At 74.0% G+C, this 115,343-nt stretch carries 82 protein-coding genes and 1 rRNA gene (1 of these 83 running past the window's edge); 19 read left to right on the top strand and 64 right to left on the bottom strand.

Features of this window, described 5'->3' with window-relative positions; genetic code table 11:
- Both ACFU9E_RS26955 and ACFU9E_RS26950 read right to left on the bottom strand, forming a co-directional pair.
- A protein-coding gene (locus ACFU9E_RS26955) for a M16 family metallopeptidase (protein WP_380686126.1) crosses the window boundary here: on the bottom strand, positions 1-211 show its 5' portion. 1,181 nt of this gene lie to the left of the window's left edge; 211 of the gene's 1,392 nt are visible here — the first part of the coding sequence; it begins with the start codon at positions 209-211; the stop codon falls past the left edge of the window.
- The gene (locus tag ACFU9E_RS26950) at positions 208-1,563 is read right to left on the bottom strand and encodes a M16 family metallopeptidase (RefSeq protein WP_380686124.1); all 1,356 of its coding nucleotides are present in this window, start codon (positions 1,561-1,563) and stop codon (positions 208-210) included. Before ACFU9E_RS26950 ends, ACFU9E_RS26955 begins: the two co-directional genes overlap by 4 nt.
- Before the next feature lie 260 nt (positions 1,564-1,823).
- Here ACFU9E_RS26950 and ACFU9E_RS26945 point away from each other — a divergent pair, with 260 nt between their 5' ends.
- Positions 1,824-4,274, top strand: a complete 2,451-nt coding sequence (locus ACFU9E_RS26945; protein ID WP_380686122.1) for a DNA topoisomerase (ATP-hydrolyzing) subunit A — start codon at positions 1,824-1,826, stop codon at positions 4,272-4,274.
- Positions 4,275-4,417: 143 nt separating this feature from the next.
- On the top strand, positions 4,418-5,326 hold the full coding sequence (locus ACFU9E_RS26940; RefSeq protein WP_380715412.1) for a sucrase ferredoxin: 909 nt from the start codon (positions 4,418-4,420) through the stop codon (positions 5,324-5,326).
- Positions 5,327-5,396: 70 nt separating this feature from the next.
- Here ACFU9E_RS26940 and ACFU9E_RS26935 read toward each other — a convergent pair whose 3' ends face one another.
- The 6 genes from ACFU9E_RS26935 to ACFU9E_RS26910 form a co-directional block, all read right to left on the bottom strand.
- Positions 5,397-7,196, bottom strand: a complete 1,800-nt coding sequence (locus ACFU9E_RS26935) for a cation acetate symporter (protein WP_380685923.1) — start codon at positions 7,194-7,196, stop codon at positions 5,397-5,399.
- Positions 7,193-7,657 (bottom strand): DUF485 domain-containing protein, encoded by a 465-nt coding sequence (locus tag ACFU9E_RS26930; RefSeq protein ID WP_380685925.1) that lies wholly within the window; start codon positions 7,655-7,657, stop codon positions 7,193-7,195. Before ACFU9E_RS26930 ends, ACFU9E_RS26935 begins: the two co-directional genes overlap by 4 nt.
- A 126-nt stretch (positions 7,658-7,783) precedes the next feature.
- The gene (locus ACFU9E_RS26925; RefSeq protein ID WP_380685927.1) at positions 7,784-8,512 is read right to left on the bottom strand and encodes a response regulator; all 729 of its coding nucleotides are present in this window, start codon (positions 8,510-8,512) and stop codon (positions 7,784-7,786) included.
- On the bottom strand, positions 8,509-9,678 hold the full coding sequence (locus ACFU9E_RS26920) for a sensor histidine kinase (protein WP_380685929.1): 1,170 nt from the start codon (positions 9,676-9,678) through the stop codon (positions 8,509-8,511). Before ACFU9E_RS26920 ends, ACFU9E_RS26925 begins: the two co-directional genes overlap by 4 nt.
- Positions 9,679-9,708: 30 nt before the next feature.
- Positions 9,709-10,194 (bottom strand): DUF1453 domain-containing protein, encoded by a 486-nt coding sequence (locus ACFU9E_RS26915; RefSeq protein WP_380685931.1) that lies wholly within the window; start codon positions 10,192-10,194, stop codon positions 9,709-9,711.
- 155 nt (positions 10,195-10,349) lie between these two features.
- Entirely contained in the window at positions 10,350-12,461 is a 2,112-nt protein-coding gene (locus tag ACFU9E_RS26910; RefSeq protein WP_380685933.1) for a type IIA DNA topoisomerase subunit B, read from the bottom strand.
- Positions 12,462-13,001: 540 nt separating this feature from the next.
- Here ACFU9E_RS26910 and ACFU9E_RS26905 point away from each other — a divergent pair.
- Positions 13,002-13,232, top strand: coding sequence for a hypothetical protein (locus tag ACFU9E_RS26905; RefSeq protein WP_355365061.1), 231 nt, complete (start codon positions 13,002-13,004; stop codon positions 13,230-13,232).
- A gap of 199 nt (positions 13,233-13,431) precedes the next feature.
- Here the strand turns inward: ACFU9E_RS26905 and ACFU9E_RS26900 are convergent, their stop codons facing one another.
- The 7 genes from ACFU9E_RS26900 to ACFU9E_RS26870 form a co-directional block, all read right to left on the bottom strand.
- On the bottom strand, positions 13,432-14,232 hold the full coding sequence (locus ACFU9E_RS26900; RefSeq protein ID WP_380685935.1) for a S1 family peptidase: 801 nt from the start codon (positions 14,230-14,232) through the stop codon (positions 13,432-13,434).
- Between the two features lie 342 nt (positions 14,233-14,574).
- Positions 14,575-16,224, bottom strand: a complete 1,650-nt coding sequence (locus tag ACFU9E_RS26895) for an RNA polymerase sigma factor (RefSeq protein ID WP_380684952.1) — start codon at positions 16,222-16,224, stop codon at positions 14,575-14,577.
- 521 nt (positions 16,225-16,745) lie between these two features.
- Positions 16,746-17,678, bottom strand: coding sequence for a FadR/GntR family transcriptional regulator (locus tag ACFU9E_RS26890; protein ID WP_380684951.1), 933 nt, complete (start codon positions 17,676-17,678; stop codon positions 16,746-16,748).
- Positions 17,679-17,787: 109 nt separating this feature from the next.
- On the bottom strand, positions 17,788-18,693 hold the full coding sequence (locus ACFU9E_RS26885; protein ID WP_380684950.1) for a hypothetical protein: 906 nt from the start codon (positions 18,691-18,693) through the stop codon (positions 17,788-17,790).
- A 3-nt stretch (positions 18,694-18,696) separates the two neighbouring features.
- Positions 18,697-20,334 (bottom strand): ATP-binding cassette domain-containing protein, encoded by a 1,638-nt coding sequence (locus ACFU9E_RS26880; protein WP_380684949.1) that lies wholly within the window; start codon positions 20,332-20,334, stop codon positions 18,697-18,699.
- A gap of 228 nt (positions 20,335-20,562) precedes the next feature.
- Positions 20,563-21,321 carry an NUDIX domain-containing protein gene (locus ACFU9E_RS26875; RefSeq protein ID WP_380684948.1) on the bottom strand — a complete coding sequence of 253 codons (759 nt, stop codon included), beginning with the start codon at positions 21,319-21,321 and terminating at the stop codon, positions 20,563-20,565.
- 139 nt (positions 21,322-21,460) lie between these two features.
- Positions 21,461-23,590 (bottom strand): glycogen debranching N-terminal domain-containing protein, encoded by a 2,130-nt coding sequence (locus tag ACFU9E_RS26870; protein WP_380684947.1) that lies wholly within the window; start codon positions 23,588-23,590, stop codon positions 21,461-21,463.
- Positions 23,591-24,205: 615 nt separating this feature from the next.
- Here ACFU9E_RS26870 and ACFU9E_RS26865 point away from each other — a divergent pair.
- A complete protein-coding gene (locus ACFU9E_RS26865; RefSeq protein ID WP_380684946.1) occupies positions 24,206-25,522 on the top strand; it encodes an alpha/beta fold hydrolase in 1,317 nt (438 codons plus the stop codon).
- A 133-nt stretch (positions 25,523-25,655) separates the two neighbouring features.
- Here the strand turns inward: ACFU9E_RS26865 and ACFU9E_RS26860 are convergent, their stop codons facing one another.
- Positions 25,656-27,293, bottom strand: a complete 1,638-nt coding sequence (locus ACFU9E_RS26860) for a DUF4192 domain-containing protein (protein WP_380715410.1) — start codon at positions 27,291-27,293, stop codon at positions 25,656-25,658.
- Between the two features lie 222 nt (positions 27,294-27,515).
- Here ACFU9E_RS26860 and ACFU9E_RS26855 point away from each other — a divergent pair, with 222 nt between their 5' ends.
- Entirely contained in the window at positions 27,516-29,723 is a 2,208-nt protein-coding gene (locus ACFU9E_RS26855; protein WP_380686446.1) for a RecQ family ATP-dependent DNA helicase, read from the top strand.
- A 525-nt stretch (positions 29,724-30,248) separates the two neighbouring features.
- Positions 30,249-30,881 (top strand): hypothetical protein, encoded by a 633-nt coding sequence (locus ACFU9E_RS26850; protein WP_380686448.1) that lies wholly within the window; start codon positions 30,249-30,251, stop codon positions 30,879-30,881.
- A 209-nt stretch (positions 30,882-31,090) separates the two neighbouring features.
- On the opposite strand, the gene ACFU9E_RS26845 is transcribed toward ACFU9E_RS26850, so the two are convergent.
- The 3 genes from ACFU9E_RS26845 to ACFU9E_RS26835 form a co-directional block, all read right to left on the bottom strand.
- Positions 31,091-31,588, bottom strand: coding sequence for a hypothetical protein (locus ACFU9E_RS26845; protein WP_380686450.1), 498 nt, complete (start codon positions 31,586-31,588; stop codon positions 31,091-31,093).
- Between the two features lie 317 nt (positions 31,589-31,905).
- Entirely contained in the window at positions 31,906-32,616 is a 711-nt protein-coding gene (locus tag ACFU9E_RS26840; protein ID WP_380686452.1) for a ribonuclease HII, read from the bottom strand.
- Positions 32,617-32,781: 165 nt separating this feature from the next.
- A complete protein-coding gene (locus ACFU9E_RS26835) occupies positions 32,782-33,534 on the bottom strand; it encodes a TetR/AcrR family transcriptional regulator (protein ID WP_380686454.1) in 753 nt (250 codons plus the stop codon).
- Between the two features lie 161 nt (positions 33,535-33,695).
- Here ACFU9E_RS26835 and ACFU9E_RS26830 point away from each other — a divergent pair, with 161 nt between their 5' ends.
- A complete protein-coding gene (locus ACFU9E_RS26830) occupies positions 33,696-35,243 on the top strand; it encodes an MFS transporter (RefSeq protein WP_380686456.1) in 1,548 nt (515 codons plus the stop codon).
- Between the two features lie 231 nt (positions 35,244-35,474).
- Here ACFU9E_RS26830 and ACFU9E_RS26825 read toward each other — a convergent pair whose 3' ends face one another.
- From ACFU9E_RS26825 to nrdR, 13 genes are all read right to left on the bottom strand, one after another.
- Complete coding sequence (locus tag ACFU9E_RS26825; RefSeq protein WP_380686980.1) at positions 35,475-37,004, bottom strand: DUF4153 domain-containing protein; 1,530 nt, start codon at positions 37,002-37,004, stop codon at positions 35,475-35,477.
- Between the two features lie 475 nt (positions 37,005-37,479).
- On the bottom strand, positions 37,480-40,599 hold the full coding sequence (locus tag ACFU9E_RS26820; protein ID WP_380686982.1) for an Ig-like domain-containing protein: 3,120 nt from the start codon (positions 40,597-40,599) through the stop codon (positions 37,480-37,482).
- 296 nt (positions 40,600-40,895) lie between these two features.
- Positions 40,896-41,813 carry a carbohydrate ABC transporter permease gene (locus ACFU9E_RS26815; protein ID WP_380686984.1) on the bottom strand — a complete coding sequence of 306 codons (918 nt, stop codon included), beginning with the start codon at positions 41,811-41,813 and terminating at the stop codon, positions 40,896-40,898.
- Positions 41,810-42,802, bottom strand: coding sequence for a carbohydrate ABC transporter permease (locus ACFU9E_RS26810; protein WP_380686986.1), 993 nt, complete (start codon positions 42,800-42,802; stop codon positions 41,810-41,812). The genes ACFU9E_RS26815 and ACFU9E_RS26810 overlap by 4 nt, the downstream gene beginning before the upstream one ends.
- 237 nt (positions 42,803-43,039) lie before the next feature.
- On the bottom strand, positions 43,040-44,464 hold the full coding sequence (locus ACFU9E_RS26805; protein ID WP_380686722.1) for an ABC transporter substrate-binding protein: 1,425 nt from the start codon (positions 44,462-44,464) through the stop codon (positions 43,040-43,042).
- A gap of 321 nt (positions 44,465-44,785) precedes the next feature.
- Positions 44,786-45,997: a cytochrome P450 gene (locus ACFU9E_RS26800; protein ID WP_380686724.1), complete on the bottom strand. Its 1,212-nt coding sequence runs from the start codon at positions 45,995-45,997 to the stop codon at positions 44,786-44,788.
- Between the two features lie 96 nt (positions 45,998-46,093).
- Positions 46,094-47,338, bottom strand: a complete 1,245-nt coding sequence (locus tag ACFU9E_RS26795) for a cytochrome P450 (RefSeq protein WP_380686726.1) — start codon at positions 47,336-47,338, stop codon at positions 46,094-46,096.
- The gene (locus ACFU9E_RS26790; protein WP_380686728.1) at positions 47,335-48,054 is read right to left on the bottom strand and encodes an ATP/GTP-binding protein; all 720 of its coding nucleotides are present in this window, start codon (positions 48,052-48,054) and stop codon (positions 47,335-47,337) included. The genes ACFU9E_RS26795 and ACFU9E_RS26790 overlap by 4 nt, the downstream gene beginning before the upstream one ends.
- The gene (locus tag ACFU9E_RS26785) at positions 48,035-48,424 is read right to left on the bottom strand and encodes a DUF742 domain-containing protein (protein ID WP_380686730.1); all 390 of its coding nucleotides are present in this window, start codon (positions 48,422-48,424) and stop codon (positions 48,035-48,037) included. Before ACFU9E_RS26785 ends, ACFU9E_RS26790 begins: the two co-directional genes overlap by 20 nt.
- Positions 48,421-48,861, bottom strand: coding sequence for a roadblock/LC7 domain-containing protein (locus ACFU9E_RS26780; RefSeq protein WP_380686732.1), 441 nt, complete (start codon positions 48,859-48,861; stop codon positions 48,421-48,423). The genes ACFU9E_RS26785 and ACFU9E_RS26780 overlap by 4 nt, the downstream gene beginning before the upstream one ends.
- Positions 48,861-50,543, bottom strand: coding sequence for a sensor histidine kinase (locus ACFU9E_RS26775; RefSeq protein WP_380686734.1), 1,683 nt, complete (start codon positions 50,541-50,543; stop codon positions 48,861-48,863). Before ACFU9E_RS26775 ends, ACFU9E_RS26780 begins: the two co-directional genes overlap by 1 nt.
- A 314-nt stretch (positions 50,544-50,857) precedes the next feature.
- A complete protein-coding gene (locus ACFU9E_RS26770) occupies positions 50,858-53,740 on the bottom strand; it encodes a vitamin B12-dependent ribonucleotide reductase (RefSeq protein ID WP_380684120.1) in 2,883 nt (960 codons plus the stop codon).
- A 214-nt stretch (positions 53,741-53,954) separates the two neighbouring features.
- Positions 53,955-54,452, bottom strand: coding sequence for a transcriptional regulator NrdR (gene nrdR, locus ACFU9E_RS26765; protein ID WP_380684121.1), 498 nt, complete (start codon positions 54,450-54,452; stop codon positions 53,955-53,957).
- A gap of 437 nt (positions 54,453-54,889) precedes the next feature.
- Here nrdR and lexA point away from each other — a divergent pair, with 437 nt between their 5' ends.
- Positions 54,890-55,675, top strand: a complete 786-nt coding sequence (gene lexA, locus ACFU9E_RS26760) for a transcriptional repressor LexA (RefSeq protein WP_380279596.1) — start codon at positions 54,890-54,892, stop codon at positions 55,673-55,675.
- Between the two features lie 89 nt (positions 55,676-55,764).
- On the opposite strand, the gene ACFU9E_RS26755 is transcribed toward lexA, so the two are convergent.
- The 5 genes from ACFU9E_RS26755 to ACFU9E_RS26735 are packed head-to-tail and all read right to left on the bottom strand — an operon-like array spanning position 55,765 to position 63,564.
- Positions 55,765-57,897 (bottom strand): ATP-dependent DNA helicase, encoded by a 2,133-nt coding sequence (locus ACFU9E_RS26755; protein WP_380684122.1) that lies wholly within the window; start codon positions 57,895-57,897, stop codon positions 55,765-55,767.
- A gap of 12 nt (positions 57,898-57,909) precedes the next feature.
- Complete coding sequence (locus ACFU9E_RS26750; RefSeq protein WP_380684123.1) at positions 57,910-59,736, bottom strand: IucA/IucC family protein; 1,827 nt, start codon at positions 59,734-59,736, stop codon at positions 57,910-57,912.
- Positions 59,714-61,102 (bottom strand): lysine N(6)-hydroxylase/L-ornithine N(5)-oxygenase family protein, encoded by a 1,389-nt coding sequence (locus ACFU9E_RS26745; protein WP_380684124.1) that lies wholly within the window; start codon positions 61,100-61,102, stop codon positions 59,714-59,716. Before ACFU9E_RS26745 ends, ACFU9E_RS26750 begins: the two co-directional genes overlap by 23 nt.
- Before the next feature lie 15 nt (positions 61,103-61,117).
- A complete protein-coding gene (locus ACFU9E_RS26740) occupies positions 61,118-61,732 on the bottom strand; it encodes a GNAT family N-acetyltransferase (RefSeq protein ID WP_380684125.1) in 615 nt (204 codons plus the stop codon).
- On the bottom strand, positions 61,729-63,564 hold the full coding sequence (locus ACFU9E_RS26735; protein ID WP_380684126.1) for an IucA/IucC family protein: 1,836 nt from the start codon (positions 63,562-63,564) through the stop codon (positions 61,729-61,731). The genes ACFU9E_RS26740 and ACFU9E_RS26735 overlap by 4 nt, the downstream gene beginning before the upstream one ends.
- A gap of 329 nt (positions 63,565-63,893) precedes the next feature.
- On the opposite strand from ACFU9E_RS26735, the gene ACFU9E_RS26730 reads away from it, so the two are divergent.
- Complete coding sequence (locus ACFU9E_RS26730) at positions 63,894-65,084, top strand: trypsin-like serine peptidase (protein WP_380684127.1); 1,191 nt, start codon at positions 63,894-63,896, stop codon at positions 65,082-65,084.
- Positions 65,085-65,191: 107 nt separating this feature from the next.
- Here ACFU9E_RS26730 and hflX read toward each other — a convergent pair whose 3' ends face one another.
- The 5 genes from hflX to miaA form a co-directional block, all read right to left on the bottom strand.
- The gene (gene hflX, locus ACFU9E_RS26725) at positions 65,192-66,700 is read right to left on the bottom strand and encodes a GTPase HflX (RefSeq protein ID WP_380683090.1); all 1,509 of its coding nucleotides are present in this window, start codon (positions 66,698-66,700) and stop codon (positions 65,192-65,194) included.
- A gap of 151 nt (positions 66,701-66,851) precedes the next feature.
- Positions 66,852-69,173 (bottom strand): RelA/SpoT family protein, encoded by a 2,322-nt coding sequence (locus tag ACFU9E_RS26720; RefSeq protein WP_380683091.1) that lies wholly within the window; start codon positions 69,171-69,173, stop codon positions 66,852-66,854.
- A gap of 205 nt (positions 69,174-69,378) precedes the next feature.
- A complete protein-coding gene (gene dapF / locus ACFU9E_RS26715; protein WP_380683092.1) occupies positions 69,379-70,290 on the bottom strand; it encodes a diaminopimelate epimerase in 912 nt (303 codons plus the stop codon).
- An 81-nt stretch (positions 70,291-70,371) separates the two neighbouring features.
- The gene (locus ACFU9E_RS26710; RefSeq protein ID WP_380683093.1) at positions 70,372-70,926 is read right to left on the bottom strand and encodes a hypothetical protein; all 555 of its coding nucleotides are present in this window, start codon (positions 70,924-70,926) and stop codon (positions 70,372-70,374) included.
- Positions 70,927-71,154: 228 nt separating this feature from the next.
- On the bottom strand, positions 71,155-72,114 hold the full coding sequence (gene miaA / locus ACFU9E_RS26705) for a tRNA (adenosine(37)-N6)-dimethylallyltransferase MiaA (protein WP_380683094.1): 960 nt from the start codon (positions 72,112-72,114) through the stop codon (positions 71,155-71,157).
- A 138-nt stretch (positions 72,115-72,252) separates the two neighbouring features.
- Here miaA and ACFU9E_RS26700 point away from each other — a divergent pair, with 138 nt between their 5' ends.
- Positions 72,253-72,540, top strand: coding sequence for an antitoxin (locus ACFU9E_RS26700; RefSeq protein WP_380683095.1), 288 nt, complete (start codon positions 72,253-72,255; stop codon positions 72,538-72,540).
- A 72-nt stretch (positions 72,541-72,612) separates the two neighbouring features.
- On the opposite strand, the gene ACFU9E_RS26695 is transcribed toward ACFU9E_RS26700, so the two are convergent.
- Positions 72,613-73,311, bottom strand: a complete 699-nt coding sequence (locus tag ACFU9E_RS26695; RefSeq protein WP_380683096.1) for a class III extradiol dioxygenase subunit B-like domain-containing protein — start codon at positions 73,309-73,311, stop codon at positions 72,613-72,615.
- Positions 73,312-73,406: 95 nt separating this feature from the next.
- Complete coding sequence (miaB, locus tag ACFU9E_RS26690) at positions 73,407-74,909, bottom strand: tRNA (N6-isopentenyl adenosine(37)-C2)-methylthiotransferase MiaB (protein ID WP_380683097.1); 1,503 nt, start codon at positions 74,907-74,909, stop codon at positions 73,407-73,409.
- A gap of 73 nt (positions 74,910-74,982) precedes the next feature.
- On the opposite strand from miaB, the gene ACFU9E_RS26685 reads away from it, so the two are divergent.
- Positions 74,983-75,990, top strand: coding sequence for a TAXI family TRAP transporter solute-binding subunit (locus ACFU9E_RS26685; protein ID WP_380683098.1), 1,008 nt, complete (start codon positions 74,983-74,985; stop codon positions 75,988-75,990).
- A gap of 10 nt (positions 75,991-76,000) precedes the next feature.
- On the opposite strand, the gene ACFU9E_RS26680 is transcribed toward ACFU9E_RS26685, so the two are convergent.
- Entirely contained in the window at positions 76,001-77,437 is a 1,437-nt protein-coding gene (locus ACFU9E_RS26680) for a sensor histidine kinase (RefSeq protein WP_380683099.1), read from the bottom strand.
- 6 nt (positions 77,438-77,443) lie between these two features.
- Complete coding sequence (locus tag ACFU9E_RS26675) at positions 77,444-78,193, bottom strand: response regulator transcription factor (RefSeq protein ID WP_380683100.1); 750 nt, start codon at positions 78,191-78,193, stop codon at positions 77,444-77,446.
- Between the two features lie 439 nt (positions 78,194-78,632).
- Here ACFU9E_RS26675 and ACFU9E_RS26670 point away from each other — a divergent pair, with 439 nt between their 5' ends.
- From ACFU9E_RS26670 to ACFU9E_RS26650, 5 genes are all read left to right on the top strand, one after another.
- Positions 78,633-79,406: an amino acid ABC transporter ATP-binding protein gene (locus ACFU9E_RS26670; RefSeq protein WP_380683102.1), complete on the top strand. Its 774-nt coding sequence runs from the start codon at positions 78,633-78,635 to the stop codon at positions 79,404-79,406.
- A 140-nt stretch (positions 79,407-79,546) separates the two neighbouring features.
- Positions 79,547-80,452 (top strand): glutamate ABC transporter substrate-binding protein, encoded by a 906-nt coding sequence (locus ACFU9E_RS26665; RefSeq protein WP_380683103.1) that lies wholly within the window; start codon positions 79,547-79,549, stop codon positions 80,450-80,452.
- 59 nt (positions 80,453-80,511) lie between these two features.
- The gene (locus ACFU9E_RS26660; protein ID WP_380683104.1) at positions 80,512-81,162 is read left to right on the top strand and encodes an amino acid ABC transporter permease; all 651 of its coding nucleotides are present in this window, start codon (positions 80,512-80,514) and stop codon (positions 81,160-81,162) included.
- Positions 81,159-82,010, top strand: a complete 852-nt coding sequence (locus ACFU9E_RS26655; protein ID WP_380683105.1) for an amino acid ABC transporter permease — start codon at positions 81,159-81,161, stop codon at positions 82,008-82,010. Before ACFU9E_RS26660 ends, ACFU9E_RS26655 begins: the two co-directional genes overlap by 4 nt.
- Before the next feature lie 134 nt (positions 82,011-82,144).
- Positions 82,145-83,881, top strand: a complete 1,737-nt coding sequence (locus ACFU9E_RS26650; protein ID WP_380715408.1) for an FAD-dependent monooxygenase — start codon at positions 82,145-82,147, stop codon at positions 83,879-83,881.
- Positions 83,882-83,927: 46 nt separating this feature from the next.
- On the opposite strand, the gene rny is transcribed toward ACFU9E_RS26650, so the two are convergent.
- From rny to ACFU9E_RS26615, 7 genes are all read right to left on the bottom strand, one after another.
- Positions 83,928-85,379, bottom strand: coding sequence for a ribonuclease Y (gene rny, locus ACFU9E_RS26645; protein WP_380689944.1), 1,452 nt, complete (start codon positions 85,377-85,379; stop codon positions 83,928-83,930).
- A gap of 220 nt (positions 85,380-85,599) precedes the next feature.
- A complete protein-coding gene (gene recX / locus ACFU9E_RS26640; RefSeq protein WP_380715406.1) occupies positions 85,600-86,601 on the bottom strand; it encodes a recombination regulator RecX in 1,002 nt (333 codons plus the stop codon).
- 4 nt (positions 86,602-86,605) lie between these two features.
- Positions 86,606-87,721: a recombinase RecA gene (recA, locus tag ACFU9E_RS26635; protein ID WP_380685276.1), complete on the bottom strand. Its 1,116-nt coding sequence runs from the start codon at positions 87,719-87,721 to the stop codon at positions 86,606-86,608.
- A 225-nt stretch (positions 87,722-87,946) separates the two neighbouring features.
- Complete coding sequence (locus tag ACFU9E_RS26630; protein ID WP_380685278.1) at positions 87,947-89,251, bottom strand: AI-2E family transporter; 1,305 nt, start codon at positions 89,249-89,251, stop codon at positions 87,947-87,949.
- Between the two features lie 78 nt (positions 89,252-89,329).
- The gene (locus ACFU9E_RS26625; RefSeq protein WP_380685280.1) at positions 89,330-89,524 is read right to left on the bottom strand and encodes a DUF3046 domain-containing protein; all 195 of its coding nucleotides are present in this window, start codon (positions 89,522-89,524) and stop codon (positions 89,330-89,332) included.
- Between the two features lie 43 nt (positions 89,525-89,567).
- Positions 89,568-90,116: a GNAT family N-acetyltransferase gene (locus ACFU9E_RS26620; RefSeq protein ID WP_380685282.1), complete on the bottom strand. Its 549-nt coding sequence runs from the start codon at positions 90,114-90,116 to the stop codon at positions 89,568-89,570.
- 56 nt (positions 90,117-90,172) lie between these two features.
- Complete coding sequence (locus ACFU9E_RS26615; protein WP_380685284.1) at positions 90,173-91,759, bottom strand: S8 family serine peptidase; 1,587 nt, start codon at positions 91,757-91,759, stop codon at positions 90,173-90,175.
- A gap of 199 nt (positions 91,760-91,958) precedes the next feature.
- On the opposite strand from ACFU9E_RS26615, the gene ACFU9E_RS26610 reads away from it, so the two are divergent.
- A complete protein-coding gene (locus ACFU9E_RS26610; protein WP_380715404.1) occupies positions 91,959-96,689 on the top strand; it encodes an ATP-dependent helicase in 4,731 nt (1,576 codons plus the stop codon).
- A gap of 97 nt (positions 96,690-96,786) precedes the next feature.
- Here ACFU9E_RS26610 and ACFU9E_RS26605 read toward each other — a convergent pair whose 3' ends face one another.
- The 9 genes from ACFU9E_RS26605 to ACFU9E_RS26565 form a co-directional block, all read right to left on the bottom strand.
- Positions 96,787-97,038: a hypothetical protein gene (locus ACFU9E_RS26605; RefSeq protein ID WP_380685688.1), complete on the bottom strand. Its 252-nt coding sequence runs from the start codon at positions 97,036-97,038 to the stop codon at positions 96,787-96,789.
- A gap of 103 nt (positions 97,039-97,141) precedes the next feature.
- Positions 97,142-97,510, bottom strand: coding sequence for a helix-turn-helix transcriptional regulator (locus tag ACFU9E_RS26600; protein ID WP_350551437.1), 369 nt, complete (start codon positions 97,508-97,510; stop codon positions 97,142-97,144).
- 387 nt (positions 97,511-97,897) lie between these two features.
- A complete protein-coding gene (locus ACFU9E_RS26595; protein WP_380685690.1) occupies positions 97,898-98,422 on the bottom strand; it encodes a CinA family protein in 525 nt (174 codons plus the stop codon).
- 95 nt (positions 98,423-98,517) lie between these two features.
- The gene (gene pgsA / locus ACFU9E_RS26590; RefSeq protein WP_380685692.1) at positions 98,518-99,156 is read right to left on the bottom strand and encodes a CDP-diacylglycerol--glycerol-3-phosphate 3-phosphatidyltransferase; all 639 of its coding nucleotides are present in this window, start codon (positions 99,154-99,156) and stop codon (positions 98,518-98,520) included.
- A complete protein-coding gene (gene rimO, locus ACFU9E_RS26585) occupies positions 99,153-100,625 on the bottom strand; it encodes a 30S ribosomal protein S12 methylthiotransferase RimO (protein ID WP_380685694.1) in 1,473 nt (490 codons plus the stop codon). Before rimO ends, pgsA begins: the two co-directional genes overlap by 4 nt.
- Before the next feature lie 96 nt (positions 100,626-100,721).
- Positions 100,722-101,594 carry a helix-turn-helix domain-containing protein gene (locus ACFU9E_RS26580; protein ID WP_380685696.1) on the bottom strand — a complete coding sequence of 291 codons (873 nt, stop codon included), beginning with the start codon at positions 101,592-101,594 and terminating at the stop codon, positions 100,722-100,724.
- A 283-nt stretch (positions 101,595-101,877) separates the two neighbouring features.
- Positions 101,878-104,565: a DNA translocase FtsK gene (locus ACFU9E_RS26575; protein ID WP_380685698.1), complete on the bottom strand. Its 2,688-nt coding sequence runs from the start codon at positions 104,563-104,565 to the stop codon at positions 101,878-101,880.
- A gap of 121 nt (positions 104,566-104,686) precedes the next feature.
- A complete protein-coding gene (locus tag ACFU9E_RS26570) occupies positions 104,687-105,325 on the bottom strand; it encodes a response regulator (RefSeq protein ID WP_344332370.1) in 639 nt (212 codons plus the stop codon).
- Between the two features lie 344 nt (positions 105,326-105,669).
- Positions 105,670-110,244 (bottom strand): HAMP domain-containing protein, encoded by a 4,575-nt coding sequence (locus tag ACFU9E_RS26565; RefSeq protein ID WP_380715421.1) that lies wholly within the window; start codon positions 110,242-110,244, stop codon positions 105,670-105,672.
- A gap of 572 nt (positions 110,245-110,816) precedes the next feature.
- On the opposite strand from ACFU9E_RS26565, the gene ACFU9E_RS26560 reads away from it, so the two are divergent.
- On the top strand, positions 110,817-113,375 hold the full coding sequence (locus ACFU9E_RS26560) for a SpoIIE family protein phosphatase (RefSeq protein ID WP_380685962.1): 2,559 nt from the start codon (positions 110,817-110,819) through the stop codon (positions 113,373-113,375).
- A 299-nt stretch (positions 113,376-113,674) separates the two neighbouring features.
- Entirely contained in the window at positions 113,675-114,238 is a 564-nt protein-coding gene (locus tag ACFU9E_RS26555; protein WP_380685960.1) for an acetate uptake transporter, read from the top strand.
- A gap of 81 nt (positions 114,239-114,319) precedes the next feature.
- Here the strand turns inward: ACFU9E_RS26555 and ACFU9E_RS26550 are convergent, their stop codons facing one another.
- Together ACFU9E_RS26550 and rrf are read right to left on the bottom strand one after the other, a co-directional pair.
- Positions 114,320-115,156: a phosphatase PAP2 family protein gene (locus ACFU9E_RS26550; RefSeq protein ID WP_355365239.1), complete on the bottom strand. Its 837-nt coding sequence runs from the start codon at positions 115,154-115,156 to the stop codon at positions 114,320-114,322.
- A gap of 95 nt (positions 115,157-115,251) precedes the next feature.
- Positions 115,252-115,343, bottom strand: a 5S ribosomal RNA gene (rrf, locus tag ACFU9E_RS26545); the annotation flags it as partial.

Raw genomic sequence — 115,343 nt, 5'->3', positions numbered from 1 at the left:
CGACGCCGTCCACGCCCTCCGGCTCGGCCGCGAGCGGCGCGTCGAGCAGCACGTCGACGGCCACCAGCTGCTGGCCGGGGCGGTGGCAGTGCAGCACGGTGATGCCGTTGCCCAGCGCGGCGCGCTCCGGCGCCGGGAACGCCCACGGGCTGGGGGTGCCGGGCTGGGGCTGCGGGTGGAAGGTCATGGCGGGGACGTACTCGGTGCTCATACGGCGGCGCCCTCCTCGTCGGTCTCGGCGGTGGCAGCGGTGTCGTCGGCGGTGTCCTCGGCCGGGGTCGGCTCGTACACCAGCACCGCCCGGTTCTGCGGGTGCAGCCGTGCGGCGGCGATCTCCCGCACCTCCTCGGCGGTGACGTCGAGGACCTTGGGCAGGGCGTCGTTCAGCAGCTTCGGGTCGCCGAACAGCACGGCGAAGCGGCAGAGTTCGTCGGCGCGGCCGGCCACCGTGGTGAGCCGGTCCAGCCACTCGCGCTCGATCTGCGCCTGGGCGCGCTCCAGCTCGGCCGCGGTCGGCCCCTCGGCCGCGAAGCGGGCCAGCTCCTCGTCGACGGCCGTCTCGATCTGCTCGACGGTGGCGTCGCCCGAGGTCTTGACGTCCAGCCAGCCCAGGCTCGGCGCACCGGACAGCCGCAGCAGGCCGAAGCCGGCCGCGACGGCGGTGCGGTCCCGGCGGACCAGCCGGTTGTACAGCCGGCTCGACTCGCCGCTGCCGAGGATGGTCAGCGCCAGGTCGGCGGCGTCCGCCTCGCGGGTGCCGTCGTGCGGCAGCCGGTAGGCCGCCATCAGCGCGCGGGACGGCACGTCCTCGCGGATCAGCTCGCGCAGCTCGCGGCCGACGGTCTCCGGCAGGCCGCCGTCGCGCGGCGGCTGCTTGCCGTCGTGCGCCGGGATGCTGCCGAAGTACTTCTCCACCCAGGCGATGGCCTGCTCGGGGTCGATGTCGCCGACCACCGAGAGCACCGCGTTGTTCGGCGCGTAGTAGGTGCGGAAGAACGCCCGGGCGTCCTCCAGGGTGGCCGCGTCCAGGTCGGCCATCGAGCCGATCGGGGTGTGGTGGTAGGGGTGGCCGTCCGGGAAGGACAGCGCGGTCAGCTTCTCGAACGCGGTGCCGTAGGGCACGTTGTCGTACCGCTGGCGGCGCTCGTTCTTCACCACGTCGCGCTGGTTCTCCATCGACGCCTCGTCGAGGGCCGCCAGCAGCGAGCCCATCCGGTCCGCCTCCAGCCAGAGCGCGAGCTCCAACTGGTGGGCCGGCATGGTCTCGAAGTAGTTGGTGCGCTCGAAGCTGGTGGTGCCGTTGAGCGAACCGCCCGCGCCCTGGACCAGCTCGAAGTGCCCGTTGTTGGAGACGTTGGCGGAGCCCTGGAACATCAGGTGCTCGAACAGGTGGGCCAGCCCGGTGCGGCCCTTCACCTCGTGCCGGGAGCCGACGTCGTACCAGAGGCAGACCGCGGCCACCGGGGTCAGGTGGTCCTCGGAGAGGACGACGCGCAGGCCATTGGCCAGGCGGTGCTCGGTGATGGCGATGCCTCGCTGGGAGGCGGGGGCCGGGTTGGCCATGCGCTCGGGTCCTTCCCGTCGTCGAAGTCGGGGTTCGTGTGGCGTCCCCCATTGTGGTGCAACGCGCGGACCGCGCGGATGTGTCCGCGCGGACGGGGCGTTCGCCAGGGGCGGAAGAGGGGCGCTGGGCGGGACTGTCGGCGGGAGGGTCCACAATGGGGGCGCCGAGCCCTGTTGACAGAACCGCCGACAGCCCCGGCGAAACCGCGCCGACGAGACGTGGACGAGACGCAAGCGAGACGTAAGGGAGCCCCGCCGCGATGGCCCGCCGCAGTTCGCAGACCCCGCCCCCCGGAGACTTCGAGGAGCGCATCCTCGACGTCGACGTCGTGGACGAGATGCAGGGCTCGTTCCTCGAGTACGCCTACTCCGTCATCTACTCCCGGGCCCTCCCGGACGCCCGGGACGGCCTCAAGCCGGTGCACCGCCGCATCCTGTACCAGGCCAACGAGATGGGCCTGCGCCCGGAGCGCGGCCACGTCAAGTGCGCCCGCCTGGTCGGCGAGGTGATGGGCCGGCTGCACCCGCACGGCGACGCCTCCATCTACGACTCGGTCGTCCGGATGGCCCAGCCCTTCTCGATGCGGCTGCCGCTGATCGACGGCCACGGCAACTTCGGCTCGCTCGGAAACGACGACCCGCCGGCCGCGATGCGCTACACCGAGTCCCGGCTCACCGCCGCCTCGATGGCCATGGTCGAGTCGATCCACGAGGAGACCGTCGACTTCGGCCCCAACTACGACGGCAGCGAGCAGGAGCCGCTGGCGCTGCCGGCCGCCTTCCCCAACCTGCTGGTCAACGGCGCCACCGGGATCGCCGTCGGCATGGCCACCAACATGCCGCCGCACAACCTCTCCGAGGTCGTCGCCGCCGCCCGCCACCTGATCAAGCACCCGAACGCCGACCTCGACACCCTCATGCGGTTCGTCCCCGGCCCGGACCTGCCCACCGGCGGACGGATCGTCGGCCTCTCCGGCATCCGGGACGCCTACGAGTCCGGCCGCGGCACCTTCAAGATCCGCGCCACCACGACCGTCGAGGCGGTCACCGCCCGCCGCAAGGGCATCGTGGTCACCGAGCTGCCGTACAACGTCGGCCCGGAGAAGGTCATCTCCAAGATCAAGGACCTCGTCAACGCGAAGAAGCTCCAGGGCATCGCGGACGTCAAGGACCTCACCGACCGCGAGCACGGCCTGCGCCTGGTCATCGAGGTCAAGAACGGCTTCGTGCCCGAGGCCCTGCTGGAGCAGCTCTACAAGCTGACGCCGATGGAGGAGACCTTCGGCATCAACAACGTGGCGCTGGTCGACGGCCAGCCGCTCACCCTCGGCCTCAAGGAGCTGCTGGAGGTCTACGTCGACCACCGCTTCGAGGTGGTCCGCCGGCGCAGCGACTTCCGCCGCCGCAAGCGCCAGGAGCGGCTGCACCTGGTCGAGGGCCTGCTGGTCGCGCTGGTCGACATCGACGAGGTCATCGCGATCATCCGGTCCAGCGACAACGCCGCCCAGGCCAAGGAGCGCCTGATGGAGCGCTTCTCGCTGTCCGAGACGCAGACCGCGTACATCCTCGACACCCCGCTGCGCCGGCTCACCCGCTTCGACCGGGTCGAGCTGGAGCAGGAGCAGGCCAAGCTGATCTCCGAGATCGCCGACCTGACCGAGATCCTGGAGTCCGACAGCAAGCTGCGCAGCGTCGTCTCCGGCGAACTCGGCGCGGTCGCCAAGCAGTTCGGCACCGAGCGGCGCACCGTCCTGCTGGAGGCCGGCGCCGCGCCGGCCGCCTCGCTGACCGTCCCGCTGGAGGTCGCCGACGATCCGTGCCGGGTGCTGCTCTCCTCCACCGGCCTGCTCGCCCGCACCGCCGACGGCGAGCCGTTCGAGCTCTCCGAGAAGCGCGCCAAGCACGACGTGATCGTCTCCGCGGTGCCGACCACCGCCCGCGCCGACGTCGGCGTGGTCACCTCGGCGGGCCGGGTCCTGCGGCTGCCGGTCATCGACCTGCCCGCGCTGCCGCCCACCCCCTCGCCGACGCTGGCCGGCGGCGCCGCCGTCACCGAGTTCCTCCGGCTGGAGGCCGACGAGCGGGTCCTCGCGCTGACCACCCTGGACGAGTCCTCCCCCGGCCTGGCGCTGGGCACCGTCCAGGGCGTCGTCAAGCGGGTGGTCCCCGAATGGCCCGCCAACAAGGACGAGTTCGAGGTGATCGCGCTCAAGGACGGCGACGAGGTGGTCGGCGCGGTCGAGCTGCGCACCGGCGAGGAGGACCTCGTCTTCATCAGCTCCGACGCCCAGCTGCTGCGCTACCCCGCCGGACAGGTCCGCCCGCAGGGCCGCCCGGCCGGCGGCATGGCCGGCATCAAGCTCGCCGACGGCGCCCGGGTGCTCTCCTTCACCGCCGTCGACCCGGCCGCCGACGCGGTGGTGGTCTCGGTCGCCGGCGCCTCCGGCACGCTCGCCGGCGAGGCCCAGTCCTCCTGGAAGGTCACCCCCTTCGAGCAGTACCCGCGCAAGGGCCGCGCCACCGGCGGCGTCCGCTGCCAGCGCTTCCTGCGCGGCGAGGACGCCCTCGCCTTCGCCTGGGCCGGCCCGGCCCCGGCCCGTGCCACCACCGCCAAGGGCGCCCCGGTCGACCTCCCCGACCGCGACCCCCGCCGCGACGGCTCCGGCACCCCCGTCACCACCCCGATCAGCACCGTCGCCGGCCCCGCCTGACCCGCCCCCACTCCCCCCGCAGGGGCGCCGGACCTCCCCGTTCCGGCGCCCCTGCGGCATTCCCGGCGCCGCCCCACCGGCCCGCCGCCCGCCCCTCCCCGGCGACCGCGCCCCGGTGGGCGGGCAAGGGTAGCCTTACCGGGGTGAGCACCTGTGCGACGCTGTCGCGTGAACTGTCGGAGCCGCTGGCCGCCACCGCCGCGACCGCGACGACCTGGCTGTTGGTCGAGCAGAACGGCCCGTGGGGCGCGAAGGCGCTCGGCGAGAGCCATCTGGATCCTGAGGTGGGGCGCGCACTCGATGCCGCGGCCGCCGGCACCGGGGTACGGGTGGCGCTGATCCGCCGACCCGGGCGGCACGCGGACTGCCTGCCGACGGCCCGGCACGAGGTGCTCGTGGCGCACACCGTCCCGGCGCCCGGCCGCAGCTGGGTGCGCCGCCACGCGGTGACGGACCCGGCGGAGCTGCTGGCCCTCGACTTCGCGGCGCTGGGCGCCGGCGACCACGGCGGCCTCGGCGCACCGCACGTCGGCGGCCCGATCGCCCTGGTGTGCACCAACGGCCGCCGGGACCGCTGCTGCGCCCTGCTCGGCCGCCCGCTCGCCGCCGACCTGACCGCCGCCGGGCACAGCGAGGTGTGGGAGGTGACCCACCTGGGCGGCCACCGCTTCTCCCCCACCATGCTGGTGCTGCCGTACGGCTACGCGTACGGCCGGCTCACCGCCGAGTCCGCCAAGGAGGTGCTGGCGGCGACGGCGTCCGGCCACATGGTGCCGGAGTGGTCGCGCGGCTGCTCCGGCTGGGAGCGCCCCGGCCAGGCGGCCGACCACGCGGTGCGGGTGGCCAGCGGCGAGACCGGGGCCGAGGCCCTCACCGTGGTGCAGCGGCCGGACGGTGCGGGCCGCTGGCGGGTCGTGGTCCGGCACGAGGACGGCCGGTCCTGGGAGGCCGAGGTGGTCGAGGGCGTCAGCGAGCCGGCCCGCCCGGAGAGTTGCGGCAAGGCCCCGGCCACCCCGTCCCGGATGGAGGTCGTCTCCCTCCGGGAGCTCTGACGGACCCTCGGTGACGAACGACGACCCCCGGCGGGTGCCCGCCGGGGGTCGTCGTTCGTTCCTCGGCCGCTCAGACCGCCCCGGCCCCGGTCAGCGAGCGGACCTCCAGCTCGGCGTACCGGTCCGGGTCGGCCGGCTCGGGCGAGGTGAGGGTGCCGATCCAGCCGGCCAGGAAGCCGAGCGGGATGGAGACCATGCCCGGGTTCTCCAGCGGGAACCAGTGGAAGTCCATCCCGGGGAAGAGCGCCACCTTGGTGCCGGAGACCACCGGTGAGAAGGCCACCAGCACCACCGCCGGAATCAGCCCGCCGTACACCGACCAGACCGCGCCGCGGGCGGTGAACCGCCGCCAGAACAGGCTGTAGAGCAGCACCGGCAGGTTGGCCGAGGCGGCGACGGCGAAGGCCAGGCCGACCAGGAACGCGACGTTCAGCTGCTGGGCGAAGAGGCTCAGCACGATCGCCACCGCACCGATCCCGACCGCCGCGATCCGCGCGACCAGGACCTCCTTGTGCTCGGCGACCCCCGACGCGCCGTCCGTCTCCGCCTCCGCCCCGCCGGTCCGCGGACCGGTGTCCGGTCCGTCCCGGTCGTCCGCCCTGCGGCGTGACCGCCGGGAGGCCGGGACCTCGGCGCGCCGCCCGCGCCCGCTCCGCCCGCCGCGCGAGCCCCGTGCACCGCGCCCGTCGTGTGCGTCGCGCGGCCGTCCCCGCCAGGCGCCCGCCCAGATGTCGTGGGCGAACGCCGCCGACGAGGCCAGGGTGAGCCCGGCGACCACCGCCAGGATGGTCGCGAAGGCGATCGCCGAGATCAACGCGAACAGCACCACCCCGCCCGTGGAGCCGTTGCCGCCGCCGAGCACCAGGGCGAGCAGCGGGACGGCGGTGTTGCCCGCCGAGTTGGCCTGCCGGACCTCGGCCGAGCCGATCAGCGCGGTGGCGCCGAGGCCCAGTGCGATGGCCATCAGGTAGAAGCCGCCGACCAGTCCGATCGCCCACATCGTGGAGCGGCGGGCGGCCCGCGCGGTGGGCACGGTGTAGAAGCGGGACAGGATGTGCGGCAGACCGGCCGTGCCCAGCACGAGGGCCAGGCCCAGGCTGAAGAAGTCCAGCCGGCTGGTGAAGCTCTTGCCGTACTTGAGCCCGGGCTCCAGGTAGCGCTGCCCGGCGCCGCTGTGCTGCGCCGCCTGCCGCATCAGCTCGGCGACGTCCCCGTGGAAGCGGACCACCAGCAGCACGGTCAGCACCACCGAGCCGGCGACCAGCAGGAACGCCTTGACGATCTGGATCCAGGTGGTGGCCCGCATGCCGCCGATCGTGACGTACACGATCATCAGACCGCCCACCGCCACGATGGTCCAGGTGCGGGCCTGGGCGCTGTTGGTACCGAGCAGCAGGGCGACCAGGCTGCCCGCGCCGACCATCTGGGCGACCAGGTAGAACAGCGTGACGACCACGCTGGCGCCGCCGGCCGCCGCCCGGACCTTGCGCCGGCGCAACCGCAGCGCCAGCACGTCGGCCAGGGTGTACCGGCCCGCGTTGCGGACCAGTTCGGCGACCAGCATCAGCACCACCAGCCAGGCGACCAGGAAGCCGATGCTGTAGAGCACGCCGTCGTACCCGTACAGCGCGATCAGCCCGGCGACGCCGAGGAAGGAGGCGGCGGAGAGGTAGTCGCCGGAGAGCGCGAAGCCGTTCTGCAGCGGCGTGAAGTCGCGGCCGCCGGCGTAGAAGTCCTCGGCGGCGCTGCCGCGGCGGCCGGCCCAGAAGGTGATGCCCAGGGTGACCAGGACGACGACGGCGAAGAGCACCACGGCCAGGGCGTGGTGGTCCCCGGTGGGGGCGACGGGGGGCGGGGTGGAGGTCCTCATCGCAGCTGGTCCTGGGTGTCCCAGCGCAGCGACAGGGCGGCCCGGTCGCGCTTGGTGCGGGCGTTGCGGGCGTAGAGCCAGGCCAGCACGAAGGTGGTGGCGAACTGCAGGAGACCGAGCAGCCAGGCGACGTTCACCGGGCCGGCGACCGGCCTGCGCATCAGCGCGGGCGCCGCCGCCTGGGCGGCCACGTAGAGCAGGTACCAGGCGAGGAAGACGCCGCTGACCGGGAACACGAAGGTCCGGTAGCTGTGGCGGATCCGCTGGAAGGCCGCGCTGCGCTGGACGGCCCGGTACACCTCGATGCTGCTGGGCCCCGGCGCGGGCTCCGACACGGGCACCGGCTCGGGTGCGGGCAGCGGCTCCGGCACGGCTGCCGGCTCCGGCGGGACCACCGGAGTCGGCGCCCACCAGTCCAGTTGCCCTCCCGGCTCGGGGTTTCTCGTCTGCTGTTGTGGCACGGCTGCTCCTGGACCGGGGGGTTGTGACCCGAACCATGATGGGGGCGTCACAACTCCCCAAACTCCCAACGCAGATACGTTCACTCGATGAGGTGATCGATGATCCGACAGACGCTCATCCGACTACTACGGAGACCCGGTGATTCCGTGTCGGAAGGCGTACGCGACCGCTTGCGCCCGGTCCCGCACGCCGGTCTTGGCGAACAGGTTGTTGATGTGGGTCTTCACGGTGGCCGGGCTGACGTACAGCCGCCGGGCGATCTCGGTGTTGGAGAGCCCCTGGGAGATCAGCCCGAGCACCTCCGCCTCCCGCGCGGTCAGCCCGGCCGGCAGCCGCTCCGCCGCCGGTGCCGGAGCCGGCGTCGAACCCGGTGCCGAACCAGCTCCGGCTCCCGGAGCCGGCTCCGGCGCGGCCGGGGCGTCCCCCGCCAGCCGCTCCAGCAACCTCAGCTGCACCTGCGGCGAGAGCCCGGCCGCCCCCGAACGGACGTCCGCGATCGCCCGGGCGATCTCCTCGGCGCCCGCGTCCTTGGTGAGGTAGCCGCGCGCCCCGGCCCGCAGCGCCGGGAACAGCGAGTCGTCGTCCGCGTAGGTGGTGAGCACCACGACCTCGGTGCCCGGGTACCCGGCCCGGATCCGCCGGGTCGCCTCGACCCCGTCGCAGCGGGGCATCCGCAGGTCCATCAGCACCACGTCCGGCCGGTGCCGGGCCACCAGCGCGACGGCCTCCTCGCCGTCCGCCGCCGAGCCGACCACCTCGATCCCGGGCAGCAGCCCGAGCAGCATCACGATCCCCTCGCGGACCACCGTCTGGTCGTCCGCGACCAGCACCCTGACGTCCCTCGGCCCCGTCATGCCGGCACCCGCAGCAGCACGCGCCATCCTCCCTCGTGCGGGCCCGCCAGCAGGGTGCCGCCGAGCAGTTCCGCGCGTTCGCGCATCCCCAGCAGACCGTACCCGCCACCGCTGGCCGCCAGTTCGCCCGGCGCCCCGGCCCGTCCGGCCCGCTGGTCGCGCTGGTCGCGCACCTCCAGCTCCACCTCGTCCGTCAGATAGCGGAGCTCGACCGTGCAGCGCGCGCCGGGGGCGTGTTTGCGCACATTGGTCAGCGCCTCCTGCGCCGTGCGCCGGACGGCGAGCCCCGCCTCGGCGGCCAGTGGGCGCGGTGTCCCGCTCACCCCGAACACCGCGCGTTCCGTCCCGGTCAGCTCCACCAGGAATTCGCCGACCGGGGTGAACTCGCCGCGCAGCGCGGACAGCGCCTGCCGGGTCTCGGCCAGCCCGTCCTGCGCCATCCGCCGCGCCGCCACCACCCGCTCCCGGACCCGTTCCCGGTCGGTGCCGGAGTCCAGCATCAGCCGGGCCGCCTCCAGGTGGACCAGCTGGGCGGAGAGGCTGTGAGCCAGCACGTCGTGGATCTCCCGGGCGATCCTGGCCCGTTCGGCGAGCGCGGCGCTCTCCGCCTCGGCGGCCCGGGCGGCCCGTTCCCGGTCGAGCAGCCGGCGCGCGGTGCCGCGCGCCTCGATGTCCAGCCGCAACAGGTGGCCGAGCAGCACCAGTCCGCCGGTGGTGGCCGTGATGCTCAGCCAGCTCGCCCAGCTCACCGAGGCGTACGAGCCGAGCGAGGCCCCGGCCACGATCAGCGCCGGCCCGGCCGGCAGCCGAATCAGCGCGGTCACCGCCAGTCCGTACCAGAGCACGTCGGAGAGCAGGTAGGCCTTCCCCCAGTTGGCCAGCCAGGCGGCCGCGAACACCCCGGCGGCCAGCAGGTACGAGCGCGTCGCCCACTGCTCCCGGCTGGCGTGCAGATAGCCGGCGGCGAGGCCGACCGCCGCGACCAGCCCGACCACCCCGGCCACCATCGCCCAGCCGCTGTACCGGCCGCCGGCGAACGTCCCCCAGCAGACGCTGACCAGGACGACGAGCCGGCCGAGCGCGGTGAGGAGCCGCCGCGGCCGGCTCTCGGCGTCGTACCGCAGCCCCTCATGGGCCGGCCAGCGGGTCCAGTACCCCTCGGCCAAACGTTCCTCCCGGTGAGTTCACGACGACGGTCAGCAGGACTCGGTGACCGGCCCCGGGGGCTCCAGCGCCCGCGCCCTCCAGTTCACCACGAGCGTGCGGACCAGCAGCAGGACCGCCAGCCCGAGCAGCAGCGCACTGCTCGACTGGTGCAGGTGCAGGACCTCCCCGATCCCGAACAGACCGAACCTGATCGCGATCAGCCCGCCCCAGGCGGCCAGCGTCGCCGCGGTGCCCCGGACCCAGAGCGCCCCGTCCGGCTCCCGCCAGATCCGGACCGTCCAGCCCCAGACCGAGCCCGCCGCGAGCACCGCGAGCAGCCCGCAGCCGACCAGCACGGCGGACCACGCGGTGTCCCGGTGGTCGAGCAGCTGCGGGTCACGCAGCGCGACCGCGCCGAGGACCACCGGCAGCACCCAGAAGCGGCGTTCGGTGTCCAGCCGCCGGGCGCTCATCTGGCGCCGCAGCACCAGCAGCATCACCACGACCACCAGAGCGGCGTTGACCTGGGCAGACATCGGGTTTCTCCGTCCGGGAGGCTGATCCGGCTGACCTCCTCGACGCTACGGATCCGGCGCCCGCGGGACGTCGGCGCCCGGGTGGACGGCAGGTGGAACGGACGCACGAGGGCCCTCCACCCGCGGGTGGAGGGCCCTTACGGCGCGGGGACGGCTCAGGCGTCGATGCGCGAGCGGTCCAGGGTGGCCGCCGAGTCCACGATGAACTCCTTGCGCGGCGCCACGTCGTTGCCCATCAGCAGGTCGAAGACCTTCTCGGCCTGCTCCAGGTCGCCCAGGTTGATCCGGCGCAGCGTGCGGTGGCGCGGGTCCATGGTGGTCTCGGCCAGCTGGTCGGCGTCCATCTCACCGAGACCCTTGTACCGCTGGACCGGGTCTTTCCAGCGCAGGCCCTTGCGCTGGAACTCCAGCAGGGTGGAGCGCAGCTCGGCGTCCGAGTAGGTGTAGTGGTACTTCTCCTGACCGCGCTTGGGGTTGGTGAGCTCGATCCGGTGCAGCGGCGGCACGGCGGCGAACACCCGGCCCTGCTCGACCATCGGCCGCATGTAGCGCTGAAACAGCGTCAGCAGCAGGCAGCGGATGTGCGAGCCGTCGACGTCGGCGTCGGCCATGAAGATGACCCGGCCGTAGCGGGCCTGGTCGATGTCGAAGGTGCGGCCCGAGCCGGCCCCTATCACCTGGATGATCGCCGCGCACTCGGCGTTCTTGAGCATGTCGCTCACGGACGCCTTCTGCACGTTGAGGATCTTGCCGCGGATCGGCAGCAGGGCCTGGAACTCGGAGTTGCGGGCCAGCTTGGCGGTGCCGAGCGCGGAGTCGCCCTCGACGATGAAGAGTTCGCTGCGGTCGACGTCGTCGCTGCGGCAGTCGGCCAGCTTGGCCGGCAGCGAGCTGGTCTCCAGCGCGGTCTTCCGGCGCTGGGCCTCCTTGTGCTGGCGGGCGGCGACCCGGGTGCGGGCGGCGGCCACGACCTTCTCCAGCACCGCCCGGGCCTGGACCTTCTCGTCCTTCTTGCCGGAGGTGAGGAAGGCCTTGAGCTCCTTGGCGACGACGGCCGCGACGATCCGGTTGGCCGCCGAGGTGCCGAGCACCTCCTTGGTCTGGCCCTCGAACTGCGGCTCGGCGAGCCGGACGGTGACCACGGCGGTGAGGCCCTCGGTGGCGTCGTCCTTGGTGATGTCGTCCTCGGCGACGCGCAGCAGCTTGCCGGCGCGCAGCGCCTCGTTGACCGTCTTGGCCAGCGAGCGCTCGAAACCGGTGACGTGGGTGCCGCCCTTGGGGGTGGCGATGATGTTGACGAAGGAGCGCAGCGTGGTGTCGTAGCCGGCGCCCCAGCGCAGCGCGATGTCGACCCCGAGGTGCCGGGTGACCTCGGTCGGCGTCATGTGGCCGAGTTCGTCCAGGACGGGCACGGTCTCCTTGAAGGTGCCCTCGCCGTGCAGCCGCAGCACGTCGCAGATCGGCTTGTCCGGCGCCAGGAACTCGCAGAACTCGGCGATGCCCCCGTCGAAGCGGAAGGTGCTCTCCTCGACCTTCTCGCTCTCGGTGAGCCGCTCGTCACGCACGACGATGGTCAGGCCGGGCACCAGGAAGGCGGTCTGCCGGGCCCGGGCGTGCAGGTGCTCCAGGGAGAGCCGGGCGTCCTTGAGGAAGATCTGCCGGTCGGCCCAGTAGCGGATCCGGGTGCCGGTGCGGGTCCTGGGCACCTTGCGGGCCTTGGTCAGGCCGTTGGCCGGCTCGAACGGGGCGTCCGGCCCGGACTCGGTGAAGATGCCGGGGGTGCCGCGGCGGAAGCTGATCGCGTGGGTGTGGCCGCCGCGGTCGACCTCGACGTCCAGGCGGGCGGAGAGCGCGTTGACGACGGAGGCGCCGACGCCGTGCAGACCGCCGGAGGCCGCGTAGGAGCCGCCGCCGAACTTGCCGCCGGCGTGCAGCTTGGTCATCACGACCTCGACGCCGGACAGCCCGGTCTTCGGCTCGACGTCCACCGGGATGCCGCGCCCGTTGTCACGGACCTCGACCGAGGCGTCCTCGTGCAGCACGACCTCGATCCGGTCGCAGTAGCCGCCCAGCGCCTCGTCGACGGAGTTGTCGATGATCTCCCAGAGGCAGTGCATGAGGCCGCGGCTGTCGGTCGAGCCGATGTACATGCCGGGGCGCTTGCGGACCGCCTCCAGGCCCTCCAGGACGAGCAGGTGCCGAGCGGTGTAGTTGGAACCGTCGTCGCCGGCCAGCAGAGCGGACGGCACGGTCGTTTCGGCACTCACGCGGCACTCTCCTCGGTCAAGTTCTGTCTCATCGGTCACATCCGGACGTGTCCGGAACCGTCCGCCAGTGCAGCACGCCGCACCGACAGCCGCTTCCCCTGCGTGTGCGCACCCCTCCGCTGGGTGCACAGCACGGCGGGCCCGTCCCGCGCAGCTTGTACGCGCTGCGCGAACAAGGGCCGTGCCGGATTCGGGTCGCCGGGGCTCCATCTCCTCCCGGTACCACCGCTCCTGGCGGATCGTGGGACCGGGCACAGGCTCCGGAACTGCCGTTATGCAGGCTACCGGGGCCCGGGACGGGGCTTATGCTCCAACCCAGCAGAGGATTATGCTACGCGGACTCCGGCACCCGGTTCCGATCGGGCGTTCGAGCGATGGACGGATCCTGGGATTCGGTACGCATGAACCACCGGCCCTCGGGGCACGTCCTCATCAACACAGCAGAATCCTCAGAGAAGAAAAGCCACGAGCGGGAACGTTTTCGGCCTGGTTGGATGTTGACCCTGGTACGACAGCTCGTCGAGCTAGAGAAGAGGCGACGTGACTACTGTTCTGACACCTGCGAGCCCGCTGACCGCGGCTGACCGCTGCGACCGCTGCGGCGCCCAGGCCTACCTGCGCGTCGTACTCGCCAGCGGTGGAGAGCTGCTCTTCTGCGCCCACCACGGCCGGAAGTTCGAGCCCGAGCTCAAGAAGATCGCCGTGGAGATACAGGACGAGAGCGGCCGCCTGGGCAGCACGTCCGCCACGGCCGACGACGACGAGCGCTGATCCGAGGCGCCAAACAGCAACCAGTGTCGAGCTGTGTGTCCGGTCCCGCACCGCGCGTGACCGGGTGAGCCGGGCGACCGCCCCTCCGGGGCCGGTCGTCCGGCTTCGTCGTTCCCCAACCGGCCCCACCCGCCGCCCCGCCCGCGGCCCGGACGCGGCCCGGAGGGGGGCGCCCGGTGCCCGACCGGTTACAGAGCGGTTACAGAACGGAACGCACCGCGTCGGCCACCGAGGCGATCCGGGTGTAGACGCCCGGATGCTCCGCCTCGGCACAGCCGGTCCCCCAGGAGACCAGCCCGGCGAGCCGGCCGGCGACCACCAGCGGTCCGCCGCTGTCCCCCTGGCAGGCGTCCTTGCCGCCCCGCTGCTCACCCGCGCACACCATGCCCCGGGCGTCGAAGCGTCCCTCCGGGCCGCCCGGGTAGGCCTGGGCGCACGCCTGGTCGGGGATGACCGGCACGTCCACGCTGCGCAGCGCGGGCGAGTAGTCGCCGCGGCCGGTGGTGTCCCCCCAGCCGTACACCTGCGCCCTGGTCCCCGGCCGGTAGGGCTCCGTCTCGCCCTGGCCGACCAGGTCGATCACCGGACGGCTCTGCGCCTCGGCCAGGGTGACCACCGCCACATCGTTCATGTTGGTGGTGAAGGAGTAGTCGGGGTGGACCCAGACGGTGCGCGCCGCCACCTCGCGGCCGGCCGAACCGCGCAGGTCGTCCCGGCCGACCACCACCCGCAGCCCGGGCCGCTCCACCCGGCGTCCGCTGGACTCGTCGTAGAAGCAGTGCGCCGCGGTGACCACCTTGGTCGGGGTGACCAGCGCTCCCCCGCAGAACTGGCCCGAGCGGCCGGAGCCGAACTGCTGGCGGCTGGACAGCGCGACCATCCACGGGTGGTCGCCGGTGGTCACCGCCCCGCCGCCGACGATCCGGCCCTGCGGCCGGGCCTGGGCGGCCGGCGCGGACGGGCCCAGGACGAGCAGCGGCGCGGGCAGCGCGGCCAGCATCGCCAGCGCGGCGGCCCGGCGCCGCCGGGACACCGGGCCCGCGACCCCGGGTGCGACGGGCGCCGCGGCGGGCGCGGGGGTCGGTGGATCGACGCGGTCCGGACGGTCCGGGGTGGGCGACACCGTGGCTCCAGGTGGCTCGGCAGCAGGCAACCGGCACAGCGTAGGCGACCGGCTACGGTCCGCGACCGATCACCGCCGAGGCATCACCCGGACGAGCGACAACGGCCACCCGGACGATGACGCCCACCCGCCCCGAACGGCCGGAAGGCCCGGAGCGCAGGGCTCCGGGCCTTCCGTTCGGCACCGGTGACCGGTGCCGGTGATCAGTCCAGCGGGTGATCAGTCCAGGTAGTCGCGCAGCACCTGGGAGCGCGACGGGTGGCGCAGCTTGGACATGGTCTTCGACTCGATCTGGCGGATGCGCTCACGGGTGACCCCGTACACCTTGCCGATCTCGTCCAGCGTCTTCGGCTGACCGTCCGTCAGGCCGAAGCGCATCGAGACCACGCCCGCCTCGCGCTCGGACAGGGTGTCCAGCACCGAGTGCAGCTGCTCCTGGAGCAGGGTGAAGGAGACCGCGTCGGCCGGGACGACCGCCTCGGAGTCCTCGATGAGGTCACCGAACTCGCTGTCGCCGTCCTCGCCCAGCGGGGTGTGCAGCGAGATGGGCTCGCGACCGTACTTCTGGACCTCGATGACCTTCTCCGGGGTCATGTCGAGTTCCTTGGCCAGCTCCTCCGGGGTGGGCTCGCGGCCCAGGTCCTGGAGCATCTGGCGCTGGACGCGGGCCAGCTTGTTGATGACCTCGACCATGTGCACCGGGATACGGATGGTGCGGGCCTGGTCGGCCATCGCGCGGGTGATCGCCTGGCGGATCCACCAGGTCGCGTAGGTGGAGAACTTGTAGCCCTTGGTGTAGTCGAACTTCTCGACCGCACGGATCAGACCGAGGTTGCCCTCCTGGATGAGGTCCAGGAAGAGCATGCCGCGACCGGTGTAGCGCTTGGCCAGCGAGACGACCAGGCGGAGGTTGGCCTCCAGCAGGTGGTTCTTGGCGCGGCGGCCGTCCTCGGCGATGATCTCCAGCTCGCGCTTGAGCTTGGGGGCGAGCTTGTCGGCGGCCGAGAGCTTGTCCTCGGCGAACAGGCCGGCCTCGATCCGCTTGGCGAGCTCGACCTCCTGCTCGGCGTTGAGCAGCGGGACCTTGCCGATCTGCTTCAGGTAGTCCTTGACCGGGTCGGCGGTGGCACCGGCGACGGCGACCTGCTGGGCCGGCGCGTCGTCCTCGTCGTCGTCGGAGAGGACGAAGCCCTCCGACTCCTCCTCCGGGGCGTCGCCCTCGGTACCGGGCTTGTCGCCCGGCAGGGCCACCTCTTCCAGCAGCTCCTCGTCGCCGAGCAGCTCCTCGTCGCCCTTGGCCGTCTTGCCGGCGGCGGTCTTCTTGGCGGCGGCCTTCTTGGCCGGCGCGGCGGTCTTCTTGGCGGCGGCCTTCTTGGCCGGGGCCGCCTTCTTCGCCGGAGCGGCCTTCGCCTCGGCAGCCGGGGCCGTCGCGTCGGAGGTGATCTCCGCGGACACGGTGCCGACCGGCGCCGCGGCGGCCGCGACCGCCGGGGTGGAGATGGTCGCACCGGGCGCGATGCGCACGGGCGGCTTGGTCGGGGCCGACGGAGCGGCCGGGGTCCGGGTGGTGACCGCCTTGGTCGCCGTGCGCTTGGTGGGGCTCTTGGCAGCAACGCTCTTGCGCTTGGCGCCGGCCGGTTCGGCCGCGCTGACCATGAGGTCCACCCCCTCCTCAATCAGCACCTGGTTGAGGCTGCGCATGACGTTCTTCCACTTGGTGACCGGGATCTGGTCCGCCTCGAACGCCTGGCGCACGTCGTCACCGGCGATCTGCCCCTGGGCCTTGCCCCGCTCGATGAGCGCCAGCAGAGCCGCGGACTCGGCGATCTCGGGGGGAAGCGAACGGGATGTGCTGGCCGACACGAACAACCTCTCGGACGATGAGTGGACTCGAACCCGTACCGGCCGCCCGAGCGGGCGGGGAAGGAAAACGCGTGTCGGGCACGCGGTGTCGATTCCGACCGACTCGGGCTTGAGGACTGGGTTTGCAGGACGGCAGCAGCGCCGCAGACCAACACAGCATTCTGACATGTTGGGGTATTCCGGAGCTGCTTCCGCTCAGGACACATCGCTGCTACTCGTCAAGTGTTACGCATGGCCTTCGTGTCGCGGGTCACACCCAACGGCGCCCCGCGGCCCGGGGCCGACTTCCATCATCCCCCACCCGCGCACCAACCATTCTCCATGGACACGACATTCGGCTCCGCCGGCGGCCTCCGGTGAAAGCGCGGAGGCCCCCCGGCTGCACCGTGGCGGCAGCCGGAGGGCCCGGGTCGCGGAGGGAGCGGCGCAAGGCCGCGGGGACGGTCGCGGTCGGACGGATCATGACGGGGCGGTCCGTGGACGGGTCGCGGGGCGGAGGTGCGGTGCCCGGTCGCCGAACGGTCCGCTCAGTGCTCCCGGGGTGCCGGGACGGAGGGCTCGATCTCGGGGTGGACGGTGAGCAGCGCCCGCATCGCGGTCTCGGCGGCGGTGCCGTCGCCGGTGCCGAGCGCGTCCACCAGCCGGGCGTGCAGCCCGACCGAGGGCTCCGAGGGCCGCTCGCACGAGGTGGCCGGACCGCCGGACACCTGGAGCGCGCAGGCGACGATCCCGGAGAGGTGCTCCAGCATCCGGTTGCCCGCGAGCTGCAGCACGAGCCCGTGCAGCTCGGCGTCGGCCCGGGCGTAGGTGGCGAGGTCCGCCTGGGCGCAGGCGTGCCCCATGATCTCGACCAGCTCGGCCAGCCGCTGCTGGACGTCCTCCCGGCCGTGCCCGGCGGCGAGCCGGGAGGCCAGCGGCTCGATCGCCCAGCGGAGCTCGAACAGCTCCCGGCGCTGCTCGTCGCGCTGCGGGCCGAAGGCGCGCCACTCGATGATGTCCGGGTCGAGCAGGTTCCAGTCGCTGACCGGGCGGACCCGGGTGCCGACGTTGGGACGGGCACTGACCAGGCCCTTGGCCTCCAGCACCCGCAGCGACTCGCGGACGACGGTGCGGGAGACCTCGAACCGCTGGCCGATCTCCTCGGGGACGAGCGGCCGGTCGGCGCCGAGGTCGCCGGAGACGATCATCTGGCCGAGCTGCTGGACGAGCTGGCCGTGCAGGCCGCGGCCGCGGCTGCTGGTGGTCTTGCGGCCGACCCGGGCGAGGTCCGACTCGGCGCCCTCCCAGCGGGGCGCCGGCGGGGTGGGCCGGTCGGCGTAGGAGAAGCGGTCCAGGTCGGCGGGGCCGGGGATGGCCCCGTCGACGGAACGGGCGGGGGTCATGGTGGGGTGCGCAAGGGTGTTCACAGGTCCTTTGTCGGCGATCGGCGGGCGCAGCTTGAGAATTCTCGTGAAAAGCACACGAAAGGGTGATCGACCGTGACTGGATAATTGACTTCTTATCAGGGCGAAGCACGCATTGCGGTCACCCTTGGTCGATCTTGACGAACCGCCCCCGGCGGGCCGGGAGTCACAGCGCGCGGCGTCTGACCTGCACCGCCAGGGTGACCAGCAGCAACACGAAGGCCGGCGCCGTCACCGCGGCCAGCAGCGCCGGATCGGACAGCACCGAACCGCCCGCCGCAACCCGGCGGCCCCCGCCGTACACCCATCCGTACGCCCACTCGATCCCGGAGTGGAACGGCAGCAGCTCCGCCGCCCGGGCCGGCCAGGGCGTCCCGGTCCACCGCAGCAGCAGCGTCACCCCGGACTCCAGCAGCGGCGGCAGCGCGCAGAGCAGCAGCATCCCGGCGACCGTGCTGCGGGTCAGCGCGGCGGCCAGCACCCCGGTCCAGGCCGCCACGACCACCAGCAGGGCGAACGCCAGCAGCGCGGCCGGCGTCCCGTGCCCGGCCCCGAGCGCCAGCGGCGCCAGCGCCCCCGGCAGCGCGTCCGCCCCGCCCAGGCCGGCCCGGGCCAGCGCCCGCACGACCCGCCCGGAGAGCGCGTCCGGGTCCGACCAGGCCTCGACCACCACCCCGGCCGGCAGCGCGAAGTGCACGGTCACCGCGTCGACCAGCAGCGTCAGCGGCGCCAGCAGCGCCGCGACCGCGCCGGTCACCAGCAGCTTGCCCGCCAGCATCCGCACCCGGCGCGGACAGCCCACCTGGGAGGCCGCCAGCCCCGGGTGCCGGACCTCGTGCCCGTACGACAGCGCGCCCAATAGCCCGGCCCCCAGCGCCGCGAACGGCAGCGGCACCAGCGGGACCGCCGCCGTCAGCAGCCGCACCGCCGCCGCACCGTCCAGCTCGCCGTCGGCGGTCCGGTTCGCCAGCACGCCCGCGACCACGGCGTCGGCGATCAGCACCAGGCCGAGCAGCAGCCAGGTCGAACGCAGGCCGCGCACCCGGCGCAGCTCGTATGCCAGAACTCGCACGGTTCACTCGCTCCGAAGGTCAGAGGTCAGGGGAACGACGGGGGCCTCGGCGGGCAGCTGCTCGGTGGCCGGACGAGCGGCGGGCGGCTTCGCGACGGGCGGCTGGACGGCGGGAAGGTGCGCGGTAGGCGGGTGCGCGACGCGGCCCAGGCGGATGGTGTCGTCCGTCCTGAGGTCCGTGGCCTCGCCGGGGCGACCGTCCGCCGGGCGGACGGGAGCGGTCGGCCCGTCCCGGAAGAGCCGGTCCACGGCGACGACCGGCGAGCCCTCCTCCTCCCGACGCCCACCGCCGGCCGCCGGCAGGGCCCGCCCGCTCTCGGCGGCCGCGCGCCGGGGGACGGCCCGGATCCCGCTGCGGGTGGTCAGCGCCGACAGCGCGGTCGCGGCCGAGAGGCCCGCCGGGGCCGCGACCGGCAGCGCGAGGGTGGGCGCCGGGTCCCGCTCCCGATCGACGGCGCCCCGCCGCATCACCGTCGCGGCCTTCTCCGGAACGGTTCTTTCCGGCACCGCTCTCTCCGGCACCGCTTCCTCCGCCGGCGGCCGGACCACCGGCAGCGCCGTCGTCCGCTCGGCTGCCGCCGGTGCCATCACCGCTGCCGTCGCCGGTGCCGCGGCCGGCACCGCGACCCGGTCGCCCGGACGTTCCTCGGCCCCGTCCCCCGCCGCCCGGGGCTTCGACGGCCGGACCGGTGCGGGCCCAGCCTGGGGCCGGAGGTGGCCCGACCGTCCGGAGCCGACCGGCAGGGCGGCCCTGGGGGCGGGCTGCTCGACCACCCGGTCGGCGAGCTCGTGCAGCAGGATGCCGTGCCGGTAGGCGAGTTCGCCGATCTCGGTCCGCCCGATCCCGGCCACCGCGAGCCCCGCCCCGCCGTCCCGGCGGACCTGCGCGCCGTGGCCCGCCAGCAGATCGGCGAGCCGGGCCATCTGCGGTCCCCGGACGGCGACCTCGGGGCTGAGCCTGGTGCGCCGGAACTCCGGCAGCGGTTGGTCGGCCGCCATCCGGCCCTCGTCCAGGGTGATCACCCGGTCGGCGAGAGCGGCGGCCTCCTGCGGGGTGCGAGTGGTGACCAGCACCGTGCCACCGGCGGCGGCGAACGAGCGCAGGAAGGAGTGGAACCACTCCACGTTGCGCGGGGAGAGCCCCTCGGTGGGTGCGTCCAGGAGCAGCGTGCCGGGCTCGCCGAGCAGCGCGGCGGCGAGCGCGAGCCGGCGGTGCATGCCGGGCGAGAAGGTGCGCAGGCGCTGGTCGGCGACGGCCGCGAGCCGGGTCTGTTCCAGCAGTTCGTCGGCCCGCCGGGCCGGCACCCCGACGGCCGCGGCCAGCATCCTGAGGTGCCCCCGGGCCTTCCGGTCGGGGTGTCCGACGGTCTCCGCCGCCCCCGGCGCGCCGCCCGCTCCGGCGAGGAGCACGCCGACCTCGTGCTCGGGCCGCCGCAGCCGGCGGTAGGTGCGGCCGGCGAAGAGCGTGACGCCCCGGCCGCGTTCGAGTTCCAGCATCAGCCGCAGCGCGGTCGACTTGCCCGCCCCCTCGGGACCGAGCAGCGCCGTCACCGTGCCCGGGCGGGCGTCGAAGGTCAGGTCCAGGAGTGCCGGTGGAACGCCCCGGCGGTAGACCTTGGTCAGTCCGGTGATCTGGATCATCGCTGGCTGCTCCCATGCCCTCGGCCGACCTGGTCCGCGCGGCGCCGGATCGCGCCGGTACGGTTCCGCGCCAGCACATTAGGGGGCCGCGGCGGCGATTCCGGGCATTACGGGAGCGGCGCGGGCCCAGCGCCCGCACACCTCACCCGATCAGGGGACAATCCGATCCTGCGACCTGGACGTTCGGACCACCGGCCGCGAGGGGCTCAGGGCTCCCGGCGCGGCGGCTCAGGACTCCGGGCGCAGCATCGGCGGGTTGAGCGCATTGGCCCCGCCGGAGGTGAACAGCTGGGCCGGGCGTCCGCCCTGACGGGTCGTCGTCCCACCGGAGGGCAACAGGAAGCCGGGGGTGCCGGTCACCTTGCGGTGGAAGTTCCGCGGGTCGAGGACCACGCCCCAGACCGCCTCGTAGACCCGGCGCAGCTCGCCGACGGTGAACTCGGCCGAGCAGAAGGCCGTCGCGAGCGAGGAGTACTCGATCTTGGAGCGGGCCCGCTCCACCCCGTCCGCCAGGATCAGCCCGTGGTCGAAGGCGAGCGGGACGCCGTCGACCTGGTTCGGGCCGAGGAGTTCGGTGACCGGGGCCCAGCGGGCGCCGCTGGCGTCGCCGCCGGCGCGCGGGGTCGGCAGGTCGGGCGCCAGCACCAGGTAGGCCACGCTGACCACCCGCATCCGGGGGTCGCGCTGCGGGTGGCCGTAGGTGGCGAGCTGTTCCAGGTGGGCGCCGGCGGTGCCGGGCCCGGTCGCTTCGTGGCCGGGGGCGGAGTAGGCGCGCAGACCGGTCTCCTCGGCCAGCTCCCGCGAGGCGGCCTCGGCCAGTCCCTCGTCGGGGCGCACGAATCCCCCGGGGAGCGCCCAGTAGCCCTGGTAGGGCGGCTCACCCCGGCGGACCAGCAGGGCGCAGAGCGCGTGCTCGCGCACCGTCAGCACGACCAGGTCGACCGTGACAGCGAAGGGCGGGAAGGCCGACGGGTCATAACGCGACATGGCGACGATCATAGTCGTCTCTCTGACGATAAGCACAGGCCCGCGGACGGGCCGTACTGCGGCGGTCCGTTCACGCCGTCCGCCCCGCGCGGGCCGGTGGAATCCGGCCCGCGCCCGGGCGGTGGGGGCGGCGACCGCGTCAGCGGGCCACCAGTTGGAGCTCGGCAGAGGCCTCCTCGACCATCGCCACGCCGATCCGGCTGACCCGCACCGAGAACGGCTCGCCGGCCACCCGCAGCCCCGTCAGTTCCAGTTCCCCGAGCGGCGCCGTGCTGGCCGGGCGGACCAGCACCCGCCCGCCGGGGACGTCCGGCCGGACCCCGGCGAGCGCGAACACCGCGTGCGCGGCCCCGGCGGCCGAGACCGCCGCCGGCCGACAGGCACCGGGGTGCGGCACCGGCGGACAGCCGGGCGTCCACTGCTCCCCCGCGTACATCTCGGGCAGCCGGCCCTCGAAGTGGGCGGCGGCGGCGAGCAGCCCCTCCAGCAGGGCCCCGGCCTCGTTCTCGTAACCGGCCTCCGCGAGCCCGGCGACGGCGAGGGCGGTCTCGTGGACGCGCACCGCCCCGCTGCGGTGGCCCAGCGGGTTGAACCGGGGCGACTTGGCGCTGAGCGTGCGCAGCCCCCAGCCGCTGTCGAGTTCGGGCGCGGCCAACCGCTGGGCGAGCAGCCTGGTCTGCTCGCGGTCCAGCAGGCTCTCGTGCCGGCCGCCGTCGGCGGACAGGCCCGGGTCGAGGAGGTGGACCAGGGCGGCGGCGACGGCGGGCAGCGGCTGGCCGCCCGGGGCGAGCCCGGCGGCGGGGCGGCCGCCGGAGAGGTCGTCCACCCAGAACCGGTCGCGGAACCGGCCGCGCAGGGCGGCCGCCCAGCCGCGCCACTCCTCGGCGCCGGGCCGTCCGAAGGCCTCCAGCAGTTCGGCGCCGTGCAGCGCGGCCCGGTGCGCCTGGGCCTGCACCTCGGCCCGGGCCGGCACCGGGTGCGCCGACCGCTCCTCGACGGGGCGGCTCAGGTCGGTGACGAAGCCGTCCACCAGACCTTCGCGCAGCGCGCCGAGCGCGCGCTCGGCGGCCGGGAGGAGTTCGGCCACCTCGGCCCGGGACAGGCCCCAGCGCCAGGCCTCGGCCAGCACGGTGACGAACAGCAGGGTCGCCTCGGTGGCGGTGCAGGTCGGCGGCAGCTCGGGGCCGCCGTGCCGCAGCGCGCCGGGGAGCAGCCCGTCGGGGCGGCGGGGGCCCTGGCCGGGTGCGCCGGCGGGCTGCTGACGGCGGGCCAGGGCGCGCAGGGTGCCGGCGGCGAGCCGGGTGCCGAGCGGCAGGGTCAGCCGGGCCGCCCACAGCGCGTCGGCCGGGGCCAGGCCGAACCGCCAGGGCGCGCCGGAGGCCAGGTAGAGGTCGGTCGGGCGGTCGGGGTCGGCGAAGAGCAGCCCGCCGAGGGCGTCCAGGGATCGCGACACCACCAGCCCCGCGCGCGGGTCGTCGCAGCGCACCTCGGGCTCGGCCCACGGCAGCGGGACCCCGGCACCGCGGCCGCCCGGCGGGCGCGGCGCGGGCGCCGTGGCCTCCAGCACGGCCCGCAGCTCGACCGACCAGCGCCCACCCGGCTGGACCTCCAGGTCCCAGCGCAGCACGCCGGCTCCGGCCAGCACGGCGTGCGGTGAGGGCTGGGCGCTGACCGTGGCGCTGTGCGTGGGCCCCGCCCAGCGCAGCCCCGCGGACTGCACCTGGCCCGGCAGGTCCGGGGGGCGGTGGCCGGCGGCGATCTCGCCGACCGGGCCGAGGTCGGTGGCGAGGGCGATCTCCAGCGGCAGCCGGGCCGGACGGCTGCCGGCGTTGCGCACCGTGACGCTCTCCACTCCGTCGGCGTGGCGCACCCGCTCGACGGTGAGCGCCGGGTCCGGGTCGAGGTCGCCGGGGAGGCGGACGGCGCCCAGGAAGCGGGCCTGGGCCGCCGAGGTCAGGGTGCCCTGGAGCGGCAGCGGCTCGACCCCGCCGAGGCGCAGCTCCATCCGGGCGACCACCCGGACCCCGGCGCGGTAGAAGCCGTGCAGGCCGTGTCCGCGCAGCTGGCCGTCGGGGCCCGAGGCCGCCATCGCGGGCGCGTTCACGCAGAGCACCGCGTGGTGGGTGGCAGCCGGCTGCGGGCGCGGCGGCGCGGGCCGGGCCGGGCCGCCGGGGCCGGCCGGCTGGGCCTGCTCCGGCCGGCCGACCGGTCTCGGTGCGCCGACCACACTCTCGGCCGGCGTGGCCTGTGGTGGCCTGATCGCGGTCACCGGACTCTCCTCCCCTCGGCGGTCCGGTGGCCGGTCAGGGCCGGTGGGCCGCGAGCATGTTCGATCGCGTGCGTGCTGGTGTCGGGTCGGCGGACACCCCTCCGACCGCTGTGCCGTGTCTGGCCGTACCCGGTGCCGGGCCGTGCCAAGCGGCGCCCGGTACCGAGTCGGTACCGGCCCCGCGTCGTTCGCCGCCGGGCGTCCTCGCGCCCGGTCGCCGCCGTACCGCCCGGCACACCGCCGGGCCCCGCGGTCCGCCCGCGCCGGTGACGGCGCCGGAACCCGGTCCGGCACCGGCGCCCGTTCCCCGCGGGGCGGTCGGCGCGCGGGCACAAGGCCCCCGGAGTGAACGCCGGAGACCGGCGGCAGGTCACGCCCGCCGGGTCGACCGGGCACCGGTACCGGCCCGAGCGGCGTGGCCGCCGGCCGAACCGCTGCCGCTGCCGGTCCGTCGTGCCCGGCCGCACGGGCCGCCGGGTGGGCGGTCGCGGGCGGTGGCCGTCGGGGCGGCCCCGGGCCGCGGTCAGGATACGGTGCGGTGGTCGCGGCCCCGTCACCGGCAACCCCGGCCGGGGCCGGCGCGACCGCTGTGACCAGCAGAGACCGAGGAGTTGTATGTCCACCGCCAGCCGGCTGCCCGGGATTGCCTTCACCGACCACGTCTTCCGGGTGCCGCTCGACCACGCCGCCCCGCAGGGCGAGCAGATCGAGGTGTACGCCCGTGAGGTGGTCGCCGCGGACCGCACCGGGGACACCGGTCTGCCGTGGCTGCTGTTCCTCCAGGGCGGCCCGGGCGGCAAGGCCGGCCGCCCGCTCGGCCGGGACGGCTGGCTGGAGCGCGCGCTCGACGACTACCGGGTGCTCCTGCTCGACCAGCGCGGCACCGGGCGGTCCACCCCCGCGACCCGGCAGACGCTGGCCCGGCGGGGCGGCGCCAAGGAGCAGGCGGACTACCTGGCGCACTTCCGGGCCGACTCGATCGTGCGGGACGCCGAGCTGATCCGCCGTCGGCTGCTCGGCGACGACCGCCGGTGGAGCGTGCTCGGTCAGAGCTTCGGCGGCTTCTGCACCCTCACCTACCTCTCCATCGCTCCCGAGGGCCTGGACCAGGCCTTCGTCACCGGTGGCCTGGCCGGCCTGCGCAGCTCCGCCGACGACGTCTACCGGGCCGCCTACCCGCGCGTCGTCCGCAAGAACGAGGGCCACTACGCGCGCTTCCCGCAGGACGTCGAGGCGGTGCGGCGGATCGCCGCGCACCTCGCCGACGCCCCCGCCGACCTGCCCGACGGCGGCCGGCTCACCGTCGAGGCCTTCCAGGCGCTCGGGCTGCTGCTCGGCGGCGGCAGCGGCTCCGGGACCCTCCACTACCTGCTGGAGGAGGCCTGGGTGGAGGGCCCGGCCGGCCCCGAGCTCTCCGACACCTTCCTCGCCGGCGCCCAGGCACAGCTCTCCTTCGCGCAGGGCCCGCTCTACGCCGTCCTGCACGAGTCGATCTACGGCCAGCGCTCGGTGGACCCGGCCGGCACCGGCTGGTCCGCCGCACGCGTCCGCGCGGAGTTCCCGGAGTTCGACGCCCGGGCCGCGCTGGAGTCCGGCGCGCCGGTGCTGTTCACCGGGGAGATGATCTACCCCTGGATGTTCGACACCGACCCGGCGCTGCGCCCGCTGAAGGAGACCGCGGAGCTGCTGGCCGCCCGCACCGACTGGCCCGACCTCTACGATCCGGCCCGGCTGGCCGCCAACGACGTGCCGGTGGTGGCGGCCGTGTACCACGACGACATGTACGTCGACACCGCCGACTCGCTGGAGACCGCGCGGGCCGTGCGGGGGCTGCGGACCTGGATCACCAACGAGTGGGAGCACGACGGCCTGCGGGTCAGCGGGGGCAAGGTGCTCGACCGCCTGATCGCGATGGCGCGCGGCGAGGCGTAGCCCGGTACCGGTACCGGCCGCCGGGCGGAACGGGCCCGGCCGGGGCTTCCCCGGCCGCCCGGGGGGACGGTCGGGGACGCCGCTCCGGTGGCGACCGGACGGGCCCGGACCACCCGCCGCGACCGCCAGGACGTCAGCGGCCACGACGCTCCGCCCCCTCTGCGCACACGCCCCCGAAGCGGCCCCGCCGGCAGCCGCCCACCACCGCGGACGACGGCCGGGGCGCCGACCGGGCGAACCGTGCCGCGCGGAGGGCGCGCTGCCGGTCCTGCGCCCGGCAGCCCGGCGCCGCCGGAGCGGCGCCCGGGCGGCCACCGACCGCCGCGCACCGCGCCCGCGCGGTGGCCGTCCCGGTGCCTCGGCCACCCGAGGGGTCACCGCCCGCGCCCTCCCGCGCGGGCGGCACCCCGGCCGGGCGGCCGGGGCCCGCGGGCCCGTCGCAGGCCGCATCCGCCGTGTCCGCCGCGCCCTCGGTACCCGCCACCGCCGGGCGGCCGCGCCGTCGACGGCCACGACGACGCACCTTCCCGGGCGCGGACCCCTCGGCGGCGGGCGCCGGCGTCAGGGATGGACCCGACGACGGCCCGGACTCCCGCTCCGGATCACCCTCGGGCTCCGGAGCCCGCTCCCCGGCCGCCCGCTCCTGCTCCTCCCGCGCCTCCCGCTCGGTGCGACGACGGCGCTCCGTCGCCACGCTCGCCAGCAGCGTGTCCGGCGAGAAACCGCTGTTCAACGACTCGTACAGCAGCTGCGCGAGCAGGTAGGAAGGGTGGCGGCGGAGCGTGTGGCCGAGCACCACGCGCGCGGTGGCGGTGTCCCCCGCGACCCAGGACGTCCAGGCCAGCAGGGTGAGCGGCGGCGCGGCACAGCTCTCGTAGGGCGCCACGCAGCGGGTGGCCAGGAAGCGCCAGAGCCGTTGGACGGACGCGAGCTCGTCCGGTCTGGCGTACTCGGCCGCGCGGTCCCGGACGATCCGGTCCTGGAGCGCCAGCAGCAGCCGCGCCGTCCGCTCCTCGTCGAGTTCCGTGGCCCCGGCGATGAACTCGGCCACGGCCGCGTCGAGCAGCGCGGCGTGCTCCCGCCGGTCGAGCGACAGCCGCAGCCCGGCCGCCGGCCCGGCACCGGCCCGTGCGAGGGCGCCGCGTACGGCGTCCGCACCGGGCGGCCCGAGCGGGGCCAACCCGGCCAGGATCTCCTTGCGGCTGCCGCGCGGAGCCAGCCCGGCGACGGTCGCCGCCACCGCGACCGGGCCGGGGCCGGGCGTGCGGTGGATCGGGTGCCCTGCCGGATCGCAGCACCCCTCCCGCGTGCAGAGGAAGGACCACCAGCGGTCCGCCGAGACGCACAACGACTCCTTGACCCGCACGGCGCGACTCTCGAAGGCCTGCTGCAACCGCTCAGCGAGCGGTCGCAGCCGTTCGGCGACCGGCGGGCCGTGCTCCCCGCCGGGCCGCGGCCCGGCGGGATCCTGGCAGAGGTAGAGGAGGACCTGGACCGGCCGTCGGTCCTGCCGCTCGGAGAGCCGGACGAGGAGGGAGGCCGTCTCCTCGGCGGCGGCCGGCCACTCCTCGGCCGACTCGGGGATGTCCAGCCGGATCACCCCGCCCTGGTGCAGGCCGGGCGGCTGGAGGCCGACCGCGACGATGCTGTCGTCGGGGAAGAAGCCGAGGAGGTAGGGCAGCGCCTCGGCCATGTCGGCCGGGCCCCGCATGGTGATCGGACGGCCACCGGGGCCGTCGCCGAAGGGGAGCGCGATGGGTTCGTCGGTCATGGGCGGAAGGTTGCCGCAATTCCCCGGAGCTCCCGGAAAATTCTTCCGGATCTGTGGATAAACCCGGCCTGTGAATATCTCCTCCCTCGATCGGCCTATCGTCGAGCCACTCTTCCGGGGGAAAATCGGCTGCCGTTCAGCAGAAGAACGGATGAAACACCTCCCGGCTTCGCCCGCTCCGCACCCGCCGCCGTTCGCCCCTTGTCGGTTCCTCGGGGTTACATGGGGGCCATGCAGCAGCCGAAGACCCACACCACCGCCACCCCCGCCGACCGCGCCGAGGTCCGGGCGCGGGCCGAGGCCGTCCTGCGCGAGCTGGCCGGCCCCGGCGCCACCCTCCGCGAGGACCAGTGGACAGCCATCGAGGCCCTGGTCGTCGACCACCGCCGGGCCCTGGTGGTGCAGCGCACCGGCTGGGGCAAGTCCGCCGTCTACTTCATCGCCACCGCCCTGCTGCGGGCCCGCGGCGCCGGTCCGACGGTGATCGTCTCGCCGCTGCTCGCCCTGATGCGCAACCAGGTGGACTCGGCGGCCCGGGCCGGCATCCACGCCCGCACCATCAACTCCGCCAACACCGACGAGTGGGACGCCGTGCAGGCCGAGGTCGCCGCCGGTGAGGTGGACGTCCTGCTGGTCAGCCCCGAGCGGCTGAACAACCCGGACTTCCGCGACCAGGTGCTCCCCAAGCTCGCCGCCTCCACCGGCCTGCTGGTGGTCGACGAGGCCCACTGCATCTCCGACTGGGGCCACGACTTCCGCCCCGACTACCGCCGGCTGCGCACCATGCTCGCCGAGCTCCAGCCTGGTGTCCCGGTGCTGGCCACCACCGCCACGGCGAACTCCCGGGTCACCGCCGACGTCGCCGAGCAGCTCGGCACCGGCACGGGCGACGAGCACGCGCTCGTGCTGCGCGGCCCGCTCGACCGCGAGAGCCTCACCCTCGGCGTGCTCACCCTGCCCGACCCGGCGCACCGGCTGGCCTGGCTCGCCGACCACCTGGAGCGGCTGCCCGGCTCCGGCATCATCTACACCCTCACGGTCGCCGCCACCGACGAGGTCACCGCCTTCCTGCGCGAGCGCGGCTTCCCGGTGGCCTCCTACTCCGGCCGCACCGAGGACGCCGAGCGCCGCACCGCCGAGGCCGACCTGCTCGCCAACCGGGTCAAGGCGCTGGTCGCCACCTCCGCCCTCGGCATGGGCTTCGACAAGCCGGACCTCGGCTTCGTCGTCCACCTCGGCTCCCCCAGCTCCCCGATCGCCTACTACCAGCAGGTCGGCCGGGCCGGGCGCGGGGTCGACCGGGCCGAGGTGCTGCTGCTGCCCGGCCGCGAGGACGAGGCGATCTGGCGCTACTTCGCCTCGCTCGCCTTCCCGCCCGAGGAGCAGGTCCGCCGGACGATCGACGCGCTCGCCGAGGCCGGCCGGCCGCTGTCCACCGCCGCGCTGGAGCCCCGGGTGGACCTGCGCCGCACCCGGCTGGAGACCATGCTCAAGGTCCTCGACGTGGACGGCGCCGTCCGGCGGGTCAAGGGCGGCTGGACGGCCACCGGCCGGAGCTGGGAGTACGACACCGCCCGCTACGCCAAGGTGGCCGCCTCCCGGGAGGCCGAGCAGCGGGCGATGCGCGAGTACGCGGCGTCCGGCGGCTGCCGGATGGAGTTCCTGCGCCGCCAGCTGGACGACGAGCAGTCGGCGCCCTGCGGTCGGTGCGACAACTGCGCCGGGCCGCTGCACGGACCGGAGGTCTCGGCGCAGGCCCTGGAGGCCGCCCGTGCCGCCCTCGGCCGGCCGGGCGTCGGCTTCGAGCCGCGCCGGCTCTGGCCCACCGGCATGGACGCGCTCGGCGTCCCGCTCAAGGGCCGCATCCCGGCGGGCGAGCAGGCCGAGACGGGCCGGGCGCTCGGCCGGCTCTCGGACATCGGCTGGGGCACCCGGCTGCGTTCGCTGCTCGCCGACCAGGCCCCGGACGGGCCCGTCCCCGGCGAGGTGGTGGACGCCCTGGTCACCGTGCTGGCCGACTGGGCGCGCGGGCCGGGTGGCTGGGCCGGTCCGGCGACCTCCGACGGTGCCCGGCTGGAGCGGCCGGTCGGCGTGGTGACGATGGCCTCCTCCACCAGGCCGCAGCTGGTCGGCAGCCTCGGGACCAGGATCGCCGAGATCGGGCGGCTGCCGCTGCTCGGGCGGATCGAGTACGCGACCGGGCAGCCGCCGCACGGCTCGCGCAGCAACAGCGCCCAGCGGCTGAACTCGGTGGCGGGCGCGCTGACCCTGCCGCCGGAGACGGCGTCGGCGGTGGCGGCCGCGGGCGGGCCGGTGCTGCTGGTGGACGACCTGGTGGACTCCGGGTGGACGGTCACCGTGGCCGCCCGGCTGCTGCGCCGCGCCGGGGCGGGCGCGGTGCTGCCGCTGGTGCTGGGCGTCCAGGGCTGACCGCCTCCCCGCACCGGCCGGACGCGGCACCGGCCGGAGCGGGACCTCATCACCAGACCTCATCACCAGACCGCGTCGCAGCACCCGGATCGCAGGACCGCAGCACCGGATCGGAGCAATCACAGGTTCTCGTATGTCTCTCCGTACCCGGTCGGAACCGTCGACCGGGTACGGAGAGGAGACCGCCGGAAGATCGTCGCGGAAAAGGGGGGACGGAGTTGTCCGGAAGGCTTCGCAGCGCCCGGTGGTCCGGCCGGACCGCGGTCCGGCGACGGCCGGGCCGGTTCCGGGCGGCCGTGGAATATATCCGGCAGAACGTTGGCTTTCGGGCGGCGTTCATCATTTCATCATTGCCGCTCAACCCCATCTGCCCTGAGAATTGGACCGTACCCGGAGCCCGGTCCCTTGGACCATGCCTTTGGCGTACGCAGGCACCCGCGCGCCCGTGGGTCGGGAAGGAGGGCCGTGATCAGCGGAACCGACCGAGGTCAGTATCCCCTCGTCCGGAGTTCGGCCCTCAGACGGGTGCTCGATCTGGAGGCCTGGGCGGCCTCGGGGATCCCGCTGCTCCGCGATCCCCGCGAATTCGTCCTGGAGCTGCACCGGCGCCATCTGCCGCAGCCCGGCACGGTGGTGGTCGCCGTCCTGGACGCCCTGCACCGGGTGACCGCCTCGGCCTCGTTCGCGCCCTGGCCGCACGACGCGGACGGCTGGCTGCACCGCAACGCGATCCTCACCCACCTGCGCCAGGTCACCCCGCACGACCTGCGGCTGCCCGCCCCGAAGCGGACGGCCGTCCTGCTGAGCTGCCGCGAGGGCTCGGCCGGCTGGACGGAGCAGGACGGCGCCTGGATGTGGGCGCTGCGGGACGCGGCCGGCCTGCACGGGCTGCGCTGCGGAGCGTATGTCGCGCTGACCCCGGCCGGCTGGCAGATCCTCGGCGACGGGCGGAGCGGACGCAATCCGCACGCGGGTTCGTGGGCGGAGGGGCCGGTCCACACCGTGACGGAACTGCCGCAGCGCACCCCGCTGGAGACCCCGCGCGGCAACCGGTCGCAGCGCGGCGAGCGCTCCCCGCGGTCCCGCCAGTCCGAGCGCCCGTGGGGGCCGGCCCGGGTCGCGGCGATCGAAACGGCCCGGCGGACCGGCACCCGCTGACACACCCGCCGGCCGTTCGTCCGCCCGCCCGCGGTCCGGCACTGCCCACGGCCGGCACCCGTGACCGGGCCCCCGGCCCGGAACGCCCAGGCCCGCACACCTGTCGGCGCGCGGCGGGAAGGCCGAGGCCCGGCACCACGAGGGGTGCCGGGCCGGGATGGTCGTCGGGTCTCCCGGACGGTCAGCGCCGCCGGGCCCCGCCACCGGTGTCAGGCGGGCCGCCGCCGGGGGGCCGGAGCACCGGCTGCGGCGCGCGACGCACCGGCGGTGGCCGGGGCGGCTCCGCCGCAGACCACCAGCAGCGCCTCCGCGTGCCGCAGCGCCTTGGCGTACGCCGCCGCGGCCCGGTCGGCCGGACCGCCGTTGACGGCCAGCACGACCACCGGCCGGCGGGCCGGGCGGGTCAGCTCGGCGTCGGCGTAGAACACGTCGCCGCCCTCGGTGAGCTGCGCCCAGTAGCGCTCCTCGCCGAAGGTGAGCTCGTGCTGCTGCCAGGGGTGCGCCGCACCGACCGTCAGCACCAGGACGGTGCCGGGATCGCGGCCGGAGTCCAGCAGTTGGTCGACGGTCTCGTCCGCGCGGTCCAGCGCCTCCGCCTCGGTGGCGGGAACGTGCCGGACCTCGACCGACGCCGGGCGGGGTGCCGGTCGCGGAGGGGTGGGCTTGGGGATCGGGTTCGGGCGCGGCGAAGGCCCCGGACGGTCCACCCGCGCGGCCGCCGTACGCGGCGCTGCCGGCCGCGGCGGTGCGGGGCGGGGCCCCGGCACCGGGGCCGGCACGGCTCCGACGGCCGACGGTACGGCGGTGGTCGCGCCGCCGGTGGCGGGCACGCGGAGGGCTTGTGCGTCCGACTCGCGGGGGCTGGGAACGCCGGGGCCCGGGAGGCTCTCGTTAATCTCCGGCTCCTCGGGGAAGACAGGCATACCCGGATATCTATCAAATGCCGGTCGGACGCGCACGGGCGCCCCACCCCTTGGGCACCGCCGGGCCCCGCCGGCGACCCGGGCAGCTTCCAGACGTACCGTCAGAAACCGAGCGCGAGCTGCTCGCCGACGGGCTCCGCGGAGCCGGCGCCGCCGGGTCCGGGAACCGTCCGGATCCGCTTCAGGTGGCGCCACCGGGGCAGCCCGTCGAGATAGGACCAGGAGAGGCGGTGGTGTTCGGTCGGACCGAGCTCCTCCAGTGCGGCCCGGTGGACCGGGGACGGGTAGCCGGCGTTGTCGGCGAAACCGTACTCGGGGCACTGCTCGCCGAGATCGGCCATGAGACCGTCCCGGTGGACCTTGGCGAGCACCGAGGCGGCGGACACGCAGATGCACGACTGGTCACCCTTGATCACCGTGCGCACCCGCCAGGGGCCGCCGAGGTAGTCGTGCTTGCCGTCGAGGATCACCGCGTCCGGCTCCACCGGCAGTGCCTCCAGCGCGCGGACGGCGGCCAGCCGCAGCGCGGCGGTCATCCCGAGCTCGTCGCACTCCAGCGCCGAGGCGTGGCCGAGCGCGTAGGCGGTGACCCAGTCGGCGAGCACGGGCGCGAGCGCGCGGCGGCGGAGCTCGGTGAGCAGCTTGGAGTCGGTCAGACCCTCCGGGGGCCGGCGCAGACCGGTGACGGCCGCACCCACGGTGACCGGCCCGGCCCAGGCGCCGCGCCCGACCTCGTCGAGGCCGACGACGACCTTGGCGCCGGCGCGGCGCAGCGAGCGCTCGACGGAGTGCGTCGGCGGGACGATGGGCATGATGGGGTCCGTTCAGCTGGTCGGACTCCAGCCTATGCCACCCCGTCGGCACGCCCGGGCGGCGTCGACGTCAGACTGCCGCACCCCCCGGGGGGCGACCCGGCACCGCCGCGCCCCGAGCCGGCACGGCCCCGCCCCGGAGCCGGAGCCGGAGCCGGAGCGACCTCAGGGGCGGATCAAGGGGACCAGCACCTCGTCGACCAGCTGGTCGACGAACTCGGGGCCGATCCGGCAGCCGCACACCTTGACCCGGTACAGCAGCATCGCCGGAACGACGTCTGCGATCAGCGGGGTGGCCGCGCCCGGACGGACGTCGCCGCGCTCGGCGCCCCGCCGGAGGATGGCCAGGATCACGGCCTTGGTCGGCTCCAGCATCCGCTGGGCGATGAAGTCCTTGAACAGCTCGGCCTGGTCGTGGTCCAGCTCGGCCATCAGCGCGCTCACCGCGCCACCCGCCCGGGAGCTCGCGACGGAGACGAAACTCTCGACGAGGTAGTGCAGTTCGGCCCGGGCGGACCCGAGGGCGGGAGTGTCGGTGGGGCGTGGCAGAGTGGAGTCCAGGGCGTCGATGACCAGTTCCACCTTGGACGCCCACCGCCGGTACAGCGCGGCCTTCCCCGTCCGGGCGGCGCCGGCGACCCCCTCCATCGTCAGCCGCGCGAATCCGCCGGAGGTGAGCTGATCGAGCGCCGCTTCGAAGATCGCCGCCTCCAGCTCCCTCCCCCGCCGCCGACCCGGCCGTCCCAGGGCCTCGGCGACGACCTGGACGGGGCAGGCGGCCCGCGGGGCCTCGGATGCCCGTTGCGCCGACCGACCGGCCGACCGGCCGACCGCAGGAGCTGCCGGAAGAGCTGCCGGGAGGCCTGTCGGGAGACCGCCCGAGCGGTCCGCCGCCTGGCGCCGCACCAACTGATCCATTGTCACCAACCCTAAGGAACGCTTGCGTTCATAATCTCGCCAACGCTATCGTCCACATTAGTGAACGATTCCGTTCCTTCATAGCCCGCGGGACGCCGACGGGCCGCGCCGGACCCCAAGGTCCGCAGCATACGAAGCAATAGCCAGCAGGGGGCATCAACTTGGCTATCTCCGACACGCTCAGCAAGAACTCTCCACCGCAAGGTGGCCGCAGCGCGCACAAGGGCATCACCCTGGCCGTCATCGCGGCCTCGCAGTTGATGGTGGTGCTCGACGCCACCATCGTGAACATCGCCCTGCCGCAGATCAGGGACGCCCTGGACTTCTCCACCACCAACCTGTCATGGGTGATCAACGCCTACACCCTGACCTTCGGCGGCCTGCTGCTGCTCGGTGGACGCGCGGGCGACATCCTCGGCCGGCGCCGGGTCTTCATCGCCGGCACGCTGCTGTTCGGCCTGGCCTCGCTGCTCGGCGGCTTCGCACAGGACGGCGGCATGCTGCTGGCCGCCCGCGCGCTCCAGGGCATCGGCGGCGCGATCTGCTCACCGACGGCCTTCGCCCTGATCGCCACCAACTTCGACGAAGGGCCCGAACGCAACCGGGCCTTCGGAGTGTTCTCGGCGGTGGCCGGTTCCGGCGCCGCGATCGGCCTGCTGGCCGGCGGTGTGCTGACCGAGTACCTCGACTGGCGCTGGGTCTTCTTCGTCAACGTGCCGATCGCGGTGCTCATCGCCTTCGCCGCGCCGCGCTACATCGCCGAGTCCGAGCGCCACCCGGGCCGCTTCGACCTGCCCGGCGCGCTCACCTCGACGCTCGGCCTGGTCGGCCTGGTCTACGGCTTCATCCGCGCCGCGTCGGACGGCTGGAAGGACGGGCTGACGCTCGGCTCCTTCGCCGCCGGTGTGATCCTGCTGGTCGCGTTCGTGATCATCGAGCGCCGGACCGCGCAGCCGATCACCCCGCTGAGGCTGTTCGCCGACCGGAACCGCACCGGCGGCCTGGTGATGATGCTCTGCGTGGCCGCCGCCATGTTCGGAATCTTCTTCTACATCACCCTCTTCGTGCAGGGCCCGCTGGACTACAGCCCGCTCAAGGCCGGCTTCGCGTTCATGCCGATCAGCGCGTCCATCATCGTGGCCGCCCAGATCGCCTCCAGCCTGCAGGTCAAGTACGGCCCGAAGCCGTTCATGGCGGGTGGCGCGCTGCTGGTCGCCGTCGGGCTCTCCTGGCTGACCTTCATGAACGCGGACAGCGGCTACGTGGACGGGATCCTCGGCCCGACGGTGGTCTTCGGCTTCGGCATGGGCCTGATCTTCGTCCCGGTGATGCTGCTCTCCGTCGCGGGCGTCTCCGGCCAGGAGACCGGCGCCGCCTCCGGCCTGCTGAACTCCATGCAGCAGATCGGCGGTTCGCTCGGCCTGTCGATCCTGACCACGGTGTTCGCGCACTACGCGACCAGCGAGGCCAAGGCGCAGGTGCCCGCCTTCATGGCCACCGCCACGCCGGAGCAGAAGGCCTGGCTGATGGAGAAGCAGGAGTTCCCCAAGGGCACTGCCGCGGCCAACGAGGTGCTCGCACAGGGCATCTCGCACGGCTTCATCGCGGGCGCCGCGCTGGCGGGCCTCGCCTTCGTGGTCGCCGTCGTCGTCATCAAGGCCAAGGCCGCCGACCTGCCGTCGGACACCGCCGGCGTCGCGATGCACTGACCTCACGATGAACTGACGTCACGACGCACCGACGTCACGACGCACCGACCGCGTCGCGACACGCACCGACCGCGTCACGACGCACCGACCGGCCGCCCTCCCGGGGGGAGGCGGACCGGACGGGCAGGGGCCGGCCGGGAGCAGCACGCTCCCGGCCGGCCCTCGCCGTCCCCCGCCCAGCACCGATCCCCCCGTACCGATCCCCGCCCCCGCACCGATCCCCGGCCGGGCTCAGCCGCCGAAGGTGCGGCCTGGGCGCAGCCCGACCCGGTCACAGGCGCTCTTCCCGTCCGAGAGGCGGTCGGCCGCCGGGCGATCGGCGAGGATGTCCCGGGCCCGGGCCCCGGCCAGGCTGGTGGCGTACCAGGGGGTCGGACCGTCCTGCGCCAGGTCGGCGGCGACGACGTTCAGCGCGCAGGTCCGGTAGTCGCCCGGCAGCCGGTCCAGGGCCGGGACGGCGTCCGGTGAGAGGCCGCGGACATTGCGCAGGTCGATCTGCCCGGTCCGCTCGAAGCGGGCCACGTTGTGCTCCGCGACCAGGGCGTCCGGCCCGATCAGCCCGTACCCGGCGGCGGCCAGCGCCGCGCTGAGCACCACCGCGCGGGGCAGCCAGCCGGCCGACGGGGTCAGGCCCGCCGCGACCAGCAGCAGGAAGACCACCCCCAGCCACAGTTCGACCGCCAGCACCCAGAGCCGAAGCGTGGTCAGCCCGGAGGCGTCCACGTAGAACCACATCCGGCCGAGCGCCGAAGCCACCACGACCAGGGTGAGCAGGCAGAGCGCGACGAGCAGCAACCGCGCCAGCCGGCGGTCGGTCCCGGTCCCGCGCGGCGCCCAGCGCTTGGCGACCGCGACCACCACCAGGGCCAGCACGGTGACCACGAGCAGCTGCCAGAAGCCCTGCCGGGCGTACTCGGAGCGGCTCATCCCGGTGCGCTCCAGCACCGACTCGCCGCCGCCGAGCACCACCACACCCTGCACCACCGCGAAGGCGCCGAACATCAGGTTCAGCGCGACCAGCGGCAGCGCCCACTCCGTCCGGCCCCTGGCCCGGCCCGGCCGGACCCGCGTGCGGTCCCAGCGGCGCGGGCCGGCCGCGATGTGGGCGAAGCCCAGCGCGGTCGCCAGACCGAGCACGAACAGGGCCACCCGAGCGGGGAGCCGGCCGAAGTCCAGGCTGGGCACCAGGCTTCCGAGGACGTCGGCCATGGCGGCGTCGGCACTGGCGAACAGGGCGCCGAAGACGGCAAGCAGCACGGCCGCCACCACGACCCCCTTGAGCACCGGCACCACCCGGGCGCGGCTGTTCCCGCCGCGGGCCCGCAGGCTCGCCCGCGCCCACACCAGGGCCGGCACGAGCTGCCAGAGCACGCCCGGCAGCGCGAGCAGGACACCGCTCCAGCGCCGCCCGCCGTGCAGCGCGAGCGAGGCCAGGCCGAGCGCCAGGACGGTGCTCAGCAGCACCGGCCAGCCGGCCTCGTACCGCGCCGGGACTGCGAGCAGGGCGAGTGCCATCGCGCTCCACACGACCGTCCAGACGCGCAGCCGGCGGCCGGCCTCGCGGGCGGCGATCCCGGCACCGGCGGCGGTGAACGCCGCGCAGAGCAGCAGGTTGACGCCGAGTCCGTCGATCAGGAGCCAGGAGGTGAGCAGGCCGGCCAGCACCGCCGCCAGCACCGTCCGGCCGGTAACCGGGGCCTTCTTGTCCGGGTCGCTGGGCCGCAGCCAGGCGAACGGCTGCGGCGCGGGCGTACCGGGCACCCGGTACGGTCCGGCGGCGGGACCGGGGCCGTAACCGGGACCGTGGCCGGCACCGGGGCCGTAACCGGAGGCGGGCCCGCGACCCGGCGCGGCCCCGGACGCGGCCCCGGGCACAGAACCGGCCCCGGCGCCGCCGCCGGGCGGCACTCCGTCCGCGGCGGGCGTGCTGAATCCGGACATGGCTTCCCCCTCAATGGTCGGGTGGGCGTGCGGAAGCCACCCTCCGGGCGGTCCGCCGACGAGCACGCGGAACCACACCGGTGAAGGCACCGGGCGCCACGGCCGATGCCGACTGTAGACCATTCTGAACAGGTTCAAAAATGCCGGACCCGGCTCCGTCACACCCCTGTGACAGAACCGGGTCCGATGTCCCGACGCACTCCTGAGCAACGATCAGAGCCCGATCGGAGCCCGGCCGGCCGATCGGAGACCGACCGGAGCCGGCCGGCGCCGGCCGATCGGCGCCGCCGCGCGCTCAGTACGTCCCGAACAGCGAGTACTGGAACGAGTCCCTCACCGAGGGCCCGAAGTCCGCCGGCCACGTCCCGAACGGCACCACCGTGTTGCTGTACGCGCCCTGCCCGGCGGCACCCGTCGAGTAGTTCATGTTGTTGACCGTCGAGCTCGCCCCGTTGCTGTTGTAGACGAACCAGTACGAGGTGCGGGCGCTCAGCGTGAGGTCCACCGGCAGCGAGTTCCACGCGTTGGCCGTCAGCGTGCCGGTCCCCGTACTGGCGACCAGCGTTCCGGGCGAACCGCCCTCGTCGGTGTAGACGGCCAGCTGGTACCGGTTGTCGGGCGCCGCGTTGACCGGACCGACGTGCACGCTCAGCGAGGTGAGCGCCACCGGGTCGGCGCCGGTGGTCACCCGGCTGCCGTTCAGGTGGTTGGAGTCGGTGTCGTCGATCAGCGAGCCCACCGCCACGTTCCCGATCGTGCGCGGCTCCGCTCCCCCGGTGGTGAACGAGACCGCGAACGGACCCGCCAGCGCGTTCCCGGCGAGGTCCCGCACGCCCTGGACGGTCGCGGTGTACCCGGTGGTCAGCGCCAGCGGGGCGCCCGGGGTGAACACCACGCTCGCCGTCGACGCGTCGTAGCCCACCGTCCCCACGACGGCCGCGCCGCCCGCGGCGGGCCGCAGGGTGACGGACCCGCCGGTCACGCTCGCCGGGTCCAGCGGCTCCCCGAAGGAGAACCGCACCGCCGCGCCCGGAGCCACCCCGCTCGCCCCGGCGGCCGGGGTGGTGCCGAGCACAGTCGGCGCGGTGTCGTCGTGGCCGTAGTCGGCCGTGTACGAGCCCGCCGCGCCGTCGAAGAACGCGTATGCCACGCCCTTGACCGTCTCGACCCGGTACTGCACCTGGCGGCCCCCGGAGGTGATGCCGGTGAGCGTGCCGGCGGCCGCGTTGAACGGCAGCATGGCGCGCAGCCCGGTGGCCCCGCCGGTGATGTCGAAGGTCAGCGAGCCCCCGCCCGGGGCACTCGGGTGCCAGGCCAGCCTGCCGAATGCCGAACCGTTGCGCCCGTCCAGCCAGGTGAGCATCTGCCGGCCGGACACCACCGGCACGCCCCGCGCCCTGGCCGCCGCGACGACCGCGTCCGAGGCGGCGGAGGCGGCGAAGTCGGTGTGGATGTTGGCGGTCAGCGCCGCGTAGTAGCCCTGGGCGCCGTACGCCGCGTCGAGCAGCGTGGTGACGGTGCCTGGGTACGACTGGCCGGACTCGTCGGTGAGCTGGGTGGTGGCCTGGTACTCGTCGATCACGCTGCCGTCGGTGTCGGCGAAGCGCATGATCTGGGCGGTGCCGTTGAAGTAGCCGGGCCGGTCCTGGGTGAAGCTCGACGGGTAGAAGTAGTAGTCGGTGTCCAGCCGGATGCCGTTGGCCAGCTTGGTCTTCGCCTGGGTGGCCCAGTCGTCCCACTCCACGCAGTGCGTGCGGCTGCTCGACGGGTTCGGCAGGTTGGGGTACTTGGCCCGCCAGGCGGCCAACTGGTCGCGGTAGTAGCCCTGCAGGACCGCGGTGCCGCCCCAGGGGCGGCAGTTGGTGGTGACGTGCACGCCGACCTCGAAGCCCTGGTCGCTGTAGGCCTTGGCCTGCGCCGGGGTGAGCGGGTCGTCCGTGTAGATGTACGAGGAGCCGCGCACGCACTCCCAGTTGGCGACCGAGCAGCCGGGCGGGCTCTGTGCGAGGTAGCCGTCCCAGCGGCCGGCCGTGCCGCCGACGCCGTGGTCGTCGCCGGTCATCACCACGACGGCCTTGACGTCGCGCGGGAAGTACCAGAACCGGGGCAGCGGCTTGTCGCCGGAGGCCAGTTGGGTGAGCAGGTTGGCGAGCAGCCGCTGCTGCTCGTCGGCGATCGGGATCAGCGCCTTGTCCAGGTCGTTCCAGTCCGGCTGCCCGCCGGTGCCGAAGAACATCTCGCTGGCCTCGTAGCCGTCGACGCCGTCGCGCTGCTGACCGGCCCAGGCGGGGTTGCCCTGACGGGTCTGCACCACCGACTTGGCCAGGTCGTAGCTGAACGCGGCGGCCCGGCCGCTGCCGGCCGCGCGCAGGGCGACCGCCGGGTTGGCGGTCGCGGTCGCCGCGTCGCTGTACAGGGTGGCGACGGCGGTGGCACCGCTCAGCGCGTAGAGGTCGGCGGCTCCGTGGTAGCCCATGGTGTCGCCGGTGATCCCGGCGCCGGGCGCGGCCGCGGTGTTCACCTTCAGGTAGGCGTCGGCGCGGGTGCCGGACACCGGGGTGAGGCCGAACAGCGGCGCGAGCTGCTTGTCCGGGCGCATCGCCACCAGCTGTCCGCCGGCGTTGGTCCAGGTGCTGAACAGGTTCGCCTGGGCTGCGGTGAGCGGCGTCTCGCCGAGCAGCACCACGTCGGCGGAGGCCAGTACGGCGCTGGTGACGGCGGAGACGTCCACCTGGCGGTAGGCGTTCAGGCCCTCCGCCTTGAGGATCTCCGCCAGGTAGCGGGTGTACGGGTTGGCCTGGCTGGTGACCAGCAGGATCGGGCCCTCCGCGCCCGGCCCGACGCCCGGGGCCGGATCGGACGGGGCCACCTCGGCGGTGGTGTACGTGGCGTGGATCGAGAAGCTGGTGGCGATCGTGGTGACCGGGCCCGCGGTGGTCGGCCAGCTGCCGAACGGCTGGCCGGCGTTGCCGTAGGCGCTGGTGCCGCCCGGGGCGTAGCGCAGGTTGTTGACGGTGGGGCCGGAGCCGTTGGTGTTGTAGGCCAGCCAGTAGGGGGTGTTGGCGGCCAGGGTGGCCGTCACCGGGACGCTGTTCCAGCCCGGCCCGGTGAGGGTCGCGGTGTCGCTGCTCGCCAGCAGGGCCCCCGGACTGCCGCCGTCGTCCTGGTAGATCGCCGTCTGGAACCGGTCGTTGGGTGCGGCGTCCACGCTGTCCACGTACACCGAGATGCCGCTGACCGTGCCGCCGGACGAACCGGTCACGTAGCGCGAGGCGTTGAGGTAGTGGGAGTCGGCGGTGTCGGTGCGGACGCCGGCCTCGGTGGGGCCCAGCGTCGCCGTGGCGGCCGCCGCCGGGGGCGCGCCCGGTCCGGTGGCCAGCGCCGCGGCGGTGGCGAGCGCCGCGAGCAGGCCCACCGCCCGCCGCCGCCACGATCCGCCCCTGCCTCTGTCGCCACCTCTGCCCGCGCCGCCCGTACCCGCTCGTGCGCGCATGCCGGTACCCGCGTCCGCCATGACCGCCCCCCTGTTTCATCTCGGCCAACTCCCCCTAACGGTGTACCGGTTGCCCGTCGGCCGTGTCCACAAAATCACCACATTCGCCATCGGACGGCGTGAACCCCGACGTCCTCCCCGGGCAACGCCCCACCGGCCCCGGGCAACGCCCCACCGGCCCCGGGAAAAGCCCCACCGGCCCCGGGGCGGAGCCGGGGTCACCCCTTGACCGACCCGGCCAGCAGCCCCCGCACGAAGTAGCGCTGGAGCGCGAAGAACACCCCCAGCGGGATCACGATCGACAGGAACGCCCCCGCCGTGAGCAGTTCCCACCGCCCGCCGAAGGAGCCGGACAGCTGCGCCAGTCGGACCGTCATCGGCGCCACCTCCGGTGTGCCGCCGGCGAAGGTGAGCGCCACCAGCAGGTCGTTCCAGACCCAGAGGAACTGGAAGATCGCGAACGAGGCCAGCGCGGGGGTGCAGAGCGGCAGCACGATCGAGCGGAAGATCTTCATGTGCGAGGCGCCGTCCACCACCGCCGCCTCCATCAGGTCGCGCGGCAGCTGGGCGATGAAGTTGTGCAGCAGGAAGATCGCCAGCGGCAGCGCGAACATGGTGTGCGCCAGCCAGACCGGCGCGTAGGTGCCCTTGAGGTCCAGCGCCGGCAGCAGCGTCAGCGAGCCCAGGTGCGCCCCGCCCGAGAACAGCTGGAGCAGCGGGATCAGCGCCATCTGCAGCGGCACCACCTGGAGCGCGAAGATCACGAAGAACAGCGTGTCGCTGCCCCGGAACCGCACCCAGGCCAGCGCGTACGCGGCCATCGCCGCCAGCACCAGCGGGAACAGCGTGGCCGGCACGCTGATCGCCAGCGAGTTCACCAGGAAGGGCATCAGCCCCGTGGAGACGCCGGAGCCGCCCTCGAACAGCACGGTGTGGTAGTTGTCCAGGCCGAGGTCCGGGTGGAGCAGGGCGTTCCACCAGCCGTCGGCGGTGACGTCCTGTTTGGGACGCAGCGAGGTGACCAGCAGCCCGAGCGTGGGAACGGTCCACAGCACCGTCACCACGATCACGAAGACCGAGCCGAGTGGGGAGGAGAAGGCCTTTCGGACGGCGTTGCCGTCGCGCCGTACGCTCATCGGACCGCACGCTCCTTGCGCAGCTGGAGGATGTTGTAGGCCACCAGTGGCAGCACCGCGAGGAAGAGGAGCACCGCCAGGGCACTGCCCCGCCCGGTGTTGAACTGGACGAAGGACTGCGAGTACATCTCGTTGGCCAGCACCTGGGTGCCGAAGTTGCCGCCGGTCATGGTGCGGACGATGTCGAAGGCCTTCAGCGTGGTGATCATCACCGTGGTCAGCACCACCACCACGGTGGTGCGGATCATCGGCACGGTGACGTACCAGAACAGCCGCACGCCCCGGGCGCCGTCCAGCCGGGCCGCCTCGGTGACCTCGTCCGGGATCGCCTTGATCGCCGCCGAGAGCACGACCATCGCGAAGCCGGTCTGCACCCACACCATGACGGCCATCAGCAGGAAGGTGTTGAGCGGCTGGGAGAGCAGCCAGTTCGGCGGATCGTCCCAGCCGAGCGTGATCGCCACCTGGCTGAGCAGACCGATCTGCCGCTGCGAGGGGTCGCGCGACTCGTAGACGAACTTGAAGATGATCGAGGCGCCGACCAGCGAGATCGCCATCGGCATGAAGAGCAGCGACTTGTAGACGGCCTGACCGCGCATCCGGTCCACCAGCAGGGCCAGGACAAGGCCGAGACCGGTGGCCGCCAGCGGGGCGATCACCAGCCACAGCAGGGTGTTGACCAGGACGTCGCGCACCGAGTCGTTGGTCAGCGCCCAGCGGAAGTTCTCGCCGCCGACGAACCGGCTGCTGTCGTCGCTGTGGAAGCTCAGGTAGACCGTGCGGACCAGCGGCGCGACCAGGCCGACCAGCAGCAGCACCACGGCCGGGCCGAGCAGGACCAGGACGGCCAGTGGGCGGGCGAGCCGGCCGGAGGCGCGCCCGGCGACCAGGAAGACCAGCAACAGGATGCCGAGGAAGCCGGCGATCGCTCCGAAGCCGTTGCCGAACTTGACCATCGCGTCGCCCCAGGCGCCGGCGGAGAGGGACATGGCGGGACGTCCTTTCCCAACGGAGGGCGGAACGGGGAACCGGGAGGAACGGAAGGTGAGAAGACCCGGGGCCGCGCACGCCGGGGACAGCGGGCGGCGGCAGGGCCGGGCGCGCGGGCAGGGCCGGGGCGCGGAGAAGGGCGGGAGCACGGGGAGGGGGGAGCACGGGGAGGGGTGGGCGGTGCGGGTGGGTGGCCCCGCACCGCCCTTCGGCAGGTGGTCCTGCGCCGCGCGCCGCTACTGCGGCCAGGCGGCGTCGATGTCCGCGGCGGTCTTCTGGATCGACTGCCCCTCGGCGAACCAGGCGGTGAGCGACTTCCACTCCTGCCCGGCGCCGACCGCGGCCGGCATCAGGTCCGAGCCGTCGAACCGGAAGGTCGCCGCCGGGTCGGTGAGGGCGTCGGCGGAGATCCGGTCGATCGGATCGGTGTACAGGCTCTTGTCCACGCCCTGGTTGGCCGAAACCCAGCCGGTCGCGGTCCGCACCCGGCTGCTCGCCCACTCGCTGCTGGACAGGTAGTTCTGCACCGCCTGCACCTCGGGCCGGTTCGCGAACGCGGTGAGGAACTCGCCGCCGCCCTCGACCGGGTTGGCCACCGACGGGCTCACCGCCGGCAGCGGGAAGGCGAAGATGTCGCCGTCCGGGCCGATCCTGGTCTCCTTGGGCCACTGCGCCTTGTAGAAGGAGGCCTGCTGGAGCATGAAGCACTTGCCGGTGAGGATCGGCGCGCCCGCGTCCTGGAAGGTCGTGGTGGCGATCGACTTCACATCGCCGTAGCCGCCGTTGACCCAGGCCGGGTTCTGCATCCAGTCGGCGACCGTCTTCATCGCCGCGGCGATCTTCGGGTCGGAGAACTTCACCTGGTGGTTCACCCACTGGTCGTACACCTCACCGCCGTACGAGCCGAGGACCACCTCCTCCAGCCAGTCGGTGGCCGGCCAGCCGGTGGCCGTGCCGGAGGCGATGCCGCCGCACCACGGCTTGCCACCGCCCGCCTTGGCGATCGTGTCGCTGAGCGCCATCAGGTCGGCCCAGGTCTTCGGCGGGGTGTAGCCGGCCTGCTTGAACGCCTTGGGCGAGTACCAGACCAGGGACTTCATGTTGGCGCTCATCGGCGCGGCGTAGAAGGTGCCGTTGACCGAGCCGTAGGCCTTCCAGACCGGGCTCCACTTCCCCTGGTTGGCCACGGTCTGCTCCGGCGGCTTGACCACCTTGCCGCTCTTGACCATCTGCGCCAGCAGGCCGGGCTGCGGGATGATCGCGAAGTCCGGGGCGTTGCCGCCGCTCACCCTCACCGGCAGCTGGGACTCGAAGTCGTTGCTGCCCTCGTAACTGATCTTGATGCCGGTGCACCTCGCGAAGTCCGCCCAGGACTTCTCCAGGTTGTCCGACTCGGGGCTGAGGATCGAGGCGAAGACCGTCACCGTCTTGCCCGAGTGCCCGGCGTACGGCTGGTAGGCGGCGCAGTCGGCGGAGAGGGTCCGGCCGTCGCCCGACCCTCCCGAACTTCCGGAGCTGTCCGAACTGTTGGAACAGGCCGCGGTCAGCGCGGCGGCGGCCAGCAGGGCCACCGCCGCGAGCGGGCGGCGCGGGCGGCGCCGGTGCCTACGGTCGGCGGGCGGCAGGGCGGTCGTGGACGGCACGGTCGGGGTGGGAGTCAACGCGGTCCTCCTCGCCAGGGCGTGAACGCTCGGCTGTACGACGGAACGACATTGCGCTGTACAGGAGTTGGACGTTCGGCATGGACGCGGCGGCCGGCCGATCTGAAGACGTTAACGCAGCTGCCACGCGCCGCCAAGGTCCGGGAACGTCCTTCGCTCCCGGGTGTCCCGGTTGTGACCGGCCCTGTCCGGAGGAACGCCGGCCCCGCCCGGAGGAACGGAGCGGGGCCGGGCGGGCCGCGCGGAACCGGGCGGGACCGGGCGGGACCGGGCGGGACCGGGCGTCAACAACCGGAGCCGGAGAGAAGAAACGATTCTTCTTCAGAACAGGCGGACCGGAAGCTCCTTCAGCGCGTTCACCACCAGCGAGCCGCTCGGCCGCAGCTCCTCGTCCGGCACCGCGAGCGACAGCCCGGGGAACCGCTCGAACAGCGCCGGCAGCGCGATCCCCGCCTCCAGCCGGGCCAGCGGCGACCCCGGGCAGACGTGCGGCCCGTGCCCGAAGGACAGGTGCCGGATCGGGTCCCGGGTCACGTCGAACACCTCGGCGGTCGCACCGTGCTGCGCCGGGTCCCGGCCGATCGCGTTGTACGAGATCAGCACCGGCTCGCCCGCCGGAATCACCGTGTCGCCCACCGGCACGTCCTCGGCGGCGAACCGGAACAGGAAGTTGCTGGTCGGCGGCGTCCAGCGGAGCGACTCCTCCACCACCGCGTCCCAGCCGACCTTCCCCTCCCGCACCAGCGCGAGCTGGTCCGGGTGGGAGAGCAGCGCCCGCACCGCGTTGCCGATCAGGTTCACCGTGGTCTCGTGGCCCGCCGCGATGATCACCCGCAGGGTGGCCGCCGCCTCCGCGTCGGTCAGCGCCCCGCCCTCCGCGTCGGCCAGCAGCAGCACGCTCGCCAGGTCCTCGCCCGGGACCGCCCGGCGCTGCGCCACCAGCCCGTTGACGAAGGCGTTCAGCCCGGCGATGGTCGCCTGGATGCCCTCGGGGTTCGGCCGGGCGCCGAAGAACCGCTCGTAGAGGTCCCGCAGTCGGCCGTGCTCCGACTCCGGCACGCCCAGCAGCGAGCAGATCACCGTCATCGGCAGCGGGAAGGCGAAGGCGGACTTCAGGTCCACCACCGGCTCCCCCGCCGCCAGGGTGTCCAGCAGCTCACCGGTGATCGCCTCCACCCGCGGGCGCATCAGCTCCACCTGACGCGGGGTGAACGCGTGCGCCACCAGGGCGCGCAGCCGGCGGTGCTCGGCGCCGTCGGTGGTCACCATGCTCGGGCCCGGCACCGCGAGGCCGATCAGCGGCCAGGTCCTCGGCACCTCGCCGCGCCGGTAGGCCGCCCAGTGCCGGGCGTCCTTCACCAGCCGGGCGTCGGTCAGCAGCTCACGGGCGGCCGCGTGCCGCGTCACCGCCCAGGCGGCGACTCCGCCGGGCAGTTCCACCGGCGCCACCGGGCCGGCGGCGCGCAGCAACGCGCCCTCGGCGGCGTTGTCGCGCGCCAGCGGATCGAGGGCGATCGGGGCGGGGGCGGTCATCGGCTACGACTCTCCTTCGGTTCGGGTCCAGCGGTCCAGCGGTCGCGGGGTCCAGCGGCCCCTGGGGCCCTGGGCCCGGGGTCCGGCGGCCGCGCGTCAGCCCGCGTACTCCGGGGTGAACGACACCGGCAACGCCACCAGCCCGCGTACCCAGGCGGACGGCCGCCACACCAGCGCGTGCTCGGCCACCGCCAGGCGCAGGTCCGGCAGCCGGTCCAGCAGCACCTCGACCGCCGTCGTCGCGATCACCTCGGCCGCCTCCTGCGCCGGGAACGGGCAGCCGTGCTCGCCGTACGAGTAGCTCAGGTACGCCCGGTTCCCCTCGGCCGGCCGCCCGTCCGGCCGACGCACCGAGGGGTCCGCGTTGGCACCCGCGAAGCCCAGCAGCACCATGTCCCCGGCGGCGATCCGCTGCCCGCCGAGCCGGGTGTCCCGCACGGCCCAGCGGCCGGCGAAGATCTGCGTCGGGGTGTCCTCCCAGAGCGCCTCGTTCAGCGCCTGGCTGATGCTGCGCCGGCCGCCGGACAGCGAGGCGGCGAACCGCTCGTCGGTGAGCATCAGCCGCAGCGCGTTGGAGACCCAGTACGAGCAGGGCTGGTGACCGGCGATCAGCAGCACCCGCAGGTCCCGCATGACCTCCTCGTGGGTCAGGCCCGCCGGGTGCGCCAGCATCCGCGAGGCGATGTCCTCGCCCGGGTGCGCGGCCTTCTCCTCGACCAGCCTCAGCATCACCGCGAGCAGCCGCTGCGCACCGGCGGGCGCGTCCGCACCGCCGTCCAGCATGGTCAGCAGGCCCTCGATGAGCACCGGCGCCTGCTCCTCGCTCAGCCCGAGCACCCGGCAGAGCACCAGCAGCGGCAGCCGGTGCGCGTACTCGGCCACCAGGTCCGCCTCGCCGCGCCCGGCGAACTCGTCGATCAGCCGGTCGGCCAGCTCCTCGCAGTGCCTGCGCAGCTCGTACGGGTCGACGGCGGCCAGCGCGTCGGTGACCGCCCGCGAGCGCCGGACGTGCTCCTCGCCCTCGGCGTAGAGGATCGACGGCACCGGGGCCATCATCGGCTTGAGCGGCCAGTCGCCGGGGATCTCCGACCAGCCAGTCCAGCGGGTGGAGTCCCGGCCGAACAGCTGCGGCTGACCGGTCACCAACTGGAGCTCTCGGTAGCCGATCACCAGCCAGGCCGGCACCCCGCCGGCCAGCTCGACCGGTGCGACCGGGCCGTGCGCGGCCCGCATCTCCCGGTAGACCTGGGACGGGTCGGTCTGGAAGCGCGGCCCGTACAGCGGGACGGCACCGGCGTGCGCCGGGCAGCCCGGCGGCGGGGTGGCGGCGGGCTCGGTCACGGGGTGCTCTCCTCAAGGACGTCAAGGACGGGGGCGGCGCCGACGGGGACAGCGGGGAGGGCGGGGCAGGCGGGGACGGCGGGGAGGGCGGCGGGGGAACCCGCCCGCTCGGCCTCGACCCGGGCGGTCAGATGACGGACCAGCTCGATCAGCACCTGCTTGCCGGACGCCCGGTCCCGGGCGTCGCAGTCCACCAGCGGCACCTCGGGCGGCAGGTCGAGCGCCGCGCGGACCTGCTCCAGGGTGTGGGTGGGCTCGCCGAAGTTGTTGCGGGCGACGATGAACGGGGTGCCGTGGTGCTCCAGCCGGTCGATGGCGTACCAGGAGTCCTCCAGCCGCCGGGTGTCCACCAGCACCACCGCGCCCAGGGCGCCGTTGAACAGCCGGTCCCAGAGGAACCGGAACCGTGCCTGCCCCGGCGCGCCGAACAGGTACAGCACCTGGCTGGCGGAGAGGGTGATCCGGCCGAAGTCGAAGGCGACCGTGGTCGACCGCTTGCCCCAGGCGCCGGTGGGGTCGTCGATCCCCTCACCGGCCTTGGTCATGATCTCCTCGGTGTTCAGCGGACGGATCTCGCTGACCGCGCCGACCAGGGTGGTCTTGCCCACGCCGAAGCCGCCGACCACGACGATCTTCAGCGCGTTGTCGGCGGTGCGGCGCAGCGGCGTCCGCCCGGTCGGCCGCTCGTCCCGGTCCTCAGAGCTGTTGGAGTCCATGCAGTACCTGCTTCAGCGTGTCGAGATCGGGCAGCCGGGCCCTGGTCGGTGCGAACCGGGGGTGGCGGGCGGTGATCGACCCGGCCTCCAGCAGATCACCGAGGAGGATCTTCACCACCGACACCGGCAGCGCCAGCTCCGCGGCGAGCTCCACGACGGCGGTCGGCGCCTCGCACATCCGCAGGATGCGCGCGTGCTCCGACTGCATGCCCGGTTCCGGCTCCCGCTCGGCGACGATCAGCGTGACCAGGTCGAACGCGTTCTCCGGGGCTCGGCTGCGGCCCCTGGTGATGGTGTACAGGCGGTCCGGGTCGTCGTCCCGGCCCGGCACGACCGGCCGTCCGTCGGTGTTCCCCCGGCCCGCGCTCATGCCCGGGCGCTCCCGTCGGCGGCCCGCGCGGCCGCGGCGTCCTCCCGGGCCGGGGCGCTGAGGTGGATGCCGATCTGCTCGATCAGCCCGTGCATGTTGTGGCCGACCACGCCCACGTCGGCGTCCTCGTGGGTGACCACGGCGAGGTGGGCGCCCTCACCGGCCGCCACGATGCACAGCACGCCGCCGTGGAACTCGGTCATCGACTGCCGCACCCCGCCGGTGCCGTCGCCGAACTCGACGGACGCGCCGTGCGCCAGGCTCTGCAGGCCGGAGGCGATGGCGGCGAGCTGGTCGGCCCGGTCGTTGTCGAGGCCGGAGGTGTGGCAGAGCTTGAGGCCGTCGGCGGAGAGCACCAGGGCGTGCCGGGTGCCGGGGGTGCTGGTCAGCAGGTTTTCCAACAGCCAGTCGAGGTCGCGGTCGGTGACACTGCTCATCAGGAGTCCTTCTCGGTGACGGGGGAGACGTCGGAGGCGGGGTCGGTGGCGGACCGGGCGCCCGGAGTGCCGGTGGCCGGTGCGGCGGCCCCGGCCGACGCGCCGTCCGTGGCCGGTGCACGGTCCGTGGCCGGCAGGGCGGCCCGGCGGAAGGCGCCGAACCGGGCGGCGGCGCCCGCCGCGTCGGGTCGGGCGGCCCGCTCGGCCGGGGCGGCCGCAGGGGCGGCCGAGCCGAGCGTCTGGCCGCGGCGGCGCTGCGGCAGCCCGCTGTCCGTCACCGCGGGGGGCTGGACGGAGGTGGCGGGCGCCGGGCGGGCGGGGGTGAGCGCGGGGCGCGCGGCCCGTTCGGCGGGTACCGACGCGGGCGCGGGTGCGGGCGCGTCGGCCGGGACGGGCGCCGGTGCGGGGTGGGTGACCAGCTGCTGCGGGATCAGCATCACCACGCCGGTGCCGCCGCGCGCGGAGGGCCGGAAGGAGATCTGCAGCCCGTGCTTGCGGGCCAGCACCCCGACCACCGCGAGGCCGATCCGGGTGCCCGCCGACAGCGTGGTGAGGTCCAGCGCCTCCGCCGAGACGGCCTGCTCGGCGCGGCGCAGCCAACTGTCGCTCAGGCCCAGGCCGCTGTCCTCGACGGTGATCGCCAGACCGGCCGGCACCTCCTCGACGTAGACGTGCACCTCGGCCGGCGGGGCGGAGAAGTTGGTCGCGTTGTCCAGCAGTTCGGCCAGCGCGTGCATCACGCCCTCGGCGGCGAACCCGGCCACCGCGGCCGTGCTGGCATTGTGCAGCCGCACCCGCTGGTAGGCCCCGATCCGGCCGAGCGCACCGCGCAGCACCGACTCCACCGGGATCGGCTTGCCCCAGCGCCGGCCGGAGCGGGCGCCGGTGAGCACCGCGATGCTGTCGGCCATCCGGCCCGCCTGGGCGGTGGAGTGGTCCAGGCTCAGCAGGTCGCCGAGGACGTCCTCGTCGTGCCGGTGCTGCATCTCGCGCAGCTCGGCGTGCATGCTCGTGGCGAGTGCCTGGACCCGGCCCGCGGCAGTCGCGCAGACGGCCAGCGCGGCGGCCCGCAGCCGCTCGCCGCGGCCGATCTCCTCGGCGACGGCGCGCAGCAGCGCGCGCTGGGGGTGGTCCCGGTGGGCGGCCAGCGCGGTGTCCACGGTCGCGCCGGTGCGCAGCCGCTTCACCACCTCGGGCAGCACCTCGTCGGCCAGCCGGTCCACGACGGCCCGCTCGGCGCGCTCCGCCTCGGCCTGTGCCCGGGCCCGGGCGGCGTCCGCGCGGGCGGCCGTGACCTCCTCCTCGGCCCGCCCGAGCGCGGCCCGTGCCTCGTCCCGCTCGGCCTCCGCGGCGGCGGCCCGCGCCTTGGCGGCCGTCTCGGCCTGCTTGGCCGCACCGGCGACGACCAGCGCTGTCATGGCCTCGTCGTCCTGTCCGGCCAGCTCGGCCTCCAGCCGCCGGGCCCGCTCGGTGGCGCTCCCGGCCTGCCAGACGGCGATCAGCCAGAGCGCGGTGACGGCCACCACCGCGGCCGCGGTCACCGGCTGCCCGGCGTCGACCGCCCGCATCACCCCGACCGGCCCGACCACCGCCGCCAGCAGGGCGGCCGCCGCCGTCAGGGCCCTGGTGCGGACGTCGGGTCGACGGAGCGGCCCGCCGTCGGGGCTGGTGGGTCCTGTCATCGGTGCGGTGTCCTCGGCAGAAGTCGGGCGAATGCGCGACCGCCCGGCCGACGTGGTGAAACGTCTCCGGGCGGCGATTCGGTTCACGCAGTCGGCCGATCATATCCATTCAGACGTTTCGCTCAACCGACAAGTTGACGGTCAGTCCCGTCCCGCCACGCTCCGTAGAGCACTCCGGCCCCGCGCGGTGAACGGAGAGCGCCCGGTCCGCGCCTGGGGACGGAACGGGAAAAGCCGGAAGGCGGGGCGAGGACGTCATGTCCTCGCCCCGCCTTCAGCGGTGGCTCACCTCGTGCGCGAGGTGCGGGCCGGGGTCAGCTGCAGCCGCTGGTGGAGCCGCAGCCCTCGCAGAGGTAGCAGCTGCCGGCGCGGCGCATCTTGGTGCCGCAGGAGAAGCAGAGCGGCGCGTCGGCGTTCAGGCCCAGCTGGATCTCGATCAGCTCGGTCGAGTTGTGGGCCTGGGCCGGGGTGGCCTTCGCGGCCGGGGCCGCGGCGGCGGCCGGCCGGGCGGCGGGGGCCACCGGGGCGGACTGGGCGAGCGTCTCGGTGTCCAGCTCCTCCTCGGCCTCCAGCGGCTCGTAGGACCCGGTCTCCAGGTGGCGCTGGCGCTCCTCGACGGAGTGGATGCCGAGCGCCGAGCGGGTCTCGAACGGCAGGAAGTCCAGCGCCAGGCGGCGGAAGATGTAGTCGACGATCGACTGCGCCATCCGCACGTCCGGGTCGTCGGTCAGACCGGCCGGCTCGAAGCGCATGTTGGTGAACTTCGAGACGTAGGTCTCCAGCGGCACGCCGTACTGGAGGCCGACCGAGACGGCGATGGAGAAGGCGTCCATCATGCCCGCGAGGGTCGAGCCCTGCTTGGACATCTTCAGGAAGACCTCGCCGAGGCCGTCGTCCGGGTAGGAGTTGGCGGTCATGTAGCCCTCGGCGCCACCGACCGTGAAGGAGGTGGTGATGCCCGGGCGGCCCTTGGGCAGGCGCTTGCGGACCGGGCGGTACTCGACGACCTTCTCGACCGCGGCGGCCGGGGCCTCCTCGGCCTTCTCGTCCTTCTTCTTGGCCGAGAGCGGCTGGCCGACCTTCGAGTTCTCGCGGTAGATGGCGAGCGCCTTGACGCCCAGCTTCCACGCCTCGAAGTAGATCTCCTCGACGTCCTCGACGGTCGCCGAGGCCGGCATGTTCACGGTCTTGGAGATGGCGCCGGAGATCCACGGCTGGATCGCGGCCATCATCCGGACGTGGCCCATCGGGGAGATGGAGCGCTCACCCATGGCGCAGTCGAAGACCTCGTAGTGCTCGGTCTTCAGGCCCGGCGCGTCCACCACGTTGCCGTGCTCGGCGATGTGGGCGACGACCGCCTCGATCTGCTCGTCCTGGTAGCCCAGGCGCTTGAGGGCGCGCGGGACGGTGCCGTTGACGATCTGCATCGAGCCGCCGCCGACCAGCTTCTTGAACTTGACCAGCGCGAGGTCCGGCTCGACGCCGGTGGTGTCGCAGTCCATCATCAGGCCGATGGTGCCGGTCGGGGCGAGCACCGACGCCTGGGCGTTGCGGAAACCGTTCTGCGCGCCGATCCGGAGCACGTCGCCCCAGGCCTCGGTGGCCGCGGCCCAGACCGGGGCGTCCAGGTCGTCGAAGGAGACGGCGGCCTTCGAGGCGTCCGCGTGCTGCTTCATGACCCGCTGGTGCGGGGCGGCGTTGCGGGCGTAGCCGTCGTACGGGCCGACCACACCGGCGAGTTCGGCGCCGCGGCGGTAGGCGGTGCCGGTCATCAGCGAGGTGATGGCACCGGCCAGGGCGCGGCCGCCCTCGCTGTCGTAGGCGTGACCGGTGGCCATCAGCAGGGCGCCGAGGTTGGCGTAGCCGATGCCCAGCTGGCGGTAGGCGCGGGTGGTCTCGCCGATCTTCTCGGTCGGGAAGTCCGCGAAGCAGATCGAGATGTCCATCGCGGTGATGACCAGCTCGACGACCTTGGCGAAGGTCTCGGCGTCGAACGAGTCGTCGTCGCGGAGGAACTTCATGAGGTTGAGCGAGGCGAGGTTGCAGCTGGAGTTGTCCAGGTGCATGTACTCGGAGCAGGGGTTGGACGCGTTGATCCGGCCGGACTCCGGGCAGGTGTGCCAGTGGTTGATGACGGAGTCGTACTGGATGCCGGGGTCGGCGCAGGCCCAGGCGGCCTCGGCCATCTTGCGGAAGAGGTTCTTCGCGTCGACGGTCTCGATGACCTCGCCGGTCATCCGGGCGCGCAGGCCGAATTCGGTGCCGTTCTCGACGGCGGTCATGAATTCGTCGCTGACGCGGACCGAGTTGTTGGCGTTCTGGTACTGGACGGAGGTGATGTCGTCCCCGCCGAGGTCCATGTCGAAGCCCGCGTCGCGCAGGGCGCGGATCTTCTCCTCCTCCTTCACCTTGGTCTCGATGAAGGCCTCGACGTCCGGGTGGTCGACGTCGAGCACGACCATCTTGGCCGCGCGGCGGGTGGCGCCACCGGACTTGATGGTGCCGGCGGAGGCGTCGGCGCCGCGCATGAAGGAGACCGGGCCGGAGGCGTTTCCGCCGGAGGACAGCAGTTCCTTGCTGGAGCGGATCCGGGAGAGGTTGAGGCCGGCGCCGGAGCCGCCCTTGAAGATCATGCCCTCTTCCTTGTACCAGTCGAGGATCGACTCCATGGAGTCGTCGACGGACAGGATGAAGCAGGCGGAGACCTGCTGGGGCTGCTTGGTGCCGACGTTGAACCAGACCGGCGAGTTGAAGCTGAACACCTGGTGGAGGAGGGCGTGGGTCAGCTCGTGCTCGAACACCTCGGCGTCGTCCGGGGTGGCGAAGTAACCGTTCTTCTCCCCGGCGGCGCGATAGGTGAGCACCACGCGGTCGATGATCTGCTTGAGGCTCCACTCGCGCTGCGGGGTGCCGACCGCGCCGCGGAAGTACTTGGACGTGACGATGTTGACGGCGTTGACCGACCAGAAGTCGGGGAACTCGACGCCGCGCTGCTCGAAGTTGATCGAACCGTCGCGCCAGTTGGTCATCACGACGTCGCGCCGCTCCCAGCGGACCTCGTCGTACGGGTGCACGCCAGGAGTGGTGTAGATGCGCCCGATCCGCAGGCCGCCCTTGGGGGCCTTGCCGGCGCCGCCCTTGGCCGCCGTCTTGTCGGACTTCGACCCGCGTGCGGAACCGCTCGTGGTGTCTGTCACTTCTGTTCCTCCTCCTGGTTGGGCAAACGCCCGGAGTGCCCCGAAAAGTCCGGGCACGGCTGGTTCGCTCTTCCGGTGTGCGGGCAGGCGGGAGTCCCCGCCGACCGCGCACGATTTGTCATGGTCTGTGCGCCGTTTTCGGGCACACGTCGGCCCTCGAAGGGGCCGGGGGTGCTGCCGACCCCGGAAGGGGCCGGTGAAGGGGCCGGGCCGGCTAGGGCGCGGCGGAGGCGACGGACACGGGCGTGCCGTCCGCCTCGGGAGCGGGCCGCTCGGCGCGGAGTTCCGCGATGGCGGCCTCGAAGTCTTCCAGTCCGTCGTACGCCTGGTAGACGCTGGCGAAGCGCAGGTAGGCGACGACGTCGAGTTCCTTCAGCGGGCCGAGTATGGCCAGCCCGACGTCATGGGTGGTGAGCTCGGCGTTGCCGGTGGCCCGCACGCACTCCTCGACCCGCTGGCCGAGCTGGGCGAGCGCGTCCTCGGTGACCGGGCGGCCCTGACAGGCCTTGCGGACGCCGGAGATGACCTTCTCCCGGGAGAACGGCTCGGTGACGCCGCTGCGCTTGATGACCATCAGGGCGGCCGTCTCCACGGTGGTGAAGCGGCGGCCGCAGTCCGGGCACTGCCGACGACGGCGGATGCAGCTGCCGTCCTCGGTGGTCCGGCTGTCGACGACGCGGCTGTCGGAGTGCCGGCAGAAGGGGCAGTGCACCTGAGGATCCCTCCCTGGCAGGACGTGCGGACTGGTCGAGTCTATGCGATCCCGGGCCGCTGGTCGCAACCCGATCTTGAGGCCTCGACCACAAGTACTGGGCCACGGAGAGGACTGTAGCCACTACATCTAGGTCTGCGAGGGAAGTAGACCCATGGGCGTGTCGGCGCGGACTAAGATTCCGGGAGCGCCTTCCGCTCGAACATTTAATCGATGTACAACAAAGCCTTGATCGAGTCAGCCAACTCCCGAATAATTCACTCGAACGTGTGTTTGGCGCAACCTTTCGATACGGGGTGCGTTGGGCTGGAAAAAGGAGAGGACAGCCGTCGAGAGGGGCCGCCGTGAACACCGTCGAAAGCAACACCATCCCGGTGCAGGAACACTCCCAGCTCAAGGTGGGGCAGCGCACCACGAATCAGCAGAGTGTGGACAGCATGGACCGTAGCGAAGACCACCGCCCCCCGGGCCCGGGCCTTTCCGGCGTCGGCCGCGTTCCGGACCAGCCCATCGAGCACTCCCCCGTGCTGGACGACGCCCACCCCGCCCCGACCCGCTCCGCGCCCGGCCGCCCGCCCGGCATCCGGACCGACGAGGCCGGCCTCACCGAGCGCCAGCGCCGGGTGATCGAGGTCATCCGGGATTCGGTGCAGCGGCGCGGCTACCCGCCGTCCATGCGCGAGATCGGCCAGGCCGTCGGCCTCTCCAGCACCTCCTCGGTGGCCCACCAGCTGATGGCGCTGGAGCGCAAGGGCTTCCTGCGCCGCGACCCGCACCGCCCGCGCGCCTACGAGGTCCGCGGCGTCGAGGTGGCCCGGCCGAACACCGCCGAGACCGCCGGCCGCCCCTCCACCTCCTACGTGCCGCTGGTCGGCCGGATCGCCGCCGGCGGGCCGATCCTGGCCGAGCAGACGGTCGAGGACGTCTTCCCGCTGCCGCGCCAGCTGGTCGGCGAGGGCGAGCTGTTCGCGCTCACCGTGCGCGGCGACTCGATGATCGAGGCGGCCATCTGCGACGGCGACTGGGTCACCGTCCGCCGCCAGCCGGTCGCCGAGAACGGCGACATCGTGGCCGCGATGATCGACGGCGAGGCCACCGTCAAGCGCCTCAAGCGCGAGGACGGCCGGATCTGGCTGATGCCGCACAACCCGGCCTACGAGCCGATCAACGGCGACAACGCGACCATCCTCGGCAAGGTCGTGGCGGTCCTGCGCCGCCTCTGACGCCCGCTCCCGCACCCACCCCCGCACGCAGGAACCCGGCCCACAGGAAGGGGCTCCCCGCAGACCGCGCGGAGCCCCTCCGGACCGGCTCAGCCCCGCTTCACCACCGGCCGCACCGGTGCCGCCGAGGCATCGATCGCCGCTAGCGAGCGGCGCACCTGATTGCGGTCCGTGGTGTACCAGAACTCCGGCATCGAGGAACGGAAGAACCCTCCGTACCGCTTGGTCTCCACCCGCGGGTCGAGCACCGCCACCACGCCCCGGTCGTCCGCCGCGCGCACCAGCCGGCCCGCGCCCTGCGCCATCAGCAGCGCCGCATGGGTCGCCGCGACGGCCATGAAGCCGTTCCCGCCGCGCTGTTCGACGTCCTTCTGCCGGGCACTCATCAGCGGGTCGTCCGGCCGCGGGAACGGGATCCGGTCCATCACCACCAGCTGACAGGCCGAGCCGGGCACGTCCACGCCCTGCCAGAGCGACAGCGTGCCGAACAGGCAGGTGGTCGCGTCCGAGGCGAACTCGCGGATCAACTCGCCCAGGGTGTCCTCCCCCTGGAGCAGGATCCGGTGGTCCAGCCGCTCCCGCATCGCCTCGGCGGCCGTCTGGGCGCCCCGCATCGAGGAGAACAGACCCAGCGTGCGCCCGCCGGCCGCGCCGATCAGCTCGGCCAACTCGTCGAGCATGTCCGGCCGTTCCGGGTCCCGCCCGGGATCGGCCAGGTGCCTGGCGACGTACAGGATGCCCTGCTTGGGGTACTTGAACGGCGAGCCGACGTCGATCCCCCGCCAGTGCGGCACCGGCTCATCGCCGAAGCCCGTGCCCGCCGCCTCCGGGTTGTCCCCCGGGGTGCGGACGTCCGGCAGCCGGGCCTCGGACGGCAGGCCGACCGAGGCCGCCACGCCGTTGAAGTCCCCGCCGAGCTTGAGGGTGGCCGAGGTGAGCACCACCGAGCGCTCCTTGTACAGGCCCTCGCGCAGCAGCCCGGACACGCTCAGCGGGGCGACCCGCAGCGAGGCGGTGCCCAGCCCGTAGCGGTCGCTGCGCTCGATCCAGACCACGTCGTACTCGGAGTCCTGGAGCAGCCGGTCGGCGGTCTCGTGCAGCGCCTCGGCGGAGGCCATCGCCTGCTTGCGGACGGCGTCCTCGTCGCTGAGCCCCTTGTCCCTGGTCTCGCCGAGCGAGGTGATCACCTGCCGGGCGGCGTCCCGGATCGCGGTGACGGCGTACCCGAGGTACTCGGGCAGCTCCTCGACCCGGCCGGGCTGGGCGGTCTCCATCAGGCCGTGGTAGTTCTCGGCGGCGGCCTGCAGCGCGTCCACGGCCTTCTCGTTGGCGAGCCGCGCGGCCCGCTTCACCGCCCGGTTCACGGCGCCGACGGTCAGCTCGGCGGTGGCCGCGCCGGTGACCCGGTTGACCAGCTCGTGGGCCTCGTCGATGATCAGCAGCCCGTGCTCGGGCAGCACCGGCGCTCCCTCGATCGCGTCGATCGCGAGCATCGCGTGGTTGGTGACCACCACGTCCGCGAGCTTGGCCCGCTCGCGCGCCTTCTCCGCGAAGCACTCCTGCCCGTACGCGCAGCGGCTGGCCCCCAGGCACTCCTTGGAGGTGACCGAGAGCTGGGCCCAGGCCTTGTCGGAGACGCCGGGGGTCATGTCGTCCCGGTCACCGGTCTCCGTCTCGTCCGCCCAGTCGCGCAGCCGGAGCACCTCCTGGCCGAGCTTGCCGGCCGGACCGCCCATCGCCTCGACCGGGTCGAACAGGCCCTCGCCCTCGTCGCTCGGGGTGCCCTCGTTGGCCCGGTGCAGGCACAGGTAGTTGGAGCGGCCCTTGAGCATCGCGAACAGCGGCCGGCGCCGCAGCACCGGATGCAGCGCCTCCACGGTGCGCGGCAAGTCCCGCTCGACGAGCTGGCGTTGCAGCGCCAGGGTGGCGGTGGCGACCACCACGCGGTCCCCGTGGGCGAGGGCCGGCACCAGGTAGGCGAGGGACTTTCCGGTGCCCGTGCCGGCCTGCACCAGCAGGTGCTCGTTGTTGTCGACGGCGTCGGCGACGGCCTCGGCCATCCGGAGCTGGCCGGGGCGCTCGACGCCGCCGACGGCCTCGACCGCGGCGTGCAGCAGCTCGGGGACGCGGGCACGGGGGACGGCCTCGACCGGGGCGTCCGCGGAACTCCCGGCCGGGTCGGCGTCCTCGGCGGGGAGCTGGGATTCGGAGTCGTTCGTCATGACCCTCCCACCCTACGGGGCGGGGGTGACAATCCGGTCCCGTCGGCCGGGCAGCGGCACTTTCCCGTCCGCGGCGAGCGGGTTGGGCACGGTGCCGTGCCGGGCGGCGTGCGGGCGGTGCGGGCGGTCCCCGTAGCCGTCCAGCAACAGCCGGTTGCGGTTCAGGCAGAGCCGGTCGATCCGCGGCCGGAACAGGTCGAACAGCGCGAAGCGGTCGGCGAGTTCCGGGAAACGTGCCTGGTGGCGCAGCACCTCGGCGCGCAGCAGCGCCCAGAACCGCGCCTCGGCCAGACCGGTCCGCGCCTCCAGCAGCGGCGCCAGGTAGCGGTACACGCCGATGAAGAGCCCGGAGTGCAGAAACTGGCACAGGCCCTGCGGGTCCTCGCGCAGCAGCACCGCGTCCACCTCGGCGGGCAGGCCGCGCAGCTCCGGCAGGTCCTGGTCGCTGAGGTTGACGTCGTCGACGAAGTCCTTGACCGCCAGCCGCACCGGCACGTCCCGCTCGTCGAAGACGACGATGGCGTTCTCGCCGTGCGGGGAGAACACCAGCCCGTAGCGGTAGAGGAAGTGCAGCAGCGGCGGCAGCATCGCGGCGAACAGCCGGGCGGTCCACTCGGCGGGCGCGAGCCCGGAGCGGGCGATCAGCTCGGCGGCGAGCGGCCGTCCGTCGCTGCCGGTCTGCAGCAGGGCGGCCAGGGTGCGGGCGCGCTCGCCGGGGGCCAGCGCGGGGCCGAGCGGCTCGCGCCAGATCGCGCCCAGCAGCTCCTTGTACTGGTACGGGGCCTCGGGCAGCTCGCGGTAGAGCGGGTGGTCGACGGTCACGGAGGCGATCTCGCCGAGCAGCACCACCCGGCACTCGTCGCGCAGGAACGGGTCGGCGTCGCGCAGCCCGTGGATCCAGGCGGTGACGGCGGGCGCGGCGAGCGTGCGCTCGGTGGGCAGGCCGCGCCAGACCAGGGTGTTGAGGATGGCCAGCGGCAGCTTGACGGTACAGCGCTCCGGGTGGCTCTCGTTGAAGAACGAGCGGATCGACTGCTGGGGCAGCCGCAGGTCGCCGTCGGTGCCGAGCGGGACGATCTCGCCGGAGGCGATCCACGGGGCGAACAGCGGCAGCACGGTCTCGTCCCACTGCCAGGGGTGCACCGGCAGCAGCAGGTAGTCGTCGGCGGCGGCGCCGAGCGGGGCGCGCAGCGCGTCCGGGTCGTCCAGCTCGCGGCGGTACAGCTGCGCGGGGTCGGTGAGCCCGGCCACGCCCCGGTACTCGGCGAGCCGGCGGTGCACGGCGATCCAGGGCAGCGGGCGCGGGGCGCGGGCCTCGGGCGCCCAGCGGGCGGCGTCGGCGGCGGAGAAGCCGATCCGGCCCTTGTTGGGGACGATCCACGGGTGACCGCCCTGGCGGCCCTCCAGCGCGGTGTGGCCGAGGTCGGCGAGCTCGGCGGCGGTGAGCCCGGTGGCCAGCAGATGGGCGTCGGCGGTCAGCGTGGCGGTGAGTTCGCGCAGCAGGTGGCCGGTGGTGTCGCCGCGCAGGCCGAGGGCGTGCCGGGCGTGGGTGAGGAAGCGCAGCGGGTCGGGACCCTCGGGGGCGTCGCAGCACACCGAGCCGGGGTCGACGAGCCAGCCGTCGTAGGCGCCGCGGCGGGCGGTGAAGCGGTACTCGGCCCCGGGGAGCTTGAGCACGTAGCCGCCGGGGGCGCCGGTCTCGACGGGGGCGACGAGCTCCTCGTAGGCGAACTCGCCGAGCATCTTGGCCAGCAGTGCGCGGCCGGCCCGCTGCCAGTGCCCGGCGGTGAGCTGCGGCGGCAGGTACAGCGGCGGTTCAGCGGCCGGCGGTTGCGGCACGGGTCGGCTCCTGGGGTCGGGGAAGGGCTGGTGCGGGGACGGGGGCGGGCGGCGGCGCGAAGCCGGTCCAGGCGGTGCGCTCGGGCAGCCGGTGGACGGTCCGCCCGGTGACGGCGTTGAGGATCACCGCGGCGCGGTGGGCGCCGAGGCCCAGGTCGGGGGTGCCGACCCCGTGGGTGTGCAACTCGCCGTTCTGGACGTAGAGCCCGCCGGTGACCTCGGGCAGGGTGGCCACCCGGTGGTCGAGGTCGACCCGGTAGCGGCCGGCGGCGTCCCAGTCGACGAGGTGGGCGAGCGGTTCCAGGGCGGCCGGGCGGACGGCCCGGTAGCCGGTGGCGAGCACCACGGCGTCGGTGCGCAGCAGCCGCGCGGTGCCGGAGTCGGTGTGCCGGCAGTCGAGTTCGAGCCCGCCGCAGGGGCCGGAGCGGGCGTCGGTGACGGCGGTGCCGGGGGTGATCTCGACCGGGGCGTCGCCGACCGGCCGGCCGACGGTGCGCGCGTAGAGGTGGTCGTGGATCTCGGCGAGGGTCTCGGCGGAGGCGGCCTTGTGCAGCTGCCACTGGGCCTCGACCAGGCTGTCGCGCACCTCCCCGGGCAGGCCGTGGAAGTACCGGGTGTAGTCGGGGGTGAAGTGCTCCAGGCCGAGCTTGGAGTACTCCATCGGCGCGAGCGCCCGGGTGCGGGTGAGCCAGCGCAGCCGGACGCCGTCGCCGTCGTGGCGGCGCAGCAGGTCGAGGAAGACCTCGGCGCCGGACTGCCCGCTGCCGACGACGGTGATGTCGCGGGCGCCGGCCAGGCCGTCGCGCCGGTCGAGGTAGTCGGCGGAGTGGAAGACCCGCGGATGGCCGTCCAGGGCGGCGAAGGCTGCGGGGCGCACCGGCAGGGTGCCGACGCCGAGGACGACGTTGCGCGCCTCGACGGTGCGGGTGCGCCCGGTGGCGCTGTCGCGCAGCTCGGCGCGGTACCGGTCGCCGGCCCAGCGCAGGGCGGTGACCTCGGTGCCGAAGCGGCAGTTGGCGAGCCGCTCGGCGGCCCAGCGGCAGTAGTGGTCGTACTCGCGGCGGGTGAGCTGGAAGCGCTCGGTGAAGTAGAAGGGGAACAACCGGTCCTGCTCGCGCAGGTGGTTGAGGAAGGACCACGGGTTGGTCGGGTCGACCAGGGAGACCAGGTCGGCGAGGAACGGCACCTGCATCCGCGCGCCGTCGACGAGCATCCCGGGGTGCCAGCGGAACTCCGGGCGCCGGTCGCAGAAGAGGGTGCGCAGGCCGGGGACGGGCTCGGCGAGCGCGGCGAGCGAGAGGTTGAACGGGCCGATGCCGACGCCGAGCAGGTCGTACGGCCCGGGCGGGGGTGCTGGGGTGTCCATGGGGCGGGTGCAGTCCTAGGCGGGGTGCGGGGTCCGGTCGCGGACCATCAGGGCGGCCCGTTTGCCGGGCAGGTCGAGTTCGGCGGCGAGCCGGAAACCGGCCCGCAGGAAGGCCCGGACGGAACGCCGGTTGCGGACGTCGGGCTCGGCGACCACCCGTTCGCAGCGCGGCCGTTCCCGCAGGACGCGGTCGGCCAGGGCGGCGAGCAGGGTGGCGCCGAGGCCCCGGCCGCGGCTGGTGGCCGGGCCGAGCAGCAGGTGGAGGCCGGTGTCGTGGGGCCGGGCCGGGTAGTGCGCGGCGAGCGGGTCGAGGTCGGCGCGGTAGACCTCCCAGTAGCTCATCGGGGTGTCGTCGAGCAGGCCGAGGCAGGGCAGGCTGCTTCCGTCGCCGTCGAGTTGGCCGCGCAGGTGCCGTTCGGTGACGGCGGGCGGTCCGGCGAGCTCCCAGAAGGCGGCGACCTCGGGGTCGTTCATCCAGCCGGTGAGCAGGCCGAGGTCGGCCGGGAGCCGGGCGCGGCGCAGTCGGAACTCGCCGGCGGCGGTGGGCATGGCGCCCCAGCGGGCCGGGTCCTCGTCCGTGCCCGGCCGGGCCGGGCCGGCGGGGCCCGCGGTGCGGGCGGGGCCGCTCACGCGCCGGCCACCGGGTTGGGGATGTCGACGTACACGGACTGGGTGGCGACCGGGCCGACCAGTTCGTCCAGCCCGTTGATCCGGGTGAGCAGATTGGCCTTGCAGGGCAGGGTCGGCGCGTCCAGCAGCAGGCCGGGCAGCGCGGAGCCGGTGGCGGTGGCGGCGGGCCCGGCCAGGAAGCGGCGGAGCGCGGCCAGCAGCAGGGCCTCGTCGGCGAGCTGCTGGGAGCCGAGCGCGCCGACCAGTCCGAGCACGTGGTTGATGCCCAGGTAGTAGGCGAAGTGGTGGTCGATCACCGGGTCGTCGAGGAAGGTGTCGCTGTGCGCGCCGAGGCCGGGCAGCCGGGCGGTGAGCCGGTCGGCGGCGCTCTGCCGGTAGTAGTAGCCCTGGTTGTCGCGGTAGCGGCCGCCGCGTGGCCAGCCCTCGGCGTCCAGCAGTACCAGGCTGTTCTGCTGGTGGGCCTCCAGGGCGATGCCGGCCGCGCCGTCCAGCCAGAGGACCGGCAGCACGACGGCGTCCAGGTAGCGGAGGAACCATTCGGCGGTCACCGTGGGCAGCGGGCGGCCGGTGCGGGCCGCGAGGGTGCGCAGCAGGTCGCCGAGCCGGGACGGGACGGTGTCGCCGGCACGGGCGGCGTGCGGCCGTTCGGCGACCAGTCCGGCCACGCAGTAGACGCGGTCGGCGGGCGCGAAGGGCTGGGCGCGCAGCACGGTGTCCAGGCCGCCCGGGTCGCCGAGGCCCGGGTGGTCGACGCCGATCCAGGCGGGGTCCCGGACGACGTCGAAGCCGGGGTGCACGGCCCGCCACTCGGCGCCGAGGCCGCTCTCCAGCAGCCGGTGCATCTCCAGACCGCGGTGCAGTTCCTTGCGGAGGTTCTCCCGGCGGGAGTTGGTGATCCGCAGGCCCAGTGAGAGCTTGAGCATCCAGGGGGTGCCGGGCCGGTAGACGGTGCGCACCGAGGAGGTGGGGTACCAGGGGGCGCCGGACGGGCCGAGGTCGTGCAGTCGGCCCTCGGCGAGCAGTTCGGCGACGACGGGGCGGTGGGCGAGTTCGCGGGCCTGCCAGGGGTGCAGCGGCAGGGCGGCGGTGCCGGGCGGCAGCAGGGCGGGGTCGTCGAGGAACCCGGCGGTGATCCGGTCGGCGCTCCGGGCGACGGCGGAGCCGGCGGCGAGCAGCTCGCGGTCGACGGCGTACCAGTGCAGTTGGAAGGAGCCGTGCAGCTCGGGCGAGTAGGCGGCGCTCTGGGCGGGGCCGAGGCCGTCGCGGCTCTTCGGGGTGGGGTGCATCGGGTGGCCGAGCAGCAGGGACTGCTCGGCGGCGAGGAACTCCGAGCGCTCGGGTCCGCCGGGCACCGGGGCGGTGGCGGCGCGGTGGTGGACGAGGATGTCGGCGGTGCGGACCACCGAGTCGGCGACCCGGGCGGCGAGGTCGGCGACCTGGCCGGGGTCGGGCCGGTCGGCGGCCGCGGCGGCGAGCAGGGCGGCGGCGGTGACGGCGTCCACCGGGGCGTCGGCGAAGTCCCCCGCCGCGTTGGCCTCGCCGGCCGCGAGGGTGGCCGGGCCGAACCGGTGCCAGCCGGCCGGCGACCAGTGCCGGACCGGGGCGGAGAGCCGGGCGGCGCCGCCGAGGACGGCGATCCGCAGGTGGCCGTCGGGGCCGGGGGCGGCGCCGGTCTCCCGGGCCCAGCAGCGCAGCAGGGCCTCCAGGGCGGCCTGTTCGGCGGCGACGGCCGGGTCGGGATGGAGCAGAAGGTCGCAGGGGGCCGGGGCCGCGGTGGCGGCGGGGCGGCGGGCCGGGAGTCGGGGCGGGGCTCCGGTCAGGGCGGTGCTCAATGCTGCTCCTTGAAGCGCGTGGCGTGCCGACGCGCAAGGGGGTGGAGGGAACTGGCGGGCACTCGCACCCTCGCGTCAGGTAAGGGTTACCTATCCCTGAGGGGTGATCACAAGGACCGCTCACTCGTCCGGGTGAAGATCGGTGATTGTCCCGCCCGGGAGGGAACTCGGGTCCGTCGCGCGGCCGGCCCGTCCGTCCGCGCGTCACGGATCGGTGACCTTCGCCCGGAACCGGAACCCGGGGGCCGCCCGGGGCCGTCCTGCTGGCCAGTGGCAGACTCCAGGACGGCGGTCCGCCGCCGACACCGAACTACCAGGGGGACAGCACCATGCCAGCGATCCACCGGTCAGCCGCGGCGGCGCTCCTCGCCGCGGGGACCCTGCTCGCCGTCACCGCCTGCGGCCCGGACGGGCCCTCGGGCGGGGACGCCGTCGCAACGCCGCCCTCCGGCGGCCCCACCGCGTCCGCCTCCGCCACCGCCGCGGGGGGCGGCAGTGGCGTGATCGGCGGCATCACCCTGCCCTCGGGCCTGCCGACCGGTCTGCTGGAAGGCCTGCCCAAGAGCTGGGACGACCTGACGAAGTGGAAGTTCGAGGACTGGGACAACTGGGCGTCCAAGCACGTCTTCAACAACCCGATCGTCAAGGACTTCTGGAACCCGGACAAGATGGGCGACTCCAAGCCGGCCGACCCGGCGCCGCCCACCGCCAAGCCCGCCGACGACGCCGGGGTCACCGACCCCGAGCCGCCGGTGGTCAAGGCCGTGCCGGTGCCGCGCCCGTACACCAAGCAGCCCTCCGGCAAGGTCTTCTTCTCGGCCGAGGGCGGCCGCGGCAACTGCTCGGCCACCGTGATCCAGGACCCGGCGAACCCGGGCCGGAGCAACCTGGTCTGGACGGCCGGCCACTGCGTCCACCCGGGCAAGGGCGGCAGCTACTTCAAGGACCTGGTCTTCGTCCCGGCCTACAACAACTCGGGTGCCTCCAGCGGCGGCAAGAAGGCCCCGCTGTCCGAGCTGGCGCCGCTCGGCACCTGGTGGGCCAAGGACGTGGTGACCTCGCCGCAGTGGCTGGTCGAGGGCGGCGGCACCGGTGACGCGGCGAACCAGTACGACTTCGCGATCATGCGGGTGAGCAACCAGAACGACAGCGGCAAGTCGCTGGAGGAGACGGTCGGCGGGGCCGTCCCGGTCTGGTTCGACGCCCCGCGCGACAAGCTCGCGGTCGCCGCGATCGGCTACCCGCTCTACAAGCCGTTCGACGGCCAGGAGCTCTACAAGTGCGAGGGCGGGAAGCCGACCAGGCTCTCCTTCGACCCGAAGCGCCCGTCGATGCTCACCATCGGCTGCAACATGACCCAGGGCTCCAGTGGCGGCGGCTGGTTCGCGCCGATGCCGGACGGGAAGCTCGCGCTGGTCTCCAACACCTCGATCGGCACCCAGGACCACACCTCGCTGAGCGGGCCGTACCTGGAGACGGTCGCCAAGCAGGCGCTGGACTGGATCTCGAAGAAGAAGTAGCCCCCGGTCCCGGGTCTCCCCCGGGGCCTCCCGGCACCGGGCACGCGAACGGGCCCCGGTTCCCCCTCGTGAGGGGGGACCGGGGCCCGTGACCGTGCGGCGGCGGCTCAGCCCTGCGGCGTCAGCGCCACCGCGAAGTGCTCCAGCTCGGCGGCCAGCTCGGCCGGCACCTTGGCGTGCAGCAGGGTGCCCTCGCCGGTGTGCTCGGTGCCCAGCAGCTCGCCCTCGGCGTGCACCCGGGACACCAGCGCGCCCTGGGTGTACGGGACCAGCACGTGCACCTCGACCGCCGGGCGCGGCAGCTCGTCGTCGATGAGCTTGAGCAGCTCGTCGATGCCCTCGCCGGTGCGGGCCGACACCACGATGGCGTGCGGCTCGCGGCGCAGCAGGCGCTGCAGCACGTGCGGGTCGGCCGCGTCGGCCTTGTTGATCACCACGATCTCCGGCACGTTCTGCGCGTCGACCGAGACCACGACCTCGCGGACGGCGGCCAGCTGCGTCTCCGGCTCGGGGTGCGAGCCGTCCACCACGTGCAGGATGAGGTCCGCGTCGCCGACCTCCTCCATGGTGGAGCGGAACGCCTCGACCAGGTGGTGCGGCAGGTGCCGGACGAAGCCGACGGTGTCGGCCAGGGTGTAGACCCGGCCGCTCGGGGTCTGCGCCCGGCGCACGGTCGGGTCGAGGGTGGCGAACAGCGCGTTCTCCACCAGCACGCCCGCGCCGGTGAGCCGGTTGAGCAGGGAGGACTTGCCGGCGTTGGTGTAACCGGCGATGGCCACGGACGGCACCTGGTGGCGCCGGCGCTCCTGGCGCTTGGTGTCGCGGCCCTTCTTCATGTCGGCGATCTCCCTGCGGAGCTTCGCCATCTTCTCGCGGATCCGGCGCCGGTCGGTCTCGATCTTGGTCTCACCGGGACCACGGGTCGCCATGCCGCCGCCGGACGAGCCGGAGCCGCCACCACCCATCTGCCGGGAGAGCGACTGACCCCAGCCGCGCAGCCGCGGCAGCATGTACTGCATCTGCGCGAGCGAGACCTGCGCCTTGCCCTCGCGGGACTTGGCGTGCTGGGCGAAGATGTCCAGGATCAGGGCCGTCCGGTCGACGACCTTGACCTTGACCACGTCCTCCAGGTGGATCAGCTGGCCCGGGGTGAGCTCACCGTCGCAGACCACGGTGTCCGCCCCGGTGGAGGAGACGATGTCGCGCAGCTCCTGCGCCTTGCCGGAGCCGATGTAGGTGGCCGCGTCGGGCTTGTCACGGCGCTGGATGACGCCGTCCAGCACCTCGGAGCCGGCCGTCTCGGCCAGCGCGGCGAGCTCGGCCATCGAGTTCTCCGCCTCCTCCAGGGTGCCGTCCGTCCAGACGCCGACGAGCACCACGCGCTCCAGCCGGAGCTGGCGGTACTCGACCTCGGTGACGTCCTGGAGTTCGGTGGAGAGGCCGGCGACACGACGGAGCGCGGCGCGCTCGGTGCGGTCGTACTGGTCGCCGTCGTAGTGGTGGCCGAGGTCCTCGTCGATGGCCGCGAGGTCCTCGTCCATGAGGGCTTCCGCCCGCAGACCGTCCAAGCGGCGCGGGGCGTCGGCGTGGTCGCGGGTGTCGAACGTGGAGGTCATTCTGTCCTTCGGCTGCTGGAACGGGTGGCCTGTGCGCGACCGTACGGACGGTCGTGCCCGGAGTCTGCCCAGCTGCCGCCCCGTTCAGCACTCGGGCGAGGTGTGAGCTACCCCTCGGGGCCGCGGGACGGGCTGAGACTCCTCCGCCCGGTCAACGCCGCGGTCCGGCCGTGAATTCCCCATGATGGTCGCACGCCGGGGTCGTGCGGGTCACCCCGATTTCCGCCGGTGGCCCGGGCGCCTCCACCGGGTCGCCCGCCGGAGGGTCCGGCGGGGCGGCCGGGGCGGCCGGGGCGCGGCCGGGACCGCCGCCCGCCGGGGCGTACGGGCGCTCCACGTCGTACACCCCGGAGACCCGCAGCATGGCCCGCAGCACGGCGGCCAGCGCGGCCGGGTCCGGCAGCTCGACGGTGTAGGTGTGCCGCACCCGCAGCTCCTGCGGCGGCTCCACCTCGGCCGCGGCGATCCCGACGCCCTCCGCCGAGATCGCGGCCGTCAGGTCGGCCAGCAGCCGGGGCCGGTTCAGCGCCTCGGCCCGCAGGGTGGCCCGGAAGCCCGCCGCCGGGGCGCCGCCGGGCCGCCAGCGGACCTCCAGGGCGCCGCGTCCGTCGGCCCGCATCCGCTCCCCCGCCGGACAGCCGGCCCGGTGCACGGCGACCGCGCCGGCGCGGATCGGGTAGCCGACGATCTCGTCCGGCGGTACCGGGGTGCAGCAGCGGGCCAGCCGGACGGGCGCCCCGGGGCGGCCGGCCACGGTGACCGGAGCGGCCGGGCGGCCGGCGGCGACCGGGCGGTCGGGTGGTGCGGGCTGCCCGGCGGACGGGCCGGTGCGCACCACCGGACGGCGGGGCGCGTGGTCGGCCAGCCAGCGCTCGATGGCCAGCCGGGCGCCCGGGGTGCGGGCGTGCGCGAGCCACTCGGGCGCCGGGCCCGCGGCCTCCTCGGTGAGGACGGCCACCCGGTCGCCGTCGTGGAGCACGGTGGAGAGCGCGGCGAGCCGGCCGTTCACCCGGGCCCCGATGCAGCGGTGGCCGGTCTCCTCGCCGAGCAGGTAGGCGGCGTCCACACAGGTGGCGCCGGCCCGGAGCTGAAGCGTTTCGCCACGCTCGGTGACCACCGTGATCTCGCGGTCCCCGGCCAGGTCGGCGGTGAGCGCGGACCAGAAGGCGTCCGGGTCCGGGGTCTCCTGCTGCCACTCCAGCAGCCGGGAGAGCCAGCCGGGCCGGGCCGGGTCGGTGCGGTCCAGCTCGTCCCGGCCCTGCTCGCCGCCGGTCCCGGGCTGCCGGGGGTCGCCGAGCGCGACCACCCCGGTCTCGGCGACCTCGTGCATCCGCCGGGTGCGCACCAGCACCTCGACCACCTCGCCGCCGGCCAGCGCCACCGCGGTGTGCAGCGACTGGTAGAGGTTGAACTTCGGCGCGGCCACGAAGTCCTTGAACTCCCCGGGCAGCGGCGTCCAGCAGGTGTGCAGCTCGCCGAGCACCGCGTAGCAGTCGGCGTTCTCCTCGACCACCACCAGCAGCCGCCCGAAGTCGGCCGGCTGCGGCCCCTGCGGCTTGCCGTCCGGCCCGGGGGCGGCGGCCCGCTTGAGCAGCACCCGGTGCAGCGACACGCAGTGCCGGGGACGGACGGTGACCTCGGCGGCGACCCCGGCCTCGGCGAGCTGGCGGGCCAGGCTGTGGGCGAACGGGGCCAGCAGGGTGTCCGGACCGGCCTCGTGCCGGCCGAGCAGGGCGCGGGTGCGGGCGTGCTCCTCGGGGTGCAGGGTGGCGAAGACGATGTCCTCCAGCTCCGCCTTGAGCACCTGGATCCCCAGCCGCTCGGCCAGCGGGATCAGCACGTCCCGGGTGACCTTGGCGATCCGCACCTGGCTGGCCGGCTTCATGTGCCGGATGGTGCGCATGTTGTGCAGCCGGTCGGCGAGCTTGATGACCATCACCCGGACGTCGTCCCCGGTGGCGACCAGCATCTTGCGGAAGGTCTCCGCCTCGGCCGCCGCGCCGAAGTCGACCTTCTCCAGCTTCGTCACCCCGTCGACCAGGTAGGCGACTTCGGGACCGAACTCCTCGGCCACCTGCTCCAGCGTCAACTCGGTGTCCTCGACCGTGTCGTGGAGCAGCGAGGCGACCAAGGTGGTCGTCCCGGCGCCGAGTTGGGCCAGGATCACGGTGACGGCCAGCGGGTGGGTGATGTACGGCTCGCCGCTCTTGCGCTTCTGGCCGCGATGGCTCGCCTCGGCCAGCCGGTAGGCGCGGCCGAGCAGGCCGAGGTCGGCCTGCGGGTGGTGCCGGCGGTGCGCCTGGACCAGCGGTTCGAGGGCGTCCGGCACCGGCGGGCGGCCGGTGGCCAGCAGCGCGGCCCGGCCGGCCCGGCCGAGCGCGGCCCGGCCCAACCCGCCGAGCGGGCGTCTGGGCCCGGCTTGCCGTGCGGACGTCGGCTGCCCCGCCAGGGGCTGCCCGGCTTCGATGGTCATCGGCACCTCCGGCAGCAGTACCGGGGGCGTGGGCCGACCCGGTGGTCCATGCTACCGAGCAGAGCACGTTCCGCGAGGCCCCGCTTCCCGTCCGTCAGGGGTATCACCCGAACGGGGGGATTTGATCCCGGACGAATTGGGGAAACGCGGGGCCGGCGCACCACCGGCCCGCCCGGCCGGGCGGGCAACGGTGGATGACGACGGGTCAGGCCTCCCGGATCAGCGCCGACCAGGCCGGGGCCAGCTCGCCGCGGGCGACGACGACCGCCGGGCCGGTCTTCTCCACCCGGCCGTCCGGGTACTCGGTGATCGTCAGCCGGCCGCCCAGCACGTCCACCGTGTACGTCACCGCCTCGCCGGTGACCGTCGGGTCCACGCCGTCCCGGCGGGCGGCCGCCACCGCGACGGCGCACGCGCCGGTGCCGCAGGAGCGGGTCTCGCCGGAGCCGCGCTCGTGCACCCGCATCGCGACGTGCCGCGGACCCCGGTCCACCACGAACTCGACGTTGACGCCCTCCGGGTAGACGCCCTCGGGGCTCACCGGCGGCGCGCTCAGCAGATCGCCGGCGTGGTCCAGGCTCTCGACGAACGCGACCGCGTGCGGATTGCCCATGTTGACGTTCAGGGCCGGCCAGCTGCGCCCGCCGACCGCCACCTCGATCGCGTCCGGACCGGGCAGCTTCGCCCGCCCCATGTCGACGGTGATCTCGCCGGGCGTGCCGTCCTCGGCGTCCTCGGCGACCCGCACGGTCCGCAGGCCGGCCCGGGTGGCCACCGGCAGCTCGCCCGGCTTCGCCAGCCCGGCCTCGACCAGGTAGCGGGCGAAGACCCGGATGCCGTTGCCGCACATCTCGCCGATCGAGCCGTCGGAGTTGCGGTAGTCCATGAACCACTCGGCACGGTCGGCCTGGTCGGCCGCCACCGGGTCGGCGGCGGAGCGCACCACGCGCAGCAGCCCGTCACCGCCGATGCCCGACCGGCGGTCGCACAGCGCGGCCACGGCCTCGGGGCCGATGGCCAGCCGGCCGTCGGGGTCGGGGACGATCACGAAGTCGTTCTGGGTGCCGTGCCCCTTGAGGAAGGGGAGGCCGACGGGCTGCGCGGAGGATGCGGTCACCCTCCCGATGGTACCGAGGCGCGGTGGACCGCCGCCTTCCGGTTCCGGCCCCGGGCGGTCCCCGGCCCGCCCCCCGGAGAGCTATCTCCCGGAGAGCCGGACGACCCGGTACAGGGCCAGCGCCGCGGCGGCCAGCACGATCAGCGTGTAGACCACGATCGCCTTCCAGCCGGCCCGCTCGCCGGTACCCCGGCGCGGCAGGCCGGGCCACTTGTACCCCGCGTGCCGGGCCGCCATCGCGCCCCAGCCGAGCGAGGCCGCGGTGAGCAGCAGGCCGAGCATCCCGACCATCGCCGAGCCGGTCCCGGCCGAGCCGAAGGCCAGCGGGAAGGCGAACATCAGCGAGCCGGCGGTGGCCACCAGGGCGATCGGCAGGATCTGCCACCAGCGGAGCCGGCGGCGCGGCCGGATCTCCCGCTCGTGCACCGCGCCGGCGGGGGCGCGGGTGTCCAGGGCCGGCAGCGCGACCGCGTAGGAGGTGGGCGCGTCGAGGCCGGGCAGCACCGGCAGGTCGGGCAGTGTCGAGGCGTCGAGGCCACCGGCCTGTGCCGTGGCACTGCCGCCACCGCTACTGCCGGGCCCGCCGCCGGCGGGCCTGGCGCTCTGGCCGGTTTCGGGGCCGGTACCCGTGGACACGCGGCCTCCCCTGACAGTTCGACACGAGTGCGGACTCGCGGCCGGGCACGGTCGGCCCGCCCGGGCCGACCCTTATGACATCGATGATGGCATGTCCAGAGGGGCGTTCCGGGCCTGACCGGGGCCGACGGGTGATCCGTGGCCATCACGTGATCCGGCCGTGACCGCCATGCCGTCCTGCACGCCCGTCTGCGCGCGCAACTGCACCACCCGATGGCCGGAAAGCGCCTACCTGACGGCGAGTTCCTGACGTTCGATCAGCTCAAGCGAGCGGTCCAGCAGCTCCACCGGGTCGGTGCCGGCCGGCCGGGCGAGCCAGTGGATCCGGTCGTCCCGGCGGAACCAGGACTCCTGCCGGCGGGCGAAGCGCTTGGTGGCCCGGACGGTCTCGGCGCGCGCCTCGTCCTCCGTGCACTCGCCGGCGAAGTGGTCCAGCACCTGCTGGTAGCCGAGCGCCCGGGAGGCCGTCCGCCCCTCGCGCAGCCCCACCGCCTCCAGCTCCCGCACCTCGTCCAGCAACCCGGCCCGCCACATCCGGTCCACCCGCAGGGTGATCCGCTCGTCCAGCTCGGGGCGCGGCACGGCGACGCCGATCTGCACCGCGTCGTACACGGCGGTGTTGCTCGGCAGGCTGGCGGTGAACGGCCGCCCGGTGATCTCGATGACCTCCAGCGCGCGGACGATCCGCCGGCCGTTGCTCGTCAGGATCGCCTCCGCCGCGGCCGGGTCCAGCCCGGCCAGCCGCCCGTGCAGCGCGTACGGGCCGACCCGCTCCAGCTCCTCCTCCAGCCGGGCGCGGACCGCCGGGTCGGTGCCCGGGAACTCCATCTCGTCGATCGCCGCCCGGACGTACAGGCCGGAGCCGCCGACCAGGACGGCGGTGCGGCCGGCCGCGAGCAGCCGGTCGATCTCGGCCCGGGCCAGCCGCTGGTACTCGGCGACGCTGGCGGCCTCGGTGACGTCCCAGATGTCCATGAGGTGGTGCGGGACGCCGCCGCGCTCCTCCTCGGTGAGCTTGGCCGTCCCGATGTCCATGCCCCGGTAGAGCTGCATCGAGTCGGTGTTGATCACCTCGCCGCCAAGGGCGCGGGCCAGGGCGACGGCCAGATCGGACTTCCCGGCGGCGGTCGCACCGACGACCGAGACGACGCGGGGGCGGGCGGGCTGGGCGGTGGTGGAGCTGCTCACCGGTCAAGTCTGCCAGGGAACGCCGGCCGGCCGGGCGGCCCGGCCGGTTGCCCCCGGTTTCCACCGGACCGTCCCGTTGCGAACGGTTCCGCCCTGACAGACGTTGTGAGAGAGACAGCAGAGGAAGGGTGAGGCGCCATGGGTCTGATGGACAACCTCAAGGGCAAGGCCGAAGAGCTCAAGGACAAGGCCAGCGAGTTCGCCGGCAAGCACAGCGACCAGATCGGGAGCGCGGTGGAGAAGGCCGGCGGCGCGATCGACAAGGCGACCAAGGGCAAGTACACGGAGAAGATCGAGCACGGCACCAGCAAGGCCAAGGGCGCCGTGGACGACTTCGCCCACAAGCCCCAGGAGCCCGGCACGGGCCCCGGTTCGGCCCCCGGCACGGATGCCGGCACCGGTTCGGGCACCACCCCGCCCGCCTGACCCGGCCCGCCCGATCCGGCCCGGCACGGCGGTCCGGCTCGGGGAGGGCCCCGGTGAGGGCCCCGGGAGGGCTCAGCTCCAGGAGGCGACCAGGTACCCCACGCCGTACGGCGCGTCCTGGTAGCCCAGCCGCGCGGTGAGGCCGGCGCCCTCGGCGGCGCCGGCCAGCACCTGCCAGGGCGCCCGGCCCTCGGCCCGCAGCTCGGCGGCCAGCGCCACGTCCAGGGCGGCCAGCGCCGCGGTGTCCGCCGAACCCAGCGCCCGCGCGAGCCCGGCGTCGAAGCCCTCGGCGCGCTCGTCCAGGTAGCCCGGCGCCTTCAGCGACCGGCAGGCGCTGCCGTCCCCCATCACCAGCAGCCCGACCCGGTCGGCCAGCCCGGCCAGGCCCTGGCCCAGCCCGAGCATCCGGTCGGCGGGCGCGTCGGCCGGCACCGCGCAGGCGTGCGTCGGCAGCGTCACCCCGGCCCGGCCGAGCAGCCAGGCACCGACGGTCAGCGAGGGTGCCAGCTCCGGCCCCTCGGCCCGTCCGCCCGGCAGCGCGGCCACCAGCGGCACGCCGAAGCGGTGGAACGAACCGGCCCCGCCCTCGGTCCACACCTCGGGCTCCGGCCCGGTGCCGACCACCACGAGCAGCTCCGGCCCGGCCGCGAGCACCACCCCGAGCGCCTCGTCGCAGGCCGCGCGCAACGGCTCCAGCTCGGCCGCCGCCCCGGCGGCGACCTCCGGGACGAGCAGCGGCGGACAGGGGCACACGGCGGCGGCAACCAGCATGTGGATCACTCTAGCCAAGAACGCGGAACGGCCCGGCAGGACTGCGGAGTCCCACCGGGCCGTTCACGGACGAGCGGGTCGCTCCCCGCCGCGGGTCAGTCCCCGCAACAGGCGCCGCCGGCCGGGGCGGCCAACGGGAGCGCCGCCGGGGCGCCGATCGACGGCAGGCCCAGCATCACGCCGGCCGGCTTGGCGGCGGGCTTGGCCTGGCGCTTCTCCCAGGCGTCGCCCGCCCGGGTGCGGCGCACCGCGAGCGCCGGGCCCTCGGCCAGCAGGTGGTGCGGGGCGGCGTAGGTGATCTCCACCGTGACCATGTCGCCCGGGCGGACCGGCTCGGCGGGCCGGGTGAAGTGCACCAGCCGGTTGTCCGGGGCGCGGCCGGAGAGCCGGTCGGTCCGGTCGTCCTTCTTGCCCTCGCCCTCGGCGACCAGGATCTCCAGGGTGCGGCCGACCTGCTTCTTGTTCTCCTCCCAGGAGATCTCCTCCTGGAGGGCGATCAGCCGGTCGTAGCGGGCCTGGACGACCGCCTTCGGGATCTGCTCGTCCATCTCGGCGGCCGGGGTGCCGGGGCGCTTGGAGTACTGGAAGGTGAAGGCGTTGGTGAAGCGGGCCTCGCGGACGACCTTCATGGTCTCCTCGAAGTCCTCCTCGGTCTCGCCCGGGAAGCCCACGATGATGTCGGTGGAGATGGCGGCGTCGGGCATCGCCTCGCGCACCTTGCGGATGATGCCGAGGAAACGCTCCTGCCGGTACGAGCGGCGCATCGCCTTGAGGACGCGGTCGGAGCCGGACTGCAGCGGCATGTGCAGCTGGTGCATCACGCTCGGGGTCTCGGCCATCGCGGCGATCACGTCGTCGGTGAAGTCGCGCGGGTGCGGCGAGGTGAAGCGGATCCGCTCCAGGCCCTCGACCTGCCCGGCGGCGCGCAGCAGCTTGGAGAAGGCCTCGCGGTCGCCCAGGTCGGAGCCGTAGGCGTTGACGTTCTGGCCGAGCAGGGTGACCTCGATGACGCCCTCGTCGACCAGCGCCTCGATCTCGGCGAGGACGTCGCCCGGGCGGCGGTCCTCCTCCTTGCCGCGCAGCGCGGGGACGATGCAGAAGGTGCAGGTGTTGTTGCAGCCGACCGAGATCGCGACCCAGGCGGCGTAGGCGGACTCGCGGCGGGTGGGCAGCGTGGAGGGGAAGGTCTCCAGCGACTCCAGGATCTCGACCTGGGCCTTGCGCTCGACCGCGGCGCGCTCCAGCAGGGCCGGCAGGTGGCCGATGTTGTGGGTGCCGAAGACCACGTCGACCCAGGGCGCCTTGCGGACGATGGTGTCGCGGTCCTTCTGCGCCAGGCAGCCGCCGACGGCGATCTGCATGCCCTGGTGACGGCTCTTGACCGGGGCCAGCTGGCCGAGGTTGCCGTACAGCTTGTTGTCGGCGTTCTCCCGCACCGCGCAGGTGTTGAACACCACCAGGTCGGGGTCGCCGTCCTGCCCCGCCTTGACGTACCCCGCGTCCTCCAGCAGCCCGGAGAGCCGCTCGGAGTCGTGGACGTTCATCTGGCAGCCGTACGTGACGACCTTGTAGCTCTTCGATCCGCTGTCACCGCTCACCCGACCAGGGTACGGGCAGCCGCGAACGACTTTTCCCTCCCGTTCCACCGATGCGCCTGGCACTATCCCTTCCATGGCTCCCGGCACTCCCTCCCGTCTGCGCGCCGCGGCCCGCCGGCCGCTCTGGCGGATCGTGCTGGCCCTGGTGCTGGTGCTCACCGGCCTGGGCGGCTGGTGGCTGTCGGCGGGCGGCTCGGCCCGCTACCCGCGCGGCACGACCAGGCTGGCCACCGGCGTCCAGCAGGGCGTCTACGACCGCTACGGGCAGCTGCTGGTCCCCCACCTCGCCGGGACCATGCCCGGAGTGCGGCTGGAGCTGGACAACTCCGAGGGCTCGCTCGACAACCTGGCCCGGGTCACCACCGGCCGGGACGACTTCGCCATCGCCACCGCCGACGCCGTGGCCCAGTACACCGGCCCCGGCCGGGAGAAGCTGCGGGCCATCGCCCGGCTCTACGACGACTACCTGCAGCTGATCGTGCCGGCCGGCTCCCCGGTGCTCCGCGCCGCCGACCTCAAGGGCCTGCGAGTGGGCGTCGGCCAGTCGCTCTCCGGCGTGAACCTGGTGACCCGCAGGCTGCTGGCGGCGGCCGGGCTGGATCCGGACCACGACGTCAAGCCGGCGTTCCTGGGCATCGGCGACGCGGCGAACGAGCTGCGGGCCGGAAGGCTGGACGCCTTCTTCTGGTCCGGCGGACTGCCGACCAGCGCGCTCACCACGCTGTCCGAGCAGGTCCGGATCCGGATCGTGCCGCTGGGCGACCTCGCCGAGTCGATCCACCTGGTCGAGGGCGGCGGAACGGACGCCTACCGGGCGGCCACCATGCCGAAGGGCACCTACCCCGACGCCGTACCGCAGGACGCGGTCGCCACCCTCGCCGTGCCCAACCTGCTGATCACCCGGGCCGACGTGAACGACGACCTGGTCCAGGGCATGACCCGGGCGGTGATCGACAGCCGCGACCAGATCGGCGCCCAGGTGCACGCCGCCCAGCTGGTCGACCTGCGCACGGCCGTCTACACCGACCCGCTCCCGCTCCACGAGGGCGCGGCCCGCTACTACCGCTCGGTGAAGCCCTGAGGCCCACCCACTACGGCTTCTTGCGGTCCGCCCGGGGCACCGCGAGGGTGACGGCGAGGCCGGACGGGGTGGCGGTGCCGAAGGTGAGCGAGCCGCCGGCGGCCTGGAGCAGGGTGCGGGCGATGGACAGGCCGAGCCCCGATCCGTCCACGTTCTGGTGGCGGGTGCTGCGCCAGAAGCGGTCACCGGCCCGGGCCAGTTCCTCCTCGGTGAGGCCGGGGCCCTGGTCCGAGACGGTCACCGCGGCCTCCTCGCGCCGAGCCGCGACCAGCACCCGCACCCGGCTCCCCTCGGGACCGAACTTCAGCGCGTTGTCGAGCACCGCGTCCAGCGCGCTGCCGAAGCCGATCGGGTCGGCCAGGCCGAGGGCCAGCGCCGGCCCCTCCCAGGCCAGCTCGATCCCGCGCCGGCCGGCCAGCGGGCGCCAGGCGTCCACCCGCTCCAGGCTGAGCGCGGCCAGGTCGGTGGGCTCGGGTTCGGGGCGGGCGTGCTCGGCGGTGGCCAGCCCGAGCAGGTCGTCCAGCACCCGGGCCAGCCGGGCGCCCTCCTCGCGGACCCCGCCGAGCTCCTCCTCGTGCCCCTCCGGCAGTTCCAGGCCCAGCAGCTCGACCCGCAGCAGCAGCGCGGCCAGCGGATTGCGCAGCTGGTGCGAGGCATCGGCGACGAAGGCCTTCTGCTGGTCCAGGGCGAGCACCACGTGGTCGGCCATCTCGTTGAACGAGTGGGCGAGCCGCTGCAGCTCGGGCGGCCCGCCGCCGGGCGCCACCCGGGCGTTCATCCGGCCGGTGGCGATGTCGTGGGTGGCCCGGTCCAGGGTGCGGACCGGGCGCAGCACCCACTCGGTGAGCCGGGCGGCGAGCAGCACCGCGACGATCATCGCGGCGGCCTCCCCGGCCCCGATCACCAGCCACTTGCGCACCACCCGGCCGCGCAGCGCGCCGGTCGGGGACTCGCTGAGCACCACGGCGACCACGTCGCCGTCGCGGACCACCGGGGTGGCGACGGTGAGCGTGCGGTCCGGGGTCCACGGCCAGACCTGCCGCGGATTGTGGCTGCGCCGTCCGTCCAGCGCCTCCTGGAAGGCCTGCTCGCCCCAGACTGCGGGTATCCGCCAGCCCTCCGGGGCCACCGCGATCGGCAGGCGGTCACGCTGGAAGATGCCGATCCGCACCCCGTAGAGCTCGTGGTAGCGCGCCACCTCGGCGTCCAGCGCGTGCCGCCGGCTGAGTTCGCCGGGGGCGGGCTGCGGGTCGCCCTTGAGGGCCGACTCCAGGCCGGAGAGGCCGGAGGTCGGCAGGTCCTGGGCGAACCGCGCGGCGTCGTCGAGCCGGTCGACGACCACCCGGCTCTGCTCGGCGGCCGCGAACGCCGCCGCCAGCGGCAGTCCGAACGCGGCGAGCACGCAGAGCATCAGGGCGAGCAGGATGCCGAGCAGGCGGGTGCGCACGTGCGGTCAGCGCTCCGCGCGGGCCGGGGGCGGGGTGTCGGCGGCGGGGCACTCGGGTATCAGCCGGTAGCCGACGCCCCGGACGGCCTCGACCAGGCCGGGCAGGGCGAGCTTGGTGCGCAGCGAGCCGATGTGCACCTCCAGGGTGCGGCCGTTGCCCTCCCAGCCGCTGCGCCAGACCTCGCTGAAGATCTGCTCGCGGCGGTAGACCACGCCGGGGCTCTGGGCGAGCAGCGCCAGCAGGTCGAACTCCTTGCGGGTGAGCGGCACGTCCCGGCCGTCGACGCTGACCCGGCGCCGCTCGCGGTCGATCACGATGCCGCGGGACTCCAGCGGGCCGCGCTGCTGCGGGACGGCGTCCGGCGCGGGCACGGCGACGGCTGCGGGTGCGGCGCCGCGGCGGGCCACCGCGTGGATCCGGGCGAGCAGCTCGCCCATGTCGTAGGGCTTGGTGACGTAGTCGTCGGCACCGAGGTTGAGGCCGTGGATCCGGGAGCGTATGTCGGCGCGGGCGGTCACCATGATCACCGGCACGCCGCTGCCGGCCCGGATCCGGCTGCAGACCTCGAAGCCGTCCCGGTCGGGCAGGCCGAGGTCGAGCAGCACCACCCGGTAGGGGTCGTTGCCGTCCGGCACCAGGGCGTCCAGCGCCTCGTGGCCGCTGCGCGCGTGCCGGACCTGGAATCCGTGCCGGCCCAGGACCGCGACCAGCGCGGCGGCCACGCGTTCGTCGTCCTCGACGAGCAGCAGTCGCATCTGTCTCCTCCTCTCCCGGACGGTGCTCCGGGGGTCTCTCGCGCGGCCGTCCCGCGGTCGCGCCGGCTCCCCCTGCCGGGCAGGCCCCGGTTCTGCGCAGTATGGGCCAGGGACGGCCCGGACGCCAGGCTCGGCCGGGGACGGGGGCGGGGGCTCCGGCCCGTGCCGGTACCCAGCCGGGGTTCCGCGACGAGGCCCGCCGCGGCCGCGGACGCTGCCACTGTGCCCGGATCGGCCCTCGGTGAACAGCACCCGCCGATCGTGTGGCCGGATCGTGATCCTCAAGTTCCGCTCAGATCGGCTGACGTGGCATCGTCAGGCCTCCTATGGTCGCCCCACCGAGGGCCGCGACTCCGCCGGTCGCGGCCCCCGGATTCCTATCACCATTGCCACCCAAGGGAGTTCACTCCCGGGGGGCCGACCAGAGGGAGCCGGCGCGATGACCACGAGCCTCGACAAGGACTCCCACGCCGACGCCGCTCCGCTGGTCGTCCTGCGCAACGTGAACAAGCACTTCGGTGCGCTGCACGTGCTCCAGGACATCGACCTGGAGATCCACCAGGGCGAGGTGGTCGTCCTGATCGGCCCGTCCGGCTCCGGCAAGTCCACGCTGTGCCGGACGATCAACCGGCTGGAGACCGTCGACTCCGGAACGATCACCATCGACGGCCGCCCGCTGCCCGCCGAGGGCCGGGAGCTGGCCCGGCTGCGGGCCGAGGTCGGCATGGTGTTCCAGAGCTTCAACCTCTTCGCGCACAAGACCGTGCTGGAGAACGTGGTCCTCGGCCAGGTGAAGGTCCGCGGCATCGCCAAGGACAAGGCGGTGGCGACCGCCAAGGAACTCCTGGACCGGGTCGGTGTCGGCGCCCAGGCCGCGAAGTACCCCGCCCAGCTGTCCGGCGGCCAGCAGCAGCGCGTGGCGATCGCCCGGGCGCTGGCGATGAACCCGAAGGTGATGCTCTTCGACGAGCCCACCTCGGCGCTCGACCCCGAGATGATCAACGAGGTGCTGGAGGTCATGCGCCGGCTGGCCGCCGACGGCATGACGATGGTGGTCGTCACCCACGAGATGGGCTTCGCCCGCTCCGCCGCCAACCGGGTGCTGTTCATGGCCGACGGCCGGATCGTCGAGCAGAACACCCCGGAGGCCTTCTTCACCGCGCCGCGCTCCGACCGCGCCAAGGACTTCCTCTCCAAGATCCTGCACCACTGATCCCCCGGGCCGGTCCCCGGCCGCGGCGGCAAGGGCGCCGCCGTACACCCGTGTGCCCGTCCGCCCGTCCGTTCCCCCTGCCTTCACCACAGCCTTCGCCGCAGCCCGGTTGACCCGTGGCCCAGCCCGAGGAGACCCTCATGAGGACCCGTCGCACCTTCGCCGTCGCGCTCTGTGCCGTCGCGCTCACCGCCACCGCCGCCTGCGGCAAGGACGGCACGCCCGGCGGCAGTGCCTCGTCCGGTGGCACCGCCGCCCCGGCGCTGCCGACCTACACCGTGAAGACCGACGTCAAGGTGGACTCGCCGGTCCTGGCCGAGGCCAAGAAGCGCGGCCAGCTGATCATCGGCGCCAAGGCCGACCAGCCGTTCCTCGGCTGGGAGGACCTCGCCAGCAACGACCGCAGCGGCTTCGACATCGAGATCGCCAAGATGGTCGCCGCCGACCTCGGCTTCACCCCGCAGCAGATCAAGTGGCAGACCCTGGTCTCCTCGCAGCGCGAGCCGGCCATCTCCAAGGGCCAGATCGACTTCTACGTCGGCACCTACAGCATCAACGACGAGCGCAAGAAGACCGTCTCCTTCGCCGGCCCGTACTACGTCGCCGGCCAGGACCTGCTGGTCAAGGCCGACAACACCGCGATCACCGGCCCGGACTCGCTCAACGGCAAGAACGTCTGCACCGCCACCGGCTCGACCTCGATCAAGAACATCGAGAAGTACTCGCCGAAGATCACCCAGTTCGACACCTACTCGGCCTGCGTCGAGAAGCTGACCTCGGGCGAGGTCGACGCGGTCACCACCGACGACGCCATCCTCAAGGGCTACGCCTCCAAGTACGCGCCCAAGCTCAAGGTCGTCGGCCAGCCCTTCACCAAGGAGAACTACGGCGTCGGCCTGAACAAGGACGACAAGGCGCTGCGTGACGCGATCAACGACGCGCTCAAGGCCCACCAGGACAACGGCGACTGGAAGAAGGCCTACGACGCCACCCTCGGCCTCTCCGGCTCCACCGCGCCGCAGCCGCCGGCCCTCGACCGCTACTGATCCGCCCGCTCCCGGGTCGACGGACCCCCGAGACCAACCCCTGAGAGGAGGGCCGCCGGATGGGCTTCCTGTTCGAGGACGGCAACTTCGCGCTGTTCCGCGACGGCTTCCTGCAGACGATCGAGCTGAGCGCGCTCAGCGCGCTGCTCGCCCTGCTGCTGGGCACCCTGCTGGCGGCCTTCCGGGTCTCCCCGATCCCGGTCCTGCGCGCCTTCGGCACCGGCTGGGTCACGCTCTTCCGCAACACCCCGCTGACCGTGCTGTTCTTCGCCGTGACCTTCGGCCTGCCCCCGCTCGGCGTGCACTTCAGCCACCTCGTCTTCGCGGTGCTGGCGCTCGGAAGCTACACCGCGGCGTTCGTCTGCGAGGTGCTGCGCTCCGGCATCAACACGGTGCCGCTCGGTCAGGCGGAGGCCGCCCGCAGCCTCGGCATGACCTTCGGCCAGACCCTCACCCAGGTCGTCCTGCCGCAGGCGGCCCGGACCGTGCTGGCGCCGATGAGCAGCGTCTTCATCGCCCTGCCGAGGAACTCGGCGATCGCCGGCGCGTTCAGCGTCAGCGAGCTGTACAGCGCTCAGCAGACCTTCTCCGAGCGCGGTTACTCGATCTTCGCGATCTTCTTCTGGGTGGCCTGCGCCTATCTGGTGATCAGCGCGACCGTCGCCCTGCTGTTCCGCTTCCTGGAAGACCGACTGGCGGTGGCCCGATGAGTTCGCTGTTCACCCGCTCGACCACGGCCGGCGTCCTCTACGACGCCCCCGGCCCGCGGGCCCGCGCCCGCTACCGGATCCTCGGCGTGCTGTCGCTGCTCGGGATCGCCGGGCTGCTCTGGTACGTCTTCAGCACGCTCGGCGACAACGGCCAGTTCGACGCCGAGCTCTGGGACGCCTTCCAGTACACGGCCATCCAGCAGCGGATCGTCGACGGCCTGGTCTCCACCCTCCAGGCCTTCGGACTGGCGGCCGTCCTCTCGCTCGCCCTCGGCGCGCTGCTGGCGGCCGGTCAGCTCTCCGACCACCGGCCGGTGCGCTGGGCGGCGGTCTCCTTCGTCCAGTTCTTCCGGGCGATGCCGCTGCTGATCCTGATCGTCGCCCTCTACTACGCGTTCTTCGCCAAGCAGCCGATGTGGGCGCTGGTCCTCGGCCTCACCCTCTACAACGGCTCGGTCCAGGCGGAGATCATCCGCAGCGGCGTCAACGCGGTCCCGCGCGGCCAGGGCGAGGCGGCGTACGCGCTCGGCCTGCGCAAGACCCAGGTGATGACCACCATCCTGGTCCCGCAGGCGGTCCGCTCGATGCTGCCCTCGATGATCGGCCAGCTGGTCGTGACGCTCAAGGACACCTCGCTCGGCTTCGTCATCACCTACCACGAGCTGCTCTTCGTCGGTAAGGCCATCGCCAGCCAGCCGCTGAACGCCGCGGGCTTCCCCTACATCCCCGTCGTCCTGGTGATCGGTCCCCTGTACATCGCGATGTGCCTGCTGCTCACCGCGCTCGCCCGGTGGATCGAGGCACGTGGACGAGGCGGCGCGAACCGGCGCACTTCACCTGCTGCTTGACGGACACGCAGGTGAACTGTTGCATTGCTGTTCGTGACACCACCCGGGAGCAAGCACGCGGCATATGACGGCAGCCTGAGAGCCGACCCGGGCTCCGAGATCCACGGCACCCGTCCGTGCCCGGAGGGACCGGCATGGACCCGGTGATCGTGGTCGGGGCCGGGCCGGTCGGCCTCGCCCTGGCCCTCGCGCTCGCCCGGCACGAGGTGCCGACCGTCGTCCTCGACGAGGGCTCCGGGCTCTGCCCCGAGAGCCCGCGCAGCGTCGTCCTCGGCGCCGACACCGCCGCCTTCCTGGCCCGGATCGGCTACCCCCGGGCGGTCGCCGACGCCGCCCGCTGGGACGCCTTCACCGTCTGGCGCCGCCGCCAGGAGGTGCTCCGGATCGACCTCGCCGACGCGCCCGTCCTGCACCTGCCCCAGCACCGGCTGCAGCGCGGACTGCAGGACGCCCTCAGCGGCACCCCGCTGGTCAGGCTGGTGCCGCTCAGCCGGGTCACCGGGCTCGACCAGGACCGCGACGGCGTCAGCGTGCTCACCCGCAACCCCAAGGACGGCACCGAGACCCGGTGGCGCGGCAGCCACCTGGTCGGCTGCGACGGCGCCCGCTCGGCGGTCCGCAAACTGCTGAAGATCCGTTTCCCCGGCCGGCCCGCCGTCGACCGCAGCGCCGTCGCCACCGTCCGGGTCGACCTGCCGTTCACCGAGGCCCGGCTGCACCGCGAGCCGCCGTGGCGCGGTGACCGCGAGGCCACCGCCCGCCCGCTGCCGCACGGCGTCTGGCGGCTCGACTGGCGGCTGCCCCCGGGCCGGCCGGCGGTCACCGAGCCGGTCGACCCGCACGCCACCTGGCCCGGCATCGTCACCGGCGACACCCTGCTCACCCGGGTCACCGCCACCCTCACCGGCTGGTGCGGGGAGCTGCCGCGGTTCGACCTGCTCGCCGCCGCCGACCACACCGCCCAGCAGCGACTGGCCGCCCGGTTCCGCAGCGGCCGCTGCTTCCTGGCCGGCGACGCCGCCCATCTGCACGGCGCCCTCGGCATGCAGAACCTGACCGACGGCCTGCGCGACGCCGACAACCTCGCCTGGCGGCTCGCCCTCGCCTGGCACTTCCACTCCGGCGGCCCGCAGCCCGGCGGCTCCCTGCTCGACGGCTACGAGGCCGAGCGGCGCGGCGCGGTGGGCGCCCGGCTGCGCGCCGTCGACCAGTCCATGCCGCTGCTGCGCCCGCTGCGCGGCTGGGCGCAGACCCGGCGCTCGCTGTTCACCGGCTCCTTCCGCAAGCACGCGCCGCTGCTCGCCGACGGCCACCTCGGCACCGGACGGTTCGGCGGCGCCCCGGCGTACCCGGCCGCCCCCTCCGGCGGGCCCGGGCGGGTGCCGGTCCAGCGCGGGACGCGCAGCGCCACCTCGCTCAGCGAACTGCTGCCCGCCACCGCGCCCGGCGTGCTCGTCCCGGACCTGCCGGTGCTGGCCACCGACGGCACCCCGGACCAGCTGCACGCCCGGCTCGGCGCGGGCTTCCTGCTGCTGCTGGTCGCACCCGGCACCGCCGTCTGGTCCGCGGAGCACTGGCTGGGCGCGGGGCTGATGCCCCGGCTGGCCGAGGTCGCGGCCGCGCTGCCGGTTCCGGCCGAGGTCCTGGTCACCGAGGCCTACCCCGGCGCCGGCCCGCACACCGTGCTGCTGATCCGGCCCGACGGCCACCTGGTCGGCGTGACCCAGGGCGCGGACGCCGAGGACCTCCAGGCGCTGGCCGACCGGGCCCGCGGCGGACCGGCCTCGCTGACCGGCGGGCCCGAGCCGGAGCCCCCGGCCGCCCGGTCGGCGGGCCGGCCGGCGGACGCCCAGGGCGCCGACGCTCCGTAGGGACCGGAGCGTCGCAGGGACGGATGCGCCGCCGGGGCGGAGCCGCTTAGCGGGCCACCTCGGTGACCCGGCTCTCCCGGACCACCGTGACCCGGATCTGGCCCGGATAGGTCAGCTCCTCGGCGACCTGCTTGGCGACCTCGCGGGCGATCACCTGCGCCCCGAGGTCGTCCACCACCTCCGGGCGGACCATCACCCGGACCTCCCGGCCGGCCTGCATCGCGTAGACGTCGGCCACGCCGTCGTGCGCCCGGGCGATCTCCTCCAGCCGCTCCAGCCTGCGCACGTACGCCTCCAGCGACTCCTTGCGCGCGCCCGGCCGGCCGCCCGAGCAGGCGTCGGCGGCCTGCACCAGCACCGCCTCCACGGTCCGCGGCTCCACCTCGCCGTGGTGCGCGGCGATCGCGTGCACCACGTCCGCCGACTCGTCGTGCCGCCGGGCGAAGTCCGCGCCGACCGCCGCGTGGCTGCCCTCGACCTCGTGGGTCAGCGCCTTGCCGATGTCGTGCAGCAGCGCCGCGCGCCGCACCGGCTCCGGGTCCACCCCGAGCTCGGCGGCCATCATCCCGGCCAGGTGCGCCGACTCCACCAGGTGCCCGAGCACGTTCTGTCCGTAGGAGGCCCGGTAGCGCAGGGTGCCCAGGGTGCGGACCAGCTCCGGGTGCATGCCGCCGACCCGGACGGCGAGCAGCGCGTCCTCGCCGGCCCGCACGCAGCGGCGTTCGACCTCTTCGCGGCTGCGGGCGTGGACGTGCTCGATCCGCAGCGGGTGGATCCGGCCGTCCTCGACCAGCTGTTCCAGGGTGAGCCGGGCGGTCTCCCGGCGGACCGGGTCGAAGCAGGAGAGCTGCACCACCGCCGGGGTGTCATCGATGATCAGATTGACGCCGGTGACGGCCTCGAAGGTCTTGATGTTGCGGCCCTCGCGCCCGATCACCCGGCCCTTCATCTCCTCGGTGGGCAGCCGGAACACCGACACCGCGGTCTCGGCGGTCTGCTCGGCCGCCAGGCGCTGGATCGCCCCGGCCACGATGCCCCGGGCCCGCTGCTCACCCTCCTCGCGGGCGGCGCGCTCGATCTCCCGGACGGTGACCGCCGCCTCCCGGCGGGCCTGCGCCTCGGCCTCGCGGACGACTTCGGCGCGGGCCTGCGCCGCGGAGAGCCCGGCGGTCCGTTCCAACTCGGCCGCCCGGTGCCGGACCAGCTCCTCCGCCTCGACCCTGGAACGCTTCACCTCGGCCGTCCGCTCGGCCAGTTCGCCCTCGCGGGCCCGCAGCCGGTCCAGCTCCCCGGCCAACCACTCCTCGCGCCGGTCGAGTTCGGCGCGCAGCCGGTCCGCCTGCCGCTCGGCCTGCCGCCGTGCCCGCTCGGTCTCGGCGGCGGCCCGGCGCTGCGCGCCGCGGAACCGCCGGGCCAGCAGCCAGGCCGTCACCAGGGCCGCCAGCACGGCCACCGCCAGCAGGGAGGCGGCCGATCCGGCGCTCACCGCGGTCCTCATGCTGCCCACTCCCCGTCCCGCCGCGGCACGCCGCCCGGGACCGTCGCGCGACCGGCCCGGAACCACCCGGTCGCGGGCGCGGCCGGGAGCGCGGCCGGGGGTGGCCGAGGGATGATCGACGTGCTCCCGCACTGAGTGCGAGGCTAGGCGCGGGTTACGAAACGGTCAAGACTGGCCAGGCAGTTGACCAACCCTCGGGTAACCCCGGGTGGCCCGGGCCTCAGTCCTCGTACGCCGTGTCCCCGTACGCCCCGTCCCACTCCCCGGCGCCGCTCTCCTCCTCGTCCAGCGCCTCCCGGACGACCCGGAAGGCCAGCCCTTCGGAGTAGCCGCGCCGGGCGAGCATGCCGACCAGCCGGCGGGTGCGGGTCTGTCGCTCCAGGCCCCGGGTGGTCCGCAGCCGGCGCTCGACCAGGGCGCGGGCCGCCTCGGTCTCGTCGTCCGGGTCGAGCTGGGCGAGGGCCTGCTCGGCGAGCTCGCCGGTGACCCCCTTGGTCCGCAGCTCCTGGGCCAGCGCTCGCCGGGACAGGCCGCGCACGCTGTGCCGGGACTCCACCCAGGCCCGGGCGAAGGCCGCGTCGTCGATCAGCCCGACCTCCTCCAGCCGGGTCAGCACCTCCTCGGCGACCTCGTCCGGGATCTCCCGCTTGCGCAGGGCGTCGGCGAGCTGCTTGCGCGTCTTGGCGGCGCCGGTGAGCAGCCGCAGGCAGATGTCCCGGGCCCGGGACTCGGGATCGGCCGGCTCCTCGGCCCGGCCGCGCCGTGCCCCTCCGCCGGACCGCTCGTCCGCGCCCGCACCGCCGTCGTCGCCGCCTCCGGCGCCCTCCCCGGTCCCGGCTCGCCGGGTACGGCCGGAGCGCCGCCTCGGCCGTTCCGCGGGGAACGCCGGGGCGGGGGCGGCCGCACCCCCGTGACCGGCCGCCCCCGCTCCGTCGCCCCCGTCGGCCCCCTCGCCCTCACCGGCCGACCGGCCGGGGGGCTGCTCCGCGACCAGCGCCGAGCGGCGCCGACGCCGTCCGGCCGGCAGCTCGGAGGCGGAGACGAGCCCGAGCTCGCCGGCGTCCGCCGGGCGCCCCGCAGGCCGCCGCGCGGACCGGACGCGCCCCGCCGCGCGCTCGGGCGCGGGCTCCGGAGCGGGTTCCGGTTCGGCCACGGCCGCGAACCAGTCCGGCGGCCCGTAGTCGTCGTCCTCCGGGCCGGTCGGCCCACTGTGCTGCGTCAACGGCTCAGGCCTTGGCGGCCGCCGCCGTCTTCTTCGCCGCGGCCGTCTTGGCGGCGGTCGCGGTGATCGGCTTGGCCGCGCCCTCGGCGGCACCCGCCGCCTCGGTCCCGGCCGGCTCCTCGACCTTCGGGCCGATGCCCAGCTTGCCCTTGATCTTGCGCTCGATCTCGTCGGCCAGCTGCGGGTTGTCCCGCAGGAAGTTGCGGGCGTTCTCCTTGCCCTGGCCGAGCTGGTCGCCCTCGTAGGTGTACCAGGCGCCCGACTTGCGGATGAAGCCGTGCTCGACGCCCATGTCGATCAGGCCGCCCTCGCGGCTGATGCCCACGCCGTAGAGGATGTCGAACTCGGCCTGCTTGAACGGCGCGGCGACCTTGTTCTTGACGACCTTGACGCGGGTGCGGTTGCCGACCGCCTCGGTGCCGTCCTTCAGGGTCTCGATCCGGCGGATGTCCAGACGCACCGAGGCGTAGAACTTCAGCGCCCGGCCACCGGTCGTGGTCTCCGGCGAGCCGAACATCACGCCGATCTTCTCGCGCAGCTGGTTGATGAAGATCGCGGTGGTGTTCGACTGGTTCAGCGCACCGGCGATCTTCCGCAGCGCCTGGCTCATCAGACGGGCCTGCAGACCGACGTGCGAGTCGCCCATCTCACCCTCGATCTCCGCGCGCGGGACCAGCGCCGCCACGGAGTCGATGATCACCAGGTCGATCGCGCCGGAGCGGATCAGCATGTCGGTGATCTCCAGGGCCTGCTCACCGGTGTCCGGCTGGCTGACCAGCAGGGCGTCGGTGTCCACGCCGAGCTTCTTGGCGTACTCCGGGTCGAGCGCGTGCTCCGCGTCGACGAAGGCGACCGTGCCGCCGGCCTTCTGGGCGTTGGCCGCCAGGTGCAGGGTCAGCGTGGTCTTTCCGGAGGACTCGGGGCCGTAGATCTCGATCACTCGGCCGCGCGGGATGCCGCCGACCCCGAGGGCGACGTCCAGGGCGGTGGACCCGGTGGAGATCACCTCGACGGGCTCGTTGGCCTTCTCGCCGAGGCGCATCACCGAGCCCTTGCCGAACTGCCGCTCGATCTGGGCGAGCGCCGTCTCAAGGGCCTTCTCGCGGTCCGTACCTGCCATGGCTTCCACCCTCGGGTTCTGTGCTGTGCGCTTCATCGTCCTCGACGCTAGCGCGTCCCACCGACAATCGGCTCCGACCGGGCTCAGCCTGGGGAGAACTCTGCGCCGGAGAGTACAAAGAACAAGTGTTCGAATCAAGCCGGGGCCGTTCGAGCCGTCGGTCCGGCCCCGGCTCCGGGCCCCGTTCCGGCCCGCGCTCCGGATCCGTTCGAGCCCGTTCGAGCCCTATCGCCGCTCCGTCCCCCCGGCGTCGCCGGAGTCCCGGGAGTCCGCGCCGACCATCCGGCGCAGCCTGCGCGCCGCCTCCCGGCGCAGCTCCCGCCGCTGCCGGCGCTGCTCGCCGCGATCGATCCGCGGGTCGGTCACCTCGTACCGCCGCACGTACGTGCCGACGAAGCCCTGCAGGGTGGCCGCCGCCGGGATGGCGATCAGCGCGCCGACCCCGCCCAGCAGCGCCGCGCCCGCGATCACCGCGCCGAACGCCACCGCCGGGTGCACGTCGACCGTCTTCGCGGTGATCCGCGGGTGCAGCAGGTAGTTCTCGATCTGCTGGTAGACCGTCACGAAGACCAGCACCCACAGCGCGTCCATCGGCTGGTCGGTGGTGAGCGCCACCAGGACCGGCAGCGCCCCCGCCAGATAGGTGCCGATGGTCGGCACGAACTGCGACATGACGCCGACCCAGACCGCCTGCGCCGCCGCGTACGGCAGGTCCAGCAGTGCGAACATCACCCAGTGCGCGAGCGCCGACGCGACCGCGAGCAGGGCCCGGGAGTAGAGGTAGCCGCCGGTCTTGGCCAGCGCGATCTCCCAGGCACGCAGCACCTCGGCCTGCTTGGCGGGCGGCAGCATCGAGCAGACGGTCCGCCGCACCCTGGGGCCGTCGGCGGTGAAGTAGAAGGTGAACAGGCCGACCGTGAACGCCTGGAACAGTCCGCCGATCAGGGTCGAGGAGACGCCCCAGACGTTGTCCGCGGCCTGCTGCGCGTAGCTCTCGATCGCGCCGGAGTCCTTGAGCAGCTTCTTCTGCAGCTCGTCCAGCGAGAGGTCCTGGTGGAAGGTGCTGTTGATCCAGGTGATCAGGTTGTCGAGCAGGTGCGGGAGGTCGCTCGCGATCTTCGCCACCTGGTCGACCAGCAGGGTGCCGAGCGCGGTCAGGAAGCCGCCGACGGCGATCGCCACCGCGACGAAGACCAGGAAGGTGCCCACCCCGCGGCGCACCCCGCGCGCGGCCATCCGGTCCACCGCCGGCTCCAGCGCCAGCGACAGGAAGAAGGAGACCAGCAGCATCACGAAGAGGTCGATCAGCTCGTGGAAGGCCCAGTCGGCGAGCTGGAAGAGCCCGACCATGACCAGCGCCAGCACCATCGCCCGGGGCAGCCACCGCGGCATCCCGGAACCCCAGAGGCCGTCCCCCGCGGTGCGGGCCGGGGCCGGCCCGGAGGGCGGGGAGGCGGGCGTAGGGCCCGCGACCTCGTCGACGACCTGCGCCGACCTGTCCGAATTCTGCTGTTCTGCACTGCTTGCCACCCGCACAGTCTGACCCATGACCGACGTGTGTTCGAGCATCGGACGCCGACCGCGGGCGGTGTCCGGGACCGGACCGGGTCAGCGGAGCACCGGGGAGACGCCCTGGGTGTCGCAGACCACCCGCCAGACGTCCTTGGCCTCCCAGCCCGCCTCCAGCGCCTGGCGGACCGTCCGCCCGCCGAGCTCGCTCATCACGTGGTCGCTCGCGAAGGACTCCGCGTACGCCTCGCCGAAGTGCTCGTACATCCGCCGCCAGAACTCCGTCAGCCTCATGCCCACCAGTATCCCGGACCGCCGGGCGGCCCCGCCGACCCTCCTACGGGTGCCAGTCGGCCGCGGTCAGGGCGTACTCGACCTCGCCGTGCTCGCTGCCCGGGATCGCCTCCGGGTAGTCCTCGTGGAAGGTCCGCACGTACGAGAGGCCGGCCTTCTCCATCACCCGCCGCGAGCCGCGGTTGACCGCCATGGTGTACGCCACCACCCGTTCCACGCCGAGCCCGGTGAAGCCCCGGCGGATCAGCGCCCGGGCGCCCTCGGTGGCGTAGCCCCGCCCCCAGGCCGGGCGGCGCAGCCGGTAGCCCAGCTCGACCTCGGTGCGGCCGTCCAGCGGCCGGAACTCGAACCAGCCGAGGAAGGCCCCGCCCTCCCGTTCCTCGGCGGCCCACCAGCCGAGGTCGCCGTGGCGGCGGTAGTGCTCGAAGTAGAGCGGGAGCAGTGCGGACTCGACCACCTCCCGCGGGGTGGGCCGCCCGCCGGTGAGGTAGCGGGTGACCTCCGGGTCGGAGTCCAGTTCGACCAGCGCGTCCACGTCGGCGGCGGTGAAGCGGCGCAGCACCAGCCGCTCGGTGGTGAGGAAGACGTCCATCCCCCGATCGTCGCCCGTCCGCCCCGGGCCGTCACCCGGTTTTCCGGGCCGCCCGCTCAGCGCGGCAGGACCAGCGCCCCGGCACCGTAGTACTCGCGGTCGCCGCAGGCGTGCGGGCCGGGCGGGCAGGCGGCGTCCGCGGTGGCGGCCAGCAGGGCGGCGAGCCGGTCGGAGTCCCAGTCCGGGTGCAGCGCGGCGGCCACCGCGACCGCGCCGCTGACGTGCGCGGCGGCCATCGAGGTGCCGGCCAGCGCGGCGTACCGGCCGCCGGGCCAGTCGGAGACCACCGCGCCCTGGACGCCGCCGTCGGGATTCCCGCCGGGGGCGGCCAGCGAGACCCGGCCGCGCCCGTGGTTGGTGTAGGCGGACGGGCGGCCGTCCCGGTCGAGGGCGGTCACGGTGACCACCCCGGGCAGCTCGCCGGGCAGCCGGACGCACTCGGGGCCGAGGGAGCGGGACATCGGCGGCCCGCCGGTGCGGTCGTTGGGGCTGCGCTCGTCGGTGCGGCCGGCGCCGAGGTCCTGCGCGTCGTTGCCGGCCGAGGCGACCACCACCGCGCCCCGCCGGCGGGCGTAGTCGACGGCCCGGCCGACGGCGGCGGTCAGCGCCGCCTGGTCGGGGTCGTCGGGGCAGTTGTACTTCCACGGGTCGGCGAAGTAGCTGTTGTTGATCGCCCGGGCGCCGTGGTCGGCGGCCCAGAGCATGCCGCAGACGATGTTCTCGGCGTAGTACTGGCCGAGCGGGCCGAGCAGCCGGACGGCGGCGATCCGCACGCCGGGCGCGACCCCGCTGACGCCGCGGCCGTCCCGGGCGGCGCCGACGATCCCGGCGACATGGGTGCCGTGGCCGCTCTCGCCGACCCCGGCGTCGGGGCGCCAGGAACCGGTGCGGGCGTCGGGGCGGCCGTCGGTGCAGGAGGCGGAGCTCTTCGGGTCGACGGCGGCGCGCAGGTCGGGGTGGGTGTCGTCGACTCCGGAGTCGAGGACGGCGACCAGCACCTTGCGCAGGGCGTCGGCGCCGGGGGTGTCCGGGCCGTGCGGCGGGCGGGTGGTGTCCGCGTCCGCGCCGGGGGCGGCGCCGAGCAGCGCGAGGTTCCAGGCGTCGCGCTCGCCGGGGTCGGGGACCGTGACGGTGGTGTCGGCCTCGCCGACCCCGCCCTCGTCGCCGTCGCCCGTGCCGTCGCCCGTGCCGTCTCCCGCACCGCCACCGGTCCGGAAGTCGCCGGCGCCGTCCACCGACCGGGGCGGGCCGGGTACCGGCGCGGTGCGGGTGGCGCCGACGGCGGCCACCCCGGGCCGCCCGCGCACCCTCTCGGCGAAGCCGCCGGCGGCGTACGCCAGCACCACCCCGATCTGCGGGTACTCCTGGACGACCTGCCCGCCGGCCGCCCGGGCCTGCTCCGCCGCCCGGCCCGCCCCCTCGGCGTCCGCCCGCTCGGCGAGGACCAGGTAGCTGAGGTAGGCCCGCCCCGGCCCGGCGACGTACGGCACGGCGCCGCCGGCGACCAGCGCGGTGAGCAGCATCACGAGCAGGACCCGCAGCGGCCCCCGGCCCCGGCCCCGGCGCCGGGCGCCCCCGGCCGGCCCGGCCACCCGGACGGGGACCGGGACGGGACGGGAGCCGGACGGGTCCGCCTGCGCCATGGCACGGCCTCCGCTCGTCGGTCCCGGCGGCCGCACCGGGGCGGCCGGCCACCGGAGGGCTGGTCTTCACAGGAGCATCACAACGACTGAATCATCACGATATGAGCCGATTGTCAGCTCCGCCTTTCCGGTTGCCCCGAACGGCCACCGTCCCCGGCGGACCCGCCCCCTTGTCGGTGCCACCGGGCACCATGGGGACATGGCGACCGCGCACCCGACCCCGTCCCCGGCCGACCCGCTGGCCGGCTTCGCCCCCGCCACCCGGGCCTGGTTCGGCGGCGCCTTCTCCGCGCCCACCACCGCCCAGGCCGAGGCCTGGCGCGCCATCGCCCGGGACACCGACGTCCTGGTGGTCGCCCCCACCGGCTCCGGCAAGACCCTCGCGGCCTTCCTGTCCGCCCTGGACCGGCTCAGCAGCACCCCGCCCCCCGCCGAGCCCAAGCGCCGCTGCCGGGTCCTCTACATCTCCCCGCTCAAGGCCCTCGCGGTCGACGTCGAGCGCAACCTCCGCGCCCCGCTGGCCGGCCTGCGCCAGGCCGCCGTCCGGCTCGGCCTGCCCGAACCCGACGTCCAGGTCGCCATCCGCTCCGGCGACACACCCGCCGCCGACCGCCGCCGCTTCGCCACCCACCCGCCGGACATCCTCATCACCACCCCCGAGTCGCTCTTCCTGCTGCTCACCTCCGCCTCCCGGGACGCCCTGCGCGGCATCGACACGGTGATCCTGGACGAGGTGCACGCGGTCGCCGGCACCAAGCGCGGCGCCCACCTCGCGCTCTCCCTGGAGCGGCTGGACGAGCTGCTCGACCGCCCGGCCCGCCGGATCGGCCTGTCCGCCACCGTCCGGCCGGTCGAGGAGGTGGCCCGCTTCCTCAGCCCCGGGCGCGGCGCCGAGGTGGTCCAGCCGCCCGCCGCCAAGGAGTTCGACCTCTCCGTGGTCGTCCCCGTCCCCGACCTCGACGACCTGCCCGCCGCCCCCGCCCTCGGCGGCGCGGCCGAGAGCGACCCGCAGCGTCAGGCCTCGATCTGGCCGCACGTCGAGGAACGGATCGTCGACCTCGTCCAGTCCCACCGCTCGACCATCGTCTTCGCCAACTCCCGCCGCCTCGCCGAGCGGCTCTGCAACCGGCTGAACGAGATCGCCCACGAACGCGCCACCGGCACCGCCCTGCCCGAGGCGCACGCCCCCGCCCAGCTGATGGGCGGCTCCGGCGCCGCCAAGGGCGCCCCGGCGGTGATCGCCCGCGCCCACCACGGCTCGGTCTCCAAGGAGCAGCGGGCCCTGGTCGAGGAGGACCTCAAGGCCGGCCGGCTGCCCGCCGTGGTCGCCACCTCCAGCCTGGAGCTCGGCATCGACATGGGCGCCGTCGAACTGGTGGTCCAGGTCGAGTCCCCGCCCTCGGTCGCCTCCGGCCTCCAGCGGGTCGGCCGGGCCGGCCACCAGGTCGGGGCGGTCTCCACCGGCGTGGTCTTCCCCAAGTACCGGGGCGACCTGGTGCAGTCCGCGGTGGTCACCGAGCGGATGCGGGCCGGGCGGATCGAGGCGCTGCGCATCCCGCGCAACCCGCTCGACGTGCTCGCCCAGCAGCTGGTCGCGATGACCGCGATGGACACCTGGCAGGTCGACGAGCTGCTCACCGCCGTCCGCCGGGCCGCGCCGTTCGCCACCCTCCCGCAGTCCGCCTTCGACGCGGTGCTCGACATGCTGGCCGGCCGCTACCCCTCGGACGCCTTCGCCGAGCTGCGCCCCCGCCTGGTCTGGGACCGGGTGGCCGGCACCGTCAGCGGACGCCCCGGCGCCCAGCGGCTCGCCGTCACCTCCGGCGGAACCATCCCCGACCGGGGCCTGTTCGGCGTCTTCATCGCCGGCACGGACCCCAAGAAGGGTGGTGGCGGGCGACGCGTGGGAGAGCTGGACGAGGAGATGGTCTACGAGTCCCGGGTCGGTGACGTCTTCACCCTCGGCACCACCTCCTGGCGGATCGAGGAGATCACCCACGACAAGGTGATGGTCACCCCCGCCCCCGGCATCCCCGGCCGGCTCCCGTTCTGGAAGGGCGACAGCCTCGGCCGCCCGCTCGAACTCGGCCGCGCCCTCGGCGCCTTCACCCGCGAACTCGGCGCGCTCGACCCGCAGACCGCCACCGTCCGGCTGAAGCGGGCCGGCCTGGACGACTGGGCCGCCGGCAACCTGCTCGACTACCTCGCCGAGCAGCGCGCCGCCTGCGGCCACCTCCCCGACGACCGCACCATCGTGGTCGAGCGCTTCCGCGACGAGCTCGGCGACTGGCGGATCGTCGTGCACTCCCCCTTCGGCGCCCAGGTGCACGCCCCCTGGGCGCTCGCCCTCGCCGCCCGGCTGCGCGAGAAGCACGGCCTCGACCCGCAGGTCATGCACGCCGACGACGGCATCGTGCTCCGGCTCCCGGACGCCGACCTGCTCGACTTCCCCTCCGCCGAGCCCACCGAGCCGGTCACCGACGACGCCCCGGTCGGCGCCGACGCCACCCTGTTCGACCCGCAGGAGATCGAACAGCTGGTCACCGACCAGGTCGGCGGCTCCGCCCTGTTCGCCTCCCGCTTCCGCGAGTGCGCCGGCCGCGCCCTGCTGCTCCCGCGCCGCAACCCCGGCAAGCGCACCCCGCTCTGGCAGCAGCGCCGGCGCGCCGCCCAACTGCTGGAGGTCGCCGCCGAGTACGGCTCCTTCCCGATCGTGCTGGAGGCCGTCCGCGAATGCCTCCAGGACGTCTTCGACGTCCCCGGCCTGGTCGAGCTGATGGGAGACCTCGAATCCCGCGCCGTCCGGCTGGTCGAGGTCACCACCCCCGAGCCCTCCCCGTTCGCCCGCTCACTGCTCTTCGGCTACGTCGCCCAGTTCCTCTACGAGGGCGACTCCCCGCTCGCCGAACGCCGCGCCGCCGCCCTCTCGCTGGACTCCCGGCTGCTGTCCGAACTCCTCGGCCAGGCCGAGCTGCGCGAACTGCTCGACCCGCAGGTCCTCGCCGAGCTGGAGGCCGAACTCCAGCGGCTCACCCCCGAGCGCCGGATCAGGGACGCCGAGGGCGTCGCCGACGCGCTGCGCCTGCTCGGCCCGCTCAGCGAGGCCGAACTGACCGCCCGCGGCGCCGAGCCGCTCTGGGCCCTCGAGCTGGAGGCCGCCCGCCGGGTGATCCAGGTCCGGATCGGCGGCGAGCAGCGCTGGGCCGCCATCGAGGACGCCGGCCGGCTGCGCGACGCCCTCGGCACCCCGCTGCCGGTCGGCGTGCCCGAGGCGTTCACCGAACCGGTCAAGGACCCGCTGGGCGACCTGCTCGCCCGGCACGCCCGCACCCACGGCCCGTTCACCGCCGCCGAGGCCGCCGCCCGCTACGGCCTGGGCACCGCCGTGGTCACCGGCACCCTGCACCGCCTGACCGCCACCGGCCGCCTGGTCCAGGGCGAGTTCACCCCGCCCGTCGCCCACCACCACCCTTCTTCGGAAGGGCTTCGCGCCGCCCCTCTCGAGGGCCACACCGCCACCGTCGAGTGGTGCGACGCCGAGGTCCTGCGCCGGCTGCGCCGCCGTTCACTGGCCGCCCTGCGCCAGGAGGTCGAACCCGTCCCGCCGCGCGCCCTGGCCGCCTTCCTGCCCCAGTGGCAGCACCTGGCCGGCCACCGGCTGCGCGGCCCGGACGGCCTGCTCCGGGTGGTCGAACAGCTCCAGGGCACCGCCCTGCCCGCCTCCGCCCTGGAGAAGCTGGTCCTCCCGGCCCGGCTCGCCGACTACTCCCCCGGTCTGCTCGACGAGCTGATGGCGGCCGGCGAGATCGGCTGGGCCGGCGCCGGCGCGCTGCCCGGCAAGGACGGCTGGATCAGCCTGCACCTGGCCGAGAACGCCCACCTGCTGCGCCCCGAACCGGTGCCGCCCACCGTCACCCCGGTGCACACCGCCCTGCTGGAGGCCCTGACCGGCGGCTACGGACTGTTCTTCCGCCAACTGACCGCCCACCTCCCGGAGACGCCCGAGCCGGAGGTCGTCGAGGCCCTGTGGGACCTCGTCTGGGCCGGTTACGTCAGCAACGACACCCTCGCCCCGCTGCGCGCCCTGCTCGGCTCCGGCCGGACGGCCGGCGCCACCGCCCACCGGGCGCCCCGGGCCACCCCGCGCGGCCGCTTCGGCGGCGCCGGGCGCCCCTTCGGCCGGGTCGGCGGCGCGCTGCGCAGCGGCCCCCCGACGGTCGGCGGCCGGTGGTCGCTGCTGCCCGCGTTCGCCGCCGACCCGACCGTCCGGGCCACCGCCCGGGCGCAGAACCTGCTGGACCGGCACGGCCTGCTCACCCGGGGCACGGTCGCCGCCGAGCGGATCCCGGGCGGCTTCGCCGGGGTCTACCGGGTGCTCGCCGCCATGGAGGAGCGCGGCCGAACCCGCCGGGGCTACTTCGTGGAGGGGCTGGGCGGCGCCCAGTTCGCCATGGAGGGCGCGGCCGACCGGCTGCGCTCGGTCAGCGGCCGGCTGGAGCGGGCGCGGGGCGCCGAGTGGCCGGCCGCCCCGTCCGCCGAGCCGCCACAGGCCCTGGTGCTGGCCGCCGCCGACCCGGCCAACGCCTACGGCGCCGCGCTGGCCTGGCCCGAGCCTCCCGCCGGGTCCACCGAGGCGGCGGGCAAGGCGCACCGGCCGGGCCGGAAGGCCGGCGCCCTGGTGGTGCTGGTCGACGGCGAGCTGTGCCTGTACGTGGAGCGCGGCGGGAAGTCGCTGCTGGCCTGGGCCCAGGAGGAGGCCACCCTGGCCGCGGCGGCGCAGGCGCTGGCCGGGGCGGCCCGGGCCGGGGCGCTGGGCAGCGTCACCGTCGAACGGGCCAACGGCGAACCGGCCCTCGGGTCCGCACTCGGCGCCGCCCTGGAGCAGGCGGGCTTCCACGCCACCCCGCGCGGTCTGCGGCTGCGCCCCTGAGCCGGGAACGCCCGCAGACCGGAAGGCGACCAGCGGCCGGACGGACGACGAGGGCCGCGGGACCGGATCGGTCCCGCGGCCCTCGTCCGCGTCTTGTTCACCCCGTCCGGGGAGCCTCCCACCGGGTCTCCGCCAGGGCGTCCGGCTCGTCCGTCCGCTGCCGCGACGGCCCGGTGGACCGCCAGTCGGCGTGGACCGGGATCAGCCCGAGCCCCCAGCCGCCGGCCGCCAGCAGGCCGAGCGCCGCACCGCCGGGCAGTGGCCCGGAGCCGTCCGCCAGCCACCAGCCGAACCCGCCGGCCAGGACCGCCAGCAGCGCCAGGCCCGAGCGGACCGGCCGGAACCGCACCCACCGGGACCGTATTCGGGCCCCGGCACACGTCACCGCCGCACTGCGCACGACCGCCTCCTTCGCTCAACCCGGGCCGGATGGGGCCCGTACCGAGGCCAGGTCAGGCGGCGACCACGTCCATCGCGGCGGCCTTGGGCGACATGTTCGCCCGGTCGGTGCCGGGAGCCGGCAGCGGAACCGGTTCGAGCACCGGCCTCAGCAGTTCACCTTCGGAGAGGGTGGCCATCGCCGCAAGTTCGGCGAGCGACAGTTCGTCGCTGACCTCGCGCATGACCTCGGACATCCGGACGTCGAGCGCGTCGCAGATGGCGGAGAGCAGCTCCGAGGAGGCCTCCTTCTGTCCCCGCTCGACCTCGGAGAGGTATCCGAGCGAAACCCTGGCGGCCGCCGACACCTCGCGGAGTGTGCGGCCCTGGCGCTGGCGCTGCCGACGCAGTACATCGCCCAGTAGGCGACGGAGCAGGATCATCGGTGCCTCCCTCCTCGGACTGCGGATCGAGATGTCACGCCCCCACCGTACCGCCTTGCCCGCTTCGCGTGCGGGGACCATGGTCGTGTTCACTCTGGGCTGCAAGGCTGTCCCCTCCCCTGTTTCGGTGTCGCACCCGGGTCGGCGGGCACGTCGCCGTACCCTCCGGGCGGCACTCGGCCACCGCTACGCCACTCGCTCGCCACCTGGTTTCTGCCCAACCAGGCACTCCGATGTAACACGATCCTCCAGATGTGCGATGCCCGCACGCCGGTTCGACAGGTCCCGGTTCGGTCGGGATCCCGGCGTACGGCCCCCGGCGAGGACCGGGGCCGGGGGTGACGGGTGGCCGGTGGGACGGACGGTGACAGAGGTGCGGACGACGGTTCAGTGCGCGGGCGTACCGGACGGGAGCCGCCCGACGAGCAGCTCCAGAGCGGCGGTCACCGCCCTGTGACGGATTGTGGCACGCTCTCCGGACAACCGTGGCGAACTGACCATAGTTCCCCCCGGACCGGCGACCGCGAGGTGCACCGTGCCGACCGGCCGGCCGTCCTGCGGCTCCGGGCCGGCCACCCCGGTCGTCGCGACCCCGTAGGTCGCCCCGAGCAGTTTGCGCACTCCCTCGGCCATCTGCCGGGCCACCACCGGGTGGACCGGGCCGTGGACGTCCAGCAGCCCCTCGTCGACGCCGAGCACCGAGGCCTTCAGTTCGGTTGCGTAGGCGGTCACCGAGCCCCGGAAGGTCGCCGACGCCCCGGGGACGTCCACCAGCGCGGCCGCCAGCAGCCCGCCGGTCAGCGACTCCGCGACGGCCACCGTGCCGCCCTGGGCCCGCAGCGCGGTGTGCGCCCGCTCGGCCAGCCGGTAGTCGGCGGCCCCGGTCCCCGCGGCCTCGGCTGCACCACTCATCCCGACGTCCCTCCCTCGCGCTCCCCCCGGGCCCGTCCCGGAGTACCCGCCATTCTGGGGCCCGGGGAGCGGCCGGGGCCCGGATCCGCGCCGTGTCACCCGCGCGGGCGTTGCGCCGCCAGGCCCTCCCGGCGCAGCCGCACGGCCTGCCCCACGTAGTCCAGCGCGGTGCCGACGGTCAGCAGCACCGCGACGCCCATCAGCAGGGCCCGGGCGGTGGCCATCCAGCCGGTCAGCTCCAGGACGTACATGCCGACCGCGATGCCCTGGGTGAGCGTCTTGAGCTTGCCGCCCCGGCTGGCCGGGATCACCCCGAAGCGGATCACCCAGAACCGCATCAGCGTGATGCCGAGCTCGCGGGCCAGGATCACCACGGTGATCCACCACGGAAGGTCGCCCAGCACCGAGAGGCCGATCAGCGCCGCGCCCATGATCGCCTTGTCGGCGATCGGGTCGGCGATCTTGCCGAAGTCGGTGACCAGGCCCTTGCGCCGGGCCAGCTCGCCGTCGAACAGGTCGGTGATCATCGCGATCGCGAAGGAGGCCCACGCCACCGAGCGCCACTTGGGGTCGTGGCCGCCCTCGGCGAAGAGCAGCGCGACGAAGACCGGGACCAGCAGCAGCCGGACCATGGTCAGCACGTTCGCGATGTTCCAGATCCCCGGCGCCGGGGGCACCGCGGCCGCCGGCCTGCCCGGGTGGGCCGCGGTCGGGGCGCCGGGCCCCTGGGTCATTCCCCGGCTCCCGGTGCCCGGAGGACCCGCACCTGCTCCAGCGCCTCGGCGACCAGGTCGACGCCCTCGCTGGCGACGACCTTGGCCCGGTAGAACCGCCCGACCTCGGGGTCCTCGACGCCGACGAGCGTGGTGAGGCCGTCCGTCTCGGGCGCCTGGTGGGCGGCGCGGCCCTCCACCAGGTCGCCGTCGACCGACTCGACCAGCACCTCGACCTCGGTGCCGATCCGCTGCTCGGCCCGCTGGGCGGTCATCTCCTCGGCGAGCCGGCTGAGCCGGGCCAGCCGGTCGGCCACCACGTCCTCGGGCAGCTTGTCGCCGTAGGTGGCGGCCTCGGTGCCCTCCTCGTCGGAGTAGCCGAAGACGCCGATCGCGTCCAGCCCGGCGTGCGTGACGAACCGTTCCAGCTCGGCGAAGTCCTCCTCGGTCTCACCGGGGAAGCCCACGATGAAGTTGGACCGGGCACCGGCCTGCGGGGCCTTGCCGCGGATGGTGCCGAGCAGCTCCAGGAACTGGTCGGTGGAGCCGAAGCGGCGCATCCGGCGCAGCACGGCCGGGGCGGAGTGCTGGAACGACAGGTCGAAGTAGGGCAGCACGCCCTCGGTGCCGGTCATCGCCTCGATCAGCCCGGGGCGCATCTCGGCGGGCTGCAGGTAGGAGACCCGGACCCGCTCGACGCCGTCGATCGCGGCGACCTCGCCGAGCAGGGTCTCCAGCAGCCGGATGTCGCCGAGGTCCTTGCCGTACGAGGTGTTGTTCTCGCTGACCAGCACGACCTCGCGGACGCCCTGCTCGGCCAGCCACTGGGCCTCGTGCAGCACGTCGGAGGGGCGGCGGGAGATGAACGAGCCGCGGAAGGCCGGGATGGCGCAGAACGAGCAGCGCCGGTCGCAGCCGGAGGCGAGCTTGACGGAGGCGACCGGGCTGTCGTCCAGGCGCTTGCGCAGGGTGCGCGGCCCGGAGGCGGGCGCGACGCCCTCCGGCAGGTCCTCGGGGGCGCCGTGGCCCGGCACGGCGACCTCGGCAGCGGCGGCCTGGCGCTCGACGGGGCTCAGCGGCAGCAGCTTGCGGCGGTCGCGCGGGATGTGCGGCGCGTGGTGGCCGCCGGACAGGATGGTCTGCAGACGGTCGGAGATGTCGGCGTAGTCGTCGAAGCCGAGCACTCCGTCGGCCTCGGGCAGCGCCTCGGCCAGCTCCTTGCCGTAGCGCTCGGCCATGCAGCCGACCGCGACCACGGCCTGGGTGCGACCGTGGTCCTTGAGGTCGTTCGCCTCCAGCAGGGCGTCGACGGAGTCCTTCTTGGCGGCTTCGACGAAGCCACAGGTGTTGACGACGGCGACGTCGGCTTCGGCGGCGTCGTCCACGAGCAACCAGCCGTCGGCCTCCAGTCGCCCGGCGAGTTCCTCGGAGTCCACCTCGTTGCGGGCGCATCCGAGCGTGACAAGGGCGACAGTACGGCGTTCAGGCATAGGGCCAAGATTAACGCGCGACCGCCGGAGCCGTTCGCCCCGGAGGCCGCGCGCCCCGTTCGGCCGGTTCCGCCCCGGGGCGGCCGACCCCCGCGATCAGCCCGCCTGCGGGTCGCCGGGGGTGTACGTGACGTGCACCACCTGGCCGTTCTTGCCCGCCGGTCCGAGGTCCTTGCCGTTGACGTACACGTGCACGGCGCCCGCGTTGCCGATCACCAGCTTGATCTGCTTGGGGTCGGTGAAGGTCTGGTCCTGGCCTTCCTCGATGTTGTTCTGGAACAGCGACTTCCCGGTGCCGTCCACCGCCGAGACCCAGCTGGTGTCCTTCTCGGCGACCAGCTTCACGGTGACCTTGTCGGCGGGGGCGGCGGCGATCGCGGGGGCGCTGGGCGCCGGCGCGGGCGGCTGCACGGCCGGGGTGGACGCGGGGGCCGCCGGGGCGACCGAGCCGGTGCCGGAGCCGGAGGGCAGCGGGGCGCTGGCCGAGCCGGTGGTGCCGGGGACGGTCTTCCCGTTCACCAGGTTGAAGCCGATGATCCCGACCACCGCGACGATCGCGGCGACCATCGCCACCGTCCAGTTCGGCCGGCCCCGGCCGGGGACCTTGATCGGGCCGCTCTCGATCAGCTCGGTGGGCCGCTTGGAGGCCGGCGAGCCGCCGTGCGCGTCGTCGTAGCGGGCGACCAGCGCCTCGCCGTCGACGCCGACCAGCTGGGCGATCGCGCGGATGTGGCCGCGGGCGTAGAAGTCGCCACCGCACCGGCCGAAGTCGTCCTCCTCGATGGAGTGCACGATCGGCACCCGGACCCGGGTGGCACTGCTCACCTGGTCCACCGTGAGTCCGGCCTCGATCCGGGCGGCGGACAGCACCCGGCCGATGCTCGGGGCATCGGCCGCCTGTTCCGCGGCGCCGGCGGGCTGGGCGGAGGACGGGGCGTTCTCGCGGTCGGGGGACTTGCCGATGGTCACGGTGCACGCCTTTCGAGCGGTTGGCCACCTGCTGGGGAACAGTCTAGGGGCGTGGGCGGATCGTTTCTCAAGCGGAACAGGCCCGAATGCGCTCGGCCGCCCCGGCCCGGGGCCGGGCGTGCACTGACCGCCCGTCAGTGCGGGGGCCGCCGTCCCCGGGACCCCCGCACCGCCGCCCGCGCGTCCGGTGTCGATCGTGGGACGCGGTGCCCACCCGATCGGTTCCGCACCGCCCGCCTACCCCCGTCCCAACGGGTGAACACCCGTCAGTGCCGGGCCGCTCTCAGCCACGGATGGTGACGATCACCGCGTCCAGCTCGTCCGGCTTCACCAGAACGTCGCGGGCCTTGGAGCCCTCGCTCGGTCCGACGATGCCGCGCGACTCCATGAGGTCCATCAGCCGCCCGGCCTTGGCGAAGCCGACCCGCAGCTTGCGCTGGAGCATCGAGGTGGAGCCGAACTGGGTGGAGACGACCAGCTCGGCCGCCTGGATCAGCAGCTCCAGGTCGTCGCCGATCTCCTCGTCGATCTCCTTCTTGGGCCCGCCGCCGACCATCACGTCGTCCCGGTAGACGGCGGACAGCTGCTCCTTGCAGTGCTTCACCACGGCGGCGATCTCGGCCTCGGTGACAAACGCGCCCTGCATGCGGATCGGCTTGCTGGCGCCCATCGGCAGGAACAGGGCGTCGCCCTTGCCGATCAGCTTCTCGGCCCCGGGCTGGTCCAGGATGACCCGGGAGTCGGCCATCGCCGAGGTGGCGAAGGCGAGCCGGGACGGCACATTGGCCTTGATCAGACCGGTGACCACGTCGACCGAGGGCCGCTGGGTGGCCAGCACCAGGTGGATGCCGGCCGCGCGGGCGAGCTGGGTGATCCGGACCACCGAGTCCTCGACGTCGCGCGGGGCGACCATCATGAGGTCGGCCAGCTCGTCGACGATCACCAGCAGGTACGGGTACGGCGTGAGCTCGCGCTCGCTTCCCAGCGGCGGGGTGACGGTGCCGGCCCGGACCGCCGCGTTGAAGTCGTCGACGTGCCGGAAGCCGAACGCGGCGAGGTCGTCGTAGCGCATGTCCATCTCGCGGACCACCCACTGGAGGGCCTCGGCGGCCTTCTTGGGGTTGGTGATGATCGGCGTGATGAGGTGCGGGATGCCCTCGTAGGCGGTCAGCTCGACCCGCTTGGGGTCGACCAGCACCATCCGCACCTCGTCCGGGGTGGACCGGGCGAGGATCGAGGTGATCAGGCAGTTGATGCAGGAGGACTTGCCCGCGCCGGTCGCGCCGGCCACCAGGATGTGCGGCATCTTGGCGAGGTTGGCCATCACGGTGTGGCCCTCGACGTCCTTGCCCATGCCGACGACCATCGGATGGGTGTCCTCGGCGGCGGTGCGCGAGCGCAGCAGGTCGCCGAGGTTGACCATCTCGCGGTCCCGGTTCGGGATCTCGATGCCGACCGCGGACTTGCCCGGGATCGGGCTGATGATCCGCACGTCCGGGCTGGCCACCGCGTACGCGATGTTCTTCGCGAGCGCGGTGATCCGCTCGACCTTGACCGCGGGGCCGAGCTCGACCTCGTAGCGGGTGACCGTCGGGCCACGGGTGAAGCCGGTCACCCGGGCGTCCACCTTGAACTCGGAGAAGGTGGACGTGAGCTGGGCCACCACCTCGTCGTTGAGGGCACTGCGGGCCTTGGCCGGGCCGCCGCGCTCCAGCAGGTCGAGCGGGGGCAGGGCGTAGCTGAGGCCCGCCGCGAGCTGGAGCTGCTCCATCCGGACCGGCGCGGGGCCGTGCTCGTCCGGGGCGCCGGCGTCCGATCCGCCGGTGCGGGCCGCCGGGACGGCGGGCTCCTCCGGCGGGGCGGTGCGGTCCTGCACCTGGTGCATCATGTCGGCCACCGCCGAGGAGGCGGGCACGCCGTAGACCAGCGCGCCGTCCAGGTCGGCGGCGGCGCCGGCGGCGAGGTTGCGGGTGGTGTACGGGTCCAGCGGCTCCTTGGCGAACATGTCCGGCTCGGCGGCGGGCTCCTCGTCGGGCGCCTTGCGCTTGCGGCGGCGCCGGCGGGCGGCCACCTCGTCCGAGGGGTCGTCACTGTCCGTGTCCACCGTGTAGGGCAGCGCGGAGGGATCGGCGTCCTCGGGAGGCTCGTTGGAGAGTTCGCGCTCCGGCGTGCGCCCCCCGGCCTCGTCCAGCGGACCGGGTTCGACCACACCCAGCCGGACGCCCACCGCGCGCATCCGCTCCGGGATCCGGTTGACCGGGGTGGCGGTGGTGACCAGCAGGCCGAAGAAGGCCAGCAGCAGGAGCAGCGGCACCGCGAGGGCCGGTCCGGCGGCGGCCATCATCGGCGTGGAGGCGGCCCAGCCGATGATCCCGCCGGCCGTCCTTATCCGGGTCGCGCCGCTGCCCATCACGGGCGCGCCGCAGCCGATGTGGACCAGGCCGAGCACACCGACCAGCAGGGTGGTCAGGCCGATCATGATCCGGCCGTTGGCCTCCGGCAGCTCCGGGTGGCGCATCAGCCGGACCGCGACGGCGGCCAGCAGGAACGGGACCAGCACGTCGAGCCGGCCGAACAGGCCGGAGACCACGTTGGTGGCCGCCTCGCCCAGCCAGCCCTGCGGGCTGAACCAGGTGCCGGCGGCGGTGACCAGGGCCAGCGCGAGCAGCAGCAGGCCAATGCCGTCCTTGCGGTGCGCCGGGTCCATGTTCTTGGCGCCGTCGCCGAAGCCCCGGAAGACCGCGCCGATGCCGTGCGCCATGCCGAGCCAGACGGCGCGCACGGCGCGGAAGAGTATCGGCCGGGGCGCGGGGGCCGGGGCGGGCGCTTTGGCCGCCGTCTTCTTCGCCGGGGCGGCCTTCTTCGCGGCCGCCTTCTTGGCGGGCGGCTTGGCCGGAGCCTTCGCCGCGGCCTTCTTGGACGGTCCCGGACTCGAGTTGCGTGCCGCGCTTCCGGGCGTACGTGTGGCCATGGGTCAGCAGCCTACCGGGGCGCACGACCTGTGCCCACGTCGTGCGTCCGGGCCCCGGGACGTGTCGCCGACACACCGTCACCCCGTTCTGGTTCACCCGGACGGGCGAGTGGGACCGCGCTCAGTCCGTGCCGGGGCGCAACGCGTCCAGCGCGCGCCGCAGGCCCGCCAGCTTGCGCTCCAGGTGCGCCGCGGTGGCCGCCACCCCGCCGTCCTCGGTGCCGTCCAGCTGCTTGGTGAGCGACTCCGCCTGCTCCTCGACCGCCGCCAGCCGGGCCGACAGCTCGCCGAGCAGCGCGCCGCCGATGGCCGGCTCGGCACCGCTCGCCTCCAGCTGCAGCCGCAGCAGCGCGGCCTGCTCCTTGAGCTGGCAGTTCTTCATGTAGAGGTCGACGAAGACCGAGACCTTGGCGCGCAGCACCCAGGGGTCGAACGGCTTGGAGATGTAGTCCACCGCGCCGGCCGCGTAGCCGCGGAAGGTGTGGTGCGGGCCGTGGTTGATCGCGGTGAGGAAGATGATCGGGATGTCCCGGGTGCGCTCGCGGCGCTTGATGTGGGCGGCGGTCTCGAAGCCGTCCATCCCGGGCATCTGGACGTCCAGCAGGATCACCGCGAAGTCGTCCGTGAGCAGCGCCTTGAGCGCCTCCTCACCCGACGCCGCCCGGACCAGGGTCTGGTCCAGCGCCGAGAGGATCGCCTCCAGCGCGAGCAGGTTCTCCGGCCGGTCGTCGACCAGGAGGATCTTCGCCTTCTGCATCACGACGCGCCCTCCTGTCGCCTGCCTACCTGGGGAAGGCACCCGCGTGCTGCCCACCACTACCCCGGTCATGCTAGCCGCACCCCCTCGCCCGGCACATCGCTCCGTCGCGTCCGGATCCGGAGCGGCGCGCAGTCGGTGCCCCGGCGTACGCTCACCAGCGAGTCGTCACTCGGTCACTGTTCGCAACGATCGGTGACCCTACCCGGTTCCCGGCCCTCCCCGCCAGCAAACCGCGCGCCCCATCGGCGTGAATCCCGGAGCGTACTCCGGGATTCACGCCCCCGTCATCCGATCGGTCCCCACTCGGGCGGGTCGGCGGCCCGCTGGACACCGGTTCCGGCCCCTCAGGGCCTCCGGACGGTGAGCCATTCGTGCATCACCGACAGCAGGTGGTCGGTCTCCACCGGCTTGGTGATGTGGTCGGTGGCGCCGGCCTCCAGGGACTTCTCCTTGTCGCCCTTCATCGCCTTGGCGGTCAGCGCGATGATCGGCAGCCCGGCGAACTGGGGCATCCGGCGGATCGCCTCGGTGGTCGCGTAGCCGTCCATCTCCGGCATCATGATGTCCATCAGGACCAGCGCGACGTTCTCGTGCTGCTCCAGCATCTCGATGCCCTCGCGGCCGTTCTCGGCGTACAGCACCGTCAGGCCGTGCTGCTCCAGCACGCTGGTGAGGGCGAACACGTTGCGGACGTCGTCGTCGACGATCAGCACCTGCTCGCCGTCGAAGCGGGTGTCGTTGCGCCCGGACGGGCGGGCCGCCGGGGCTGCCTCGGGCATCCGCCCCTCCGCCGCCCGGCCCCCGGCCACGCGCCCCTCGGCGGGGCCGCCGACGGCCCCGCGGGCCCCGGCCACGCGGTCGTCCGCCGCCGGCGCGTCCAGGGCCGCCGTACGGCGGCGCTCGACCGCGCCCCGGCGGCGGACCTCGACCAGCTCGCGCACCTCCTGGGCCCAGTGGTCGGCCGGGCTCTCGCCCACCGGCACCGGGGTCCCGGCCGGGGTGACCCCGACCGAGGCGCGCAGCGCGGCGGCGGCCTGCCCGGCGGCGTCCGGCGCCTCGGCGCGCAGCGGCAGGTACAGGGTGAACGTCGAGCCCTTGCCCAGCTCGCTCTCGGCGTGGATCTCGCCGCCGAGCAGCCGGGCGATCTCCCGGCTGATCGACAGCCCGAGGCCGGTGCCGCCGTACTTGCGGCTGGTGGTGCCGTCGGCCTGCCGGAACGGTTCGAAGATCTCCCGCAGCTTGTTGCCGGGAATGCCGATCCCGGTGTCGGAGACCGTGAAGGCGATCAGCGGGTCGTCCGGGTCCTGGATCGCGCCCGCCTCCAGCAGCTGCTCGCGCACGTGCTGCGGCGCGCCCTTCCCGGCCGGGCTGATCGAGAAGTCGACGGCGCCGGTGTCGGTGAACTTCACCGCGTTGGAGATGAGGTTGCGCAGCACCTGCTGGAGCCGCTGCTCGTCGGTGTGCAGGGTGACCGGCAGGGCCGGCGAGACCCGCACGCCGAACTCCAGGTTCTTGTCCAGCGCGACCGGCTGGAAGGTCGCCTCGACGTAGTCCACCAGCTGGACCAGGGCGATCCGGGCCGGCCGGACGTCCATCTTGCCCGCCTCGACCTTGGACAGGTCCAGGATGTCGTTGATCAGCTGGAGCAGGTCGGAACCGGCACCGTGGATGGTGTCGGCGAACTCGACCTGCTTGGGCGACAGGTTGCCCTCGTTGTTGTCGGACAGCAGCTTGGCCAGGATCAGCAGCGAGTTCAGCGGGGTGCGCAGCTCGTGCGACATGTTGGCCAGGAACTCGCTCTTGTACCGGGAGGCCAGCGCGAGTTGCTCGGCGCGCTCCTCCAGGACCTGCCGGGCCTCCTCGATCTCGCTGTTCTTGATCTCGATGTCCCGGTTCTGCTGCGCGAGTTGCTCGGCCTTCTCCTGCAACTCCTCGTTGGTGCGCTCCAGTTCCTCCTGGCGCGCCTCCAGCTCGGCCGACCGCATCGAGAGCTCGGCGGTCAGCCGCTGGGACTCCAGCAGCAGGCCCTCGGTCTTGGTGTTGACGCTGATGGTGTTGACGGTGACGCCGATCAGGTCGGCGATCTGGTTGAGGAAGTCCAGCGCGACGGTGGTGAACGAGCTGAAGGTGGCCAGCTCGATCACGCCCAGCAGCCGGCCCTCGAACAGCACCGGCAGCACCACGATGTGGGCCGGCGAGGCCTCGCCCAGCCCGGAGGCGATCTTCAGGTACCCGGGCGGCGCCTCCTTGAGGATGATCGCCCGCTTCTCCACCGCCGCCTGGCCGATCAGCGACTCGCCGGGCCGGAAGGTGGTCGGCATCGCCCGCCGCTGGTAGCCGTAGCTGCCGATCAGCCGCAGCACGGTGTCGTTCTCGTCGTCGTCCTCGGTGATCAGCTCGGCGGTGCGGCCGGCCGGCTGGGCGAGGAAGAAGGCGCCGTGCTGCGCCGAGACCACCGGGGTGAGCTCGGTCATGATCAGCGAGGCCACCGCCTCCAGGTCGCGCCGGCCCTGCAGCAGGCCGGAGATCCGCGCCAGGTTGGTCTTCAGCCAGTCCTGCTCCTGGTTGGTGCGGGTGGTCTCGCGCAGGTTGGCGATCATCTGGTTGATGTTGTCCTTGAGCTCGTCGAGCTCGCCGGCGGCGTCCACGTCGATCCGCAGCGACAGGTCGCCCCTGGTCACGGCGGTGGCGACCTGCGCGATCGCACGCACCTGCCGGGTGAGGTTGTTGGCCAGCTCGTTGACGGACTCGGTGAGGTCCTGCCAGGTGCCGTCCACGCTGGGCACCCGCGCCTGACCGCCGAGCCGCCCGTCGGTGCCCACCTCACGGGCGACCCGGGTGACCTCGTCGGCGAACGCCGACAGCTGGTCGACCATGGTGTTGATGCTGGTCTTGAGCTCCAGGAACTCGCCGCGCGCGTCGACGTCGATCTTCTGCGACAGGTCGCCGCGGGCCACCGCCGTGATCACCAGCGCGATGTTCCGCACCTGACCGGTGAGGTTGTTGGCCATCAGGTTGACGTTGTCGGTCAGGTCCTTCCAGATACCGGCCACGCCGGGCACGCTCGCCTGGCCGCCCAGGGTGCCGTCGGTGCCCACCTCGCGGGCCACCCTGGTCACCTCGACCGCGAACGCCGACAGCTGGTCGACCATGGTGTTGAGCGTTCCGGCCAGCCCCGCGACCTCGCCCTGGGCCTCGATGGTGATCTTCTTGGAGAGGTCACCGGAGGCCACCGCGGCCGCCACCTCGGCGATGTTCCGCACCTGGCTGGTCAGGTTCGACGCCATGAAGTTGACGTTGTCGGTCAGGTCCTTCCAGATGCCCGACACCCCGCGCACCCGGGCCTGGCCGCCCAGGTTCCCCTCGGTGCCGACCTCGCGCGCCACCCGGGTGACCTCGTCGGCGAACGCCGACAGCTGGTCCACCATGGTGTTCACGGTGGTGACCAGCTCCAGGATCTCACCCCGGGCGTCGACGGTGATCTTCTTCGAGACGTCGCCCCGGGCCACCGCCGTGGTGACCTCGGCGATGCTGCGGACCTGACTGGTCAGGTTGTTGGCCATCAGGTTGACGCTGTTGGTCAGGTCCTTCCAGGTGCCGGACACCCCCGGCACGCTCGCCTGGCCGCCGAGGATGCCCTCGGTGCCGACGTCCCGGGCCACCCGGGTCACCTCGTCCGCGAAGGCGCCCAGCTGGTCGACCATCGTGTTGATGGTGTTCTTCAGCTCCAGGATCTCCCCGAGCGCGTCGACCTGGATCTTCTGCGAGAGGTCGCCGCGGGCGACGGCGGTGGTCACCTGCGCGATGTTGCGCACCTGATCGGTGAGATTGTTCGCCATGAAGTTGACGTTGTCGGTGAGGTCCCGCCAGACGCCGGCCGCCCACGGCACCTGCGCCTGCCCGCCGAGCCGGCCCTCGGTGCCCACCTGACGGGCCACCCGGGTCACCTGCTCGGCGAAGCCGGAGAGCTGGTCGACCATCGTGTTGATGGTGTTCTTCAGCTCCAGGATCTCCCCGCGGGCGTCCACCTCGATCTTCTGCGAGAGGTCGCCGCGCGCCACCGCCGTGGTCACCTGGGCGATGCTGCGGACCTGGCCCGTCAGGTTGTCCGCCATGAAGTTCACCGAATCGGTGAGGTCGCGCCAGACGCCGGCGACGCCCGGCACCTGTGCCTGACCGCCCAGCCTGCCCTCGGTGCCCACGTCCCTGGCCACGCTGGTCACCTGCGCCGCGAAGCCGTTCAGCTGGTCCACCATCGTGTTGACGGTGTTCTTCAGCTCCAGCATCTCGCCGGCCACCTCGACCGTCACCTTGCGGGACAGGTCGCCCTTGGCCACCGCGGTGGTCACCTGCGCGATGTTGCGCACCTGCGCGGTCAGCCGGCCGGCCATGGTGTTGACCGAGTCCCCGAGGTCCTTCCAGCTGCCGGAGACGCTGCGGACCTTCGCCTGGCCGCCCAGCTTGCCCTCGGTGCCGACCTCGCGGGCCACCCGGGTCACCTCGTCGGTGAACTCCGACAGCTGGTCCACCAGCCCGTTGACGGTCCGGCCGATCTTCAGGTACTCGCCGCGCAGCGGGTGGCTCACCCCGTTGCTGTGCAGCGAGCGCAGCTCCATCTTCTGGTCGAGGTCGCCCTCGGCGATCGACGTCAGCACCCGGCCCACCTCGGCCATCGGCCGCGCCAGGTCGTCGATCAGCGCGTTGCAGTTGTCGACCGCCGCCATCCAGGCACCCTCACCGGCACCCGTCTCCAGCCGCTCGTTCAACCGCCCCTCGCGGCCCACCGCCCGCCGCACCCGGGCCAGCTCGCCCGTGAGGTGCTGGTTGCGCTCGGCCACCTCGTTGAACACCGCGGCGATCTCCGCCAGCGGACCGTCCCCGGGCACCGTCAGCCGGCGCCGGAAGTTTCCGTCCCGCATCGCCGTCAACGCGGCCAGCAGCTTGCGCAGCTCGGCCGGCTCGGCGCCGCGGCTGTGGTTGACACGCCGGCCGGCCGCGCTCCGCGGCGCGGCCCCGGGGCGCCCGCCCCGCTGAGCGGGCGGCGTCGTACCGGTTGCGTCCTTGGTGGCCGAACTCAACGGGCCCCTCCCAGATCGTGAACTGTCCGGCGCCCGCGGCCGCGCCCATCGGGGCCCGCCGCGCAGCACCGTCCCGGCGCTACCGTCCCGACGGCCGGTCCGGCCCACCGGGACCCACGACGACGGTACTGCTCGGACCGGACATCGCGGACCCCCCAGTCTGGCAGCACTCGCGCCCGGTACAAGCGCGGTTGCACTCGGTTGGCACCGACCCGTCCGAAACGGGTGGGCAGAATCACCCTCCGGTGCCTGTTTCGACTCCCCGCCCCCACGGGGAACCAAGCGGAAAGTAGGGTGGAGCGCTGCACCGGGCCACAACCGCCCCCGGCGCCGCCGCCCACGCCGTCGGCGCGCACCAGGGACGCGGCGCCACCCCCGGACAGCCAGGGCCAGAGCAGAGGAGACGTGGCAACGTGGTCACCGCGCGCGCAGCCGCCACCTTCGAACCCGTGGGTCGGTCGGCCGGTGCCGCCCGTTCCTTCGTCCGGGACGCCCTACTGGGGTGGGGCCTGCCCGAGGTCGTCGACGACGCCGTGGTCCTGGTCAGCGAACTCGTCACCAACGCGGTCGTGCACGCCGGAACCGCCGCCGAGGTGTGCTGCCTGCGCGAGGACGGCACCGTCCGGATCGAGGTCACCGACCACCACCCCGAACGCGGCCTGCCCAGCTTCGCCGACGTCCCCACCACCGCCTCCGACCACTACGCCGACGCCGACGGCGAGGGCGGCCGCGGCCTGCTGATGTGCGCCGCGCTCGCCGAGCGCTGGGGCGTCGAGTACGGCTCCGGCCGCAAGACCGTCTGGTTCCGGCTCGCCCTGCCCGCGCACACCGCCGGCACCCGCTACGCCCTGCCCGCCACCCCCGGTGGCGAACTGCCGCGCAGCAACGGCCCGGTCCACGTCGCCGTCGTCCAGCTCGACGACGACGGCCGGGTGCTCGCCTGGAACCCCGACGCCGAAGCCCTCTTCCAGCACCCCGCCGACACCGTGCTCGGCCGCCCCTGGGCCGACCTCGCCCTGTGGCCGCAGCCCGCCGACGGCGGCCTCGGCCTCTCCGCCGTCCTGCGGCTCGCCCGCTGGGAGGGCGGCTACGCGCTGCGCCGCGCCGACGGCACCGCCGTCGACGTCTACGGCGTCCAGGTCCGCTTGCGCGACACCGACGGAACCCCCAGCACGCTCTGCCTGCTCGTCCTCGACGAGGACCGCGCCGTCCTGCGCTCCCCCGCCCGCGCCCTGCCCGGCGACCGCGGCGAACCCGGCACCCGGCTCGACCTGCTGGCAGGCCTCGGCACCGGCGAGGACCTCGACACCCTGCTGCAGCACACCGTCGAACGCGCCCGCGACCTCCTCGACGCCGACGCCGCCTACCTGCTGCTCACCACCGAGGACGAGGCCGAGTTCGAACTGCGCGCCAGCACCGGCCTGCCCGCCGCACCGCGCCCGCACAGCCGCTTCCCGGTCGACACCGGCAACCGCTACGACTCACCCCGCCTCCCCTCCGTGCACGAGGACCTCGCCACCCGGCCCACCGGCCTGCCCGTCCTCGACGACAGCGGACTGCGCTCCCTGCTCACCGTGCCGCTCAAGGTCGAGGGCCGGCTGATCGGCTCGCTCGGCATCGCCACCGGCGCCCCTGGCCGCTACGACAACGAGGACGCGCTGCGCCTCCAGTTCGCCGCCGACCGGCTCGCCCTGGCCGTCGAGTCCACCCGGCTCGCCGAACTCGAACGGCTGCGCCGGGGCTCGCTCTCCTTCCTCGTCGAGGCCTCCGACCTGCTGGCCGGCACCCTCGAACACGAGCAGACGCTCGCCCTGATGGCCCAGATGGCCGTCCCCACCCTCGCCTCCTGGTGCGCCGTCTACACCAACGGCGACCACGGCGCCCCCGCCTCGCTCGCCTTCGTCCTGCACGAGGACGAGGACCTCATCGACCCGCTGCGCGCCCTGCTGGACAAGACGCCCGCCCCGGAGTCCGGCCCCACCCACGGCACCCGCTTCTGGGACGCTCCGTCCGACACCGCCGACGGCAACGGCTTCACCGACCAACCCGGCCTCACCGGCCTGCTCGGCGAGACCGTCGTCCTGCCGCTGACCGCCCGCAACCGGGTGATCGGCCTGCTCGCCCTCGGCACCGCGGCCGGCGTGCGGTTCCGTCAGGAAGTCCTGGAGCTCGCCGAGGACCTCTCCCGCCGGGCCGCCCTCGCCCTCGACAACTCGCGCCTCTACTCCGAGCGCACCGCCACCAGCCAGGCCCTGCAGCGCAGCCTGCTGCCCCCGGACCTGCCCGACATCCCCGGCGTCGAGGTGGACGTCTTCTACCAGGCCGCCGGGGAGGGCAACGAGGTCGGCGGCGACTTCTACGACCTCTTCCCGATCCGCGAGGGCACCTACGGCTTCGCCATCGGCGACGTCTGCGGCACCGGCCCGGAAGCCGCCTCGGTCACCGGCCTCGCCCGGCACTCGCTGCGGCTGCTCGCTCGCGAGGGCCTGGACGCCCCGCAGGTCCTCAGCCGGCTCAACACCGCCATCCTGGACGAGGGTGCCCGCAGCCGCTTCCTCACCCTGCTGTACGGCGAGCTGACACCCCGTCCGGACGGCAGTACCGAACTCTCCCTGGTCTGCGCCGGCCATCCGCTGCCGCTGCGCCTGCGCACCGACGGCCAGGTCGACCGGGCCGCCACCCCGCAGCCGCTGCTCGGTGTCATGGACGACCTCGACCTCACCGCCGAGCGCCTGGTGCTCAACCCCGGCGAGGTCCTGCTCTGCGTCACCGACGGCGTCACCGAACGCCGCGAGGGCCGCCGGATGCTGGGCGACGACGGCCTCGCCGAGGTGCTCACCGGCTGCACCGGACTCACCGCCGGAGCGGTCGCACTGCGCGTGCAGCGGGCGGTCGAGCGGTTCGCCCCGGAGCCGCCCTCCGACGACATGGCGATCCTCACCCTGCGGGTGCCGGCCCAACGAACCGTCTGAGCACATCGGTGCGACCGCTGTCGCTCCGGCTGTCCGAGCCTGACCGAACCATGTCGGACGCCGTCACAAAATGTGCTATTCACAAGGGTACAAGCCCGCTCACCCTGGGTACACCGATCTCACCGGGGAATCCCCCGGCGGGGACGTGACCAGCGGCTCTCCCGCTGGCCCAGCATTCGGACCGCAGCCGTCGCACGCTCCAGCCGTGCGCGCCCGGAGCGGTCACGCGCCTTCACTTCATCGACACTCACCCGCGTTCACTGCGCCCTGCGCGCGCCCATGAGTGAAAGGAGCCTCCGGTGAGCAACGAAGCTACCGGGGCACTGAACGCCCGCTCCACCGGCGCCGACGCGGGTAACCTCGGTTACCTCGCACTCGGCCTGACCCTCCTCGCCTACGGTCTGCTCTCGACCGGCATTCTCAGCGGCACCGCCGCCGGGAACTCGGCCCACCTCGCCCACATCCTCGGCGGCCTGACCCTGTTCATCGCGGGCCTCTGGCAGTTCCGCGGCGGCGAGGGCTTCACCGGCACCGCCTTCACCGGCCTCGGCGCCTTCTGGGCCACCTGGTCCACGGCCTCCGGCGCCGGCAAGAACGCGGCCGGCCTCTTCCTGCTCCTGTGGGCCCTGCTCGCCCTCACCCTGACCGCGGCCAGTTGGAACGCGGGCCTGTTCAGCCGTGCCGTCTACGGCCTGCTGACGCTCTCCCTGGTGCTCTCCGCGATCGCGACCTTCAGCACCTCCGGCGGCCTCGCCAAGACGGCCGGCTGGATCGCCGCCGCCTCCGGCCTGGCGGCCTGGTACTGGGCCACCGCGTCGCTGACCAACAGCGCGTGGGGCCGCGAAGCCCTGCCGGTCAAGTAACGGCAGGCCGACCGGTGGGCCGGACCCTACCCCCACGGGGCCCGGCCCACCGGCATGCCGTGCACCGGTCCCCCGCTCCCCTCAGCCGCGAACGGCCAGCCGCTCCTGCTCCTCCGCCGGCCGGACGTCCCCCGCACGCCGGGCCCGCCACCGGGCGACGCCGCTCTGCGCCGCGTAGGCCAGCAGCAGGATCGCCACCGCGACCAGGCCGTCCGCCCAGAAGTGGTTGGCCGTCACCACCACCACCGTGATCGTCAGCACCGGGTGCAGCACGATCAGCCAGCGCAGCGGACTCCTCGACACCCGCACCACCGCGACCGCCACCAGCACGCACCAGGCCACGTGCACCGACGGCATCGCCGACAGCTGCGCCGCCTTGACCACCCCGCCGACCGCGTTGCCGTACACCGACTGCCCGTACTCCGCCGCCACGTCGACGAACCCGTTCTCCGGCAGCATCCGGGGCGGCGCCACCGGCAGGAACTGGACGGCCAGGCAGACCGCCGTCGTGACGACCACCGTGGTCCGCACCCACGCGTACCGCTCGCGATGTCTCAGGAAGACCCAGAGCAGCACCGCGATCATCACCGTGAAGTGCATGGACGCGTAGTAGTAGTTCGCCAGCTTCACCAGCGCCGGGTACGGCGTCACCGCGGCCTGCCAGGAGGCCTCGTCGGGCAGCCCGACCGCCAACTCCGTCCGGTGGATCCAGCGCGCCCGGTCCAGCGCGTGCTCGGTGCTCATCAGCGAGAGCCGCCCGACGAGCTGCCAGAGCGCGAACAGTGCCAGCAGGGTGCCGGCCTCCCGCAGGATCGCCGAGAGACCCGTCCGCCGCACCCGGGCGGCCGCGTACGCGCCGCCGTAGAGAGCGACAGCGGTACCCCCGGCGGACTGCCAGGTCAGGGTCAGGTTCTGCAACGGTTCGCGCCTCTCCACCGAGCTCCGATGTGGTGGGGAGACGTTAACGCAAAAAGACCCCCTCCTGAACCGGAGGGGGTCTTTTTGGAATGATTGTTCGGCGGCGTCCTACTCTCCCACAGGGTCCCCCCTGCAGTACCATCGGCGCTGTGAGGCTTAGCTTCCGGGTTCGGAATGTAACCGGGCG

The organism is Kitasatospora sp. NPDC057595, from assembly GCF_042800875.1.
GTDB lineage: Bacteria > Actinomycetota > Actinomycetes > Streptomycetales > Streptomycetaceae > Kitasatospora.
This window is presented reverse-complemented; position numbering and strand designations above follow the sequence as displayed.

Coding starts and splice junctions, on each gene's coding strand:
- ACFU9E_RS26950 (WP_380686124.1), bottom strand. CDS start 1,563: ATGGCCAACCCGGCCCCCGCCTCCCAGCGAGGCATCGCCATCACCGAG.
- ACFU9E_RS26945 (WP_380686122.1), top strand. CDS start 1,824: ATGGCCCGCCGCAGTTCGCAGACCCCGCCCCCCGGAGACTTCGAGGAG.
- ACFU9E_RS26935 (WP_380685923.1), bottom strand. CDS start 7,196: ATGAGGACCTCCACCCCGCCCCCCGTCGCCCCCACCGGGGACCACCAC.
- ACFU9E_RS26925 (WP_380685927.1), bottom strand. CDS start 8,512: ATGACGGGGCCGAGGGACGTCAGGGTGCTGGTCGCGGACGACCAGACG.
- ACFU9E_RS26915 (WP_380685931.1), bottom strand. CDS start 10,194: ATGTCTGCCCAGGTCAACGCCGCTCTGGTGGTCGTGGTGATGCTGCTG.
- ACFU9E_RS26900 (WP_380685935.1), bottom strand. CDS start 14,232: ATGCTGGCCGCGCTGCCCGCGCCGCTGCTCGTCCTGGGCCCGTCCGCG.
- ACFU9E_RS26880 (WP_380684949.1), bottom strand. CDS start 20,334: ATGATCCAGATCACCGGACTGACCAAGGTCTACCGCCGGGGCGTTCCA.
- ACFU9E_RS26875 (WP_380684948.1), bottom strand. CDS start 21,321: ATGTCGCGTTATGACCCGTCGGCCTTCCCGCCCTTCGCTGTCACGGTC.
- ACFU9E_RS26865 (WP_380684946.1), top strand. CDS start 24,206: ATGTCCACCGCCAGCCGGCTGCCCGGGATTGCCTTCACCGACCACGTC.
- ACFU9E_RS26860 (WP_380715410.1), bottom strand. CDS start 27,293: ATGACCGACGAACCCATCGCGCTCCCCTTCGGCGACGGCCCCGGTGGC.
- ACFU9E_RS26855 (WP_380686446.1), top strand. CDS start 27,516: ATGGGGGCCATGCAGCAGCCGAAGACCCACACCACCGCCACCCCCGCC.
- ACFU9E_RS26840 (WP_380686452.1), bottom strand. CDS start 32,616: ATGCCCATCGTCCCGCCGACGCACTCCGTCGAGCGCTCGCTGCGCCGC.
- ACFU9E_RS26835 (WP_380686454.1), bottom strand. CDS start 33,534: ATGGATCAGTTGGTGCGGCGCCAGGCGGCGGACCGCTCGGGCGGTCTC.
- ACFU9E_RS26815 (WP_380686984.1), bottom strand. CDS start 41,813: ATGAGCGTACGGCGCGACGGCAACGCCGTCCGAAAGGCCTTCTCCTCC.
- ACFU9E_RS26810 (WP_380686986.1), bottom strand. CDS start 42,802: ATGTCCCTCTCCGCCGGCGCCTGGGGCGACGCGATGGTCAAGTTCGGC.
- ACFU9E_RS26800 (WP_380686724.1), bottom strand. CDS start 45,997: ATGACCGCCCCCGCCCCGATCGCCCTCGATCCGCTGGCGCGCGACAAC.
- ACFU9E_RS26790 (WP_380686728.1), bottom strand. CDS start 48,054: ATGGACTCCAACAGCTCTGAGGACCGGGACGAGCGGCCGACCGGGCGG.
- ACFU9E_RS26785 (WP_380686730.1), bottom strand. CDS start 48,424: ATGAGCGCGGGCCGGGGGAACACCGACGGACGGCCGGTCGTGCCGGGC.
- ACFU9E_RS26780 (WP_380686732.1), bottom strand. CDS start 48,861: ATGAGCAGTGTCACCGACCGCGACCTCGACTGGCTGTTGGAAAACCTG.
- ACFU9E_RS26775 (WP_380686734.1), bottom strand. CDS start 50,543: ATGACAGGACCCACCAGCCCCGACGGCGGGCCGCTCCGTCGACCCGAC.
- lexA (WP_380279596.1), top strand. CDS start 54,890: ATGGACCGTAGCGAAGACCACCGCCCCCCGGGCCCGGGCCTTTCCGGC.
- ACFU9E_RS26755 (WP_380684122.1), bottom strand. CDS start 57,897: ATGACGAACGACTCCGAATCCCAGCTCCCCGCCGAGGACGCCGACCCG.
- ACFU9E_RS26745 (WP_380684124.1), bottom strand. CDS start 61,102: ATGGACACCCCAGCACCCCCGCCCGGGCCGTACGACCTGCTCGGCGTC.
- ACFU9E_RS26730 (WP_380684127.1), top strand. CDS start 63,894: ATGCCAGCGATCCACCGGTCAGCCGCGGCGGCGCTCCTCGCCGCGGGG.
- hflX (WP_380683090.1), bottom strand. CDS start 66,700: ATGACCTCCACGTTCGACACCCGCGACCACGCCGACGCCCCGCGCCGC.
- ACFU9E_RS26720 (WP_380683091.1), bottom strand. CDS start 69,173: ATGACCATCGAAGCCGGGCAGCCCCTGGCGGGGCAGCCGACGTCCGCA.
- ACFU9E_RS26700 (WP_380683095.1), top strand. CDS start 72,253: ATGGGTCTGATGGACAACCTCAAGGGCAAGGCCGAAGAGCTCAAGGAC.
- ACFU9E_RS26695 (WP_380683096.1), bottom strand. CDS start 73,311: ATGCTGGTTGCCGCCGCCGTGTGCCCCTGTCCGCCGCTGCTCGTCCCG.
- ACFU9E_RS26685 (WP_380683098.1), top strand. CDS start 74,983: ATGGCTCCCGGCACTCCCTCCCGTCTGCGCGCCGCGGCCCGCCGGCCG.
- ACFU9E_RS26675 (WP_380683100.1), bottom strand. CDS start 78,193: ATGCGACTGCTGCTCGTCGAGGACGACGAACGCGTGGCCGCCGCGCTG.
- ACFU9E_RS26670 (WP_380683102.1), top strand. CDS start 78,633: ATGACCACGAGCCTCGACAAGGACTCCCACGCCGACGCCGCTCCGCTG.
- ACFU9E_RS26665 (WP_380683103.1), top strand. CDS start 79,547: ATGAGGACCCGTCGCACCTTCGCCGTCGCGCTCTGTGCCGTCGCGCTC.
- ACFU9E_RS26660 (WP_380683104.1), top strand. CDS start 80,512: ATGGGCTTCCTGTTCGAGGACGGCAACTTCGCGCTGTTCCGCGACGGC.
- ACFU9E_RS26655 (WP_380683105.1), top strand. CDS start 81,159: ATGAGTTCGCTGTTCACCCGCTCGACCACGGCCGGCGTCCTCTACGAC.
- ACFU9E_RS26650 (WP_380715408.1), top strand. CDS start 82,145: ATGGACCCGGTGATCGTGGTCGGGGCCGGGCCGGTCGGCCTCGCCCTG.
- rny (WP_380689944.1), bottom strand. CDS start 85,379: ATGAGGACCGCGGTGAGCGCCGGATCGGCCGCCTCCCTGCTGGCGGTG.
- recA (WP_380685276.1), bottom strand. CDS start 87,721: ATGGCAGGTACGGACCGCGAGAAGGCCCTTGAGACGGCGCTCGCCCAG.
- ACFU9E_RS26625 (WP_380685280.1), bottom strand. CDS start 89,524: ATGAGGCTGACGGAGTTCTGGCGGCGGATGTACGAGCACTTCGGCGAG.
- ACFU9E_RS26620 (WP_380685282.1), bottom strand. CDS start 90,116: ATGGACGTCTTCCTCACCACCGAGCGGCTGGTGCTGCGCCGCTTCACC.
- ACFU9E_RS26615 (WP_380685284.1), bottom strand. CDS start 91,759: ATGGCGCAGGCGGACCCGTCCGGCTCCCGTCCCGTCCCGGTCCCCGTC.
- ACFU9E_RS26610 (WP_380715404.1), top strand. CDS start 91,959: ATGGCGACCGCGCACCCGACCCCGTCCCCGGCCGACCCGCTGGCCGGC.
- ACFU9E_RS26600 (WP_350551437.1), bottom strand. CDS start 97,510: ATGATCCTGCTCCGTCGCCTACTGGGCGATGTACTGCGTCGGCAGCGC.
- ACFU9E_RS26595 (WP_380685690.1), bottom strand. CDS start 98,422: ATGAGTGGTGCAGCCGAGGCCGCGGGGACCGGGGCCGCCGACTACCGG.
- pgsA (WP_380685692.1), bottom strand. CDS start 99,156: ATGACCCAGGGGCCCGGCGCCCCGACCGCGGCCCACCCGGGCAGGCCG.
- rimO (WP_380685694.1), bottom strand. CDS start 100,625: ATGCCTGAACGCCGTACTGTCGCCCTTGTCACGCTCGGATGCGCCCGC.
- ACFU9E_RS26575 (WP_380685698.1), bottom strand. CDS start 104,565: ATGGCCACACGTACGCCCGGAAGCGCGGCACGCAACTCGAGTCCGGGA.
- ACFU9E_RS26565 (WP_380715421.1), bottom strand. CDS start 110,244: ATGCGGGACGGAAACTTCCGGCGCCGGCTGACGGTGCCCGGGGACGGT.